This window comes from Variovorax sp. FW305-3-2-15-B-LB1 (assembly GCF_058787635.1).
Genome location: NZ_JBYSZY010000002.1, coordinates 1 through 86820 on the forward strand (window position 1 = coordinate 1; position 86820 = coordinate 86820).

The following is an 86820-nucleotide window of genomic DNA, read 5'->3' on the forward strand; positions in this document are numbered from 1 at the left end:
ACCCACGACGCCGCCCGACGTGCCCGACGACGGCGATGCCTTGCGCAACGCGCCCTGGGTCGAGGGCGTGTTCCGGACCGCGAGCCTCTACAAGGACCGCTGCGCGGCGCCGCGCACCGGCACGGGCTACGACGGCAAGCCGTTCACCGACAAGGCCGGTCGCACGCTCGACGAGAACAACTGGCTGCGCGCGTGGATCAACGACACCTACCTCTGGTACGACGAGGTGCCGGACCTGGACCCCGCGCGCTACGCCACGGCCGACTATTTCGACCTGCTCAAGACCCACGCCGTGACGCCGTCGGGCAGGGACAAGGACCAGTTCCATTTCACCTACACCACCGAGGAGTGGAATGCGCTCTCGGGCGCCGGCTCGTCCGTCGGATACGGCGCGCAGTGGGCTTTCTTTGCCCTCTCCCCGCCGCGCGATCTGCGCGTGGCGTACGTGGAGCCCGGCTCTCCCGCGGCCACGACGGGCGCCGGCCTGCCGCGCGGCGCCCGGGTGCTCGGGGTCAACGGCGTCGATTTCGTGAACGACCCCACGCAGGAAGGCGTCGATGTCATCAACGCGGCGCTCTTTGGCGCTGCACCGGGGACGTCCACGCGGTTCACCGTCGTCGACGCGGGCAGCAACACCCCGCGCGACATCACGCTGACGGCGGCGCCGGTGATCTCGACCCCCGTCCAGAACGTCAAGACGCTCCCGAACGCGGGCCGCACGGTTGGCTACCTGCAATTCAACGACCACATCGGCACGGCGGAACTGCAACTGAAGGCCGCCATGGAGTGGCTGCGCGCGCAGCGGGCCACCGAGCTGGTCGTCGACCTGCGCTACAACGGCGGCGGCTATCTGGACCTGGCCAGTCAACTGGGCTTCATGGTCGCCGGCGAGACGCAGACGCGCGGCAAGACCTTCGAGACCGTGCGGTTCAACAACAAGCACACCGAGCGCGATCCGGTAACTGGCAACACGCTCGCGCCCACGCCGTTCTGGGCCACCACCCTGGGCTTTCTTTCTCCCATCGACCCGCCCCTTCCGCTGCCCAGCCTCGACCTGCGACGCGTCTACGTGCTCACGGGCCCCGACACCTGCTCGGCCAGCGAGGCGTTCATCAACGGCCTGCGCGGCATCGACATCGACGTGGTCCAGATCGGCGACACCACCTGCGGCAAGCCCTACGGCTTCTATCCCGAGGACAACTGCGGCACCACCTACTTCAGCGTGCAGTTCCAGGGCGTGAACGCCAAGGGCTTCGGCGACTACCCCGATGGCATTACGCCCACCTGCTTCGTGCCCGACGATTTCAGCCGTGCGCTCGGCGATCCGCAGGAGGCGCGCCTGGCCGCCGCACTGGCGCACCAGGTCTCGGGGGCCTGCCCCGTCGCACCGGCCGGGCGCCTCGCCAAGCGAGCCGTCGCCGGCCCCGCCGCGCCCTTGCTGCACAAGCCCGAAGGCCTGCGCAACCGCATCCTGCGTCCGCGCTGAAGCAGGCGCAGGCACGCGCGCCGCGCTCAGATGCTGTGCGGGTCCACGTCCACCAGCCAGCGGATCACGCCCTTGCCCTCGGGCGTGCGCCGCAGTTCGTGCAGCAGCGGCTGCCAGGCGGCCAGCAGGCGCTGCAGCGCGGCGCGTGAGGGGCTTTCGATGAGCATCTGCGCGCGCTCCACGTTCGCCACGCGTTGGATCGCCAGCGGCACCGCCGGGTAGCGCGTGACCAGGTCGGCGCCGGGCAGCGCCTCGGCCTGGTCGGCCGCGAGGTTCAGGAAGCCCTGCGCCACCGCCTGCTCGCGCGCGTCGGCGCGCACCAGCGCCTGGAACGCGAAGGGCGGCATGGCGGCGGCCTGGCGTTCTTCGAGCTGCTGCTTGGCGAAGGCTTCGTAGTCGTGCCGGCGCAGCGCCGCGAACAGCGGGTGCGGCGCATGGTGCGTCTGGATCCACATCTCGGCCTTGGCGCCTTGCGCTGCGAGGTAGGCAGCGTCGCGGCCCGCGCGGCCGGCCGACTGCATCAACAGGCTGAACAAGCGCTCGGGCGCGCGGAAGTCGCTGGAGAACAGCGCACCGTCGGGGTTCACCGCGGCCACCAGCGTGATGCGGCGGAAGTCGTGGCCCTTGGCGATCATCTGCGTGCCGACGAGCACGTCGACCTCACCCGCATGCACGGCGGCCAGTTGCGATTCGAGCGCGCCTTGCTTCTTGGTGCTGTCGGCGTCGATGCGCGCGATGCGCACCGCGCTGCCGTCCGCATGTTTCACGCCGGCGAACAGCTCGGCCAGGTGCTCCTCGAGCCGCTCGGTGCCGCGGCCCACGGGCGCGATGTCGGGGTTGCCGCAGGCCGGGCAGGCGCGCGGCACGCGCTCGGTGAAACCGCAGTGGTGGCAGCGCAGCGTGCGGTCGATCTTGTGGAACACGCGGTAGGCGCTGCAGTGCGGGCATTCGCTCTTCCAGCCGCAGTCGCCGCAGGCCAGCACCGGCGCATAGCCGCGCCGGTTCAGGAAGATCATGCTCTGCTCGCCGCGCGCGATGCGCTGGCCGATGGCGTCGAGCAGCGCGCCCGAGATCACCGTCTTCGGCGGCTGCAGGTTCATGTCCACCAGCCGCACCGCCGGCAGCGCGCCCGCGCCGATGCGCGAAGGCATGGCCAGTCGCACGTAGCGCCCGCCTGGGTCGTCGCCCTCGGGCGGGCGGCTCTGGTGCCAGCTCTCGAGCGAGGGCGTGGCCGAGCCCAGGATCACCTTGGCCTTTTCGCGCTGGCCGCGCCACACGGCGAGGTCGCGCGCCGAGTAGCGCGCGCCTTCCTGCTGCTTGTAGCTCGGGTCATGCTCCTCGTCGACCACGATGAGCTTCAGCCCCGGGATCGACGCGAACACCGCCATGCGCGTGCCCAGCACGATGCGCGCGGCGCCGCTGTGCGCCGCCAGCCAGCTCGCCAGCCGCTGCGGGTTCGTCATGCCGCTGTGCAGCGACACCACGGCCTCGTCGCCGAAGCGCGCCTTGAAGCGGGCCTCGAGCTGCGGCGTGAGGTTGATCTCGGGCACCATCACCAGCGCCTGCGCTTCGGGGTCGCGCGCCAGCAGGTCGGCCACGCAGCGCAGGTAGACCTCGGTCTTGCCGCTGCCCGTGCTGCCCACCAGCAGGAAGGTGCCGGTGCCGGCCTCGATGCGGGCCAGCGCGGCCGACTGTTCGTCGGAGAGAGCAATCAGGTTCGCGGATTCGGCGGTTTCGGCCACCGGCCCGGCCGTGGTCTTGCGCTTGAGGCGGCGCGCCAGCTGCGTCGTGCTCAGGTCGCGCAGCTGCGGCGGCAGGGCGGCCAGCGCGATTTCGCCGATCGAGCGCTGGTAGTAGCGCCCGGCAAACGCCACCAGGTCGCGCCAGGCCTCGCCCAGCGGCGCCAGCGCGTCGAGCGCCGCGCCCACGGGTTTGAGCGCCATGTCGGGCTCGGCGCCCTCCAGCGAGGTCGGCTCGTTCCAGACCACGCCCAGCACCTCGCGCTTGCCCAGCGGCACCCGCACCAGCGTGCCCGGCACCAGCGGCTCGGCGCCGGCGTAGCTCAGCAGGTCACCCAGCGCGGCATGCGCGGGCGTCTGCACCGCGATGTCGAGTCGCCAGGGGTAGGAGACGTTTGTGGCGGATGTGACCGTCGGCGCGCCGGCTTCGGGCAGCGATTCGGCGGAGGGGCTGGGCGTCCTTTTTGGCAAGGTTTGTTAATGCGTTTTGGAGCAAGACCGCTTAAGTTGTTGATTTCACAGCGCTTTGGCGGTCATCCAGAGTTTCTGTGGATAACTTTGTTGACAAGACGGCTGGATAGTCGCCGAAGCCTTGATTTTCAAGGCTTCCGCTGGAATGCCTGTAAAAAAAGCAAAAATCAAAACCTATATAAATCAACCACTTAGCGTCGCTATTGGTTTAGGAGCAGAACCAATGCCCCCTCAGATAATCTTGCGCAGTGCAACACGCGTTTTGTGCATAAGTCGGGCGTCCGGGGCCGTTTTAGGGCTTGACAAACGCCGGGCGACTGGCTTTCAGGGGGCGCTGAGTCTGCCAACCGGGCGGTCGGCAGTTCACATTTGTTAGCTCAAGTGCGCAGCGCGCGCGACTGGTCGTGCACCGCCTGGACCAGCGCCGCGACGTGGTCGGGCGGCGTGAACTGGCTGATGCCGTGGCCCAGGTTGAAGATGTGCGTCGGGCCCGCCGTGGTGCGGTCGGTGTGGGGCTTGCCGAAGGCCTGCAGCACCTTGCCGACCTCGGCCTCGATGGCCGCGGGCGGGGCGAACAGCACGTTCGGGTCGATGTTGCCCTGGATCGCCTTGGCCTTGTCCTCGGTGCCTTCGGCCACGAGGCGGCGCGCGGCGGCCAGGTTGACGGTCCAGTCGACGCCGAGCACTTCGCAGTCGAGCGCGCGCATGGCGCCCAGCCACAGGCCGCCGCCCTTGGTGAAGACGATGCGCGGCACCGGCTGGCCGTCGGGGCCGTGGCGCTTCAGGCCGGCGAGCACGCGCGCGGTGTAGGCCAGGCTGAATTCGTGGAAGGCGCCGTCGGCGAGCACGCCGCCCCAGCTGTCGAAGATCATCACGGCCTGCGCGCCGGCGTCGATCTGGGCGTTGAGGTAGGCGGCCACGGAATCGGCATTGACCGCGAGCACGCGGTGCATCAGGTCGGGGCGGCCGTACAGCATGCTCTTCACGAGGCGGTAGTCGCTCGAGCCCGCGCCTTCGACCATGTAGCAGGCCAGCGTCCACGGGCTGCCCGAGAAGCCGATCAGCGGTACGCGGCCGTTCAGCGCCTTGCGGATCGAGCCCACGGCGTCGAACACATAGCGCAGCTTGTCCATGTCGGGCACTTCGAGCGCGGCCACGGCCGCTTCGTCGCGCACCGGGCGCGCAAAGCGCGGGCCTTCGCCGGCCTCGAACGACAGGCCCAGGCCCATCGCGTCGGGCACGGTGAGGATGTCCGAAAAGAGGATGGCCGCGTCCAGCGGGTAGCGCGCCAGCGGCTGCAGCGTGACCTCGGTGGCGTAGTCGGTGTTGGTGGCCAGCCCCATGAAGCTGCCGGCCTTGGCGCGCGTGGCAACGTATTCAGGCAGGTAGCGGCCGGCCTGGCGCATGAGCCAGACGGGCGTGTGATCGGTGGCCTGGCGCCAGCAGGCCCGCAGGAAGGTGTCGTTTTGCAAAGGGGCGAAAGGCATGGCCCGATTGTCGCAGGGCCCCCCGCGTTCGCCGTCAGTTGACCGACAGCGCACTTTGCGTTGCATCAACCCGCCCCGATGCGCCAGGGCGCGCGCCAGCCGCGAGCATCCGTTCCCGACAACAACTTCGGTCTGGAACAGACATGGCGCAGCAGGTTTTCGATGTGGTGGTGGTGGGCGCCGGCTCGGCCGGCTGCGTGCTGGCGCACCGGCTGGTGCGCGCCGGGCGCCGCGTGCTGCTGCTGGAGGCGGGCCCGCCCGACGACGACCGCTTCATCCACATGCCCGCCACCTTCGTGCGCGTGATCGGCACCGAGCGCACCTGGGCCTACGAGAGCGAGCCGCAGCCCGCCGCCGCCGGCCGCAAGATGTTCGTGCCGCAAGGCCGCACGCTGGGCGGCGGCAGCTCGATCAATGCCATGGTCTACGTGCGCGGCACGCCGGCCGACTACGACGGCTGGGAGGCGCAGGGCTGCGAAGGCTGGGGCTGGCGCGACGTGCTGCCGTGGTTCCGCAAGGCCGAGGGCAACGCGCGCTTCGCCTGCGAGCTGCACGGCACGAACGGGCCGCTGAAGGTGAGCGACACGCGCTTTCGCCATCCGCTGAGCCTGGCCTTCCTGCGCGCCGCGCAGCAAAGCGGCCTTGCCTACAACGACGACTTCAACGGCGCCGCCCAGGCCGGCGTGGGCTTCTACCAGACCACCACCTTCGAAGGCCGGCGCGCCAGCACCGCCGCCACCTACCTCGCGGCCGTGCGCGACGACCCGAAGCTCACCGTGGTGACGGGCGCGCACGTGCTGCGCGTGCTCACGCAGGATGGTGCGGCGACCGGCGTGGTCTACCGCACGGGCCGCAACGGCAGCGGCGAAGAGGTGGTGGCCACCGCGCGCGACGAAGTGATCCTCTCGGCTGGCGCGCTCGCCTCGCCCAAGCTCCTGCTGCTGTCGGGCATCGGCCCCGGCGCGCAGTTGCAGGCGCTGGGCCTGCCGGTGGTGAAAGACCTGCCCGGCGTGGGCGAGAACTTCCAGGACCACCTGGAGGTGTCGGTCTACGGCCGCACGCGCGAGCCCGTGAGCCTGCTGGGCAACGACCGCGGCCTGGCGGCGCTGAAGCACGGCCTGCAATGGATGATGTTCGGCTCCGGCCTGCTCACCTCGAACGTGGTCGAGAGCGGGGGCTTCGTCGACACCACCGGCGAAGGCCGGCCCGACCTGCAGTTCCACGTGCTGCCCGTGCTCGTGGGCGACGTCGACCGCGAACCGCTGGCCGGCCACGGCCTGTCGATCAATCCCTGCTTCCTGCGCCCGCAGTCGCGCGGGCGCGTGGCACTGCGCAGCGCCGACCCGATGGCGCCGATCCTGTTCGACGGCGGCTACCTGCAGGCGCAGGCCGACGTCGACACGCTGGTGCGCGGCGTGAAGCTGGCGCGCCGCATCCTGCGCGCGCCGGCGCTGCGCGAGGTGGTGTCCGAAGAGCTGGCGCCGTCGGCCGCCGACGACATGTCCGACGAGGCCCTCGAGGCCTACGTGCGCGAGCGCGCCAAGACCGTCTACCACCCGAGCGGCACCTGCCGCATGGGCCGCGACGCCATGGCCGTGGTCGATGCGCGCATGCGCGTGCACGGCGTGGCCAGGCTGCGCGTGTGCGATGCCTCGGTGATGCCTTCGCTCGTCAGCGGCAACACCAACGCGCCGACCGTGATGCTGGCCGAGCGCTGCGCCGACTTCGCGCTGTCAGGCAACTGAGATTGCACGGTCGGTCAATCGCCGAAGCGCACTGAAACCTAGAGTCCTTCCCAACCAGGAGACACAGCGAATGAGTTCCCCGAATTCCATGGCCGGCAAGGTCGCCTTCATCACCGGCGGCGGCACCGGCATCGGTGCGGCGGTGGCCGCGCAGTTCGTCGCGGCGGGCGGCCGCGTGGTGCTGATGGGGCGCCGCCTCGCGCAGCTCGAAGCGGTGGCGTCGAAGCTCGGCGGGCTCGCGGTGGCGGGCGACGCAGCGAACACTGCCGATGTGCAGCGCGCCCTGACCGCCGCACGCGAACGCTTCGGCGGCGTCGACGTGCTGGTCGCCAACGCGGGCGGCCACGGCGTGGGCGATGCGCTTTCGACCGACGACGCCTCGTGGGCGCTGTCCACGCGCCTGAACCTCGACACCGCCTTCGTCTGCGCACGCGAGCTGCTGCCCGAGCTCATCGCGCGGCGCGGCAACATCGTCGTGCTCTCGTCGCTCGCGGGCCACTTCGCGGGGCCGGGCGTGGTCGGCTACGTGACCATGAAGCACGCGCTCATCGGCCTCGTGCGTTCGCTGGCGCGTGACTACGGCCAGCAGGGCGTGCGCGTGAACGCCGTGTGCCCCGGCTGGGTGCGCACCGAGATGGCCGACGAGCAGATGCAGGTGCTCGTCGACAAGCACCACCTGCCGAACACCGATGCGGCCTACGACCTCGTCACGCGCGACGTGCCCATGGGCCGCGCCGCCAGCCCCGACGACGTGGCGAACGCCGTGCTGTTCCTCGCCTCGCCGCTGGCCGCGATGGTCAGCGGCAGCTCGCTGATGGTCGATGGCGGCGCGTCCGCGGTCGACCTGCCCACCATCGCTTTCGCGCACGACGCCTGAAGAAGGAAAGACGCCATGAGCACCGACACCACCAAGCCCGCCGACTGGAAGACCTACGACCAGTTCGCCCTCGGCATCGCAACCAACCGCCTGCCCGCCACCGACGCACTCGCCGGCCAGACGCTGCGGCTCGCGCTGCCCGGCTTCCAGCTCACGCTGCAGCCGCGCGCGCAGCACACGCTCGACTGGCATGAAGACGGCGCACGCGGGGGCGAAGGCCAGGGCGACTGGTACGAGGCCATCGAGGTCGCGCCCGACACCTTCTTCCTCGACATCACGCAGGCCAGCCGCCCGAGCGAGGCGCTGACCGTGGTCCTCAACACGCGCACGCGCCGCGTGCTCGCCATCCGCTGCCGCATCGTCGGCGCCGACGAGGCCGCGGGCCAGCCGCGCGTGCCGCAGGACTTCTGGCCCGGCACGCTCGAAGGCGGCACTGCCACTGGCAGCGCACCGCACGCCACGCGCGACCTCATCGGCCTGCGCACCTGGCAGACCTACAGCCCCAACCACACCTACGAGCACACCTACCTGAGCGCCGAGCGCTACGCCTGGCAGTGCCTGGTGGGCGTGCAGCGTGGCCACGGCGACGTCGACCTCGCGAGCTACTGGAAGTTCGACGACGACCAGTACGTCTTCACCTTCCGCGAGTTTTTGATCCCGGTCGCGTCGGTGTTCTTCTTCGACTTCGCGAACGGTCGCTCGACCGGCAAGTTCCTCGGGCTCACCGGCACCGGCGCGATCGCCAACAACCCCGCTGGCGCCTTCATGCGCAAGGCCTCGCAGACCTTCTACCCGCCCGAGTTCGGGCCCGTCTGACCTCACCGTTGTCCAGGAGCTTTTTTCATGCGCACCCCTTACCAGATCGTGGCCGACCACTACGCCGCCTCCGACCGCCACGACCTCGCCGCGATGTTCGCCGACGTGGCCAATGACGTGCAGTGGACCGAGATGGCCGGCTTTCCCTGCGCCGGCACGCACGTCGGCCCCGCGCAGGTGGTCGAGAAGGTCTTCCAGGTGCTCGGCGCCGAGTGGGAGGGCTACCGCTTCGTGCTCGAGCGGCTGGTCGACGGCGGCGACACCGTGGTCGGCATCGGCGACTACCACGCGCGCCACCGCACCACGGGCAAGCCGATGCAGGCCCGCGTCACGCATGTGTGGCAGGTGCAGGGCGGAAAGGTGCAGCGCTTCGAGCAGTTCACCGACACGCTGCTCGTCGCGCGCGCCATGCAGCCGTGACGCCGCTTTCTTTCGCATCCCTCGCATCCCTTCCCGGAGCCCGCCCATGAATCTGCGCGACCTGTCGATCGAACACCTCGGCCAGGTGGGCCTGCTGGCGCAGCGCCGCCGCGGCAACCACATCGACGGCCACGAGGTCGTGCCCCGCAACGGGCAGTACCTGCCGGTGGTCGACCCGGCCACCGAGATGACCGTGGCCGAGGCGCCCGACAGCGACGCGGACGACGTGCACGCCGCCGTCGCCGGCGCGCGCCGCACCTTCGAGAGCGCCGCCTGGAAGTCGCTGCGCCCGGCCGACCGCGAGCGCATGCTGTACACGCTCTCGACGCTCATCGAGTCGCACGCCGACGAACTCAGCGCGCTCGAAACCCTGCAAAGCGGCAAGCTGCGCGGCATCGCGCGCATGGTCGACGTGGGCGCGGGCGCGGAGTTCGTGCGCTACATGGCGGGCTGGGCCACCAAGCTCGAAGGCCAGACGCTCGACAACTCCATCGGCATCCCCGGCGCGCAGTGGGTCACGTACACGCGGCGCGAGCCGGTGGGCGTGGTCGCGGCCATCGTGCCGTGGAACTTCCCGCTCGCCATCGCGCTGTGGAAGGTGGCGCCGGCGCTGGCGGCCGGCTGCACCGTGGTGCTCAAGCCGTCCGAAGAAACGCCGCTCACCGCGCTGCGGCTGGCCGAGCTGGCGCTGGAGGCGGGCTTTCCGCCGGGCGCGCTGAATGTGGTGTGCGGGCGCGGCGCCACGGCCGGCGCGGCGCTGGCCGCGCACCCGGACGTCCGCAAGATCAGCTTCACCGGTTCGACGGCGGTGGGCCGTCACATCGGCCACGCGGCGGTCGACAGCATGGCGCGCTTCACGCTCGAGCTGGGCGGCAAGTCGCCGCTCATCGTGCTGGGCGACGCCGACCCGGTGGCGGCGGCGCAGGGCGCGGCCAACGGCATCTTCTTTCACCAGGGCCAGGTGTGCACGGCAGGCTCTCGCGTGTACGTACAGCGCAACCTGTTCGACGAGGTGGTGCGCCGGCTCGCGCAGGCCGCCGAGGGCCTGCACATCGGCTCGGGCTTCGACCCGAAGGCGCAGTTCGGGCCGCTCGTGTCCAAGCGCCACCTGGCGCGCGTGATGGCGCACATCGACGGCGCCGTGGCCGAGGGCGCCACGCTGGTCACGGGCGGGCGCCAGGCTTTCGACGGCGGCTGCTTCGTGCAGCCCACCGTGTTCGTCGACGCGCAGCCGTCGATGCGCATCGCGCGCGAAGAGGTGTTCGGCCCGGTCGCGACGGTCGTGCCTTTCGACGACGTGGACGATGCGGTGCGCCTGGCCAACGACAGCGCCTACGGCCTGGCGGCCAGCGTCTGGTCGAACGACCTCTCGGCCGTGCACCGCATCGTGCCGCGCCTGCAGGCGGGCGTGGTCTGGGTCAACGCGCACAACGTGCTCGACAACGCGCTGCCGCTGGGCGGCGTGAAGCAGTCGGGCAGCGGGCGCGACCTGGGGCGCGCGGCGGTGGAGAGCTTCACCGAACTCAAGAGCGTGTGCATGGCGGTGTAGCCCCGCCCCCGGTTTCGATCACCCAGAAAGAAGGAGACACCTCATGCAAAGCAAAAGACGAATCGCGCTGTCGGCCGTTGCGGGCGCGCTGGGCCTCGCTGGCTTCAGCGGCGCCTGGGCGCAGGCGGGTCCCGACTGCGGCCTCAACACCGGCAAGCCCGCCACGGGCGAGCCCATTCCCATCGGCGCCGTGGTCGGCAAGACCGGCCCCGACGACTTCAGCGCCTCGGGCCAGGCGGCGGCTGCGTACTTCAAGTGCGTCAACGCCAACGGCGGCATCCATGGCCGGCCGGTCGACTACCTCGTGCTCGACGACCAGTGGAACCCCGAGACGGCCGCGCAGGTGGCCTCCAAGCTCGTGAAGGACCGCAAGGTGGTCGCGCTCGTGGGCAGCACCAGCTTCGTGGAGTGCGGTGCCAACGCCAAGATGTACGCCGACGAGGGCGTGATGGTCATCGCCGGCACCGGCGTGCCGCGCGAGTGCTTCAACGCGCGCAACTACGTGCCGGTGAACGCCGGGCCGCGCGTGTCGGCCACCATCGCCGCGATGTACGCTGCGCAGAAGTACAAGGCCAAGAAGATGGTCTGCATCATTCCGAACATCCCGAGCCTGGGCAACTGGGCCTGCGAGGGGCCCAAGGAATGGGGCAGGAAGAACGGCGTGACGGTCGAGACCCTCACCATCGACCCCGGCTCGGCCGACGCCACCTCGACCATGCTGCAGGCCGCCGCGAAGAAGCCCGACACCATCATCATGAACGTGCCCAAGGGCATCCTCGTGCCGATGCTGGCCGCGGCCGAGCAGCAGAACCTGGGCAGGAAGATCCACTTCGTGTCGGCCGCACCGGCCTACAACGTCGACGTGCCCAAGGCCATCGGGCCGTACTGGAAGGGCAACTTCGACGTCAACCTCGAGTTCAACCCGCTCGAATCGGCCGGGCCCGACAACAAGAACTGGCTGGCCGTGATGGACAAGCACGGTGCCAAGAGCGACCCGCGCGACACCTTCTCGCAGGCCGGCTACCTGGCCGCGCGCCTGGCCACGCAGGCGATGCTGAAGATGGACCCGAAGAAGATCGACCGCGCCGGCGTGACCGATGCGCTGCGCAAGGTGAGCGACTTCCGCAGCGACATTCTCTGCAAGCCCTTCTACGTGGGCAGCGGCAACCGCCACAACGCCAACAACAGCGGCCCCATGGCCAGTCCCGACGGCAACGGCTGGCGCTTTGCGCCCGGCGGCTGCCTCACGGCGGACGACCCGGAGCTGGTCGACATCCGTGCCGACGAGCAGAAGATGGGCCTGAAGTAAGCGCGCCGGGCCATGGAGGACTACCTGCCTTTCGTCATCTCGGGCCTGGGCCTGGGCGCGGTGTACGCGCTCTCGGGCGTGGGGCTGGTGGTGCTCTATCGCTCGTCGGGCGTGCTGAACTTCGCCTTCGGCGCCATCGGCGCGCTCGGTGCCTATGTGGCCTGGACGCTGCTCGAAGCCGACTGGCCGCAGGGCCTGGCGTGGTGCGCGGCGGTGCTCGCGGCCATGGCGCTGTCGCTGGCCTACGGGCGCCTGCTGGCGCCGCGCCTGTCGCACCGCGACCCGACCATCCGCAGCATCGCCACGCTGGGCTTCGCGCTCGTGGTGGTGGGTTTCACCGAATGGACTTGGGGCGAGCAGCCGCGCCGTCTCGTGCTGCCGACCGACGGCGGCGCGCTCGAGTTCGTCTTGGGCGAGGTCGAGGTGCGGCTCACGCACACGCGCGCGCTCGGCCTGGCGCTGGCGGTGCTGATGATGGGCGGCGTCGGCCTGCTTCTGTCGAAGACGCGCGTGGGGCTGAAGATGCGCGCGCTGGCCAACGACCGCGACCTGAGCGCGCTGCTCGGCATCCGCGTGCTCGGCGTCGACACGGTGGCGTGGATATTGAGCGGCGCCTTCGCGGGCGTGTGCGGGCTGCTGCTGGCCAACATCGTGCGGCTGCAGGCCACGCTCCTGACCTTTCTGGTGATTCCGGCCTTTGCCGCCGCCATCATCGGCCGCCTGCATTCGCTGCCGGCCACCGTGGCGGGCGGCATCGCCATCGGCGTGCTGGAGGCGCTGGCGATCACGGTGCCGGGCTTCGCGGCCTTTCGCACGGCCACGCCGTTCCTCATCGCGCTGGCGATGATCGTCTTCTACCGCGCGGGGACGCGGTCGGCATGAACGCGTCGATCCTCGAAGGCACCCTGCCCGCGTCCGACGCAGCACCCGCCGCGCTGGCGCAGGCCACGCGCCGCGCCCGCCGCTCGCTCATCTTGATGGTGGTCTGCGTGCTGCTGATCGGCTGGGCCGTGCCGTGGTTCGCGAACGCGTACTGGATCAAGACGCTCACCTCGTCGCTCGCGCTGTCGGTCGCCGCGGCGGGCGTGGCGCTGCTGTATGGCCAGCTCGGGCTGGTGTCGCTGTGCCAGTACGCGCTGCTCGGCGCGGGCGGCTGGGTCGCGCTGCGCGCGGGGCACGGGCTGGGCTGGCCCTTCGAGCTGTCGGTGCTCGCGGGCGGGCTGCTGTCCTGCGTCGTGGGCATGCTCGCGGGGCTGCCGGCGCTGCGGCTCAAGGGGCTGTACCTGGCGCTCGTCACGATGATGATGGCGGGCGGCTTCCAGGTGGTCGTCAACGTGACGGGCTTTCCCGATGGCGGCGCGGGCTGGCTGGGCCGCGTGTTCGGCAGCGAGCGGCTGATGATGCCGCGCCCCGCGCTGGCGCTGTCCGACGCCGCGTACTTCCGCTACGTGGCCGTGTGGCTGGCGGCGGTGCTGGCGCTGATCGAGCTGCACCGGCGCACGCGCGCGGGCCGCTCGTGGGCGCTGATCCGGCGCGGCGAGGCGGCGGCCGTGGCGGCCGGCGTGAACATCCTGCGTTACCAGACCTGGGCCTTCGGGCTCGCGGGCTTCTGCGCGGGCGTGGCCGGCGCGCTGCTCGCGGGCGGCGTGGGGCAGCTCGACGGGCGCGCCTTCACGGCCGGCGAATCGGTGATGCTGTTCGCGCTCGCGGTGGTGGGCGGCGTGTACCACTGGGCCGGCGCGCTCATCGCAGGCTTGCTGCTGCGCGCGGTGCCGGCGCTGCTGACCGACTTCGGCGTCAACGGCTACCTCGCGATGATCTTCTTCGGCGTGGCGCTGCTGCATGCGCTCATCACCGCGCCGAGCGGCATCGCGGGGCAGCTGATGGGCGCGTTCGAGGCGGTGCGAAGACGCTTCGCTTCGCCGAAGGACAAGGACGCCGCGCCATGATCCGCATCGACGATCTCACCGTCGCCTTCGGCGGCGTCAAGGCCATCGACGCGCTCACGGCGCAGCTCGATGCGCCCGTGTGCGGCCTCATCGGGCCGAACGGCGCGGGCAAGACCACGCTGGTCAACGTGCTCAGCGGCCTCGTGTCGCCGAGTGCCGGCCGCGTGGCGGTGGACGGCGCCGACCTGCTGGGCCTGAAGCCCATCGCGCGCGTGCGCTTCGGCCTGCGCCGCTCGTTCCAGACCGAGCAGGTGGTGGAAGACCTCAGCGTGTGGGACAACGTGCGCGCGCTGCTCGACCACGTGCCGCATGCGCGCGGCGAAGCAACATCGCAGGTGGCGCGCGCGCTGTCGCACACGGGCCTGCTCGACGTGGCGACCGTCATGGGGCACCGCCTCAACCTGTTCCAGCGCCGCATGCTCGAGCTTGCGAAATCGCTGGTCGGCGCGCCCAAGCTGCTGCTGCTTGACGAGCCCGGCGCCGGCCTCACCGAGCAGGAAGCCGGCGTGCTGCGCCGCACGATCGGTGCGGTGCATGCCTTCTGCGGCGCGCAGGTGCTGCTCATCGACCACGACGTCGACCTGATCGCCGCGACCTGCACGCAGACCCTGGTGCTCGACTTCGGCCGCCGCCTCGCGCTCGGTCCGACGCGCGAGGTGCTCGACGACCCGGCCGTGCGCAAGGCCTACCTGGGAACGGAGTGACCACCCCATGCTGAACGTGACGGATCTGCGCCTGCAGCGCGGCGGCAAGGCCGTGCTGCACGGCATCGACCTGCAGGTGCCGCCGGGCGAGGTGACGGCGCTGCTGGGCGCCAACGGCGCGGGCAAGTCGAGCACCGTGATGGCCATCGGCGGCGTGCTGCCGCTCGCGGGCGGGCGCATCGAGGTCGAGGGCCACGCACTGCACGGCCAGCGGCCCGAGCGCGTGCGCGCGCTGGGCGTGGCGGTGGTGCCCGAGGGGCATCGCGTGCTCGGCGAGCTGTCGGTGCTGGACAACCTGCGCGCCGCCGCGACCGCGCTGCCCGCGGCCACGGTGGCCGATGCGGTCGAGCGTGTGCTCGGCGTGTTCCCCGAGCTGCGCGTGAAGCTCGCGCTGCCCGCGCGTTCGCTGTCGGGTGGACAGAAGCAGATGGTCTGCATCGCGCAGGCGCTCATCGGCAAGCCGCGCTACCTCGCGATCGACGAACTCTCACTGGGGCTCGCGCCCGCGGTGGTGAAGCGGCTGGTCGAGGTGGTGCAGCAGGTCGCGCGCGAGGGTGTGGGCGTGCTGCTGATCGAGCAGTTCACGACGGTGGCGCTGGCCGTGTCGAGCCGTGCCTATGTGCTGGAGCGCGGGCGCATGGCGTTCGCGGGCTCGTCGGAAGAACTGCGCAGCCGGCCGGAGATCCTGCACAGCAGCTATCTCGCGGCGGCCTAGGCGCGCTCCTTCTGCGCCTTCCGTGCGGTGGGCATCACGAAGGCCTGGAAGTAGTCGCGCAGCCGCGCGGTGAACTCCTCGGCGATGGCCGAAGGCGCCGACTGCGGCGAGAAGGCCATCGACACCTCCACCGGGCAGCGCGGCGACAGCGGCAGGATCTTCAGGTCGCGCGCGAACACGGAAGCCACGTAGGGGTTGACGATGCCGACGCCGGTGCCCTGCGCCGCCATCATGCAGATGGTGACCGAGTAGGTGGTCTCGACCGTGGCGGCGCATTCGATGCGGTGCTGCTGCAGCGTGCGCTGGAACTGCTGGTGGATCTCGTCGTCGGCATTCAGCGTGAGCAGCACCTGCTGCTTCAGGTCGCGCACGTGGACGGCGTCGCGGTGCGCCAGCGCATGCCCGGGATGCACGACGCACACCGCGCTGGCCTTGTGCAGGCTGACCGCGTCGAGCTGCGGGTCGTGGAAGGCGGCGGTGCTGAGCGCGACGTCGTACAGGCCGTAGAGCAGGCCCTCGCGCAAGGCGTGCGTGCCGACGGTCTGCAGGTTGACGTGCACCTCGGGGTGCAGCCGCGAGAAGGCATGGATCACTTGCGGCATCACACCGAGCCCGAGCGCCGGCGTGCAGCCCACGCGCAACGAGCCCGCGCCCGACTTGCGCAGCACCGCCACGCTCTGCTCGATGCGGTCCAGGCCCAGGAAGTGGCGCTGCACGGTGTCGAACAGCTGGCGCGCCTCGTGCGTGGGGCGCAGCCGTCCCTTGTGGATGTCGAACAGCTTGAGCCCGGTGGCATGCTGGATCTGCGAGAGCAGGCGGCTCACGGAGGGCTGCGTGGTGTGCAGCAGGGCCGCCGCGGCGGTGGTGGTGCCGGTCTGCATCACGGCGCGAAAGGCCTCGATCTGGCGGAAGTTCAACGGGCGCGACATGCGGGGGCTCCTGGGGCTGCACGGTACAAGGCAGAAAGCATGGCATATCTTTTCTGCATAGCCTGTGAATGAAAATGAATTTTTCAGAATGATGCTGCGTTCCTAGACTGCGCCCTATCCACCCCCTCCATCGCGCCGTCGCGGCGCACAGCAAGGAAGACGCATGACACAGCAATGGCCCCGCAGGGCCGCCGGCCTCGGCCTTCTCGCACTGGCCCTGGGCGTCGCTTCGACGTCGCAGGCATCGCAGCCGCAGGCCTACCCCGACCGGATGATCCGGCTCGTGGTGCCCTTCACCGCCGGCGGCAGCTCCGACGTGCAGGCCCGCATGCTGGCCGACCGGCTGGGCAAGCTGTACAAGCAGTCCGTGGTGGTCGACAACAAGCCCGGCGCCGGCGGGCACATCGGCGGCAAGTTCGTGGCCGATGCACCGGCCGACGGCTACACGCTGCTGCTCGGCTCGATCGGGCTGCACGCGACCTACGGCGTGTTCAAGAAGCTGAGCTACGACCCCGCGACCGACTTGAAGGTGGTCACGGTGCTGGCTGAGATGCCGCACGTCGTGGTCGCCAATCCCGCGCTGCCCGCCAACGACCTGAAGCAGCTGGTGGCGCTGGCGCGCAAGCAGCCGGACACCATCAACTTCGGCTCGGCCGGCGTGGGCTCGTCGGTGCACATGATCGGCGAGCTGTTCAAGCTCACGGCCAATGCACCGCTCGTGCACGTGCCCTACAAGGGCAGCACGGCCGCGCTGAACGACCTGCTGGCGGGGCAGATCCAGCTGATGTTCGAGAACCCGCCGACCACGCTGGCCCACATCCGCGGCGGCAAGCTCAAGGCGCTGGCCGTGACCGGCAAGACCCGCCTGCCGGCGCTGCCCGAGGTGCCGACCGCGATCGAGTCCGGCTTCCCGGCCTTCGAGGCCACCTCGTGGACCACGGTGGCGGTGAGCGCCAAGGTGCCCGACGCCATCGCCGACAAGCTCAATGCCGACATCCGCAAGATCGTCGCCGCGCCGGAGTTCCGCCAGGGGCTGTCGGAGCAGGGCATGACGCCGGTGGCGAACACGCGCGACGCCGCGACGCGCTTCATCGCCGCCGAGAAGCTGCGCTGGGACAAGGTGATCCAGCAAGGCCGCATTGCCGCGGAGTGAGCCCGATGTCGTCGAACCCACTTCCCGAGCAACCCCGCCTCGCGCCGGCACCCTGCCGCCGCGTGGGCGATGGCGCGCAGCACCATTTCTTCGGCTACTACAACAAGAGCGCCTGGGACCGCAGCGGGCGCTACCTGCTGGCGCAGCAGGTGCCCTGGATGGACGCCGAACTCACGCCGACGGCGGCAGCACGCATCGGCTACTTCGACCTGCAGGACAACGACCGCTTCCACGCGGTCGGCGACACCACCGCGTGGAACTGGCAGATGGGCAGCCAGCTGCAGTGGCTCGACGGCGCGCCGGGGCGCCAGCTGGTCTACAACAGCCGCACCGGCGATGCCGATGCGTTCTACCCCGGCTTCGGCGCCACGGTGCTCGACGTCGACACCGGCGCGAAACGCCTGCTGCCGTTGCCGATCTACGTGGTGGCGCCCGACAGCCGCTGGGCCTTGAGCGTGGACTACCGGCGCCTGTACATCACGCACCGCACCATCGGCTACAGCGAAGCCGGCGGGCCGTTCGAGCTGCCGCTGGCACCGGCCGACGACGGCATCCACGCGACCGACCTGGCCACCGGCACGGCGCGGCTGCTGCTGAGCTACCAGGACCTGCGCCGGTTTCATCCGCGCGCGTCGATGGACAAGGCGATCCACTGGGTGAGCCACATCGAGGTCAACCCGTCGTCGTCGCGCGTGCTGTTCCTGCACCGCTGGACCGAGCGCGTCGAGGACGAGACCTGCTTCCTGCACCGCCTGCTCACGATGAACCCCGACGGCTCCGACCTGCGCCTGCTGGAGTGCTCCGACCATCCGCTGCCGCAGCTGGCGGATGACTTCGACCCGACGGCCGTGGGCACCTTCGACTACGAGAAGTCCGAGTACCAGATCTCGCACCCGCTGTGGCAGGACGACGAACACATCATCGTGTGGGGCCCGCACGCCGGAAAGATCCACTACCACCTGTACCACGACCGCGTGGGCGGCGAGGTCCGCGTGATCGGCGACGGCGTGCTGGTGGAGAACGGCCACATGACCTTCTCGCCGGTGAACACACGCTGGCTGCTGAGCGACACCTACCCCGACGCACGCACGCACGAGCGCGTGCTGTTCCTGTTCGACATGGCCACCGGCCGGCGCCACGACCTGGGCAGCTTCTACGCCTCGCCGGCGCTGAGCAAGGAGAACCGGTGCGACCTGCACCCGCGCTGGCGCCGCGACGGGCTGCAGGTGTGCATCGACTCCGTGCACGAATCGCAGCGGCAGATGTACATCGTCGACGTGTCGGGGATCGTGGGCAGCCCTTGAAGGGGGTCGCCTAGTGTGTGAGCGCCGGCGACATCGCCCGCTGCGCCTCGCGCCGCTGGAACTCGCGCGGCGACACGCCGTACTGCGCCTTGAACACGCGGCAGAAGTGCGCACTGCTGTTGAAGCCCCAGGCGAAGGCGATCTCCGACACCGAGGCGCGGCCGCCCGCGGCCTGGCGCAGAGCTTCGCTGCAGCGCTCCAGGCGCATCTGCCAGATGAAGCGGTCGAGCGTCTGGTCTTCGTCCTCGAACACGCGGTGCAGGTAGCGCTTGGAGCAGCGCAGCTGCTGCGCGATGAGGTCCAGCGACAGGGCCGGGTCGGCCAGGTGCGCGTGCACGAACTGCTTCACGCGCGCCTTCAGCACGCCGGGCAGCGGCTGTGCGCCGAACTGCTCGTCGGCGTGCGTGGCGAGCGTGGAGGCCAGCAGGCCCAGCACGGTGTCGCTGACCGAGCGGCCGACGGCGTTGGGCAGGGACGGCAGCTGGTCGGCCAGCGAGGTGAGGAACGAACCGAGCACCGCGTACAGCCCCTGCATGGCCGGCGTGTGGGCTTCGCAGGTGTGCAGGTCGGGCATCTTCATGCCCTTGAACTGCTGGCGCGGGATCGTGATGGCCAGCAGGCGCGAGCGCTCGGGGTTGGTGATGGCATAGGGCACGCGCGGGTCGTACAGGCTCCAGTCGCCCGGGTGCAGGTGGAACTCGCGGTCGCGCTGCGAGATGTGGCCGTGGCCTTCCAGCTGCAGCACCAGCTTGTAGTGCTCGTCGAGCGCGATCTCGCGGTGCGTGTCGGGCCGCGCCACGCGGTGCGAGGGCGCCTCGATCATGAACATGCCCAGGGGGCCGAGTTCGTAGGCGTCCATGCGTGCGTCGAACGGGCCGGGGTCGAGGCACTGCACGCGCAGCGCGCCGAAGTACGACTCGTTGATGCGGCCCCAGCAGGCCTGCCGGTCGGCCGGGTGTTCGAGCCGGGTGCTGAAGTGGTGTGCGTTCATGCCGTGGTTCCCAGGGGGCGCCGGAAGCGCTGGTGCAGGATAGGCAGGTCGGCGCGCGCCATCATCGGTACTTCCACCCGGGGCGGCAGGGGCGGTGCGCTCCCGGTCAACGGCCGGTGCGCGCTGGGTCAATGCCCGCGGTTCACACCTTCTCAGACGACGGGCACGCGGCCCGCGTCGGCCGGGTCGACGTTGCGGCGGTACAGCACGAGCGTCGCAACCAGCCCGCAGGCCGCGGCGGCCGTCATCCACAGGCCGGGCGCGCCCTTGTCGCCGGTCATCTCGATCAGGCCCGTGGCAATGGCCGGCGTGAAGCCGCCGAACAGGGCCGTGGCGAGGCTGTAGGCCAGCGAAAAGCCCGCGGTGCGCACGCTGACCGGCATCACCTCGGTGAGCGCCACCACCATCGCGCCGTTGTAGCTGGCGTACAGGAACGACAGCCACAGCTCCACCTCGAGCATGCGCGCGAAGCTCGGCGCGCCGACCAGCCACTTGAGCGACGGGTAGGCCGTGAGGATGGTCAGCACGGTGAACAGCACGAGCAGCGGCTTGCGCCCCACGCGGTCCGACAGCGAGCCCATGACCGGCAGCCAGAAGAAGTTGGAAATGGCCACGCACAGCGTGACGATGAGCGCGTCGGTCGTGCTCAGGTGCAGCACGGCCTTGCCGAAGGTGGGCGTGTAGACGGTGATCAGGTAGAACGACACGGTGGTCATCGACACCAGCATCATCCCGGCGACCACGAGGCCCCAGTTGGCCACCATCGAGCGGAAGATCTCGCGCGCGTCGGGGCGGTGCTTGCGCGCCATGAACTCCTCGGTCTCCTGCAGCGAGCGGCGGATGATGAACAGCACCGGCACGATCAGGCAGCCGACGAAGAAGGGAATGCGCCAGTAGAAGTCGCCGATCTCCTGGGGGGTGAAGGTCACGTTGAGCCAGTAGCCCAGTGCGGCGGCCACGACGATGGCCACCTGCTGGCTGGCCGACTGCCAGCTCACGTAGAAGCCCTTGCGGCCCGGCGTGGCCATTTCCGACAGGTACACCGACACGCCGCCCAGTTCCACGCCGGCCGAGAAGCCCTGCAGCAGCCGTCCCACCAGCACCAGCAGCGGCGCGATCACGCCGGTGGTCGCGTAGCTCGGCACGCAGGCGATGAGCAGCGTGCCGACGGCCATCAGCGCGAGCGTGACGATCAGCCCCTGGCGGCGGCCCACGCGGTCGACGTACGCACCGAGAAAGATGGCGCCCAGCGGCCGCATCAGGAAGCCCGCGCCGAAGGTCATGAAGGTCAGCATCAGCGACGCGAACTCGTTGCCGGCGGGGAAGAAGGCCTTCGAGATCTGCGTGGCGTAGAAGCCGAACAGGAAGAAGTCGAACATCTCCATGAAGTTGCCGCCGGTCACGCGCAGGACGGTGGCGAATTTCGAGGAGGAATGCGCGTTGGCAGGCGCGGAAGTCATGGTGTGTCCCCTGGGGCGGTGTTGTGGGCCCAAGGGTAGGTCGGGGTTCCCGACCTGCACCTGACGGGGGGAGTCAGGTAGCTGTCAATGCAGCGCGCCGCGCAGTGGGCGACGCGTGCACACGCATCAACTCTTGTACTTGATCGAGCACCCGTAAGGCCGCGTGCTCGCCATCGACACCGGTTTTCCGCCGGTCACTTCGCCCAGCGCCTGGTTCACGTAGTTGGTGGCGGTCTTGATGTCATCCACGCGCGCCGAGGCGATGCTGTCGATGCCGCCGGCATACACCAGCGTGCCCTTGGGGTCGATGATGAAGATGTGGGGCGTGGTGCGCGCGCCGTAGACCTGGCCGATCACGCCGTCTTCGTCCATCAGCACGGCGGTGGGCGCGGCCTTTTGCGACTTCATCCAGGCGTCGAGCGCGTCGGCCTTCAGGTAGTCGCTGGCGGCGCGCTCGGTGGAGTTGATCGCGAGCCAGACCACGCCCTTGTCGGTGGCGGCCTTCTGCGTGGCCGGCATGTTGCCGCTGCCGTAGTGCTTGCGCACGAAGGGGCAGCCGGGGTTGGTCCATTCGAGCACCACGAACTTGCCCGCGAAATCAGACAGCTTGTGCTTGGCGCCGGTGGTGTCGACGGCCACGAAGTCGGGCGCCTGCTGGCCCACGGCGGGCGCGGCAAAGGCGTTGGTGCCCATGAGGAAGGTGGCGCCCAGCGCGACGGCGGCGGCCACAACGGCGCGGCGGGAAGCGCGGCTGAGGGCGGCGCGTGCCTGGCGCGCGGCGCGAAGGGAGCGTGAGTCGACAGTGGGCGAGAGCGTCATGGCCAGCTTGAACTCCAAAAAACAAAATTCCAAACAACAACTGCAGCTTAGAACGGTTTCTTCAAGTGCGTGTGACAACCCATGACAGCGGCGTTGTCATCTTGTTTCAATTCACCGCATCGGCGCTCAAAGCGCTGCCAACGCGGCGCGCACCTCGTCCTTGCTGAGGATTTCGGTCAGCACGACGGGCGCCTTGCCCGGCGCCTGCAGCACGTACACCGGCACGCCGCTGCGGCCCAGCGCGGTGAGCGCGGCGGTGATGGCGGGGTCGCGGCGGGTCCAGTCGGCGCGCAGCATGGCGACCTGCTTCGTGTCGAAGTCGGCGAGCACCTCGGCGTCGGCCAGCGTGCTCTTCTTGTTGTACTGGCAGGTCACGCACCAGGCGGCGGTGAAGTCGATGAACACCGGCCGGCCCGCGGCCGCCATGTCGCTCACGCGCTGGGCCGACCACGGCTGCCAGCGCTCGCCGTCGTTCGGTGCTGCCGAAGCCAGCTTGGCTGTCGGCTCGGGCACCTGCACGATGTTGCGGCCGATGGTGCCGGCCAGCACGGCGGTGAAGGCGATCATCCCGGTGGCGATGACGACGCGCGTGCGTCCGGTCAGCGTGAGCGCCCAGACCACGGCGGCCAGGCACACCAGCAGCGCGAGCAGCGTGCCCGCGCCGTCGATGCCGCTTTGCTGGCCCAGCACCCAGACCAGCCAGGCCACGGTCGCGAACATCGGGAAGGCGAGCAGGCGGCGCAGCGTGTGCATCCACGGGCCCGGCTTGGGCAGCAGGCGCGCCACAGCCGGCACGAAGCCCGCCACCAGGTAGGGCAGCGCCAGGCCCAGGCCCAGTGCGGCGAACAGCAGCAGCGCCTGGGCCGCCGGCAGGCCGATGGCAAAGCCCAGCGAGGCGCCCATGAACGGGGCGGTGCAGGGCGAGGCGATCACCACGGCGAGCACGCCGGAAAGGAAGTCGTTGGCCAGCGGATGCTTGGCCTGCGCGCTGCACACCGACTGCGGCGCGGCGCGGCCGAACTCGAACACGCCGGCCAGGTTCAGTCCGAGCAAGGTGAAGAGCGCCGCCAGCGCCGCCACCACGCCGGGCGACTGCAGCTGGAAGCCCCAGCCGAGCTGCGCGCCGGCCGCGCGCAGCGCCAGCATGGCGCCGCCCAGCGCGAGGAACGACAGCATCACGCCGCCCGTGTAGGCCAGCCCGGCCTTGCGGTGCGCGCTGGCGTTGCCCGCCTGGCGCGCGAAGCCCAGCACCTTGATCGCGAGGATCGGGAACACGCAGGGCATCAGGTTGAGCAGCAGGCCGCCGAGCAGCGCGCCGAGCAGGGCGACCATGAATGTGCCGGCGGGCTGGGCCTGCGCAGCGGCAGCAGGGGCCGCCGCCTGGGCCGCGTTGGCGGCCAGCGCCGCCTGCAGCGCGGGCGACACCTCGGCGGCGCGCGGTGCGGCGGTGGCGGCGGGCCAGGTGCCCGACACCGGCGCCTCGGCGCGCCAGGCCACGGGCTGGCCGGCCTGGCGGTCGGCCTCGGCCAGCGCCACCACCACGGGCATGGCCGTGGGGCTTTCGCTGCGCTGGTCGGCCAGCGGCACGGTGGCGGTCCAGGTCGCGCCGTCCCAGGCCTGTGTCCAGTCCTTGCCGGAGACGGCGGCGGTGCGGATCACCTCGGGCGTTTCGGGGAAGAACTCGAGCGTCTTGCCGCGCACGGCGGCGGGCAGGCCTTCGAGGCGCACCTTCAGCTGCTGGCCCTCGACGGCGATGGTGCCGGGCGCGCCCAGCGGCTGCGGCTGCGCGGCCTGCGCGGTGTCGAAGGCGGCCTTGTTCAGCGCGGTCGAGCCGCGCGTGGGCAGCGAGAGCGTGAACTCGCCCTCTTCAGGAATGCATTCCTTGCGGCAGACCAGCCAGGAGGCCTGCAGCTTGATGTCCATGGCCGGCGAGCCGCCGGTGAGCGCCACCTCGGGCTTGTAGAGCGTCGAGACCTCGAGCGGCACCGGCAGCAGCACGGTGTTCTCGTAGCCGTAGTTGGCGAGCGTGCCGACCGGGATCTTCTTGGGCACCGGCCAGGCGATCTCGCCAGTCGAGACGCCGGCGGGCAGCGTCCACTTCAGCTCGGTGGGCAGGCCGGAATCGCCGGCGTTCTTCCAGTAGGTGTGCCACTCGGGCTGGTGGGTGATCTGCAGCCCGACCCAGACCGGCGCGCCGGGCGCCACGCCCTGGGGCGCATGGGCGACCAGTTCGGCGCGCACATGGGGGGTGGTGACCACGGCCCCGGTCTTCGGGGCCAGCTGGGCCGCAGCCGGCATGCAGGCTGCGGCGGTAGCTATCAGAAAAGTAGCGAAAGAGATGCGCGAAAAGGTCATGCCGGTCAGTCGGAGCCAGAGGTCGGGGCGAAGTTCCTGGGGGCCGGGTCTTTCCGGGGGGCTCAGACGGCGGTGGCCGAGGGCCAGCCCAGGACCACGCGCCGGGTGGTCGCGCTCTTCTTCTCGATCTTGGTGACGACCATGGCGCCGATTTCCGCCGTGTTGGCCACGTGCGTGCCGCCGCAGGGCTGGAAGTCGATCGACGGCGCGCCGCCGTCTTCGCCCGTGCCGCCGATGCGGATGGTGCGCACCGTGCCCGTGCCGCGCGGCGGCTGCACGCTCATGCTCTTGACCAGCGCGGGGTTGGCGTCGAGCTCGGCGTCGCTGATGGCGCCCACGGTCAGCGGGTGGGCGGCCTCGACCAGCTTCGCGAGGCCCGCGGTGAGCGTTTCCTTGTCGAGCGGGTCGGTGATGTGGAAGTCGATGCGCGCGTACTCGGGCGTGATCGAGCAGCCGTTCACCGGCACCGGTACGAGGTGGCACAGCAGGTGGCTGGCGGTGTGAAAGCGCATCAGCCGGTGGCGGCGCTCCCAATCGAGGCGGGCGGTGACGGTGTCGCCGGGCGCCAGCGCGGCCAGCAGATCGGCCTGATCGGGCGCGGGCACGTGGACGAACTCGGCGGTCGGCTGGCCCTCGGCGTCCTTGGCCTTGCGGGTGTCGGCGATGGCGATCTCGCGGCCGTCGGCGAGCACCAGCACGCCGGCATCGCCGGCCTGCCCGCCGCCCAGCGGATAGAACACGGTGCGGTCCAGCACGATGCCGGTGTCGTCGATGCGCAGGATGCGGGCTTCACAGGTGCGCAGGTAGGCGTCGGCGCGGAACAGGTCGTCGGTCATGCGGCGATGGTAGCGACGATGCGCGAAGGAGGTGCGCGCACGCCGGAAAGCGCCCACGACCGACACGCCCGCGCCGTGCGATTGCGCATGATCCGGCGGTCTGCGGCCGCCTGCCGCGCAAGGAATCCGCATGAACGCATCGCCGCACCTTCCCGTCCACCTCGCCCTGTCCGCCGCGGCCGTGGCCGCCGTGCTGCTCGTCGCCGGCTGCGGCGAGACCGCCAAGCTCGCGCCCGAGCTCACGACCGGCCCCCGGCCGCAGCTGGCCGATCCGAACAAGACGCTGATCCCCACCGTCAACGTGGCGCCCGCCGTCGGCTGGACCGACACCGCCGGGCCCACGCCCGCCGAGGGCCTGCGCGTGACGGCGCTGGCGCGCGGGCTGGACCACCCGCGCTGGGTCTACACGCTGCCCAACGGCGACGTGCTGGTGGCCGAGAGCAACAAGCCGCCCAAGCCTGAGGGCAGCGGCGCCGGCGGCCCGGTCGCCAAGGTGCGCAACTGGGTCATGGGCAAGGTCATGGGCCGCGCGGGCGCCGGCGTGCCCAGCGCCAACCGCATCACCCTGCTGCGCGATGCCGATGGCGACGGCCTGGCCGAGGTGAAGCAGGTGTTCCTGGCAAACCTCAGCTCGCCCTACGGCATGGCGCTGGTCGGCAACGAGCTCTTCATCGCCAACGCCGACGCACTCGTGAAGGTGCCCTACACCGAGGGCCAGACCTCGGTCAGCGCCACGCCCACCGTGGTGACGGCGCTGCCCGCCGGTATCAACCACCACTGGACCAAGAACGTCATCGCCAGCGCCGACGGCAGCAAGCTGTACGTCACGGTCGGCTCCAACAGCAACATCGGCGAGAACGGCATGGCAGCCGAAGAGGGCCGCGCCGCGATCTGGGAGGTCGATGCGAAGAGCGGCGAGAAGCGCTTGTTCGCGAGCGGCCTGCGCAACCCCAACGGCCTGGCCTGGGAGCCCGAGACCAACGTGCTGTGGACCGTGGTGAATGAGCGCGACGAGATCGGCAGCGACCTCGTGCCAGACTACCTCACCTCGGTGAAAGAGGGGGCCTTCTACGGCTGGCCCTGGAGCTACTGGGGCGGCGTGGTCGATGCGCGCGTCACGCCGCAACAGCCCGAGCGGGTGGCCAAGGCGCTGGCGCCCGACTACGCGCTGGGCGCGCACGTCGCGCCGCTGGGCCTGGTGTTCTCGCACGCGCGCGGCATGCCGCCCGAGTTCGCGAGCGGTGCCTTCATCGGCGAGCACGGCTCGTGGAACCGCAAGCCCAAGTCGGGCTACAAGGTGGTGTTCGTGCCCTTCATCGGCGGCAAGCCGAGCGGGCCACCGGTCGACGTCCTCACGGGCTTCCTGAGCGCCGACGAAAAGGCCCACGGCCGGCCCGTGGGCGTGGCGCTCGACAAGAACGGCGCGCTGCTGGTGGCGGACGACGTGGGCAACGCGGTGTGGCGCGTGTCGCGCAGCAAGCCCAACTGACGCGCGATCAGCCCCGGCGTGCCGACGACAGGCGCGGCACCAGCTGCGCCGCCGGCCCGTCGACGCGGCGCCGGCTGGTGTCGCCGCGCAGGTGGTCGAACAGCAGCGCAATCGCCTGCTGCGCCACCTCGTCCAGGTGCAGGTCGACGGCCGTGAGCGGCGGCACGCAGGTGCGCGCGCGCAGGCCGTCGTAGCGCGTGGCGACCATCACGTCCTCGGGAATGCGCCGGCCCGATTCGCGCACGGCCGTCACCGCGCCGGAGGCGAACGCGTCCACCGGCACGCAGAAGGCGTCGATGTCGGGGTGTGCCGCCAGCAGCGCCAGCGCGGCCTGCCGGCCGCCGTTCTCGCCCTCGGCCTCGTCGACCAGCGACAGCAGCGGTGCCTGCCCGCGCGCGGCGGCGAAGGCCTGGAAGGCCGCCTGGCCTTCCACATAGGAATTGCGCGCGGCCGAGCCGAGGATCATCGCGACCTTGCGCGCGCCCTGGTCGTGCAGGTGCTCGAGCAGCAGGCGCGTCGTCTGGCCCGAATGGATGTCGACATAGGGCGGCATCGCCGGCCCGTCGGCCGTTTCCTCGGCGGGCTTGCCGATGGCCACCACCGGCAGGCCGCGCCGCAGCAGGTACGCCAGGTTGGGGTCGCCGGCCGAAGGCTCGATGACCAGCGCGCCGTCGACGTCGAGCAGCTCCATGGGCACGCGCCCGGTTTCCATCGGCGGCGCCAGCACCAGCGCCAGGCGGCGGTCGAGCGCCGCGGCGGCCGCCACCGCCGCCACCTCCATCAGGAAGCCCAGGCGCGACGGGCCACCGGCCACCGCGAAGGGCATCGACGACAGCAGCACGATCATGTGCGCCTCGCCCGTGCGCAGCCGCTGCGCATTGCGGTTGGGCCGGTAGCCCAGCTTCAGCGCCGCCTGCTCGACGCGCGCGCGCGTTTCCGCGTCGACCTGGCCCCGGGCGTTGAGCGCGTGCGAGACGGTGGTCGGCGACACGCCCGCTTCACGCGCCACGTCCTTGATGTTTGCCCGCGGCGATGGGTTGGTGCTCATCCCGTTGACCTTTTCGAAAAGCGGTGATTCAATTCCCAAATCGTTTTGGGGTGTCATGCCACGAAATGTACTTCACCCGCTTCGGCGGCTTTTTTTGCCAGTGCGCCCAAATCGATTTGGGCGCGGTCCCGGTTCAAGGATTCCATGATGTCCCGTGTGCCCGATGCCTCTGCTGTGCCCCCGGTCGTGCCTGTCGGCGCGCCTTCCGCCATCGCCCCGGTCGATGCGGTGCTGCCCCTGTCGCAACTGCTGCTGTTCGGCCTGCAGCACGTGCTGGTGATGGCGGCCGTGCCGATCACCTCGGTGTTCCTCGTGGCCAAGGCGCTGGGGCTGGAGTCCGCGCTCACGGTCAACCTGATCAGCGCCACCTTCCTGCTGTGCGGCGTGGGCACCCTGCTGCAGTCGTTCGGGCCGTGGAAGTTCGGCGCACGGCTGCCCTTCGTGATGGTGCCGGGCGGCGCGCCCATCGTGATGTTCGTGACCATTGCCCAGCAGCGCGACCTGCAGACGGCCTCGGGCGCGGTGATCCTCACGGCGCTCTTCTACTTCCTGGTGCTGCCGGTGTTCGCGCGCTGCCTGCGCTACTTTCCGAAGATCGTCATCGGCACCTTGCTGCTGCTGGTGTCGATCAACCTCGTGAAGGTGTACGGCGGCATCATCGCGGGCAAGGCGGGCACGTCCACCTTTGCCGACCCGGTGAACATCGGCCTGGCGCTCGCCACCATCGGCTTCACGGTGCTGTTCGCGCGCGTGTTCAAGGGCACGCTCGGCCAGCTCGCGGTGCTGCTGGGCCTGCTGGCCGGCACGGTGCTGGCCGCGGCCTGCGGGCTGATGGACTTCAGCAGCGTGGCGGCCGGGCCCTTCTGGAGCGCGCCGACGCTGCTGCCCTTCGGCATGCCGCGCTTCGACCTGGTGGCGGCCGTGCCGCTGCTCATCTTCAGCATCATCTCGATGGTCGAGGCCACGGGGCAGACCGTGGCGGTGGCCGAGGTGGTGGGCCGCAAGATCGATGCGCGCGACGTGGTGCCGCGCACCATCCGCGGCGACGCGCTGGTGTCGCTGGCGGGGGGCTTCTTCGGCACCTCGATGATCATCACCAGCGGCGAGAACATCGGCATCGTGCGCGCCACCAACGTGCGCTCGCGCTACGTGACGGCCGCGGCCGGCGTGATCCTGATCCTCATCGCGCTGTCGGCGCCGCTGGGCCGGCTGGCCAGCGCCATTCCGTCGGCCGTGGTCGGCGGCACCGCGATGGTGGTGTTCGCGATCATCGGCACCATGGGCATCGACATGCTGCGCAAGGTCGACCTGCACGAGCGCGGCAACATGTTCGTGCTGGCCGGCGCGCTGACCATGGGCCTGCTGCCCATCGTCGTGCCGGGCCTGTACAGCCGCTTTCCCGACACGCTGCAGCTGGTGCTGGGCAACGGCCTGGCCATGGGCTCGCTCACCGCGGTGGTGCTCAACCTGGTGTTCAACCGCGTGCCGGCCGACAGCCCGGCCATCGCACCGGCGCCGCAATGAGCGCCTCTCCAATTCTTTTCCCGTTCTCTCCTTTGACCATGTCTCCTGAACTCGATGCCGCGCACTTCGCGGCCGACGAGCTGCTGCTCGTTCCCGACCACCTGATGCTGCGCGACGGCCCCGCCACCGGCCATGCCGTGCGCATCGAAGGCGGCCGTTTCCGCGAGGTCGGCCCCGCCGACGCGCTCATCGCCCGCCACCCGCAGCTCACGCCGCTGCACCTGCCCGGCAAGCTGCTGATGCCGGGCATGATCGACGCGCACCACCACCTCACGCAGTCCTTCGGCAAGTCGCTGGCCTATGGCGAGCCGTCGGAAATCTTCCGCCGCGTGTGGGTGCCGCTCGAGTCGAGCCTGGACGACGAGTTCGTCTACATGGCCTCCAAGCTCGCGGCGCTCGAATCGCTGCGCGGCGGCTTCACCACCGTGTGCGACGCGGGCACGCGCGCGCCGGGCGACATCGGCGCCGTGGCCGCCGCCGTGCAGGAGGCCGGGCTGCGCTGCGTGCTGGGCCTGATCTGCAACGACGGCGGCAACGACAGCAGTGCCGCCGACCGGCAGGCGATCCAGTCGCATGCCGCGCAGTTCCTGCAGCAGTGGTCGGGTGCGGAGCTGGTGCATCCCTCGCTCGCCATCTCGGTGCCCGAGGCGGCGTCCGACGAGATGCTGGTCGCCGTGTCGGCCCTGTGCGCCGAGGCGCGCACGGTGTTCCAGACGCACGTCAACGAACACCTCGCCTCGGTCGAGCGCTCGGTGGTGCAGCGCGGCAGGCGGCCGCTGGAGCTGCTGGCGCACCTGGGCGCGCTCGGCCCGCAGGTGCTCATTGCGCACGGCACGCTGGTCACGCCCTCCGAACTCATGGTGCTGCGCGACACCGACACCGCCGTGAGCTACAACCCCGTCGCCAGCCAGTGGAAGGGCAACGCCGTGGCGCCCGCGAACCTGATGGCCGCGCTGGGCATCCGCTTCGGGCTGGGCACCGACGCCACGCGCAGCGACGCCTTCCGCCTGATGGACGCCGCCGAGGCCGCGCAGAAGCTGGCCTTCGGCATGGCCATCGGCGATGCGTCCAGCGGCGGCGGCTGGACCTGGTTCGACCACGCGACGCACGAAGGCGCACGCGCCGTGGGCCTGGGCCACCTCACGGGCGAGATCGCCGTGGGCAAGGCGGCCGACTTCCTCATCGTCGATGTCGACACGCCCGAGATGTGCACTTCCGTCGATCTCACGTGGGACCTCGTGCGATTGGGCAACCGCGACCAGATCGTGGCCGTGTTTGTCGACGGACGCCTGCGCCTGTGGGAAGGCTGGCCGCCCGACTGGGATGCGCGCGCGCTGCAGCGCCAGCTGGCGCGCGTCGCCCACGCGGCCATGGACCGCGCGCCCATCGTGCGCCTGCATCCGCCGGCAGCCGCGCACCGCCGCCTGGCCTCGGAGCGGCACTCGCAGTGAGCGCGCAACACCTCGTCCTCGTCTCGCTCGCCGTGCTGTTCGCCGCCTTCGTGCAGGGCGCGACCGGCGTCGGCTTTGCGCTCATCGCCGCGCCGGTGATCGGCATCGTGCGCCCCGACCTGCTGCCCGTGTGCGTGCTGGTGCTGATGCTGCCGCTGAACTTCTACGTGATGTGGCGCGAGCGCGGTGCCATCGACCGCACCGGCGCCAGCTGGATCACCGGCGGGCGCCTGCTCGGCACCGTCGGCGGCCTGTGGGTGCTGGCGGCGCTGAGCGCGAGCCACCTGTCGCTGTTCGTCGGCGCCTCGACCATCGCGGCGGCCCTGGTCACGTTGATGATGCCGGCCTTCTCGCCGGGCCGCACCGCCTTCGTGGCGGCAGGGCTCGTGACCGGCGTCACCGAAACCGCGACCGGCATCGGCGGGCCGCCGCTGGCGCTGGTCTACCAGCACCAGCCGGCGCCCACCATGCGCTCGACGATCGCGCTGTGCTTCCTGGTCGGCGAGCTTGTGTCGCTGGCCACGCTGATGGCGGCGGGGCGCATCGACGGCTCACAGCTCTACGCCGCGGCCCTGCTGTTGCCCGCGCTCGTCGTGGGCGCGGTGCTCAGCCGCGTGGTGCATCGGCGCATCAACGGCCGCGTGCTGCGCATCTTCGTGCAGGTCTTCGCGATCGTGTCGGGCGCCGCCCTGCTGCTGCATTCATTCTGAGGCGCGCTGCGCGGCCTGCCATGCCGCGCGGTCGATGCGAAACAGCCGGTGGCCGCGCAGCGCATCGCCTTCGGGCACCGCCGGATGCTCGAAGGCGCCGGCCACGTCCTCGTGCATGCCCAGGCGCGCCATCACGGCGGCCGAGCGCAGGTTGCCGTTGGCGGTGAACGCCACGATCTCGCCGAGCCCGAGCCGTTCGAAGCCGACCTGCAGCGCGCCGCGCGCCGCCTCGGTCGCGAAGCCCTGGCCCCAGCTGGCGCGCGACAGGCGCCAGCCGATCTCCACGCAGGGCGAGAAAGGCAGCGTGGCCATCGGCACGTTCAGGCCGGTGAAGCCGATGAACTCGCCTGTGTCCTTGCGCTCGACGGCCCAGAAGCCCCAGCCCTTCTGCGCGATGAGCGCCTGGGTACGGTGGGCCGCGGCGTCGCTTTCGGCGCGCGTGGGCAAGGGCAGCAGGAACTCCATCACCTGCGGGTCGCAGGCCAGCGCGAAAAATGGCGCGAGATCGCTCTCGCGCCATTGGCGCACCCGCAGGCGCGGGGTCTCGAATTCGATGAGGTGGGGCGGGGTGGGTGTGCTTTCGTCGGTCATGCGACCGATTGTGCGCAAATCAGAACCCGGCCAGCACCACCTTGCCCTGCGCCTTGCCGCTCTCGATGAGCGCATGTGCCTTGCGCAGGTTCGCGGCGTTGATGGTGCCGAAGCTCGCGTTCGCCGTCGTGCGGATGCGGCCCGCGTCGACCAGCGCGGCCACTTCGGCCAGCAGCTTGCCTTGCTCGGCGATGTCGGGCGTGGTGAAGCGCGAGCGCGTGAACATCATTTCCCAGTGCAGCGAGATGCACTTGGTCTTCAGCGGCATCGCGTCGAGCACCTTCATGTCGTCGATCACCGCGAGCTGGCCCTGGGGCTTGAGGCTCTCGATGAGCTGCGCGTAGTGCTGGTCGGTCTGCGTGAGGCTGGCGACCATGTCGACTTCGTCGATGCCGGCGGCCTTGAGTTCGGCGGCGAGCGGTTTCGAATGGTCGATGACGACGTGCGCGCCCAGTGCCAGGCACCACTCACGCGTTTCAGCGCGCGAGGCGGTGGCGACCACGCGCAGCTTCGTGAGCTGGCGCGCGAGCTGGATGAGGATGGAGCCCACGCCGCCTGCGCCGCCCGTGATCAGCAGCGTCTGGCCTTCGCCGCCGTCCTTGGGCACCTGGAGGCGGTCGAACAGCAGTTCGTAGGCGGTGATGGTGGTCAGCGGCAGTGCGGCGGCTTGGGCGTCGTCGAGGCTCTTCGGGGCGAGGGCGGCGATGCGCTCGTCGACGGCGTGCAGTTCCGAATTGGCGCCGGGGCGAATGATGGAGCCGGCGTAGTAGACGCGGTCGCCGACCTTGAAGCCGGTCACATCGCTGCCGATGGCTTCGACGGTGCCGACCGCGTCCCAGCCCAGCACCTTGGCCTGGCCGGCTTCGGGGGCGGCGTTCTTGCGGACCTTGGTGTCGACCGGGTTGACCGACACGGCCTTCACGCGCACCAGCAGGTCGCGCGCGCCGGGCACGGGGGCGGGGAGCTCGATGTCCTGCAGCGATTCGGGGTTGTCGATGGGGAGGGGCTGGTGGTAGCCGACGGCTTTCATGGGAAGAGACCTTCTTTCTGGAACGATGGCTGGACTGTAGGATGACAAAGGATGTTTGATAAGGTGGACTGAATCACCAACACTTTCAAATGAAGATTGAAAATATATCGGACCTGCAGGTGCTCGTGCAGACGGCACGTGGCGGCACGTTGACGGCTGCGGGGCATGCGTTGGGGATCACGCCCGCCGCGGCCAGTGCGACGTTGAAGCGGCTGGAGGCGCAGTTGGGGGCGCGGCTGTTCGAGCGGTCGACGCGGGCGATGCGGCTGACGCCGCAGGGGCAGACGCTGCTTGACTATGCGGTGCGTGCTTTTGAACTGCTGGACGAAGGGGAGTCGCTGGTCACTGCGGATCGCGGTGAACTTGTCGGTACCTTGCGGGTGGCCTCGCCGTCGGACCTCACGCGCAGCACCTTGCTGCCGTGGTTCGACGAGTTCCTGGCGCTGCATCCGGGGGTGCAGTTGTCGCTCTCTGTCGGGGACCGGCCGCTGGACGTGATGCGCGACGAAGTGGACGTGGCGCTGCGCTACGGGGCGCTCGCCGATTCGCGGCTGGTGGCGCGGGCGTTTGCGCTGACGAATCCGGTGCTCACGGCTTCACCGGACTATCTGCGTCGGCATCCTTTGCCTCGGGTTCCGCAGGATCTGCTGCAGCACAACTGTCTGACGTTCAACCGGAGTGGGCGACGGCACCGGGTGTGGCGGTTTGCGCAGTTGGGGCAGTGGACGGAGGTGCGGGTGAATGGGGATCGCAGTGTGGATGATGCTTCGCTGGCGCGGGAGTGGACTGTGGCGGGGTATGGGATTTCGCTGAAGTCCGCTTTGGATGTGCGTAATGACATTCGGGAAGGGCGTCTTGTGCGGCTGCTGCCGGATTGGGAGACGGAGCCTTATCCGTTGCATGCGCTGTTGCCTAGTGGGCGGTTTGTGCCGGCTCGGGTTCGTGGCTTTGTGGATTTCCTGGCGTTGAAGTTCGAGGGGTTGTTGGCTGTGGGGTGATTTCTTGAGGCTGCTGGCCGGGACTCGCCCCGGCGGGCGACTCACTTTCTTTGCTTCGCCAAAGAAAGTAAGCAAAGAAAGGCGACCCCACTGTCCGCGTCCCTCCGCTTCGCTGCGGGCAACCTGCGGTGCTCGCGTTTCGCGGGGTCTCGCCCAAACTCGCTTCGCTCAAACAAGGGCGAGCCCTGATCCGCGAAACGCTGCGCTCCTCGGCGCAGCCAGAGGGGAGGGGGAGCACTCGGGCCATCGCTTCGCTCGGCCTGGGGGATCGCATCACTGCGTTCGCTCCCCCCTGCTGTCCCTTGTCAGATCATCGGTGTTACTGCGCCATCCATTGCCACGATCGCGCCGGTCACATAGCTTGCCTTCGGCGACGCTAGGAAGAGCACGGTGTTGGCGACTTCCTCGGGCGTCGCGATGCGGCCCAGCGGCAGGCGTGCAGTGGCGCGCTCCAGCGCCTCGTCGGTGTCGATGCCCTGCAGTTTCGCGTCGGCCTTCATGCCTTCCTGCAGCCGCGCGGTCAGCGTGAGGCCGGGGTTCACGGCGTTCACGCGCACGCCCTTCGCTGCATAGGCCGCAGCCATGCCCGCGCTCACCAGCATCAGCGCGGCATTGGCGGCGCCGCCGGCCATGTGGACGGGGCTCGCAACTTTGCCGCCCTGGCCGATCACGTTGACGATGGCGCCGCGGCCGCGCGTGCCCATGCGCTTCACGACCGGGTCGATCATGTGGATGTAGGTGAAGTACTTGGCGTCCATCGCGTCGTGCCACGCAGCGGGCGTGAGCTCGTCGGGCGGGGTGCGGCGCGCGGCGCCTGCCGAGTTGACGAGCACGTCGACAGGGCCGAAGGCCTGTTCGGCGGCGTCGAGGGCGGCGACGGCACTGGCGGGGTTCTTGAGGTCGGCGGCGTGCAGGCTGACGCGGCCTTCGGCTTGCGGGAACGCGGCGATCAGCGACTGCTGGCCCTGCTGCAGATTCTGCAGGTCGCGCGAGACCAGGCTCACGCGCGCGCCTTCGCGCAGGAAGCCCAGCGCGCAGGCCAGGCCGATGCCCTTGCTGCCGCCGGTGATGAGAACGTGCTGGTCCTGGAGCTGGAGGTCCATGTCGGGGTCCTTGGAAGAAGGTGAATCTGTCTGCGGCGCTGCCGCCGCGCGATTGAATCACCGCCCCGAAACCCCTGCAGCGACGCGGCCGAAAAGGCCGCACCGGTTGCCTCTGCGCGTCAGGCCTTGCGGCGCTTCGCTGGCGTTTCTTCTTCCAGCGCGGCCGGCGCGCTGTCGGTGGCGTCGCGCAGCTGGCCGTGGTGGTCGTGGTGCGCCAGCAGCTGGCGCGTGCGCTGCCAGGTCGACAGGCGCGCGGGCGCGACCTCGATGTACGACGCCAGCGCGAACAGCGACGACTGTTCCTTCTCCGGCGGCGTCTCGCTGCGGTGCTGGCGGCGGCGCAGCGGGCCCATGATCAGCATCGAGGCGAGGATCACGCCGATGACGATGGCGTACAGGCCCAGCAGCTGCAGCACCTCGGGCTGGGAGCGCGCGCCCATCACGTAGGGCCAGGCGTACCAGATGGCGCAGAACCAGATCGCGACGGTGATCGCGGGACGCAGCACGCGCAGCCACAGGTACATGGCCAGGGTGCGTGCCGGCGAACGGCCGTTGCCGAAGGCGTGCAATGGAATGCGCGCGGCGTCGATGATGGGTTCGTCCACCGCGGGTTGGCCCCACGAACGGGTGCGGGGCGGCGGGGCTTCGTGCAGCGCCGGCGAAGAGAGCGGGTTCTCAGGATGCATCGGAAGAAACTCCTCGGTCAGGGCTCGTCCACACCGCGCGCTTGCCGCGACGACGCATCAGAGCGTTGGGAAGGGCGACCACCGTGGTGGCCATCGTGATCGTCCAGAACGCGATCGGGTACCAGATCGTTCCGGCGAAATAGCGCATGAGGTCGCGGTCGTAGCGACGGTCGATCCACAGGCTCAGCAGCATCTGCAGGATGCAGGTCATGGCCAGCAGCGTGCCCTGCCAGTGCGGCAGCAGCGCCGAATGCCAGGCCGACTCGTGCGGCAGGAAGGGGCGGATGAAGCTGATCAGCAGCACCAGCGCCATCGCATAAGCCCACACCACGCTCACCATGTACTCGCTGTAGATGAGCCACAGGCGCCAGCTGCGCAGGCGCAGGATGGACGGCGTGATGCGCAGCATGGTCTGGATGCCGCCGACGGCCCAGCGCAGGCGCTGCTTCCACAGGCCGCGCAGGGTCTCGGGCATGAGGATCCAGCACAGCGCGCGCGGCTCGAAGCGCAGGCGCCAGCCGGCGAGCTGGAGCTTCCAGCTCATGTCGATGTCCTCGGTGAGCACGTCGGGGCTCCAGAAGCCCACCTCGAGCACGGCGCGGCGACGGAACATGGCCAGCACGCCCGACACCGTGAACAGCGTGCCGATGAGCTGCTGCGAGCGCTTGATGAGGCCGATGATCGACGAGAACTCGCCCACCTGCATGCGCCCCAGCAGCGTGGTGCGCGTGCGGATGCGCGGGTTGCCGGTGACGGCGCCGATGCGATCCGAGGCCAGCATGCGCTTGAGCATCCACGCAATGGCGTTGGGGTCGACCAGCGCGTCGCCGTCGATGCCCAGGATGTACTCGCCGCGCGCCAGCTGGCAGGCGGTGTTCAGGCCCACGGCCTTGCCCTGGTTGCTGGCGTTGTGGATCACGCGCAGGCGGCTGAACTCCTGCGTCATCTCGTCGAGCAGCTCGCCGGTGCCGTCGGTGCTGCCGTCGTTGACGGCGATCACCTCGTAGTTCGGGTAGCGCGTGCGCATCAGCTGCTCGATCACTTCGCGCAGGTGCGGCGCCTCGTTGAAGCAGGGAACCACGACGGTCACGAGCGGCTGCGAGGGCAGCAGCGGCAGCGGGTCGACCTCGACGTCGCGCTTGCGCTCGAACGACCACGCATGCGAAAGGCCGCCCGCGATCCACACCCACGCCATGAAGAACGGGTAGTAGAAGACGAAGCCGAAGAGCACCGGCGGAATCAGGTCCACCAGCATCTGGAGCGTGTTCATCGGGGCTTCCCTCCTTCAGGTGGCAGCGTGGCGGCGTCGTGGTTGCGCCGCGGGGCGCGCGACAGCAGCGAACGCACCGAGATCGCGCGGCGCACGGTCTCCAGCGAGGGCTGGTTGTTCAGGAAGTCGTCGGGGTAGTAGCCCAGATGGCGCACGCCGGCGCGCTGCAGCAGGGTCCACTGGCGCGTGAGCTCGGCGTCGGCCACGGGTCGGCCGGTGCGCCAGTCGCGCGCCTGCAGCTCGAACACGGTGCGGTCCAGGCCGTGCGGCGTGGCGGCCGCGCGCTGGGCCAGGCGGCCCAGCCAGGCGTCGCTGTCGGCCGGGGTGCGGGCCTCCTGCTCCATGCGCGGCATGGCCATCAGGCCGACGTAGTCGTAGGCGGCAAGCGAGGCTTCATAGTTTTGGGCAAACCATTGCTCGGCCGCGGGTTCGAGCACCGGCCGCGCGTAGAGGTTGCGCGCCGTCTCCAGCGCGGGGCGCCAGGTGCCCACGCGCGCCGCGAGTTCGTGCGTGAAGTCGATCAGGTAGCGGGTCTTGGCGGCGGTCCAGCGGGCCATGAGCGCGGGGTCGGCGCGCAGCGCGGCCACGTCGGCCGGCAGGCCCCAGCGGCGGTAGGTGTCGAGCGCGGCGGGGCTGGCGTCCTCGTCGTCCGAGAGCATGGCGTCGTCGTGGAACAGCAGGCCTTCGAAGAAGGTGTGGCGGCCCAGGTCTTCGTACAGGTCGCCGACCAGCGTGCGCACGGCCGGGTCGAAGGGCGAGAGCCGGTGGTAGCGGTCGGCCGGCGCGTCGCCCTTGAGCGTGCGCACCGTGTGCGTGGCCAGCGAGTTCGACGCCGGCAGCCGGTAGGCGGTGACGGGCATCCAGGCGTAGACCTTCACGCCGGTGCGGCTGCGCAGCTGCCAGGCGGCGCGGGCGAACAGGTCGGCGCGCATCGGCAGGTGGCGGTTGGGAAAGTACAGCGCGTCGGCCACGCCGTCGCCGTCGGGGTCGGCATAGGCCTGCAGGAACACCGAGCGCGGGCGCACGGCTGCCACGCGCTCGATCAGCGCCGAGAGGTTGCGCTCCTGCTGGGCCGGGTCGGCGTCGTACACGTAGTCCAGGTCGACGTGCATCACGCGGTTGATCGGGCGCACCTCGCCGCCCACCGGGCTGCGCAGCATCTGCACGTAGTCGGGCGCCTCGTTGTCGTAGGCGGCCAGCGCGCGGCGGATGCGGCTGAGCGGAATCTCCTTCGTGTTCGCGCCGTCGTCGAGCGTGAAGGTGATCGGCATGCCCACGCGCGCCGAGGCTTCCAGCGCGGGCGTGTTGTAGGCGCCGTAGGGCCACACGGTGGCGCGCACCTTGGCGCCGGTGCGCTTCTCGATCAGCTCGCGGCTGCGGCGCAGGTCGGTCTCGATGCGGCGCAGGTAGGCGGCGTCGTCCTCGTAGCGGCCGGTCGTCGGGTCGTAGCGGTGCGTGGCCGCGGCGGGCAGCATGTTGCCCTGCGGGTTGGCCTGGATGCCGGTGTGCATCGCGTCGGTGTGGCTGGCGAACTCGACCAGCGGCGAGCGCGCCATCTCGGCGGCTTCGCGCCACAGCAGGAAGTTCTCGCGCGGCGCGGGCTTGTCGCCCCAGTGCACGGGCTGGCCTTCAGGCACCTCGAGCCAGCTCGTCACGAGCGCGAACAGCGCCGGGTAGTTGAAGCGTTGGAGCAGCGGGAACACGTGCGTGTAAGCGCTGCGGTAGCCGTCGTCGAAGGTCAGCAGCACGGGCTGCGAGGGCAGCGGCTTGCCGCCGTTGCGCGCATCGATGATCTGCTGCAGGCTGACCGGGTGGTAGCCGCTGTGGCGCAGCCAGGCGAACACTTCGGCGAGCGTGCGCTCGTCGATGGCGGTTTCGTCGGGCGAGGTCTCGAAGCTGGCGCGCACGTTGGGGCGCACGTCGTGGAACGAGATCACGCGGAAGTCGACGCCGTTGTCGGGATCGGCGGGCAGCACAGGCGCCGCCAGTGCAGGCAACGCCGTCGCCAGCAGCAGCCCGAGCAGGGCCGCGCGCAGCCGGAGGAAGAAGGTGGGGGCTTGCATCACGGACATCACTGCAGGGGCATCGAAAGGTTCAGGAACACGCCGCGCTGTTTTTCGCGCACGCCGTCGTAGGGGTGGCTGCCGAAGGTCAGGCCGTAGCGCAGCGTGAGCTTCTGGCCCAGGGCCCAGCGGTGCTCGTAGCGCACGTTCCACAGCGGGCCGCTGCCGAAGCCGGCCTGCTGGTAGCTGCCGCCGCCGAGCTCCAGCACCTGGAAGAACTGGCGGTCGTCGCTTTTCCAGGTGAGCCACTGGCCGCGCACCGACAGCTGTGCGCTGGCGTCGCGCGAGGGGCTGAAGTAGCGCACGTCCTGCAGGCGGCTGCGGCTGGCATCGACGCCCAGCCGCGTCTCGATCTGGAAGCGCGGCGTGCTGACCCAGCGCTCGCGCCAACCGAAGTCGAGGCCGTCGCGCAGGTTGCCGTCGCTGAAGTCGAGCCGGCGCCATTGCAGGTCGAAGCGGCGCGACTCGTTGACGACGTAGGCCGCGCTGGCGCCGAACTCGCGCGCGCCGATGGCCTGCGCGCCGAAGGGCACGGCGCGCGCCTTCCAGGGCAGCTCCTTGCTGTCGCCGTCGTAGGTGGCCGACAGGCGCCAGGCGTCGCTCGCGCGGTAGTCGACGCGGCCGGCCACGCTGTTGCGGTAGCGCCCGTTGTTCGCATGCTGCAGCACGCCTTCGGCCAGCCAGCGGCCTTGCTGCCAGCTTGCGCCGATGCCGCCGCGCGCCCACTGGGCCGTGCCTTCGGAGGTGTAGCCGCGGCCCAGCGTCTGCGCGTAGAACACGCGCCATGCGTCGCCGATGAGGCCGGAGCTGAGCCGGCTGTCGACGCGCCATTCGCGGCTGGCCAGCGTGCCGCCGCCGCGCGAACCTTCGGCATCGATCTCGAGCTGCGGGCCGACCAGCGAGCGGCGCTTGCGCGCCATCTCGCGCACTTCGGCGGCGTCGGGCGCATCGGCCTCGAGCGACTCGGCACGGATGCGGGCCGCGCGGAATTCGTCGGCGTCGAGCAGCGCCTCGACATGGCCGGTGCGCACGCTCAGGTCGTCGGGGTGGTCGGCGCTCAGCGCCTCGAAACGCGCCACGGCCGCCTCGGGGTGCTCGCGCAACCGCTCGGTGAGCGCGGCGCCGTAGGCGTAGCCCGCGTTGAGCGGGGCTTCCTGCGTGAGCGTGTTGAAGCGCGGCTGCGCGATCTTCGGGCGGTCGCCGTAAAGCTGCAGCAGCGCACCCAGGCCGCTCACTTCGGAGAACTGGTCGTTGGGGCGGCCGGCTTCCGGCGCCAGCCGCATCAGCACGGGCGTGGCGCTTTCGATGCGCTGGAGCAGCGCCTCGGCGTCGTCGAAGCGGCCGGTGTCCAGGTAGGCGTAGACCAGGCCGAAGTGCAGGCTGTCGGGCATCGGCAGGTCGACGACCGCCTTCTCGAACAGCGGCACGGCATCGGCCGAGCGGCGCTCCTGCGCCAGCGCGCGGGCGGCGGTGCCCAGTGCGTACGGCGGCAACGCGGTGCCGTCGGCACGCAGGCTGTCGTACAGCGCGATGGTGTCGGCGGGGCGGCCGCGCTCCAGCAGCGCCATCATGCGGTCGGACTGCAGCCGCGTGCGCAGCGTGCGCCAGGTGTCGGCGTCCGGCGGGGCGGCCTGCGCGAGCGCGGTGTCGACGCGGGCCAGCGCGGCACTCTGGGCGGCCAGCACCTTGTCGAGGTCGGTGACGCGCGCCGCGCCCAGGCGCTGGTCGCGCGCCTTCACGGCCCAGCGCAGTTGCTGCGCCAGTGCCTGCTGTTCGAGCAGGGCGAGCGTCAGCGGCGCGAGGCTGCCGGGCTGCTTGCGTTCGGCCGCCTGCGCGTCCTCGAACGCAGCGGTGGCACCGCCGTACTCGGCCAGCAGGAAGTCGGCGTCGCGCTGCGCATCGCGGCGCGTGGGTTGCAGCGCGGAGATCTCGCCGTAGGCCGTGAGCGCCTGGAAGGGCTGGCCCTGCGCACGCGCCAGTGCGGCGCGCAGGTCGAGCAGCGCGACGCGGTCGGCGACCTCGGTGGGCGCGGGCTGTGCGAGTGCGCGGTAGAGGGTTTGCGCGCCCGCCGTGTCGCCGCTGGCCAGCCGCCAGAAGGCTTCGTGGATGCGCGGTTCGCGGGCGGCCGGCTGGCGCGCGCGCCAGACCTTGACGGTGTCGCCTTGCAGTGCGATGTCGCCCGTGCGCCGCGCGGCGCCGGCCAGCGGGCCGAGCGCGTAGTCGCCCAGCTCGCCGGGCGGCACCTGGCGGCCCACGGCCACCGCGTCGGCGAAGCGGCCGTCGGCCACCGCGATCGCGATGGCGTCGGACGCCACGCGACGGCGCTGCTCGTCGGCCAGGGGCGACGCCAGCCATTGGCGCAGCTGTTGCAGGGCGTGGGCCGGCGCGATGCGGCCGGCACGGCGCGCGACGATGAGGGCGTCGTGCTGCGAGGCGTCATACGCCAGCGCGCTGCCCAGGGGGGCGGCCGGCGAGGGCGCGACAGTGGATTCCGCGTACGCGGTGCTGCTTCCGAAGACCAGCACGCACACGATCGGCGGCAAACCCCGCACGGCTCGTGCGAGATGGTGAGGCAATGCCTTGAAGGGCGCGACTTTGCGCCCGGCAACGACGGTGCCTCCATTTTTTTGTGGATGGATGGACACGCTACTCCCTTTTGCGTGAACTCTCCTGGGCCGTGACAAGCCGTGACGGAAAGTTCGTGAAAAGGGACTCTAGGCCAATTTGTAAACAATAGGACCGAACATCGGGAAAGATGAGAACTAATCGTGAACAGATTCGCGATCAATTCATCCGATGTTGGCAAGTTGTATGCAAGTGTTGCCCTGTGCGCCGCTCACCGCCGCCCATGGCCCCGTCCTAAGATCGCGGCATGAACGCACTTCCGGTCTCTTCGCCCCGTTGGCCCCGTTTCTGGTCCCAGTTGACGACGCGCGACTTCGCCGCGCTCGACGCGGCGACCACGGTGGCGGTGCTGCCGCTGGGCGCGACCGAGCAGCACGGCCCGCACCTGCCGCTGGGCGTGGACACCGTGCTGGCCGACGGCATCGTGGCCGCGGCGCTGCCGCTGTTGCCGCCGGAATTGCCGGCGCTGTTCCTGCCCACCCAGCAGATCGGCCTGAGCCCCGAGCACGCGCGCTTCGCGGGCACGCTCACCTTCTCGGCCGAGACGCTGATCCGCATGTGGAACGAGATCGGCGCGGGCGTGGCGCGCGCCGGCGTGAAGAAGCTGGTGCTGTTCAACGCCCACGGCGGCCATGTGGGCGCGATGGACATCGTGGCGCGCGAGCTGCGCGCCGCGCACGGCCTGATCGTCTACAGCGTGAGCTGGTTCAACCTGCCGCTGGGCGATGCGAACGCGCAGTTCAGCGCCCGCGAGCATCGCTTCGGCGTGCACGCGGGCGAGGTCGAGACCTCGATGATGCTGGCGCTGACGCCCGCGCTGGTGCGCATGGGCGAGGCGAAGGATTTCAGTTCCACCTCGGAGAAGCGCGCGGCCGACTGCGCGATCCTCGGCAACGGCAAGAGCGCCAAGCTCGGCTGGGCCATGGAGGACTACAACGGGCAGGGTGCGGCGGGCAATGCCGCAGCAGCCACGGCCGCGAAGGGGCAGGCGGTGATCGATGCGGCCGCGCAGCAGTTGGCGCTGCTGCTGGCCGAGGTGTCCCAGCTGCCGCTGAGCACGGCGAACACAGGGCCGCTGCCCTGAGCGCGGATCAGGCGCTGCGCCCCAGCACCCCGGCGAACATGTCCGCGTCGACATTGCCGCCGCTCAACGCAACGCCCACCGTCTGCCCGCGCCAGCGTTCCTTCTGCTGAAGCGCGCCCGCCAAGGCGGCAGCGCCCGCACCTTCGGCCACGTTGTGCGTGTCGCTGAAAAGCACGCGCATGGCCTCCGCCACTTCATCGTCGGTCACGGTGATCACGTCGTCGGCTTCCTGCAGGATCACCTCCAGCGACTCGGGCACCGGCGTGCGGCAGGCCATGCCGTCGGCCAGCCGCGTGGTGGCGGGCGACTCGACCGCACGGCGTGCGCGGAACGAATCACGGTAGGCCGTGGCATGCGCCGACACCACGCCGATGAGCTTCGTCGACACGCCGCAGTGCGCGCGCGCCGCCGCCGCGCCGGCAAAGCCGGAGCCCAGGCCGATGGGCACGAACAGCACGTCGGGCGGTGAAGCTTTCAATGCGCTGAAGAACTCGACATACGCGGTCGACACGCCGCGCACCAGCTCGCGATGGAACGAGGGCACGCGGTGCAGCGCATCGCGTTCGGCCAGCACCGCGGCGTGCTCGGCCGCCGCTTGAAAGTCATCGCCATGCTCGACCAGCGTCACGCCGAGCGCGCGCATCGCCGCGTTCTTCTCGCGCGAATTGCCGTGCGGCACCACGATGGTCGCGGCCAGCCCGTGGCGCTGCGAGGCGAAGCCGACCGACTGGCCGTGGTTGCCGCGCGTGGCGCTGATCACATGGCGCACGGCGGGCTGCTCGCGCGCGAGGGTCTCGAAGTAGGTCAGGCCGCCGCGGATCTTGAAGGCGCCGACCGGCGTGTGGTTCTCGTGCTTGGCCCAGACCGTGGCGCCCAGGCGCTGCGACAGCTGCGGCCAGGTGTACTGGGGCGTGGGCGGCATGGCCGCATGCACGGTGCGCTGCGCGGCTTCGATCTCTTCGCGGGTGAATCGCATCGACGTCCTTCTTGTTGCTTACTTGCGTTCGGTGAGCGCCACGCGCACGGCCAGCGCGGCCAGCACGCTGCCCATGATGTAGCGCTGCGCGCGCAGCCAGCCCGCGCTTTGCGACAGCACGGCCGTGATGCTCGCGGCGCCAACGATCATCACGGTGTTGACCAGCGCGCTGCTCACCATCTGCGCCATGCCCAACTGCAGGCTCTGCAGCAGCACGGAGCCGCGCTCGGGGTGGATGAACTGCGGGAAGAACGACAGGTAGAACATCGCCACCTTCGGGTTCAGCAGGTTCGTGAGAAAGCCCATGCGAAACAGCTTGGCTGGCGGATCGGCCGGCAGCGCGCGGGCCTCGAAGGGCGCGTTGCCGCCGGGCTTGACCGCCTGCCATGCGAGCCACATCAGGTAGGCCGCGCCGGCGAAACGGATCGCGTCGAACGCGACCGGCACCGCCAGCAGCAGCGCCGTGAGGCCCAGCGCTGCGGCAAACAGGTGCACCAGGAACGCCATCAGCACGCCGCCCAGCGAGATGAGCCCCGCGCGGCGGCCCTGGATCAGCGTGCGCGACACGCAATAGATCATGTTCGGCCCCGGCGTGAGCGCCAGCAGCAGCGAAGCGAGGGCGAACCAGGCGATTTCGGTCAGGGTGAGCATGGGGTCAGAGTCCTTGCGATTCGAGGGTGACGGGGCCGCGCGGCGTGTCGAGCACGGCGACGAGGTTGGGCGGGCCGGCATCGACCGGCAGGCCGCCCATGCCGATGGCCGTGAGCGCGGCCGACAGCGCCGGCGCGCGCGGATGCGCCACGCGCAGCGAACGCAGCGCCAGGCCCGAGGCGGGCATGGCGTCGGTCGGGTGCACGGCGCCCCACTGGATCAGCGTGGGCAGCGCGCCGTAGAACAGGCGCTGGCCGTCGTCGCGCACCGTGATCTGCCACTCGAGCCGGCCGGCCGGCGTGTCGCGCGAGGCTTCGAGCAGGTGGCCGCGGTCGATGTGCGCATGCTCCTCGCGCGCGAGCGCCTGCGTGGCGGCGTGTGCATCGGGCACGCGCGCCACGAAGTGGATCAGGTGCGGGCCGCGCTGCGCGAGCGCGGCCTGCAGCGCGGCGTCGTCCAGGTCGAACCAGCGGCGCGTCTTCGGCCGCGACGGCGCCTTGCCGGGCTCGATGGCGATGATCTCGGCATAGGCGCGCGGGAACGCGTCATTCGCGATGTTCAGCAGCCGGTTGTGCGTGCCCATCAGCGGGTGCACGCCGCCGGGCGCGGGCGTGACGCCGAGCGTGGCCTCGCACCATGCCACGCCCTCGGCCAGCGAGGCAGCGGCGATCACCAGGTGGTCGATTTCGGCGGGGGCCATGGCGTGCCTTTGTTCAGAGGGTGACGTGGCCGTCGACGCAGGTCACGGCATCGCCGCCGACCCAGATCGTGCCGTCGCTGTCGCGCTCGATGTGCACGCGGCCCGCGCGGCCCAGGCACTGGCCTTGCGCGGCCAGGTAGCGCTCGGGCATGTGGCCGTCGGCGATCAGCCATTCGGCCAGGCTGGCGTTGAGGCTGCCGGTGACCGGGTCTTCCTGCACGCCGATGGGCTCGGCGAAGGCGCGCACCTCGAGGTCGATCTTCGCGCCGTCGTCGTTCGGCGTGGCAGGGCGGTTGCCGAAGGCGCGCGCCTCGCGGTTCGAGCGGCCGATGAGCAGCGAGGTGTCGTGCGCCGAGGGCACGCCCGCCACGCCGGCCTTCACGCCCAGTTCCTTCAGCGCGCGGTGGTCGGGCTGCAGCGCCAGCACGGCGTCGGCGTCGTTCAGCAGCAGGCCGAACCAGACCGGGCCGTTGTCCAGCACCTGCGCCGCGATGACTTGCTGCGCCTTCAGGCCCAGCGCGCCGGCCACCTTGGCCAGCAGCGCGGGGCTCGGGGCGCTGCGCTTGAGCGGCGGCGCGGCAAAGGCCAGGCGCTCGCCGTCGCGCCGCAGCGGCACGAGGCCGGCGCCGCACTGCTGCACCACGCGGCCCGCCACCTTGGGCTTGCCGCCGGCCTGCAGCCACGCATGGCAGCTGCCGATGGTCGGGTGGCCGGCAAAGGGCAGCTCGCCGCCGGGCGTGAAGATGCGCACGCGGTAGTCGGCGCCCGGGTCGGTCGGCGGCAGCAGGAAGGTGGTCTCCGACAGGTTGGTCCACTGCGCGAAGCGCTGCATGGCGGCGTCGTCCAGGTCCTGGCCGTCGATCACCACCGCGAGCGGGTTGCCGTAGTAGGCGGTGGCGGTGAAGACGTCGACTTGCTTGAAGGGGCGGGATTTCATCAGGGTCATTCGAGGGATAGATCAAGCACGCCACGCGTGCCCGGGCGGGAAAGCAGGTCGGCGTACCAGCGCTCGACGTTGGGCCAGACGGGCCGGCGGTATTCGGCGCCGGGCAGGCCGAACCAGCGGTGCGCCTCGCAGCCGATCGGGATGTCGGCCATGGTGAAGCGCTCGCCGGCCATGTAGGGGCGCTGCGCGAGGTGGGCGTCGAGCATGGCGAACAGCGCCTCGCTCTCGCGCACCGACGCGGCGATCAGCGCGGGCTGGCGCTCCGAGGGCGCCGTGCGCACCCATTGCACGAAGGCGTCGCGGCTGGCGCGGTTGAGCGTGGTCTGCTGCCAGTCCATCCAGCGCTCGGCGTCGAAGCGCGCGGGCAGCTCGCTCGGGTAGAGCGTGCCGTGCGAGTAGCGGGCGCACAGGTAGCGCACGATGACGTTCGACTCCCACAGCGTGACGCGCTCGGCGCCTTCGCCGTCGTCGATGGTGGGCACCATGGCGTTCGGGTTGAGCGCGCGGTATTCGGGCGTCTGCACCACGCCGAATTTGCCGCCGGCCTCGGTGCGCTGGAAGTCGAGCCCGAGCTCCTGCGCGCACCACACGACCTTGCGCACGTTGATCGAACTGATGCGGCCCCAGATGTTGAGCATGGTGTTCAGTGTCCTTGTGCGCAGAGGGCGTCGGCCGTGGCCTGCAGGTACGGTTCGATGTTGCGCATCGCGCGCGCCACGTAGTCGTCTTTCTCGCCGACCGGCGCGACGTAGTGCAGCGCGCTCTTCGCGGCCTCGAGGCCCTCGGTGCGCGCGATGAGCCACGCCGCGAGGTAGGGCGCCGAGAAGCAGCCGCCCGCGGTGGCCACGTCGCCCTGCGCGAAGAAGGGCTGGTTGAGCACTTCGACGCCGGCTTCCTGCACCCAGGGCTTGGTCGTGAGATCGGTGCAGGCGGGCACCGTGCCCAGCAGGCCGAGCTTGGCCAGCAGCAGCGTGCCCGAGCACTGCGCGCCGATGAGCTGGCGCGACGGGTCGAGCCCGCGCAGCACGCCCATCAGGCCCGCGTCGGCGGCGATCTCGCGCGTGCGGATGCCGCTGCCGACGATCACCGCGCCCGCCTCGCAGGCCGCTTCGAGCGTCGCGGTGGCATGCACCGTGACACCGTTCATCGAGGTCACGGTAGCGCTGGGCGAGGCCAGCGTCACGCGCCAGCCCGGCTTCTTCACGCGGTTGAGCACGCCGAGCGCGACCAGCGAGTCGAGCTCGTTGAAGCCGTCGAAGGTGAGGATCGCGATGTGCATCGTCGTCGGCCCCGTCAGGCGTGGGCGGGGGCCAGCAGCGCCAGTTCTTCGCGCAGCGTGACGGCGAGCGCGGCGATGGCGGTGTCGATCTCTTCGACGCTGGCGGTCACGAACGACAGGCGCAGCGTGCGCGGATCGCCTTCGCCGGCGTAGAACGGCGCGCCGGGCACGAAGGCCACGTTGCGCTCCACGGCCTTGGGCAGCAGGGTCACGGTGTCGATGCCCTCGGGCAGGCGCGCCCACAGGAACATGCCGCCCTTGGGGGCGTTGAACTTCACGTCGAGGCCGGCCATCTCGCGGTGCAGCGCGGCGATCATGGCGTCGCGCTGGCGCTTGTACAGCGCGCGGATGGTGGGCACGTGGCGGTCCAGGAAGCCGTCCTTCATCACGGCCGAGACCATGCGCTGCGTGAAGATCGGCGTGTGCAGGTCGACCGCCTGCTTGGCCTGCAGCAGCTTGGGGAAGATGGCCTTCGGTGCCACCAGGAAGCCCAGGCGCAGGCCCGGGGCCAGCACCTTGGAGAACGAACCCAGGTAGATCACGCCCTCGGGGTTGCGCGCGGCCAGCGGCAGCGGCGGGGCTTCGTCGAACCAGAGCTCGCCGTAGGGGTTGTCCTCGACGATCGGCAGGTTGGCGGCGGCTGCGGCAGCGGAGACGGCGGCGCGGCGCGCCTCGGTCATGGTGCGGCCGGTGGGGTTCTGGAAGTTGGGCAGCAGGTAGACGAAGCGCGCGTCGGCCGCCTTGCTCACGAGGTCGTCGACGATCACGCCGTCGTCGTCGCTGGCCACGCCCACGGGGTGCGGCTCCATCGGGCCGAAGGCCTGCAGCGCGCCCAGGTAGGTGGGCGTCTCGACCAGCACCTTGCTGCCCGGATCGATCAGCACCTTGGCCACGAGGTCCAGGCCCTGCTGCGAGCCGGTGGTGATGAGCACCTGCGAGGCGTCGACGTCCCAGGGCAGCATGTCGGCCACGGCCTGGCGCAGCGGCGCATAGCCTTCGCTGGCGGCGTACTGCAGCGCGGCCTGGCCGTCGTTGTGCAGCACTTCGGCGCAGGCGTCGGCGAACTCCTGGATCGGGAAGGTCTTGGGCGAAGGCAGGCCGCCGGCCAGGCTGATGATGCCGGGGCGCTCGGTGACCTTGAGGATTTCACGCAGCACCGAAGGATTCATCTTGGCGGCGCGGGCGGCGAGTTTCCAGTTCATGGGAGGCTTTCTTCTTTCTGGCGAATGAGAGGTGAGTCTGAGTGTGGGGTCAGGGCGGCGGGATGTCGCCACGGTGCACGACATGGATTTTGTTGCCGTCCGGGTCGCGCAGGTAGGCGCCGTAATAGCCCTGCCCGTAGCGGGGGCGGGGCCCGGGCGCGCCTTCGTCGCGGCCACCGTGGCGCAGGGCCGCCTCGTGGGCGGCGTGAACGGCCTGCGGCGAGGGCGCGCAGAACGCGACCATGCTGCCGTTGCCGGCGCTGGCGGGTTCGCCGTCCAGCGGGATGTACACGTAAAAGCGCGGCAGCGTCTGGCCCGGCGCGATCCAGCAGGCGGCGTCGGGGCCGCCGTCGGGCGTCACGGGGCGGCGGATGAGGCCGAGCGGGGCCAGCACCGCGTCGTAGAAGGCGGCGGCGCGCGGCAGGTCGGTGCAGCCGACGGTGACATGGCTGAACAGCGTCATGGTCGTCAGCTCCTGGCCTGCGGCTCGGCACCGCGTGGAACGGCAGGCGCGGCCTGCGGTTGCGACAGCCGCTTGCCCGCGACCACCGTGGCGACCACGGCGGCGGCGAAGCCCAGCGTCACCAGGTCGAGCGGTTCGCCCAGCAGCGGGATCGAGGCGAGGATCGACAGGAAGGGCTGCAGCAGCTGCGTCTGGCTCACGCGCAGCGCGCCGCCCAGGGCCAGACCGCGGTACCAGGCGAAGAAGCCGATCCACATCGAGAACATGCCCACGTAGGTGAAGCCGACCCAAGCCGAGGCGGCCACGGGCTGCTGCGGCCACAGGGCGATGGTGGCGGGCAGCGTCACGGGCAGCGCCATCACGCAGACCCAGCAGATCACACGCTCGGCGCCGAGCGACGGCGTGACCTGCGCGCCGTAGATGTAGCCGACCGAGGCGGCGACGACCGCGCCCACCAGCAGCAGGTCGGCCCATTCGAAACCGAAGCCGTGGCCGCTCTGCTGCGCGCGCAGCACCGAGAACACCACGACCAGCAGGCTGCCCGCGACGGCGCAGAGCCAGAAGCCCAGCCGCGCGCGCTGGTGCAGCACCCAGGCCGCGACCGCGGCCGTGACCAGCGGCAGCAGCGCCGTCACCACCGCCGCGTGGCTGGCCGTGACCACGCGCAGCGCAAAGGCCAGCAAGAGCGGAAAGCCGATGCAGTTGCCCAGCACCGCCATGCCCAGCGGCTTCCACTGGTGCGCCGCCGGGCGCGGCGAGCGCGTGACCAGCAGGAAGACGGCCGACAGCACGCCCGCCAGCGCCGCGCGCCCGAGCGTGACGAACCACGGCGACAGCTGCGGCGCCTCTTGCGTGCCCGTGGCCAGCCGCGTCATCGGCAGCGTGATGGCGAACAGCGCCACGCCGACCACCCCGAGCCACATGCCCAGCGTTTCGTCCTTGATGGCGAGCTTCATACGCCCACCATCCACCAGGCCGTGAGCACGAGGATCAGGCCCATCGCGCGGTTGAACCACAGCAGGCGCCGGCCCTTGGCCAGCCACTCGCGCAGCAGCGCGCCGACCAGCGCATAGGCGAAGTTGCTGGTGAAGGCGTAGGTCAGCATCACGGGCGCGACGATGGCGAAGCGCGCGAGCGCGTCGGGCTGGCCGGCGATCCAGCCCGCCACCAGCGTGAGCGCCAGCAGCCAGGCCTTGATGTTCACGAACTGCAGCATCACGCCCTGCCCGAAGCCGACCGAGAGGCGGGCGCTGTCGGCCTTGCCGAGCTGGGCGCTGCCGCTGAGCTTGTAGGCCAGCCACAGCAGGTAGGCGATGCCCAGGCCCTTGATCGCCAGGCGCAGCGGCGGCATGGCCACCACCAGTGCGCCGAGGCCGGCCGCGCAGATCGCCAGCAGCAAGGTCCAGCCGACCGGCACCGCGACCACGAAACGCATCGCACGCGGCAGGCCGCCGTTGGCCGCCAGGGCGGTGGAGAGCGTGGTGTTGGGGCCGGGCGAGAAGCTCATCGCCGTGGCCAGCACCAGCAGCGCGGTGAATTCTTGCCAGTTCATGTCACAGACTCTAAACTTTGGACCATTACAGTTCCAGTACAGATGATCGAACAAATCTGAAATCTGTATTGGTCATTCCTTCGACACACGCCGCTCTTTTCTTGCTCTCTGTGCGATGCAGCCCGATCCGATGCTGACCCGAACCTCCACCCAGTCCCTGACCGGGCAGCTGGCCGACCGCCTCGCCGAGCGCATCCGCAACCGGCTGCTGGCCCCCGGCGCACGCCTGCCCTCGGTGCGCGAGTGCGCGCGCCAGCAGGGCGTGAGCCCGTACACCGTGGTCGCCGCCTACGACCAGCTGCTCGCGCAGGGCCTCGTCGAGGCGCGCCGCCAGCGCGGCTTCTACGTGCGCGACGCCGCGCCGGCGCCCGAGGGTTCGCGCAACCCGGCGCATGCCGTGCCCGTGGTCCCGCCGATGATGGCCTCGCGCGTGCCGGCCGACGCCAGCTCGCTGATCCGCAGCATGTTCCACCGCCCGAGCGACAAGCCGCAGCCGGGCATGGGCGTGTTCCCGCCCGACTGGATGGCCTCGACCTTCCTGGCGACCGCGGTGCGCCGCGTGACCACCACCTCGGCGCTGCAGGAACTATCGCTTCAATATGGCGAGCCCTCGGGCGACCTCGCGCTGCGCCGCAGCCTGTCGCAGAAGCTGGTGCGCATCAACGTGCCGGCCGGGCCGGACCAGATCGTGACCACCATCGGCGCCACGCATGCGCTGGACATCGTGAGCCGCACGCTGCTGCGCGCGGGCGATCCGGTGATGGTCGAGGAGCCCGGTTGGGCGCTGGAGTTCGCGCGGCTCGAGGCGCTGGGCATGCGCATCCTGCCCGTGCCACGCCGCGCCGACGGGCCCGACCTCGACGTGATGGCGCAGTACTGCAAGCTGCACAGCCCCAAGCTCTTCGTCAGCGTGAGCGTGCTGCACAACCCGACCGGCTACAGCCTCACGCCGGGCAGCGCGCACCGCGTGCTCAAGCTGGCCAACGAACACGACTTCCACATCGTCGAGGACGACACCTACAGCCACCTCGCGCCCGAGCACGCCACGCGCCTGAGTGCGCTCGACGGGCTGCAGCGCACCATCTACGTCAGCGGCTTCGCGAAGATCCTGGCGCCCAACTGGCGCATCGGCTTCCTGGCCGCCTCGCCCGCGCTGAAAGAGCGGCTTCTGGAGACCAAGCTGCTGGCCACGCTGACCTCGCCCACGCTGTTCGAGCGGGCGCTGTCGTGGTGCATCGACCAGGGCCAGCTGCGCCGCCATTCGGAGCGCGTGCGCATCCGCCTGGACGGCGCGCGCGGCCGCGCGGTGAAGCTGGCCATGTCGCACGGCTGCACCTTCGCCTCGGAGCCGGCGGGGCTGTTCGGCTGGGTCGACACGGGCGTGGACACCGACGCGCTCACGCAACGCATGCTCGACCAGGGCTACCTGCTGGCGCCGGGTTCGCTGTTCCATGCGCGCCGCCCGCCGAGCACGATGATGCGGATCAACTTCGCGACCTCGCAGGACGCGAATTTCTGGAAGGTTTTCAGCCGGGTCAGGGACGAGCTCTGATTCGCTGGCAAGGGGCTTGGAGTAAGCTGGCAACACAAGAAAACCCAGCCAGGAGACCTCCCGCATGAGCAACGCCAGCAAACCCTTCGACTTCAGCCAGTTCGTCCCCGGATTCGACTTCCTGAAGAACCTCGCCGGCGGTGCCGCCGCGGGCTCCGGCTCGGTGCCCGGCATCCCCAGCCTCGCGAGTTGGGTCGCGCCCACCATGAGCGTCGAAGAGGTCGACAAGCGCATCCAGGAACTCAAGACCGTCCAGTACTGGCTCGAACAGAACGGCCACGCGCTCAAGGCGACCATCCAGGCGCTCGAGGTGCAGAAGATGACGCTGTCGACCCTGCGCGGCATGAACGTGCGGATGGAAGACATCGCCAGCGCGTTCACCAAGCAGGCCGCGGCCATGGCGCCGGCGCCTGCACCGGCTCCCGCCCCGGCCCCCGCACCGCGGCCCGAACCGGAAGCTGTCGAGGAAGAGGAAGAAGAGTTCGACGAGGCCGAGGAAGAAGCGGAAGAAGAGGAAACCCCGGCACCGAAGAAGGCGTCGCGCGCCAAACCCGCCTCGTCCAACGGCGCTGCCGGCGTGGTCGACCCGATGCAATGGTGGGGCTCGCTCACCGAGCAGTTCCAGCAGATCGCGAGCACGGCGCTGCAGGACGCGGCGCAGCTCAAGGTGCCGGCCATGGCGCAGCCGCTGGCCGACGCCGTGGGGCAGGTCATCGGCAAGGCGACGGCGCGCAAGCCGGCCGCCAAGGCTGCCCCGAAGAAAGCTGTCGCCAAAAAAGCCGCGCCGGCACCCGCCGCGCGCAAGAAAACCACGTCCGCCGCCGCGCGCAAGCGAACCTCCGGCCGGCGCTGACGTCTTACAGACACCTTTCCAGACGACGACGCACGGGTCGGTACGCACCATGAAACTGTTTCCCACCGGCCATGCCACCCACCCGCAATGGCGCATGGCCGCCGGCCTCGTGCTGGCCCAGTTGCGCGCGCAGATGGCGCTGCCCGATTACGCGTCGAACCCGACGCTCGGGCTGCTCTACATCACCGACCACTACGCGGCCGAAGCGCAGGAGATCCTCGATCACCTGGGCGCCGAGCTGCCCGAGGTCACCGACTGGTCGGGCACCGTCGGCATCGGCGTGTCGGCCAACAACGCCGAGTACTTCGACGAGCCCGGCCTGAGCCTGATGCTGTGCGCGCTGCCCAGCGACCAGTACCGGGTGTTCTCCGGCGTGGCGCCGCTGGGCAGTTCCGAAATGAGCGGCTTCGAGGCGCACACCGCGCTCGTGCACGCCGACCCGGCCACGCCCGACCTGGGCGAGCTCATCGGCGAGATGGCGGGGCGCACCGACACCGGCTACTTGTTCGGCGGGCTCTCGTCCGGCCGCGGCGGGGCGCTGCAGTTCGCGGTCGGCGGCAACGGCAACATCCGCGGCCATGGGGCGGCGGGCGGCGTGTTCTCGGGCGGCTTGTCGGGCGTGGTGTTCGGCGAGGGCGTGCGGCTGGTGTCGCGCGTCACGCAGGGCTGCCAGCCGCTGCGCACCGGCGGCGCGCGCGAGCGCGAGATCACCGAGGCCGACGGCAACCTGCTGCTGTCGCTCGACGGCGAGCCGGCGCTCGACGTGCTGCTGGCCGACCTGCAGGTGTCACTCGACCGGCCGCAGGAAGCCATCGACGCCGTGCGCAACACGCTGGTCGGCCTGGCCGACGCGGGCAGCGACGGCATCCGCCGCACCGGCGACCTGGGCGCCGACGTGCTGGTGCGCCACATCATCGGCCTCGACCCGACGCGGCGCGGCATCGCCATTGCCGACAACGCCGAGGCCGGCATGCGGCTGAGTTTCTGCCGCCGCAACGCGCAGGCGGCGCGCGCCGACCTGATGCGCATCTGCGCCGAGATCCGCGAAGAGCTCGAGCCCGAAGAACAGACGCTGGCCACCGCACGCGCCGTGGCGGCCGGTGAGGCCGAGGCCGCACCGCATCCGGCGCGGCGCATCGCGGGCGCGGTGTACGTGAGCTGCTCGGGGCGCGGCGGCCCGCACTTCGGCGCGCCGGGCGCCGAGCTGCAGATCGTGCGGCATGCGCTGGGCGACGTGCCGCTGGTCGGCTTCTTCGCCGCGGGCGAGATCGCGCGCCACCACCTGTACGGCTACACCGGCGTGCTGACGGTGTTCACTGCGCCGGACTGACTGACTGGCTGACTGACGGGAAAAAACGACGCGCGCGCCTGCGCACTGTGTTCGCGGGCGCTTCGCGTCGCTAGAATCCGCCCGCTTTCTTGAATCTCTGCTGCTGCAAGAAAGAGTGATCCGCGCGCCCCGAGGCACGCGGTCGATCTCTTTCGCCCCGCCACGCGATGTGACGGGGCCCGGAAACCGACACGGTTTCCCCGAATGGAATTGCAGCCATGGGCAGCCCCACCAATAGTCATTTTTCGAGACTTCAGCGCGCCTTTTCGCGCGCCCACATCGCCGTCGACTACCGCGACGGCATCTATCACCTGCGCAACGAAGCCGCGCAGGCGACCGTTCTTCTGCCGCAGAGCCTGCCGCTGGAAGAAAAAGCAGTGAACCAGCTGCTGGCCTTTGCCAGTGTGCGCTCGCCCGACGGCGCGCACGGCGTGTGCAAGGCCTGCGCGACGCCGGACTTTCATCCGGGCTCGGTCGCGCCGGTGGGCAGCGTCGTCGCCACCGATGGCGACTTCGTGATCCCCGCCGCGGTCGGCACCGACATCAACTGCGGCATGCGCCTGCTGACCACCGGCCTCACGCTGGACCAGGTGGCGCCGCACAAGACGCAGCTGCTCGCGCGGCTCACGCGCAGCCTGCTCGACAACGGGCGCGACGTGCCGGTGCACACGGCGGCGTTTCGCGCGCTGTTCGACGACGGGCCGGCCGCGTTCCTGGACGCCGTGCGCAACGAGGGGCTCTGGGCCTCGTGCGACCGCGACCGGCTGCAGGCCGAGATCGGCGCGTGCATCGGCCTGGCGAGCTTCGGCGGGCAGTCGCGGCACGCACCGTCGGCCTACACCGGCGCGCGCCACGAGGTGTTCCGCGACCCGTGCCTCGGCACGCCGGGCAGCGGCAACCACTTCGTCGAGTTGCAGGTGGTCGATCAGGTGATGGACCGGCACGCGGCGTACCGCGCGGGGCTCAAGGCGGGCGAGGTCGTGGTGATGATCCACAGCGGCTCGCGCGACATCGGGTTCCATGTCGGCGGCCGCTGGATGGACCGCGCACGGGCCGAGTGGCCGCAGGGCCTGCGCCATCCGAAGAGCGGGCTGTACGGCCTGGCCGGGCCGCTGGCGCAGGAGTACCTGGAAGCCATGGGCGTGGCCGCGCGCTATGCCTGGGCCAACCGCGTCGTGCTGGCCGAGCTGGTGCGCAAGGACTTCGCCGAACTGCTGGGCGCCACGGCGTCGACGTTGGTGGTCGACGTGCCGCACAACGTGGTGCTGCGCGAGCACGGCATGAACATTCACCGCAAGGGCGCGACGCCGGCACATGCGGGCGACCTGGCGCTGATTCCCGGGTCGATGGGCGATCACTCGTACCTCGCGACCGGGCTGGGGCATGAAGACTGGCTGTGGTCGTGCAGCCATGGTGCCGGCCGGCGCATGCGTCGGCAGGAAGTGCGCGCGATGCGGCCCGCACCCGACGACGCCGATGCCAGCTGGCAATGCGTGACGCTGCGCGAAGAGCGCCGCATCGAAGAGGCGCCGCAGGCCTACAAGCCGATCGGCGCGGTGATCGAGGCGCAGGAAAGCGCGGGGCTCATCCGCTGCGCCGTGCGGCTCAAGCCCTGGGTCACGTTCAAGGCATGACCCGGGCGCGTGTCGTGTCAGCCCAGTGCGGGTTGCACGGCGCGCGGCGCGGGTGCCGGCATGCCGGCGAACGCGAAGTCGACCTCGGGCGCCAGCCCGCTCACGATGCGCGCGATCGACTTGCCCGAGCCGCAGGCGTGCGTCCAGCCGAGCGTGCCGTGGCCGGTGTTGAGGAACAGGTTCGGCAGTTTGGTCTTGCCGATCAGCGGCACGTTGCTCGGCGTGGCCGGGCGCAGGCCGGTCCAGAACTGCGCGCGCTCGGTGTCGCCGGCGCCGGGGAAGAGTTCTTCGACGCGCCGCACGATGGCTTCGCAGCGCACGCGGTTCAGGTCGCGGTCGTAGCCGTTGAGCTCGGCCGTGCCGGCGATGCGCAGGCGGTCGCCCGACTCGGAGGTGTAGCGCGAGAACACCAGCTTGTATTCGTCGTCGGTCAGCGAGACCTGATGCGCCTTCGATGCGTCCTTGACGGGGAGCGTCACCGAGTAGCCCTTGGCGGGGTAGATCGGCAGGCGGATGCCCAGCGGCGCGGCGTACAACGGACTCAGCGAACCCATCGCGAGCACGAAGGCATCGCCGCGGATGCGCTGGAAGCGGCCTTCGTTGTCGGTCGCCTCGACGTGGTCGATGCTGCCGCCGGCTTCGCGCAGCGCGGTCACCGTGTGGCTCATGAGGAACTTCACGCCGGCCGCCTCGGCCAGCTTCACGAGCTCGCGCGCGAAGCGGTTGGCGTCGCCCGATTCGTCTTCGGCGGTGTAGGTGGCGCCAGCGAGTTGGGGGCGGATGTGGGCGAGGGCGGGTTCGATCCTGATGGCCTCGTCGGCCGAGATGACCAGCCGCTCGCAGCCCAGGGCACGCATCTGCTCGGCGGGCGCGAGGGCGCCGTCGAATTCTTTTTGCGTTGTGTAGAAGTGCAGGATGCCTTGCGTGCGCTGGTCATAGTTCAGGCCGGTGTCTCGACGCAATTGCTGCAACATTTCCCGGCTGTATGTACCGAGACGAACGATCTGTTCGATGTTGTGGCGGGTGCGGGCGGGGGTGCATTCGCGCAAAAACTGCAGGCCCCAGAGCCACTGGCGCATGTCGGCGCGGATGCGGAACAGCAGCGGCGCATCTTCCTTGCCGAGCCATTGCAGCACCTTCAGCGGCGCGCTCGGATTGGCCCACGGCTCGGCATGGCTGACCGAGATCTGGCCGCCGTTGGCGAAGCTGGTTTCGGCGGCCGGGGTGGCCTGCCGGTCGATCACGGTCACCTCGTGGCCGAGTTGCTGGAGGTAATAGGCCGAAGTCACGCCGAGCAGGCCGGCGCCAAGAACGATCACACGCATTGCAAGTACCTTTGAGTTTGCAGCGCTTGAACGGCGGGCGTGGAGTGCTATTGAAAAAATAGCAAGCAACCGGACGACCGATGTCCAAGTTGCCGCTCCCCCTGTCCTCGGTACCTGAGAGATTCACCCTGCTGCACCCGCAGCGGGTTTGCTCCTTCGGTGCGCCACATGGCGTGGCGGCTCTCCAGACGGCTGTATCGATGAGTGCAGTACTGACCCCTTGCCGAAGTTCCTGGGCGTTGCCTGGAATTTCGTCGGGCCGACCTGAGCGTTTATGGGAGTTTGCGCCTTCGGTAGGGCCTCCGTGGAGGCCCGCTCTCCTGCAATTGTTGGCGATTGTAGGCGGGCCCCGCAAGCCGGCCAAGCCCTGTACATCGGCACTTCACACCGATGGGATAATTGAATGTTGATTTTTGGTAAAGCAAACTTTTTTCTACATGCAGGGGACTCCATGATCCTGGTTACCGGCGGCGCAGGCTTCATTGGCGCCAATTTCGTGCTCGACTGGATCGCGCAGGGCAACGAGCCCGTCGTGAACCTCGACAAGCTGACCTACGCGGGCAACCTGGAGACCCTGGCGTCGCTCAAGGGCAACGCGAACCATGTCTTCGTGCAGGGCGACATCGGCGACAGCGCGCTGCTCGATCGCCTGCTGGCCGAGCACAAACCCCGTGCCGTCGTGAACTTTGCCGCGGAATCGCACGTGGATCGTTCGATCCACGGTCCGGAAGACTTCGTGCAGACCAACGTGCTCGGCACCTTCCGCCTGCTCGAATCGGTGCGCGGCTACTGGAACGCCCTGCCGGCCGACCAGAAGGCGGCCTTCCGCTTCCTGCATGTGTCGACCGACGAGGTCTACGGCTCGCTCTCCAAGACCGACCCGGCCTTCACCGAAGAGAACAAGTACGAGCCCAACAGCCCGTACTCGGCCAGCAAGGCCGCGAGCGACCACCTCGTGCGCGCCTGGCACCACACCTACGGCCTGCCGGTGGTCACCACCAACTGCTCGAACAACTACGGCCCGTTCCACTTCCCCGAGAAGCTGATCCCGCTGATGATCGTCAACGCACTGGCCGGCAAGAACCTGCCCGTGTACGGCGACGGCATGCAGGTGCGCGACTGGCTCTACGTGAAGGACCACTGCAGCGCCATCCGCCGCGTGCTCGAAGCCGGCAAGCTCGGCGAGACCTACAACGTCGGCGGCTGGAACGAGAAGCCCAACATCGAGATCGTCAACACCGTGTGCGCGCTGCTCGATGAACTGAGCCCCCGTGCCGACGGCAAGCCGTACAAGGAACAGATCACCTACGTCACGGACCGCCCGGGCCACGACCGCCGCTACGCCATCGATGCACGCAAGCTCGAGGCCGAACTCGGCTGGAAGCCCGCCGAGACCTTCGACACCGGCATCCGCAAGACCGTCGAGTGGTACCTCGCCAACGGCGAGTGGGTGCGCAACGTGCAAAGCGGCGCGTACCGCGAGTGGGTCGAGAAGCAGTACGACGCTGCGCCTGCAAAGGCTTCCGCATGAAGTTGCTGCTGCTCGGCAAAGGTGGACAGGTCGGCTGGGAGCTGCAGCGCAGCCTCGCGCCGCTCGGCGAACTGGTCGCGCTGGATTTCGACAGCACCGACTTCCACGCCGACTTCAGCCGCCCCGAGCAGCTGGCCGCCACGGTGCTGGCGGTGCGCCCCGACGTCATCGTCAATGCCGCCGCGCACACTGCCGTCGACAAGGCCGAGAGCGAGCCCGACTTCGCGCGCAAGCTCAACGCCACCTCGCCCGGCGTGGTGGCCGAGGCCGCGCAGCAGATCGGCGCGCTGATGGTGCATTACTCCACCGACTACGTCTTCGACGGCAGCGGCACCCGCCCCTGGAAGGAAGATGACGCGACCGGTCCGCTCAGCGTGTACGGCCAGACCAAGCTCGAAGGCGAGCAGTTGGTGGCGCAGCATTGCGCGAAGCACCTGATCTTTCGCACCAGCTGGGTGTACGCCGCACGCGGCGGCAACTTCGCCAAGACCATGCTGCGGCTGGCCAAGGAGCGCGACAAGCTCACGGTCATCGACGACCAGTTCGGCGCCCCGACCGGTGCCGAGCTGCTGGCCGACATCACCGCGCACGCCATCCGCGCCACCTTGCAAGACCCGGCCAAGGCCGGGCTGTACCACGCCATCGCCGGCGGCGAGACCACATGGCACGGCTACGCGCGCTTCGTGCTCGAGATGGCGCAGCAGGTTGGCGTCGAACTCAAGGCCGGCCCGCAGGCCGTGGAGGCCGTGCCCACCAGCGCCTTTCCGACGCCCGCGAAGCGCCCGCACAACTCGCGGCTCGACACCACCAAGCTGCAGACCACCTTCGGCCTGCGACTGCCGCCCTGGCAGGAAGGCGTGGCACGCATGCTGCGCGAGACGCTCTGACCGACTGATTTTTCCTGCCCCTCACAGAAGAAGACTCCCATGACGCAACGCAAAGGCATCATCCTTGCCGGTGGCTCCGGTACCCGCCTGCACCCGGCCACGCTCGCCATGAGCAAGCAACTGCTGCCGGTGTACGACAAGCCCATGATCTATTACCCGCTGAGCACCCTGATGCTCGGCGGCATGCGCGACATCCTGATCATCAGCACGCCGCAGGACACGCCGCGCTTCCAGCAGCTGCTGGGCGACGGCAGCCAATGGGGCATCAACCTGCAGTACGCGGTGCAGCCGAGCCCCGATGGCCTGGCGCAGGCGTTCATCATCGGCGACAAGTTCGTGGGCAACTCGCCGAGCGCGCTGGTGTTGGGGGACAACATCTTCTATGGGCATGACTTTGCCCATCTGCTGGGCGGCGCCGACGCGCAGGACGCGGGAGCCACTGTTTTCGCGTACCACGTGCATGACCCGGAGCGGTATGGCGTGGTCGCATTCGATGCACAAGGCAAGGCCAGCAGCATCGAGGAAAAGCCGCTCAAGCCCAAGAGCAACTACGCCGTGACGGGCCTGTACTTCTACGACAACCAGGTCATCGACATCGCCAAGGCGGTGAAGCCGAGTGCACGAGGCGAGCTCGAGATCACGGCCGTCAATCAGGCGTACCTCGACCTTGGCCGGCTCAACGTGCAGATCATGCAGCGCGGCTATGCCTGGCTCGATACCGGTACGCATGAAAGCCTGTTGGAGGCGGGGCAGTTCATCGCCACGCTGGAGCACCGGCAGGGGTTGAAGATCGCCTGCCCGGAGGAAATCGCGTGGCGGCATGGCTTCATCGACAAGGAGCAACTGGCGCGGCTGGCCTTGCCACTGCAGAAAAATGCCTACGGCAAGTACCTCAATCGGCTGCTTGCCGAAGAGCACTCATTCTGAACACTGACACACAACAATTTCTTCGGTAGTACAAGTCATGCACGCATCAACTCAAACCCTGACGGGTCAAAAATACCTTGTAACCGGCGCAGGCGGATTCATCGGCAGTCACCTTGTCGAAGCACTCGTGCGTGCCGGCGCTGAGGTGACGGCTATGGTCCGCTACGGTTCCGCATCGAGTTGGGGCAATCTCGAATTCGCACCGGATGACGTGAAGGGGCAGTTCCGCGTTGTGGCGGGCAACATCGACGATGGCGATTTCGTCATGCATGCCATGCAGGGCATCGACGTCGTCTGCCATCTGGCGGCCCTGATCGCCATTCCGTATTCGTACGTTGCCCCGCGCAGCTACGTGCGCACCAACGTCGAGGGAACGCTCAACGTCGTGGAGGCCGCGCGCCGTCTGTCGGTTCGTCGCGTCGTCCACACGAGCACCTCCGAGGTGTACGGCACCGCGGTGCGCGTGCCGATCGACGAAGAGCATCCGCTGCAAGGGCAGTCGCCTTATTCGGCCTCGAAGATCGGGGCGGACAAGATCGCCGAGAGCTACTACCGCTCGTTCGACACCGGTGTCGTGACCTTGCGCCCGTTCAACACGTTCGGCCCGCGCCAGTCCGCCCGGGCATTCATCCCGACCATCATCTCGCAGGCATTGACCCAGGACGTGATCAAGCTCGGATCGCTGACCCCTGAGCGCGACATGACCTTCGTGACGGACACGGTCGCCGGCTTCGTCGCTGCTTCGGTGACGCCCGGGATCGAGGGGCAGACCATCAACCTGGGAACTGGCTCGACCTACACGATCGGTCACTTTGCCGAGCGCATCCTCAAGCTGATGGGCGTGGAAAAGGAGATCGTTGCGGACACCGCGCGCATGCGCCCCGACAAGAGCGAGGTCTTGAAGCTCGTCTCCGACAACGCGCTGGCCGCGAAGTTGATGGGGTGGTCGCCGCAAGTCGACCTGGACGAGGGGTTGCGCCAGAGCATCGAATTCATTCGCCGCAACATCCACCTGTACCGCCCTGCGGTCTACACCGTCTGAGGGAGCAAGCATCATGAAAGCAGTCGTCATGGCCGGCGGCAAGGGCACTCGCCTTCAGCCGTTCACCGCCTCGTTTCCCAAGCCCCTCATGCCCCTGGGGGACATGCCGGTGCTGGAACTCCTGCTGCGGCAGCTGCGTCGCGCCGGCGTCGACGAAGTCATCCTTGCGGTCAACCATTTGCATCACCTGATCCGCGCGTTTTGCGGCGATGGTTCGCGATTCGGGCTGAAGATCGACTACAGCCTCGAGGACAGCCCTCTGGGGACGGCCGGTCCGCTTGGCGCACTGATCGACAAGGTCGGAGAGAACTTCATCGTCACCAACGGCGACCTGCTCACCACGTTCGACATCGGCCAGCTGATTCGCACGCATGCCGAGCGGCAATCGGATGCCACGATCTGCGTCTACGAACGAGAGGTCAAGATCGATTTCGGGCTCATCCAGGTCGATGCGGAGATGAATCTTCAGGGTTACCTCGAGAAACCCATGAGCAAGCACCTGGTCAGCATGGGCCTCTACATGCTCAACCGCGACGCGGTGAAGCCGCATGTCAGCGAGGGTGTTCACTTGGACATGCCGGACCTGTTGCTCAAGCTGAGCGCGGCCGGCAAGAAGGTGCGCTGCCACCAACAACCCGAGAGCTTCTGGCTCGACATCGGCCGACCGGAAGACTACTCGACAGCGCAGAAGATGTTCGACGAGAGTCGAGAGCTTTTCCTGCCCGAGTAGCCTATGCGCGTGCTTGTCACCGGTGCCAGCGGATTCGTCGGGCGGGCGGTGCTTGAAGAACTGCAGGCGCGCGGCCTTGAAGCCTTCGCCGTCAGCAGAACCGAACGGGCCGCTGTCGCAGGCGAGGCAAGGCGCGTGCTTGCCGATCCTGCCGATGCGGCCGAGGTCCGCGATCTGCTCTTGTCTGTAGAGCCGCAGTTCGTCATGCATCTGGCGGGGGTTTCCTCCGCCCCCTCTTACAGCGAGCTCTACGAGGCCAACGTCGTCTTCGCTGCCAACCTGCTGGATGGCGCGCTCGCCATGCCGAGCAAGCCGCGCGTGCTCCTGGCGGGCAGCGCAGCCGAATACGGGGCGGTGCCCGCCGCCCAGCAGCCCGTGCGCGAGGATGCGGCCTGCCGTCCCAACACGGCCTATGGCGCGAGCAAGTTGGCGCAGACGAGCCACGCCTTCGTCGCGGCTTCGCGCGGGTTGCCTGTGGTGGTGGCCCGGCTGTTCAATCCGATCGGGCCTGGCATGCCGAAGTCTCTGGCCCTGGGAAGCTTTGCGCACCAGATCGCTTGCATGGGCACGCGTGGCGGTGTGCTGTCCACCGGCGATCTCGATGTCGTGCGGGACTTCATGGATGTGCGGATCGCTGCGAAGCTTCTTGCCGACCTGTCCCTGGCGAGCGACGCCTCTGCGCAGGTGGTGAACATCTGCAGCGGCGACGGACAGCGCCTGCTGGACCTCACGCAGCGGCTGATCGCTGTCTCCGGCGTGCCGGTCGAGTTGAAGCACGATGAGTCGCGGCGCGGTAACAGCGATGTCAGGGCTTTTGTCGGCGACCCGTCCAGGCTGAAGGCGCTGGGGCTTCGCGTTGAGCCCTCCGACATGGACTCGGTTCTCGAAGAGACCCTGCGCAGCGCGCGCGAAGAGATCTCCGCAACTTAAATCAAGGGCGTGCAAGGGACGTGTCCGGCGCCACGCCGGACCGCCTTTCGTTTTCTACTGGCAAGCAAAAAAATGATCTGCAACGCGTGTTCCGGTACCAGCTTCAAGCCGTTCGCCTCCCGGGCGGATGGCATGGAAATCAAGCGATGCACTCATTGCGGCCTGGGTGTGATCGCCAACCTGCCTGAGAGCACGCAGGCGTACTACGACGACAACTACTACGTGAACGGCGCGAGCAGCGGCTATGCGGACTATGAGTTCATGGCCGAGCACGGACTGGGTTGGGCTGCCGCGCTGGTCCGTTTGCTGGCCGACCACGGGAAGATTCTCGACATAGGCTGCGCGAACGGCTACTTGTTGGACAAGTTCACAAGCGCTTTCGACAAGTTCGGCATCGAAGTCAACGCCAAGGCCGCCGGGCAGGCGCAGGACAAGGGCATCCGGCTCCTTGGCAACGACCTGCTGGCGCCGCAGCTGGTGCAGGATCATCGCGCCGAATTCGACGTGGTGACCGCGATCGCGGTCTTCGAGCACCTGCTCGATCTTCGCGGCGGATTCCACGCAGCCATCGAACTGCTGAAAGACGACGGGTTCCTGCTGTTCGAGGTTCCCGTCATGTCGGCCGAGTCCAGCAACGCGGCGTGGCTGAACAGTTCGCTGGAGCACATCTACTATCCGAGCGAGGGGGCGATCCGCCACATCGTCGAAACGGCGCTCGGGGCTCATCTGACCGGCGCGGAAGTTTCCATCAAGGACTACGCCTCGACCTATGTCGGCATCGTCACGAAGAGCGAACGCCAGGCTGCGCGCGCCAAGGAAGTCTTTGAGCGCTTGATGAACGCCGACTTCGATGGCGCGACGACCGAGGAAACCAAGGCCCTGACGCACCTGCACCTTCTGCATGCGGGCCAGTCGACCGAAGCCTCGGTGCGATCGCTCGTGCAACTGGACGGCAGCGAATTCACGCCGCCGCTGGTTGCGCGCATTGGGCAGCTCTGGTCGTTCGACCTGAAGAGATTGCAATCCGGCGACCGGCACCCGGTGAGTTCCGGGGGCGCGAGCCGAGAGGTCCAGCGCCTGAAGGCCGAAGTCGAAGTGATCCTCTCGGATGCTCGTCTCAATGCGGCGCAGGCCACCGAGGCCATCAACTTCGAGATCAGGCGGGCCGCGGAGCGCGAGGGCGAGGCTGCGGCGCTTCGCAGGAAACTCTCCGAGGAGGTCGCGAAGACCGCTGCCATGGAACACCGGGCGCTGGAGGCCGCGGGTCGGGTGGAGGCCATGCAACAAACCATCGCATGGCGAGCCACGACGCCCTTGCGTCGCTGGGCGACGAGCAATCCCCGCGCTGCACGACGGGCGAAACAAGTCGCAAAGCTGGCGTGGTGGACGCTTCGGGGTCGCATCTTCGATCACCTTCGGGAATTCAGGCGCCGGCGCGCGTTGGCCGGAAGCGGCGCCAGGAACCTGGAGGCCGCGAAGCGCACCGCGGCGGCGGTCCGTCTCCTCGCACCGGCAGGCGTCGTGCCGGATGCCGTGCAACCGCCGAGCGGGCAGGACTGGCCATCGGATCGGCCGCTCGTCAGCATCGTAGTTCCTTGCTTCAACTACGGCCACCTCGTGGGCGAGGCGATCCGCTCGGTCGAGGCGCAGACCTTCACCGACATCGAGATCATCGTGGTGGAGGGAGGCTCGAGCTCCCCCGACTCCCGCCAGCGCCTGATCGATGCCGTCTCCAAGGCGTCGCCCAAGCTGCGGCTGCTGCTGCAGGACCAGCCGTACCGTGCCGGCGCCAACCGAAACTTCGGCATCAGTCACGCCAGGGGCAAGTACATCTGCTGCCTGGATGCCGATGACCGCATCGCGCCGACTTACATCGAGAAGGCGGTCTTCATGCTGGAGCATTCCGGTTACGGGGTGGTCTCGCCGGGGCTGCAGTTCTTTGGCGACAGATCGGATGTCTGGACGCCGCACGAACGCCCGACCCTGGACATGCTGCTCGACGGCAACAATGCGCTCACTTGCGCCGTGTACAGCAAGGAACTCTGGCGCAAGGCCGGCGGCTACCGGGACACGGACCCGACCACGGGGCATGTCCATGAGGACTGGCTGTTCTGGGTGCGCCTTGCGGCGCTCGGCGCGCGCTTCATTGGCATTCGCGAGCCGCTTTTCCACTATCGCAGCCACGGCAACACGCTGAGCAATAGAAGCGACGTGCTCGACAACGAAATCCAGAAGCTGCTGGTCCATCGCTTCAACGAAGACGTGTTGACGGAAGACGCACTTCAGTCTGCGAGAGCGGCAGGCGCTTCTCCACCGGCTCGTCCGCCGCAGTCTTTTGCGACCCGGCGCGATTTCCATGTTCAGGCGGCCACCGGCCCCACCTTGTTGATCGCGCTGCCATTCCTGGTGCTGGGCGGCGCCGAGCGCTTGTTGAGCGCCATCGTGGCGCAATTGGTGCGAAACGGGTGGCGCGTGGTGATCGTGACGACCGTGCCCGTGGGGCAAGCCCACGGCGATACCACCTCCTGGTTCGAATCGGCAACGCCGGAAATATTCCATCTGCCGCGGTTTCTCGAACCTGAATACTGGCGCGACTTTTTCGATCACCTGCTGCAATCCAGGGATGTCCAGATCCTCTGGGTGATCGGCAGTGCTTTTGCATATGACTGCCTGCCCGCATGGAAGCTCAGGTATCCGCGTCTTGCCGTGGCCGACCTGCTTTTCAATACGGTGGGCCATACGGCCAACAACCGGCGGTATGCCGACTGCATCGACCTGACCTTCATTGAAAATGCCGAAGTGCGGGAATGGTTGATTGCCGCGGGCGAATCCCCGCAGCGCATCAGCCTGGTGGAAAGCGGTGTCGATCTGGAAAAAAACGCGCCGGCGGATCCGGGGCAGCCCTCCCCGATGGCCGGCGATATTCCTGGAAACGCAACAGTCGTCGGATTCTTTGGCCGTTGGTCCGAGGAAAAAGATCCTCTGGGCTTCGTCGAAATAGCAAAGCGCATTTCCAGCGAATCGAATGTGGTGTTCCTGATGACTGGCACCGGCTCTCTCGAGCCGGAGCTCAGATCGGCCATTGCAGCGGCCAATTTCCCGCCTGGGAGATTCTTGTTGAAAGGCTCCGTCGCGGATCTCAGGCCTTACCTCCAGGCGTGCGACATCCTGTGCCTGCCGTCGCGGCTTGACGGACGACCGAACATCATCATGGAAGCATTGGCCAGCGGGACGGCGGTGATCGCGTCCAGGGTCGGGGCACTGCCGGACATGATCGAGGAAGGGCAGCAAGGCTATCTGTGCGCGCCCGGTGCGTACGACGAATTCGCTCGCAGGATTGAAGAGCTTGCTTCGGACAAGCAGAAGCTCGAAGACTTTCAATTGGCCGCCAGAGCCTTTGCGGAGCGCCGCTTCGACATTCAGGCAATGCTGCGGCAATATGAGAGCGAACTGCGGCGCTTGATTGGGCAGGGGTGAAGCAGCCCAGCCAACGCCGTACAACACCTGCGGGAGAGGTCTCCAAAGGCCGTACCGTTGTTTTCACGATCTCCTGGCATGGATACCTGGGCAAGGGGAGTAACGCCGGGGCAATCCAGTCAGGATTTTGGATAACAATGCCCTGATCGTGGCGCCGGGTTTGACGGCGAGCGTTTCCCTAACGATGAAGTATGAAGATATCTCCCACCAGCATTCCGGACGTCGTTGTCCTGGAGCCCAAAGTCTTCGGTGATGCCCGAGGCTTCTTCCTCGAGAGCTACAACGAGGAGGTGTTCCGGCGATCGACCGGCTCGGAGCTGACGTTCAAGCAGGACAACCATTCCCGCTCGTCGAAGGGCGTGTTGCGGGGGCTGCATTACCAGGTCGAGCAGGCACAGGGCAAGCTGGTCCGCGTGGCCCGCGGTGCCGTGTTTGACGTCGCGGTCGATATCCGTCCCACGTCTGCGACTTTCGGGCGATGGGTCGGGGTCGAACTGAGCGAGGACAACAACCGCCAACTCTGGATTCCTCCCGGCCTGGCGCACGGCTTCCTGGTGTTGAGTGAAAGTGCCGACTTTCTCTACAAGACCACCGAGTACTATGCGCCCGCCCACGAGCGGAGCATTGCGTGGAACGACCCGGCGATCGGCATCGAATGGCCGCTGTTCGGTGCTTCCCCGATCCTGTCGGCGAAGGACGCCGCCGCGCCGTCGCTCGCCGACAGCCTTGCCGGAGTCGGGCGTTGATTCTGGTCACTGGCGGGGCCGGCTACATCGGGTCCCACACATGCATAGAGCTGGCACGTGCCGGGCATGAATTCGTGGTGTTCGACAATTTCTCCAACAGCGCCCCAGCCGTCCTGGCGCGCATGGAGCAAATCATCGGGCGGCCCGTGGTCTGGCAGAAGGGCGACATCCGCGACCCGGCGGCATTGGACAAGGTCTTTGCAGGCCATCCGGTGTCCGCGGTCCTGCATTTCGCCGGGCTGAAGGCGGTGACCGAATCGATCAGCCAGCCGATCGACTACTTCGACAACAACGTGCACGGTTCCATTGCGCTCATGGGGGCGATGGCGCGTGCGGGATGCAAGACCCTGGTCTTCTCGTCATCTGCAACCGTCTATGGGCCCGAGCAGCCGATGCCGGTTGCCGAGGACGCACCCTGTGCGGTGAGCAATCCCTACGGGCGCACCAAGCTGGTCGTGGAAGAGTTGCTGAGTGAGCTGGGTCGCTCCGATTCGCAATGGCGCATTGCGACGCTCCGGTACTTCAACCCGACGGGGGCACACCCCAGTGCGCTGATCGGCGAGAGCCCTTTGGGGACGCCCAGCAACTTGATGCCGCTGGTCTGTCAGGTGGCCGCGGGGATCCGTCCGTCGTTGCAGATCTTCGGCGACGATTACCCGAGCCATGATGGAACCGGCGTGCGCGATTTCGTCCATGTCATGGATCTTGCAGAGGGGCATGTGGCTGCGCTCGATTTCCTCACGAAGAATCAGGCTCGCATCGTGGTCAATCTCGGAACAGGACATGGAACCTCGGTGCTGGAAGTCATCCGGACGTTCGAGCGGGTCAGTGGCCAGTGTGTCCCTTATGAGATCGTGCCGCGGCGGGATGCGGACATCGGCATCAGCTTTGCCGATGTGAGTCTTGCGCGCGAGCTGCTGGGCTGGGTTGCCAAGCGCGATGTCGATGAGATGTGCCGCGATGCATGGCGGTGGCAGGCTGCGAACCGCGGCTGAAGAGAACAGGCGATCGCTTGCGGGCGAATCAGCCGATGTAAGACGATGAAAAAGATCCCGAAGCGGGATGGGGGAGACGCAGTGTCTGATTCAATATTGTCGGCTGGCGCGACGGTGTGCGCCAATCCGGGGTCTCCCGGCGGCGTGCGAGTTGGCCACGGTATTGCCGGCGGAACGCCGCTGTCGCACTCCGGCGTTGCCGGCGCTTTCAGGGAAGCTGAATGAGCCGTCTCGTGTTCGTTTCCACGGAGCTGACTCCGTACACGCCCGGGGCCAGCGGCCGGGTGATGCGCAACATGCTGCGTGCGCTCGACGAAGCAGACCGCAAGCGCACGACCCTGGTGATGGTCGATGCCGCCGTCGATGCCACGGCGTTCAAGGCCGCGTTCCCTCAGGTGGAGCTGGTCGAGGTCGACACACGAGCGACCCAGGGCCGCTTCACCGATTCGCGCCATCATCCACCCGCCTCGGCGTACTCGAACACGCTGTGGCATTGGCGCTCGGCATGCGTCTTCAGGGCCCTGGCCGAATTGAGCAAGAGCGGCCCCATCGACTACCTGGAGTTTCCGGATCTCGGGGGGCTGGCATTCTGTACCTTGCAGGAATGCCGGCTCCAGGGCTTTCTGCCCGATGCCACCGTGGCCGTTCGTCTTCACGGATCGCACACCGCGCTCCTGCACGCTGAAGCGAGACCGCTCGCGATCGCAGATCTCAACTTGAGCGACCTTGAGCGCAAATGCCTGCGCGATTGCGACTACGTCGTGGCGCCCAGTCTCGCCGTGAGCGAGGCCGTGCGCGACATCTTCGATTTCCCGATGCAGGAATGGGAGCCGCGGGTGCTCTGCCACGTGCCGTTCGATCGCACGTCGCTCGCCACCGATACGGTGCCTGCGTCAACGGATCAAGCCGTGGTCTTCGCCTCCGAATTCCAGCGGTCGGGGCGCCCGGATCTCTTCGTGCGCGGCGTCGTCGGCCTGATGCGCAATTGCCCGCAGTACACCGGCGCGATGACGCTGGATGCGCGCAGCACCGACGAGGCCTATCGTGCGCAGATCGAACGGCTGGTTCCGCCGACGCTTGTCGAGCGTGCCGTTTTTCTGGCGCAGGCGGAGCAGCACGTGTTCGACGCGCTGGCCGCAAATGCGACGGTCGTGTTCCCCGGTGCCTTCGAGGCTGCAGCCACGGCGGCACTGGACGTGTCGCTGCAGGGAGGGCGCGTGATCCTGAACAAGGCGAATCCCGCGTTCGGCGAAGGCACGCCTTGGCTTGACGGGATCAACTGCCTGAAGTTCGACGGAACGCCCACCGGGCTGGTCGAGGTGCTGGGGCGCAACTTCGCCCGCAATGAAAAGCTGGTGCCGGTGCGTCATCCGGAGAGTCCGTGGCCGTGGCTCACCGCGGCGAAGCGAAAGCGGGCGTGGCGGGCATTGGGTGAACAACCTCCCCTGGTCTCGGTCGTGGTGCCTCACTACAACCTCGGGGGCTATTTGCCCGCGACGCTCGAGAACCTGATCGGGCAGAACTACGGGAACATCGAAATCCTCGTGGTGGACGACGCGTCGACGGACGCACAGAGCGTGCTCGGAATCGACGAACTCGCGCGCAGCGCGGACCCGCGCGTCAAGGTGATCCGGCTGGCCGCGAATGTCGGTCTGGCGGGAGCGCGCAATGTCGGCGTTCGTCATGCGACCGGACCGTACGTGCTGACACTCGACGCCGACGACCTGATCCATCCGCGCTTTCTCGAGGTCGGCGTGGCCGCGCTGGAGAACAACGCGGAGTTCGATATCGTCGTGACGCCGGCGGGCTACTTCATCGATGGGGACGTGCCGCCCGTGGTGGGAGCAGCCGTCAACCCCTGCCGTGACTACGCCATGTTTTCCGGCGAGGCTGTTGTCGCCGGATTGCTCGAGAACAGGTTCTCCACCGCCACTGCGCTTTTCAGGCGATCGGCGATGGAGCGGTTTCCCTACCTGGAGAGCTTGAGCTGCTACGAAGACTGGTCGCTCTTCATGAGGATGTGCGATGCGGGCCTGCGGTCCATCGTGACCACCGACGTCTTCTTCTTCTACAGGAAGCGGCGCAATTCCATGGTGCACACGCCGCGCGATCTTGCCCGCAGGCGCATCGAATACAGCGACCTGCTGCGAACAAGTGCCTCCGCATCGCTCAGGCAGAAATCCAGGCAGCTCGTGGTGGGCCTTGGCTCAGCGGTCGCCGGCAATCAGTCGGAGGCTGTCGACGACTCCGTGGTCGCGCCTCCCAGGATGGAGCCCACGGCGGAAGAACTCATCGGCGGGCTCTTTGGATCGGGGGGGCAATACGACGAACAGATCGTTTTCGCGAGCCTCAAGGCTTCGCGCTGGCTCGAGCGCAACGCGCCTTGGATCATTCGGGGTGGCGTGTTGGCTGCCCGCTGGACCTGGCAGGCTTATCGCTTCGTTCGCCGCAAATGAGCATTCGACTCATGGATTTTGGCAACGGATACAGCGCATTGAATCGGTTGGATCAGAATTTTCAGCTCCCGGAATTGAAGTAAATTGAAAATAGGTCTGTGCTTTCTTGAGTCACCTGTCTAATGAAAACAGAAAAAAACAAAATTGACGGCTTGCTCGAATCAGGGCACTTGAAGCTGCTCCTCATATTCTTCGGAATTGCCTTGATCGCAAGAGGTGGCGTCCTTGATCGAGGCTTTGCTGTGGACGATTACTCATTCGGGCAAGGATTTTCAACGAGTGAGTTTGACGTCTTTCTTGCGCAAGGTCGTTTTTTCCTGGCGGCAATCGACGGAGCCATACATGCCTTGGGTGTAAATATAGCCGACATCTATATTTCCTTGGGCCTTCTTTCGTTGTTGCTGCAAGCTGGATTGGTTCTGGCGGTATTGAGATTTGTGGGAGCAGTCGATAGCCCTGGCGCCCTCGTTGCGGGCTCGCTGATGGTGGCGCATCCGTATCTTGCCGAAATACTTACCTTTCGCATGGTGCTTCCAGGCTATTGCGTTGGAGCATTGCTTACGATCATTGCGCTCGAAGCATTGTCGCGAGACGCGGGGAGAAGAAATAGAAACCTTCTGATTTCTTTTGCTGCAACGGTAGCAATGCTTTTTGTGTATCAGGGCTTTTTGAATTATTTTTCAATCGCGCTGATTTTTTCGATCCTGTTTGGTGAGGTCTTTAGAAGCAGATCGACATCGGATAGCCGACCTGCCGTCGACTATCGCAGGCGAGCCCTGAGTCTGTTGCTTGTGTGCTTGGCTTCCGTCGTGCTTTTCATGGCAATAGTGACCATATCCAAGCGATTTGGCCTTATCAGCTTGACGAGCCGTGCAGAATTTATCAAATTGCACGAAGTGCCCGAGAGAATCTCTCAGATTCTTGAGCTGATTGCCAAGATATATTGGCTCGGGGAGCCCATGGGAGGCCATTGGGTGAAAGTCATCATCGCCGTGATGCTTGTCATCGCTGGCCTTGCAGTGTGCGTTGAAGTTTTTCGAGACCCAGGAGAAGGCAAATCTCGAGTCAAAAAGACGATTTTCGTGCTTGCGGCACCGTTGCTTGCGTTGGCGACAGTGGGCGTCATCCTTCCTTTCAAGGATTGGTGGCCGGTACCCAGGGTGTTGTCGCAGACGTCGCTGATCATCGGATTGATCCTCTTGCTCGCGTATCCGATATTGCGCCAGAGGCTGGAAAAAATGCCTGCAGCCGTCTTTATGGTGCTTCCGGCTATTTTGATTGTGTCTTTTGTTTTCAAGAGCAATCAAGTTTTCGCCGATCAGCAGCGTTTGAATGCGTGGGACCGGATGAAGGTCAATCGAATTGTTGCGCGCCTTGAACAGAAGGCTGATTTTCAAAAAGTTGAATACATTTTTTTTGGCGGTGGCAGAGGCGGATATCCAGCAGGGTTGAACACCATCCAAGGTGATATGAACGTGTCTGCGCTCTATCCGATTTATTCCAAATTGCCATTGCTGTTGGAGACTTCCGGATATCGATTCAAGCCAGCGGTTGGCGAGCAGGCGATTCAAGGAGAAAATCTCTGCAAAACCTCGGCAGCGTGGCCAAGCGAAGAGTCAGTTTCCGTGATTGGAAACTTGGCTGTGATTTGTTTGGATAAATGAATTTCTTTGATTTTTCCGTTGTCTTTGCGGAAAAATGAAGCGGAATGGTTTTTCGATAATTGAGCATGTGATGTACTGCAATGAATGACTCTCAGCGAATATCCGTCGTGATTCCGGTTTATGCGGGAGAGCAGACGCTTGCCGCCCTTGTCGCGGAGATCGAGAAATTCACCTCGCCTCAAAAAACGGCCGACGGGACCGAGTTTTTTGTGTGCGAGATATTGCTCGTTCACGATTGCGGGCCGGATCGTTCGGATGTCGTGATTGGCGCGCTCGCGGAGAAGTATTCTTTTGTTCATCCGGTATGGTTGTCTCGCAATTACGGACAACACGCCGCAACGATGGCAGGCATGGCGAGTGCAACGGGTGACTGGGTGGTCACCATGGATGAAGACGGGCAACAGGATCCAGCAAGTATCCAGACCCTGATCGATCAGGCGCTTAGGGAGGGTTTGCAGCTTGTTTATGCCCAGCCCACAAATCCGGCGCCGCACGGGTTCGTTAGAAATTTTTTCAGCAAGACCGCCAAGATAATCAGCATGCGGCTTTTGGGCAACGCCTCCATTGGCCGCTTCAACAGCTTCAGATTGATCGATGGTGAAATAGCGCGCACCTTGTCGGCGTATTGCGGAAACGGTGTGTACCTTGATGTCGGGCTTTTCTGGATCACCGGCCGCATCGGGCATTGCCCGCTTCAGCTCAGAGAAGAGTTTGGCCGACCGTCGGGCTATTCTTTTCTTTCGCTTGTGAAGCATTTCTGGAGCCTGGTTCTGACGACCGGAACCCGGCCGCTCCGCCTGATCACGGTTGTTGGTGCCTTTTCAATATTGTTTGCTGTCGGCTTCGCGATGTATGCCTTGTATGAAAAATACACAGGACAGGTTCCCGTGGAGGGCTGGGCGTCGCTGGCGGTTGTGGTGGCTTTTTTCTCCGGGGTGATACTGACGGCGCTCGGAGTCATTGCGGAATATTTGGCAGTGACGATGGGGATCGCAATGGGCAAGCCGCTTTACGTGGTCAGCTCCAAACCGACCCGATCGAACCGTTCATGATGCTGGCTTGGGTGCTGGGGGCGCGAGGCCTGCTGGGGTCGGCCTTGTGTCGAGCGCTCTCGTTGCGAGGCGTAAGACCATTTGAGCCCTCGGAGCGATTCCAGTGGGCCGATGAAGCGAGGCTGCGCTCGCAGATCGAAAGGGCGGTTCGTGAGTTTTCCGCTCAGGCGAGTCGGGCGAACCACTGGGAAATCTATTGGGCTGCGGGTGTGGGAACCATGGCAAGTTCCGAAGAATCGCTTGGGCCAGAGACCCGTGCCCTGGCTTGGCTGCTTGAATTGATCCAGGCAGACGCGCGGCTCCTATCGATACCCGGCAAGCTCGTTTTCTCAAGCTCTGCGGGCGCGATCTACGCGGCTTGCTCGGACGAAGTGATCACCGAGCGGTCCCTGCCTGCGCCTAACAGTGCGTACGGCCGGGAGAAATTAAGCCAAGAAGATTTGCTGCGATCGTTTTGCGTTGCGAATCCGGGAATGACGGTACTCCTTGCCCGCATATCCACACTTTATGGTGCGGGTCAGGCGACGGGAAAGCCGCAGGGGCTATTGACCCATGTTGCGCGCAGCATTGTTAGAAATAAGCCGGTCAAGATTTACGTTCCCATCGACACTATTCGCGACTATATTTCGGTTGACGATGCGGCAATGGAAATCACTGCAGTGCTCGATGAATTGAATTTCAATCCCGGTGCGCTCGTGAAGATAATTGCCTCGGAGCGTCCAGTGACAATCGCCGAGATAATCTCCATATTCAAAAGGGTTGCAAAAAAGTCTCCAAAAATCACGACCGGCGTCAACGGGTCATCCATGCTGTTTTCTCGGCGTGTTCAATTTCGTTCCGTTCTTCCAAACGGGGCGCGCATGCGAAAAATTCGCAGCCTCACGGTGGGGATTTCTCAATTGTTGAGTGCTGAGCGATGCGCTCATGCAAATCCTCGCCGCCAATGAAGTCGGGGTTGATATTGTGAAGCTGTTTTGAGAAATGAAGGGAGGCAATATTTTCTCTTCTCAATTCATTCGATTTCTCGTCGTAGGCGTCATAAACACGCTGAGCGGACTATCGATAATTTTTGCATCGAAGTATTTTTTCGGCGCGAGGGATGTCGTTGCGAATCTCATCGGCTATGGCGTTGGATTGTGCATAAGCTTCACTCTCAACAGCCGCTGGACGTTTGCGTACGAAGGACGGCAATTGACTGCGGTAGCGAAATTCATCCTTGCGACTGCGGTCGCGTATGGCGCAAATCTCCTGACAGTCATTGTTGCAATAGAGCATCTCGGAGTGAATAGCTATCTCGGGCAGGCAATGGGCATGCCCGTCTATACGATCACAGCCTATCTGGCGAGCAGGTACATCGTGTTTCGCCCGGCCGGCTCGTGAAACAGTCTGGTCATTGCGGGGATGCAGGTCCACTGGAATTGTTTTTCATAGGTGTGCTGCCGGTGGCTGCGGATGCCACAGGTATGAAATGTCAACCGTATACTCGCCCGACTTGCTTCGGCGCGGGACACCTTTCTTCTGACTTACCACACCGTTGCACATGACTCTTCTTATCTATGGAGCGGGCGGACTGGGACGCGAAGTGCTGTCTGCCTTGCAGACATCCGGGGAGCATGTGTCCGGCTTCGTGGTCGATCCGGGCTTCCCGGTCACGGATATCCGGGGTCTGCCAGTGCGAGCCGAGCGTCTGGAGGCTTTGCCGGACCCTGTCGCGCGCTTCGTCTTGGCGGTCGGGGACGGCAGGGCGCGTCAACGCGCCGCACTGTCTCTGGGGGCCAGCACTGCGTTCGTCACGGTGCGGCATCCGGCAGCGGTGATCGGCTCCTGCGTTTCGGTCGGCAAAGGAACCATGATCATCGGCCCTTGCAACATCACGACGGATGTCTCGATCGGGGCCCACGGCCTGATCAATCCCGGCTGCACGATCGCTCATGACTGTGTGCTTGGGGATTTCGTCAATCTCGGGCCTTCGTGCGCCCTTGCCGGGCGCGTCACGATTCAAGAGGGCGCCAATCTGGGCGTGGGCGTCTGCGTCGCGCCAGGTGTCGTGATCGGTGCCTGGTCGACGGTGGGTGCCGGTGCCGTGGTGATCCGGGACGTCGAGCCTGGGTCGACCGTCGTTGGTGTTCCGGCACGCCCCATTCGCCGCGGGGGGTGACGCCGCCCCTGCTGTCCTGTTTTCGGCCCAAGCCTTTATCGCCCCACTGCTCAGATGTCTCAAGTCATGCCCATTCAAGAACGCGACGCTTCCCCGGCGACGATCAAGGTTTTGCGACCGAAACTGCCAACGTCGGCTGAACTCCTTCCTTACCTCGAGCGCATCGACAGCGCCCGCACGTACAGCAACTACGGGCCGCTCAACGGAGAATTCGCGCGCCGTCTCGGCGATCTGGTCGGAGGCAGTCACACGACGCTGACCTCCAATGGAACCACCGCGATCGAGCTTGCATTGAGGTTGCGTTGCGAGCAGGGCGGTCACTGCCTGATGCCGGCGTTCACCTTCATCGCCAGCGCGCACGCGGTGTGCAATGCCGGGCTGACGCCGTACCTGCTTGAGGCAGATCCGGACACCCTGGCGCTCACGCCCGAAATCGCGACCGCCGCGCTGAAGTCCGTGCCCGGCCCGGTCGCAGCCGTGTTGGTCGTCAGTGCCTTCGGTGCGCCGCCGGACTTTGCCGCGTGGGCCGACTTCGAGGCGCGGCACGGGATTCCCGTCGTGTTCGATGCGGCGGCGGCATTGACTTCGCTCTCCGGTATCGGCCAGCAACCCGTTTGCGTGAGCCTGCATGCCACCAAGACGCTGGGCATCGGCGAAGGCGGCGCCATCTTCTGTGCCGACCAGGCGTTGATGGAACGCGCAACCGCCATGACGGGCTTCGGATTCGCCGGCCAGGAGCGCCTGTCTTCGCTGCGCGCGGGCAACTATCGCATTTCCGAATACGCGGCAGCGGTGGGCTTGGCGGCGCTGGACGGGCTGCCAGCGCGCCTCCAGGAAATGCGCGACCTGACGGCCGCGTATGCGAGTCGACTGGAAGGAAAAGCGGTGCAGCTGCAGCGTGGGGTCGGAACCGATTGGGTCACCATGACGTTGAACGTGATGGTTCCGGCTGCGGATCTCGCCGCGACCCTGGCTCGGCTCGACGACGCCAAGGTCGAGTGGCGTCGCTGGTGGGGCCTGGGTTGCCACCGGCATCCGGCGTTCAAGGATGTGCCGAGGTCCGACCTGTCGGCAACCGACGCCCTCGCACCCCGTGTCATCGGCTTGCCTTTCCACGCTGACCTGTCGGCGGGTGACCTGGACCGCGTCACCGGTTGCCTCCAATGAGCAAGAGCCCGCTTCTCTCGTACATCGTTCTTTCGTACAACTACGAGCGCTACATAGGCAAGACGTTGCGCAGCATCCTGGACCAGACGGTGCAGGACTTCGAGATCGTGGTCGTGGACGATGGATCCGTCGACAACTCGGTGGCCATCGTTTCCTCCTTCGAAGACCCGCGCATCAGGCTGTTCGTCAATGAGAAGAACCTGGGCGGTGCGGCCAGCTACAACCGGGCGGTTCAAGAAGCGCGTGGCGAGTGGTTGGTCAACCTGGATGCGGACGATTGGGTCGATCCACGAAAGGCCGAAATCCAGTTGGAGGCGGCTGCCCGGAATCCACAACTCGATGTCATTGGTACCTATGTCGCGATCTATGACGAGAATGACAATCGGCACCCATCGGCCGACGCGATGGAGGCGGGATACAACCAGCCGCGCGACCTGAATCTGGTCGACACCTGGATCGGTGCCAACCACCTGTGCCGGTCCTCCACCATGGTGCGCGCTTCCGCGCACCAGCGAATCGGGCTGGATGACCCGCTGATGGTCCGCGCGCCGGACTACGAACTGTGGACTCGCGCGCTGCAGCACGGATGCAAGTTCGCCATCATTCCGCAGCCCCTGACTTCCATTCGCGCGCACTCGCGTGGCGTGACACACGGTGATCCGGTCGGCACGCTGCTCGAGGTCAGCTACGCGATGCAACGCAATCTGGTGCCTCTTGCCGAAGCGCGTTCGCTGCTTCCTTCCATCACGCGAATGGTTGCATGGACATGCCGCCATCCATCACTGAGCCAGTTGCCACCGTTGCAGGCCCACAGGCTGATCGGCGTGATGATGCAGTCGACAGCAGCCTCTGATTTCCAGCATTTCCGTGCCATGCTGGGAAACTACAGCGACCATCCCGAGCTCGCCGAAATCGGTCGGCGCTCCTTCGCATTCGTGGGACCGGGTGCCGATGCCTATCAGGATGTCGACAAACTCCACAGTGATATCCGGGCCTATATCGAGGCGAGGGACTACTTCAAAGGGGAGTGCGAGAACTGGGAGCGCGCCTATCGTTCGCTCCAGGCCGAGCACCAGGCGCTCAATGACGCCCTGGCCTCACGCGGCTCCCCCTCCTTTCCCCGGCGTGCATGGTCGCGTCTTGTCCGTACCCTGACCAAATGAACTCGCCCCGTATCCTGGCACTGCTCCCTTTCCTGGTGAAGGGGGCTCTCTCGATTGCGATCTTCCGTGCGCTCAGAGCGCGCGGAGTCGATATCACGGTGGCCTATTGCGGCGATGCATCGGCAGACTACGAGCCTGATGCGCTGGAAGATTTCGCCTCGACCGGGCATCTTCTCAACCTGTCCGGCATGTCCTCGGTGACCCGGTTCGATCTGGTTCAAGAACTTCTTGTCGATCGCAAGATAGATCTCGTACTGCAGGTGGGCGCGACCCAGCTGTATCACCTCCTTCCCTATTGGAAAGAGCGGTTGCCTGCGCTGCGGATCGCCGACATCCTGTACAACGAAATCGGCCATACGTTGAACCACTTCCTCTATGAAGGATGCTTCGATGCCGTGATCGTCGAGAGTGATTTCATGGGCGATTTCATCAGGCGATCGTCCCGCAGGCCCGATCCTCCTGTTGTCGTCGTTCGCAGCGGCGTCGATGTGGACGATTTTTTCCCTGCTGCCACGCCGCCCAGCGGCGCTGGACTCAAGGTCGGATATGTCGGCCGGATGTCAGGTGAGAAGAATCCTGTTGGGTTCATCGAATTGGCGCGGCGGCTGGCGAGCCTGAACCCCGGACTCGATTTCGACATGTTCGGCACGGGCCCCGACGCGGCCATGGTCAAGGAGCGCGTTGCAACCAGTGGGATCACCGACAGGCTGAGGTATCACGGTTTTGTGGAGCACGCCAAAGAAGCATTGCACCAACTGGATGTGCTCATCCTGCCGTCGAAGTTCGATGGCAGACCCGTTCTGGTCATGGAGGCGAATGCGTGTGGCATTCCCGTGATTGCAGCGCCAGTGGGCGGAATCCCTGAATTGGTGGCCGACGGGGTCAACGGTTTTCTGATGCATCCGACCGAAACCGAGCGCATTCACGGGCTGCTGTCCAGGTTGCAGGAGCAGCCGCAGGCGCTCGACGCACTGAAGACGGCCGCGCGTGCCCATGCGCTGGCGCATTTCAGCCGCGAAAAGATGATCGAGGCGTATGCGACCGCCTTCGCGAAAGTGGCGCTCATTTGAAAGAGACTCACGACCGGTATCGCGAGCTTCGCTGTGACGCGCGCGGCGGCAAGCGCACGGGCCTAAACGATGCCGCAGCAACCCACCATTGAAAATCTCAAGGCGCTGACCAGCCTGCGATTTTTTGCCGCAATGATGATTGTGGTCTTGCACGGGTCCAACAGCCTTGCATGGCCATGGTTGCGCGGTGCGCCTTTGGCGCTTGCGCAGGGCGTCAGTTTCTTTTTCGTCCTGTCCGGGTTCATCCTGACGCATGTCTATGGCGATCGCCCGCCAGGGTCGATCTTGACGTTCATGCGCGCAAGGGTTGCGAGACTTTGGCCGGTACATGTCGTCGGCATCGTCTTGCTGGTTGTCAGCGTGGCGCCGGACTCGATCACATTCGACGGTCCCGGCATCTTCAGCAAGTGGGTGGTGCTCGGCGTTAATGCGATGCTCGTGCACTCGGTTTTCCCATTTCTGGCGTACACGTTCTCGTGGAACTCCGTGTCGTGGAGCATCTCGACAGAGATGTTCTTCTATCTGGCGTTTCCGTTCCTGCTGGTCAACATCGAGCGCACTTGGCACTGGAAGCTCTTGGGCGCCGCTGTGTTGGCGGTGGGTCTGATCGCAGCGCTTCGCATCGCGGAGGTGCCGATCGAAAGCGGTGACTTCAATCGGTTCACGGCGGCATATGCGACTTACCCGAACCCGTTGATGCGTGGGTTCGAGTTTGTGCTTGGCATGTCGACCAACGTGCTGTGGAGGCGGTATCTGAGCCATCAGTCCAGATCGCTGTGGTGGTGGACGGCCGTTGAAGTGATCGCGCTCGCTGTTTGCACATGGTGGATGCTGACAGGCTTCTACGCGGTGCAACAACAGTTCCCGAGCCCGTGGTTCAACCTGTTTTTTCAGCCGGCCGGATCGTGCTGGGCTTTTGCATTGGCGATCGGGTGTCTTGCCTCCGGTCGCGGCCTGGCCGGGCGATTGCTGTCCTTGCGCCCGTTCGTATTTCTTGGCGAGATCAGCTTCTCCATCTACATGCTGCATCTCATCCTGATCAAGGCATTCGTGACCACGTTCGCATGGCCGGGCGTTCCCGAGTTTGTCTACTTCAGTGTGCTCCTCGTGCTGGCGACGACGGTCTATCTGCTCGTCGAAAAGCCTGCCCAGCGGCTGCTGCGTGGCGGAAGCAAGGCCAAGACATTGCATCCGCCGATTGCAGAACGAGCTGCAGCCAAGTAGAGCGCCATCGAAGCATGAGAGAAACCTACCTTGACGGCCTGCGCGGCTGGGCGGCGCTCGTTGTCGTCTTGTGCCACGCGGGGGAGATCTTCTGGCCGACATGGCGTCCCGGCTTCTATCCTCTTCTCACCGACGGTTCATTCTCGGTGTTCATCTTTTTCGTTCTCTCCGGCTACGTGTTGAGCGTGGGATTCTTTCGGACCGGTGAGCGACGCGCAGTCGTCGACCTGGCGCTTCGACGCTATCCGCGGCTCACCGTGCCGATCTTCGCGGCGTCGTGTCTGGCCATGGTGTTGATGGCTCTCGGGTGGATGCGCAACATCCCGGCGAGCAAGGTGACAGGAAGCGAGGGCTGGCTGCCGATCGTCTACTCCTTCACCCCCACGGTGGCGGATGTGCTGCACTTTTCCTTCTGGAGGGTGTACGTCGATGGCTCGCCGGCAAGCTCCTACGATGCGCCGCTTTGGACCATGCCCGTCGAGATGCAAGGTTCGATCCTTGTCTTCGCTGCGCTGCTTGTCATGGGGCGGGGGCCCGTGCTGCGAGGCGTCATTCATGTGGCGCTGCTCGCGATCACCGGATGGCTTGCATCTCCGTTCGTGGCGATGGCCGCAGGCGCCGCGATTGCGAATTTCACGCAGCTCGACATGCATCGGAAGCTAAGCGGGTCGAAGGCCGCGCCCTTGGTGTCGTGGGCTTTGCTGATCGGCGCGATCGTCTTCGCCGCGGTGCGGCCAAGTGACTTCGGGCCCGTGTGGCTCACGCTCTGCAGTGCCGGGCTGCTCTATGGCGTGTTGCTCAACGGGGGATTTCAGCGGGCACTTTCGTTGCCGATATCCAGGTGGCTCGGCCAGGTCTCCTTCTCGATGTACCTGCTGCACGTTCCGGTGCTCTGCAGCTTCACATCGTGGGCCTATCTGGCGTTGGGTCGGGGAGACAAGCTTTCGAGCAGCGGGACCGTTGTGCTGCTGTGCGCAACAGTCGCCCTTTGTCTTGTCACTGCCGCCCTGTTCCACTCGGTGGAAAGATGGGGCATCGCTCTAGGACGCCGCTTTTCGTGGGCAGTCCTTCGCGCCGTCTAGTCGCGGAACGTCTTCGATTCGCGGCGCGTCGCGGTCATCCGCGTGTTGCTCCCTGATCCGGAGCGACCCCTGGAGCTTCTCGACACGTCGCTCAGGATGGATTCATCAGCGACTGCAGCTGCTTGTACATCGCAGCGTTGGTCGCTTTCAGGTTTTCGGTGTCGTGATGCAGGCGATCCCACTCATGTTGCCAATTCTTCGCCTGTTGCTCATGCCATTTCGCACTTTCCAATGCGCCTCCGGCATTGTCTGCAACGACCCGGTCCGCATGCCAGAGCTGGGTCAGGCGCTTCACCAGATTGAAACTGTAGGCATGCTTGACCAGCGTAGGCAGCGCCAGAATGCGGTCGGCAGTCACGTTGAATGAGTGGACGACGTTGTACGCAAGATTGATGCAGGTCTCCTCGTCGGAAAGACCGGCGGGCGAAGGCCGTGTCATTGCCTCGAGAAGCTGGCTCACGCGAGCGAAGACCGCAGGATCGCGAGCGGCGACGCCGATGTAGGTCGAGCTGTACCCGGCGATATCGGACTCGAATCCAGTGAATTGATGGTCCGGAAATTCCTTGAACAAGGCCTCCAGCCCCTTGACCGTGGGGTAGTAGACATGCTCGTACGAGGATTCGAGCCAATCCTTGTTGTCCCTTGTGTATGACATCAGCGGGACCTCGAAGATGAGGACACCTTCGGGTCGAAGGGATTTCAGGGAAACATCGAATGCGCCCCTGAAATCGTTCACGTGCTCGAAGGTTGCGATCGACGTGATGAAGTCGAAACTGCCATGCGTTTGATTGCTGACTGCGGGATCGAACACATCGGAGGCAATGACGGCCACGCCTCTTTGTTGGGACACGCTGGCTGCGGCCGCATTGACCTCGATCCCGAAGCGTTCGTAGTCGCCGTTCAGGCTTCGGAGCAAATGGCCGTTGGCACAGCCGATGTCAAGAATCCGGCCCGCGGGTGAGATCGCCTCCAGCATCAGTTTGACCCACAGCAGGCTGTGATCCGCCGTGAACTCGTAGTCGTGGTAGCCGACCTCGTCTGCGTTGCTCGCGCCGTAGTACGTGTCTTCATAGAAGACGCTCGTATCTTCGGGAACCACTTCGACGACCCCCATGTCGCAGTTCTCGCAGAACAGGACATTGCGCCCATCACCCCGTGTCAATGAGCGGCCCACACGGACAGACGCGCAAACGTTGCACTTGAAATGCATATTCATTCAATCCTTGGGGGCGCAAGATGGGGGGCAATCATCATATTCGTTGAATGCCCGGAGGGTCTACGGAGACCGATGTGAGTTACGGCGGTTGCAGCCGTGCTCCCTCAGCTTTCGACGATTCGGCCGTGCTCCAGGTGAATCACGCGATTGCATTCCTTGGCAATCAGCTCGGGCGAGTGCGAGGCCAGCACCAGGATGCCCGACTTGGACACCACGTCGCGCATCCGCTTCTCTGCCTTTTCGGTGAAGGCGGCGTCGCCCACCGACAGCCATTCGTCCATCAGCAGGATGTCGGCCTCGACGCTGGTCGAGATGGAAAACGCCAGCCGCATCATCATGCCGGTCGAGTAGGTGCGAACGGGCATGTTGACGTACTCGCCCAGGCCGCTGAATTCGCAGATGTCGGGCGTGAGCCGGTCGACCTCTTTCTTGCTCATACCCATCACGAGGCCGCGCAGCATGATGTTCTCGATGCCGGTGGCGTCCATCTCGATGCCCAGTGCGGGGTCGATCAGGCTGGCCACGGAGCCCTGGCGCGTGAATTCGCCCGACGAGGGCTCATAGACGCCCGCCAGCGTGCGCAGCAGCGTGGACTTGCCCGCACCGTTGTGGCCGATCAGGCCCAGCCGGTCGCCGCTCTTGAGTTCGAGGTTGAGGCCGCTGAGCGCCTGCACCACGGTGACGCCGGTTTCCTTGCCGAAGCGCCCGCCGGTGACGGAGGCCGCCAGCGTCTTCTTGAGTGACACCGAGCCGGCCCCATAGATGGGGAAGCTGACCGAAACGTTCTTGAGTGAAATGGATGCCATGGATCAGAGCCAGTAAACGACGCGGCGACGGTATTTGACGAACATCACGCTCGCGGCGGTCAGGCACAACACGGTCCACAGACCGATACCGATCCAGCTTTCGAGGTGGGCCACGCCGCCCATCAGCGGCGTGCGCAACAGGTCGAGCATCTGCGCAAAGGGGTTCCACAGCACGTACTTGGCGCGGCCCGGGAGGTTCTCGGGAAGCCAGAACACGGGGGTGAGGAACATCAGCATCTGCATGATGCTGGTGATGATCTGCGTCACGTCGCGGTAGCGGGTGCAGATGAGGCCCAGCAGCAGGCCGAGCGCATGGGCGTTGACGATGAGGATCAGGAAGGCCGGAATGACCAGGAGAACCGACCACGACAGCGAGACGCCGGCCCACAGGGCGACGGGGATGTACAGCACGATCTGGTGGGCGAACTGGATCAGGTTGCGTCCCAGGCCTCGCCACACGAAGAGGCTGATGGGAAAGTAGCCCTGCTTCAGGTAGTTGGAGGCGCCGACGAAGGCGTTGCAGGCATCGGTGACGATCGCGGAGAAGAAACCCCAGAAGATCACGCCGAGCGCCAGGTGCGGGAAGAACTTGTCCAGCTGGGTGCCGAAGAGCGAGGCATACAGCGGGCCCATGCCGCCGATCATGATGCCCATGCTCAGCGTGAGCCACAGCGGGCCCAGCATGGAGCGGCGATAGCGCAGCACCACGTCGAACCAGGCCAGCGTCCACCAGATGTCGGTGCGGCGGGTGCCTTCCCACCAGTCGGCCAGGGCGCTTCGATGGAGATTGGAATGAACTTGGCTCATGCGTGTGCGTCAGTGTCTTTGTCTGCCATGCGGATGCCGATGTGCAGGGTCAGGTTCCCACCGCCGCGTGAAACGGCGATGAGCAAAAGCGCTTCGTGGCCGAGGGGGTCAAGCGGGATTTCTTGGAGGGCTATGGCCGGATGGGCCGGGACGGTGCTCGTGCGAGCCCGCGCATTTTATTCAGAGTATCAACTGAGAGATAATTTTACCGGCTCCGGTTCCCCTGCAATTCGTAACCATGGAAGAGCCCACCGCTCCCCCGATCGGACGGGCTGCGGCTGCCATCGGCAGCATGCCCGACAGAAAAACGATCCACCCATGCGCAATCCCCGTCCTCTCGAAGTCTCCGTCGCCCTGTGCACCTACAACGGCGCCCGCTTCCTGCGCGAGCAGGTGCGCAGCATCTGCCTGCAGACCCGGCCGCCGATCGAGGTCGTGCTGTCCGACGATGCCTCGCGCGACGGCTCGGTCGATGTCGTGCGTGCCACGGTGGCCGAATGCGCAGCGGAGCGCCCCGGGCCGCCCATCGCCCTGCGGGTCTTCGAGAATCCCGTGGCCCTGCGGGTCGTCAAGAACTTCGAACAGGCCATCTCTGCCTGCACCGGCGACCTGATCGCGCTGAGCGACCAGGACGACGTGTGGGTGCCCGACCGGCTCGAGCGGATGGTGGCGCCCTTCGTGCAGGACGACAACCTCTGGCTGCTGCACACCGATGCGCGCCTCGTGGATTCCCAAGGCCGCGACCTGGGCAACACGCTGTTCCATGCGCTGGAGGTCACACCGTCGGAGCTCGAGCGGATCCACACGGGCCGGGCGTTCGATGTGTTCCTGCGCCGCAACCTCGTGACCGGTGCGACCACGGTTTTCCGTCGCTCGCTGCTTGCCGATGCCTTGCCGTTGCCGGTGGAGTGGGTGCACGACGAATGGCTGGCCATCATCGCGTCGACGACGTCGCGGGTCGACCTGCTGGAAGAGCCGCTCATCGACTACCGCCAGCACGAATCCAACCAGATCGGCGCCCGCCGCGACACCTACAAGGAGAAGGTACGCAAGGCGCTCGCCTCGCGGGGCAACACGCACGTCGAGCGCGCGATCAAGGCCGAGCTGTTGCTGGAGCGTCTACTCCAGCTCGGCGATCGCGTGCCCCCCGAGATCATCGACAAGGTGCGCAGCAAGATCGTGCACCAGCGCTTCCGCGCCGCCTTGCCCGCCTCGCGCCTGGCCCGGTGCGTGCCGATCCTGCGCGAGGCCATGACCGGTCGCTACGACAAGTTCGGCCGCGGGGTGCGCGGCGTGGTCCGCGATCTTTTCGAATCTGTCTGACACAACAACAATGAACCCAACCAACGTCCCCGCGAACCCTTCCCCGCCCGGCGAGCCGATGGCCTGGCCGAACGTCGTGGTCATCATTCCGTTCTACAACGGCGCCGATTTCATCGAGCGCTCGGTGAAGAGCGTGTTCGAGCAGTCGGTGCCCGCACACGAGGTGATCGTGGTCAACGACGGCTCGCGTCCGGAGGAGCGCGCCGCGCTCGACGGGCTGGCGGCCCGCTACCCGTTCCGCATCCTCGACAAGGAGAACGGCGGCCAGGGCTCGGCGCGCAATGCGGGCGTGGCGGCGTCGACCTCCGAATACATCTGCTTCCTGGACCAGGACGACTTCTACCTGCCGAACCACATCGAGACGCTGGTGTCGTCGATCCCGTGGGACGACCGCCTGTTCGGCTACATCTACGCCGACCTGTACGAGGCGGACGGCGACGGCAATGTGATCCGCACCGGCGTCATCAAGGACCACGCGCAGCACCCGAAGCGCAGCATCTTCGACCTGCTGCGCTACGACATGTTCGTGCTGCCCTCGGCCGCGCTGGTGAGCCGCAAGGCCTTCGACGCGGTGGGCGGCTTCGACTCGCAGTTCATGGGCTACGAGGACGACGACCTGTTCCTGCGCATCTTCCGCAAGGGCTACAGCAATCACTTCGTGGACAAGGCGGTGACGGTCTGGTGCATTCACACGGCCAGCACCTCGTTCGGTATCCGCATGGTGCGCAGCCGCTTCAAGTACTTCAAGAAGCTGCTGCAGATGTTCCCCGACGAGCACCAGCGCGGCCGCTACTACCTGCGCGAATACCTGATGCCGCGCTTCCAGCTGTTCTTCGTGAACGAGGCGATCGAGGCCATCAAGAAGGACGACCAGTACCGCGGCGAGATGACGGCGGTGCTCGATGACTACGCGGCCATCGTCTTCGCGAACCCGTATGTGGGCCGCAAGAAGAAGCTGCGGTTGTGGATCACGCTGTTCCTGCTGCGCCGGAGCACGCCGGGCATGGTGCGCTTCATCGGCGCGTTGACGAAGCTGCCGGGCATCCGCAGCCTGCGCAAGGTCTACAAGTCCTGATGCGCGCCGCGGCGGCCCCCCCGCCCCCCCCCCCGGGATAGCC

Annotated in this window: 74 protein-coding genes, 1 pseudogene and 2 riboswitches; of the genes and pseudogenes, 45 read left to right on the forward strand and 30 right to left on the reverse strand. The window is 67.4% G+C overall.

The genetic code is table 11. From position 1 onward, the window contains the following. Positions 1–1486: S41 family peptidase (locus AC3WQR_RS01540; RefSeq protein ID WP_492740952.1), on the forward strand; the 1486-nt coding region annotated here is incomplete at its 5' end. A 26-nt stretch (positions 1487–1512) separates the two neighbouring features. On the opposite strand, the gene priA is transcribed toward AC3WQR_RS01540, so the two are convergent. Next, positions 1513–3660: a replication restart helicase PriA gene (priA, locus tag AC3WQR_RS01545; RefSeq protein ID WP_492732737.1), complete on the reverse strand. Its 2148-nt coding sequence runs from the start codon at positions 3658–3660 to the stop codon at positions 1513–1515. 413 nt (positions 3661–4073) lie between these two features. Further along, positions 4074–5183, reverse strand: coding sequence for a uroporphyrinogen decarboxylase (gene hemE / locus AC3WQR_RS01550; RefSeq protein ID WP_447740826.1), 1110 nt, complete (start codon positions 5181–5183; stop codon positions 4074–4076). 143 nt (positions 5184–5326) lie between these two features. On the opposite strand from hemE, the pseudogene AC3WQR_RS01555 reads away from it, so the two are divergent. From AC3WQR_RS01555 to AC3WQR_RS01600, 10 genes and pseudogenes are all read left to right on the forward strand, one after another. After that, positions 5327–6919, forward strand: a pseudogene (locus AC3WQR_RS01555) (GMC family oxidoreductase); the annotation flags it as partial. A gap of 79 nt (positions 6920–6998) precedes the next feature. Continuing rightward, on the forward strand, positions 6999–7805 hold the full coding sequence (locus AC3WQR_RS01560; protein ID WP_492732716.1) for an SDR family NAD(P)-dependent oxidoreductase: 807 nt from the start codon (positions 6999–7001) through the stop codon (positions 7803–7805). Positions 7806–7820: 15 nt separating this feature from the next. Further along, positions 7821–8621, forward strand: coding sequence for a MoaF C-terminal domain-containing protein (locus tag AC3WQR_RS01565; protein ID WP_492740953.1), 801 nt, complete (start codon positions 7821–7823; stop codon positions 8619–8621). Between the two features lie 27 nt (positions 8622–8648). Then, positions 8649–9041 carry a nuclear transport factor 2 family protein gene (locus AC3WQR_RS01570; RefSeq protein WP_095743473.1) on the forward strand — a complete coding sequence of 131 codons (393 nt, stop codon included), beginning with the start codon at positions 8649–8651 and terminating at the stop codon, positions 9039–9041. A 46-nt stretch (positions 9042–9087) separates the two neighbouring features. Then, complete coding sequence (locus AC3WQR_RS01575) at positions 9088–10590, forward strand: aldehyde dehydrogenase family protein (protein WP_139701525.1); 1503 nt, start codon at positions 9088–9090, stop codon at positions 10588–10590. 43 nt (positions 10591–10633) lie between these two features. Then, on the forward strand, positions 10634–11899 hold the full coding sequence (locus AC3WQR_RS01580; protein ID WP_492740954.1) for an ABC transporter substrate-binding protein: 1266 nt from the start codon (positions 10634–10636) through the stop codon (positions 11897–11899). A 12-nt stretch (positions 11900–11911) separates the two neighbouring features. Beyond that, complete coding sequence (locus tag AC3WQR_RS01585; RefSeq protein WP_062476232.1) at positions 11912–12781, forward strand: branched-chain amino acid ABC transporter permease; 870 nt, start codon at positions 11912–11914, stop codon at positions 12779–12781. Continuing rightward, entirely contained in the window at positions 12778–13848 is a 1071-nt protein-coding gene (locus tag AC3WQR_RS01590) for a branched-chain amino acid ABC transporter permease (protein ID WP_492740955.1), read from the forward strand. Before AC3WQR_RS01585 ends, AC3WQR_RS01590 begins: the two co-directional genes overlap by 4 nt. Further along, complete coding sequence (locus tag AC3WQR_RS01595) at positions 13845–14552, forward strand: ABC transporter ATP-binding protein (RefSeq protein ID WP_489060911.1); 708 nt, start codon at positions 13845–13847, stop codon at positions 14550–14552. Before AC3WQR_RS01590 ends, AC3WQR_RS01595 begins: the two co-directional genes overlap by 4 nt. Before the next feature lie 7 nt (positions 14553–14559). Continuing rightward, positions 14560–15267, forward strand: coding sequence for an ABC transporter ATP-binding protein (locus AC3WQR_RS01600; protein ID WP_307582755.1), 708 nt, complete (start codon positions 14560–14562; stop codon positions 15265–15267). Here the strand turns inward: AC3WQR_RS01600 and AC3WQR_RS01605 are convergent. Continuing rightward, positions 15264–16196 carry a LysR substrate-binding domain-containing protein gene (locus AC3WQR_RS01605; RefSeq protein WP_369631123.1) on the reverse strand — a complete coding sequence of 311 codons (933 nt, stop codon included), beginning with the start codon at positions 16194–16196 and terminating at the stop codon, positions 15264–15266. The two genes, AC3WQR_RS01600 and AC3WQR_RS01605, sit on opposite strands and share 4 nt — an antisense overlap. A gap of 163 nt (positions 16197–16359) precedes the next feature. Between AC3WQR_RS01605 and AC3WQR_RS01610 the strand changes: the two genes are divergently transcribed. Continuing rightward, entirely contained in the window at positions 16360–17349 is a 990-nt protein-coding gene (locus AC3WQR_RS01610; protein WP_492740956.1) for a tripartite tricarboxylate transporter substrate binding protein, read from the forward strand. A 5-nt stretch (positions 17350–17354) separates the two neighbouring features. Beyond that, entirely contained in the window at positions 17355–18653 is a 1299-nt protein-coding gene (locus AC3WQR_RS01615; protein WP_492740957.1) for a hypothetical protein, read from the forward strand. Between the two features lie 10 nt (positions 18654–18663). Here the strand turns inward: AC3WQR_RS01615 and AC3WQR_RS01620 are convergent, their stop codons facing one another. The 5 genes from AC3WQR_RS01620 to AC3WQR_RS01640 form a co-directional block, all read right to left on the reverse strand. Further along, the gene (locus AC3WQR_RS01620; RefSeq protein WP_095743481.1) at positions 18664–19644 is read right to left on the reverse strand and encodes an AraC-like ligand-binding domain-containing protein; all 981 of its coding nucleotides are present in this window, start codon (positions 19642–19644) and stop codon (positions 18664–18666) included. A gap of 152 nt (positions 19645–19796) precedes the next feature. Next, positions 19797–21104, reverse strand: a complete 1308-nt coding sequence (locus AC3WQR_RS01625) for an MFS transporter (protein ID WP_492740958.1) — start codon at positions 21102–21104, stop codon at positions 19797–19799. A gap of 126 nt (positions 21105–21230) precedes the next feature. Beyond that, entirely contained in the window at positions 21231–21923 is a 693-nt protein-coding gene (locus AC3WQR_RS01630; protein WP_174250269.1) for a redoxin domain-containing protein, read from the reverse strand. A gap of 126 nt (positions 21924–22049) precedes the next feature. After that, positions 22050–24278 (reverse strand): protein-disulfide reductase DsbD family protein, encoded by a 2229-nt coding sequence (locus AC3WQR_RS01635; RefSeq protein WP_492740959.1) that lies wholly within the window; start codon positions 24276–24278, stop codon positions 22050–22052. A gap of 62 nt (positions 24279–24340) precedes the next feature. Next, on the reverse strand, positions 24341–25114 hold the full coding sequence (locus AC3WQR_RS01640; protein ID WP_492740960.1) for an alanyl-tRNA editing protein: 774 nt from the start codon (positions 25112–25114) through the stop codon (positions 24341–24343). Positions 25115–25244: 130 nt separating this feature from the next. On the opposite strand from AC3WQR_RS01640, the gene AC3WQR_RS01645 reads away from it, so the two are divergent. Beyond that, positions 25245–26603: a PQQ-dependent sugar dehydrogenase gene (locus AC3WQR_RS01645; protein ID WP_492740961.1), complete on the forward strand. Its 1359-nt coding sequence runs from the start codon at positions 25245–25247 to the stop codon at positions 26601–26603. A 7-nt stretch (positions 26604–26610) separates the two neighbouring features. Here the strand turns inward: AC3WQR_RS01645 and AC3WQR_RS01650 are convergent, their stop codons facing one another. Further along, positions 26611–27651 carry a LacI family DNA-binding transcriptional regulator gene (locus tag AC3WQR_RS01650; protein WP_492740962.1) on the reverse strand — a complete coding sequence of 347 codons (1041 nt, stop codon included), beginning with the start codon at positions 27649–27651 and terminating at the stop codon, positions 26611–26613. 147 nt (positions 27652–27798) lie between these two features. Between AC3WQR_RS01650 and AC3WQR_RS01655 the strand changes: the two genes are divergently transcribed. Genes AC3WQR_RS01655 through AC3WQR_RS01665 form a run of 3 tightly spaced genes read left to right on the forward strand, consistent with a single transcriptional unit; the run spans position 27799 to position 31336 of the window. After that, positions 27799–29175: a uracil-xanthine permease family protein gene (locus tag AC3WQR_RS01655; RefSeq protein ID WP_492740963.1), complete on the forward strand. Its 1377-nt coding sequence runs from the start codon at positions 27799–27801 to the stop codon at positions 29173–29175. 38 nt (positions 29176–29213) lie between these two features. Continuing rightward, positions 29214–30626 carry an amidohydrolase family protein gene (locus tag AC3WQR_RS01660; protein ID WP_492740964.1) on the forward strand — a complete coding sequence of 471 codons (1413 nt, stop codon included), beginning with the start codon at positions 29214–29216 and terminating at the stop codon, positions 30624–30626. Beyond that, complete coding sequence (locus AC3WQR_RS01665) at positions 30623–31336, forward strand: sulfite exporter TauE/SafE family protein (RefSeq protein ID WP_062480617.1); 714 nt, start codon at positions 30623–30625, stop codon at positions 31334–31336. Before AC3WQR_RS01660 ends, AC3WQR_RS01665 begins: the two co-directional genes overlap by 4 nt. Here AC3WQR_RS01665 and AC3WQR_RS01670 read toward each other — a convergent pair. Together AC3WQR_RS01670 and AC3WQR_RS01675 are read right to left on the reverse strand one after the other, a co-directional pair. After that, positions 31328–31927: a GNAT family N-acetyltransferase gene (locus AC3WQR_RS01670; protein WP_492740965.1), complete on the reverse strand. Its 600-nt coding sequence runs from the start codon at positions 31925–31927 to the stop codon at positions 31328–31330. The genes AC3WQR_RS01665 and AC3WQR_RS01670 overlap by 9 nt on opposite strands. Before the next feature lie 19 nt (positions 31928–31946). Further along, a complete protein-coding gene (locus tag AC3WQR_RS01675; RefSeq protein WP_159273737.1) occupies positions 31947–32957 on the reverse strand; it encodes a zinc-binding alcohol dehydrogenase family protein in 1011 nt (336 codons plus the stop codon). An 89-nt stretch (positions 32958–33046) separates the two neighbouring features. On the opposite strand from AC3WQR_RS01675, the gene AC3WQR_RS01680 reads away from it, so the two are divergent. Then, entirely contained in the window at positions 33047–33955 is a 909-nt protein-coding gene (locus tag AC3WQR_RS01680) for a LysR family transcriptional regulator (RefSeq protein ID WP_070060281.1), read from the forward strand. A 305-nt stretch (positions 33956–34260) separates the two neighbouring features. Here AC3WQR_RS01680 and AC3WQR_RS01685 read toward each other — a convergent pair whose 3' ends face one another. From AC3WQR_RS01685 to pgaA, 5 genes are all read right to left on the reverse strand, one after another. Further along, the gene (locus AC3WQR_RS01685; protein WP_139701504.1) at positions 34261–35058 is read right to left on the reverse strand and encodes an SDR family oxidoreductase; all 798 of its coding nucleotides are present in this window, start codon (positions 35056–35058) and stop codon (positions 34261–34263) included. A 119-nt stretch (positions 35059–35177) separates the two neighbouring features. Then, positions 35178–35744: a PgaD family protein gene (locus AC3WQR_RS01690; RefSeq protein WP_354346737.1), complete on the reverse strand. Its 567-nt coding sequence runs from the start codon at positions 35742–35744 to the stop codon at positions 35178–35180. Next, positions 35734–37014: a poly-beta-1,6-N-acetyl-D-glucosamine synthase gene (gene pgaC / locus AC3WQR_RS01695; protein WP_139701503.1), complete on the reverse strand. Its 1281-nt coding sequence runs from the start codon at positions 37012–37014 to the stop codon at positions 35734–35736. Before pgaC ends, AC3WQR_RS01690 begins: the two co-directional genes overlap by 11 nt. Then, on the reverse strand, positions 37011–39077 hold the full coding sequence (pgaB, locus tag AC3WQR_RS01700; RefSeq protein ID WP_492740966.1) for a poly-beta-1,6-N-acetyl-D-glucosamine N-deacetylase PgaB: 2067 nt from the start codon (positions 39075–39077) through the stop codon (positions 37011–37013). The genes pgaC and pgaB overlap by 4 nt, the downstream gene beginning before the upstream one ends. 8 nt (positions 39078–39085) lie before the next feature. Beyond that, a complete protein-coding gene (pgaA, locus tag AC3WQR_RS01705) occupies positions 39086–41629 on the reverse strand; it encodes a poly-beta-1,6 N-acetyl-D-glucosamine export porin PgaA (RefSeq protein ID WP_492740967.1) in 2544 nt (847 codons plus the stop codon). 320 nt (positions 41630–41949) lie between these two features. On the opposite strand from pgaA, the gene AC3WQR_RS01710 reads away from it, so the two are divergent. Next, on the forward strand, positions 41950–42786 hold the full coding sequence (locus AC3WQR_RS01710; protein WP_492740968.1) for a creatininase family protein: 837 nt from the start codon (positions 41950–41952) through the stop codon (positions 42784–42786). Between the two features lie 7 nt (positions 42787–42793). Here the strand turns inward: AC3WQR_RS01710 and AC3WQR_RS01715 are convergent, their stop codons facing one another. The 10 genes from AC3WQR_RS01715 to AC3WQR_RS01760 are packed head-to-tail and all read right to left on the reverse strand — an operon-like array spanning position 42794 to position 50555. Next, positions 42794–43762 (reverse strand): threonine dehydratase, encoded by a 969-nt coding sequence (locus AC3WQR_RS01715; RefSeq protein WP_492740969.1) that lies wholly within the window; start codon positions 43760–43762, stop codon positions 42794–42796. Positions 43763–43780: 18 nt separating this feature from the next. Beyond that, positions 43781–44413 carry a LysE family translocator gene (locus AC3WQR_RS01720; RefSeq protein ID WP_492740970.1) on the reverse strand — a complete coding sequence of 211 codons (633 nt, stop codon included), beginning with the start codon at positions 44411–44413 and terminating at the stop codon, positions 43781–43783. Positions 44414–44417: 4 nt separating this feature from the next. Then, positions 44418–45113 (reverse strand): VOC family protein, encoded by a 696-nt coding sequence (locus AC3WQR_RS01725; protein WP_492740971.1) that lies wholly within the window; start codon positions 45111–45113, stop codon positions 44418–44420. A 13-nt stretch (positions 45114–45126) separates the two neighbouring features. Beyond that, positions 45127–46050, reverse strand: a complete 924-nt coding sequence (locus AC3WQR_RS01730) for a PhzF family phenazine biosynthesis protein (protein WP_172438398.1) — start codon at positions 46048–46050, stop codon at positions 45127–45129. Between the two features lie 5 nt (positions 46051–46055). Continuing rightward, positions 46056–46697 (reverse strand): glutathione S-transferase family protein, encoded by a 642-nt coding sequence (locus tag AC3WQR_RS01735; protein WP_487848622.1) that lies wholly within the window; start codon positions 46695–46697, stop codon positions 46056–46058. A gap of 5 nt (positions 46698–46702) precedes the next feature. Next, positions 46703–47338: a DJ-1/PfpI family protein gene (locus AC3WQR_RS01740; protein ID WP_492740972.1), complete on the reverse strand. Its 636-nt coding sequence runs from the start codon at positions 47336–47338 to the stop codon at positions 46703–46705. A gap of 14 nt (positions 47339–47352) precedes the next feature. Beyond that, on the reverse strand, positions 47353–48540 hold the full coding sequence (locus AC3WQR_RS01745) for an aminotransferase-like domain-containing protein (protein ID WP_070060271.1): 1188 nt from the start codon (positions 48538–48540) through the stop codon (positions 47353–47355). A gap of 49 nt (positions 48541–48589) precedes the next feature. Continuing rightward, on the reverse strand, positions 48590–48997 hold the full coding sequence (locus AC3WQR_RS01750; protein WP_492741069.1) for a VOC family protein: 408 nt from the start codon (positions 48995–48997) through the stop codon (positions 48590–48592). Between the two features lie 11 nt (positions 48998–49008). After that, positions 49009–49959, reverse strand: a complete 951-nt coding sequence (locus tag AC3WQR_RS01755) for a DMT family transporter (RefSeq protein WP_492740973.1) — start codon at positions 49957–49959, stop codon at positions 49009–49011. Then, on the reverse strand, positions 49956–50555 hold the full coding sequence (locus tag AC3WQR_RS01760; RefSeq protein ID WP_070060269.1) for a LysE family translocator: 600 nt from the start codon (positions 50553–50555) through the stop codon (positions 49956–49958). Before AC3WQR_RS01760 ends, AC3WQR_RS01755 begins: the two co-directional genes overlap by 4 nt. A gap of 130 nt (positions 50556–50685) precedes the next feature. Between AC3WQR_RS01760 and AC3WQR_RS01765 the strand changes: the two genes are divergently transcribed. From AC3WQR_RS01765 to AC3WQR_RS01780, 4 genes are all read left to right on the forward strand, one after another. Continuing rightward, positions 50686–52107, forward strand: coding sequence for an aminotransferase-like domain-containing protein (locus AC3WQR_RS01765; protein ID WP_095747421.1), 1422 nt, complete (start codon positions 50686–50688; stop codon positions 52105–52107). A 64-nt stretch (positions 52108–52171) separates the two neighbouring features. Continuing rightward, a complete protein-coding gene (locus AC3WQR_RS01770; protein ID WP_492740974.1) occupies positions 52172–52960 on the forward strand; it encodes a PhaM family polyhydroxyalkanoate granule multifunctional regulatory protein in 789 nt (262 codons plus the stop codon). A 49-nt stretch (positions 52961–53009) separates the two neighbouring features. After that, complete coding sequence (locus AC3WQR_RS01775; protein WP_492740975.1) at positions 53010–54290, forward strand: FIST signal transduction protein; 1281 nt, start codon at positions 53010–53012, stop codon at positions 54288–54290. 218 nt (positions 54291–54508) lie between these two features. Further along, positions 54509–55924 (forward strand): RtcB family protein, encoded by a 1416-nt coding sequence (locus tag AC3WQR_RS01780; protein ID WP_492740976.1) that lies wholly within the window; start codon positions 54509–54511, stop codon positions 55922–55924. Positions 55925–55941: 17 nt separating this feature from the next. Here the strand turns inward: AC3WQR_RS01780 and AC3WQR_RS01785 are convergent, their stop codons facing one another. After that, positions 55942–57249, reverse strand: a complete 1308-nt coding sequence (locus AC3WQR_RS01785) for a D-amino acid dehydrogenase (protein ID WP_369644831.1) — start codon at positions 57247–57249, stop codon at positions 55942–55944. Between the two features lie 91 nt (positions 57250–57340). Continuing rightward, positions 57341–57447: riboswitch (glycine riboswitch) on the reverse strand. A 44-nt stretch (positions 57448–57491) separates the two neighbouring features. Then, positions 57492–57582: riboswitch (glycine riboswitch) on the reverse strand. A 118-nt stretch (positions 57583–57700) separates the two neighbouring features. On the opposite strand from AC3WQR_RS01785, the gene rfbB reads away from it, so the two are divergent. The 20 genes from rfbB to AC3WQR_RS01885 all read left to right on the forward strand — a co-directional run bounded on the left by rfbB (position 57701) and on the right by AC3WQR_RS01885 (position 81550). Continuing rightward, entirely contained in the window at positions 57701–58780 is a 1080-nt protein-coding gene (rfbB, locus tag AC3WQR_RS01790; RefSeq protein WP_307635984.1) for a dTDP-glucose 4,6-dehydratase, read from the forward strand. Then, on the forward strand, positions 58777–59667 hold the full coding sequence (gene rfbD, locus AC3WQR_RS01795) for a dTDP-4-dehydrorhamnose reductase (protein WP_492740977.1): 891 nt from the start codon (positions 58777–58779) through the stop codon (positions 59665–59667). The genes rfbB and rfbD overlap by 4 nt, the downstream gene beginning before the upstream one ends. 39 nt (positions 59668–59706) lie before the next feature. Further along, on the forward strand, positions 59707–60594 hold the full coding sequence (gene rfbA / locus AC3WQR_RS01800) for a glucose-1-phosphate thymidylyltransferase RfbA (RefSeq protein WP_492740978.1): 888 nt from the start codon (positions 59707–59709) through the stop codon (positions 60592–60594). Positions 60595–60631: 37 nt separating this feature from the next. Beyond that, positions 60632–61636, forward strand: coding sequence for a GDP-mannose 4,6-dehydratase (locus AC3WQR_RS01805; RefSeq protein ID WP_492740979.1), 1005 nt, complete (start codon positions 60632–60634; stop codon positions 61634–61636). Positions 61637–61649: 13 nt separating this feature from the next. Then, complete coding sequence (locus AC3WQR_RS01810; RefSeq protein ID WP_013539238.1) at positions 61650–62366, forward strand: sugar phosphate nucleotidyltransferase; 717 nt, start codon at positions 61650–61652, stop codon at positions 62364–62366. A gap of 3 nt (positions 62367–62369) precedes the next feature. Further along, positions 62370–63296, forward strand: a complete 927-nt coding sequence (locus AC3WQR_RS01815; protein ID WP_492740980.1) for an NAD-dependent epimerase/dehydratase family protein — start codon at positions 62370–62372, stop codon at positions 63294–63296. A 72-nt stretch (positions 63297–63368) separates the two neighbouring features. Then, on the forward strand, positions 63369–66773 hold the full coding sequence (locus AC3WQR_RS01820) for a glycosyltransferase (RefSeq protein ID WP_492740981.1): 3405 nt from the start codon (positions 63369–63371) through the stop codon (positions 66771–66773). 191 nt (positions 66774–66964) lie between these two features. Then, on the forward strand, positions 66965–67519 hold the full coding sequence (gene rfbC, locus AC3WQR_RS01825; RefSeq protein ID WP_492733745.1) for a dTDP-4-dehydrorhamnose 3,5-epimerase: 555 nt from the start codon (positions 66965–66967) through the stop codon (positions 67517–67519). Next, positions 67516–68514, forward strand: a complete 999-nt coding sequence (gene galE, locus AC3WQR_RS01830) for a UDP-glucose 4-epimerase GalE (RefSeq protein ID WP_492740982.1) — start codon at positions 67516–67518, stop codon at positions 68512–68514. The genes rfbC and galE overlap by 4 nt, the downstream gene beginning before the upstream one ends. A gap of 221 nt (positions 68515–68735) precedes the next feature. Continuing rightward, complete coding sequence (locus AC3WQR_RS01835) at positions 68736–70970, forward strand: glycosyltransferase family 2 protein (RefSeq protein ID WP_492740983.1); 2235 nt, start codon at positions 68736–68738, stop codon at positions 70968–70970. Between the two features lie 122 nt (positions 70971–71092). Continuing rightward, positions 71093–72634: a glucosyltransferase domain-containing protein gene (locus AC3WQR_RS01840; protein ID WP_492740984.1), complete on the forward strand. Its 1542-nt coding sequence runs from the start codon at positions 71093–71095 to the stop codon at positions 72632–72634. 80 nt (positions 72635–72714) lie between these two features. Then, positions 72715–73686, forward strand: coding sequence for a glycosyltransferase (locus tag AC3WQR_RS01845; RefSeq protein WP_492733749.1), 972 nt, complete (start codon positions 72715–72717; stop codon positions 73684–73686). Then, the gene (locus AC3WQR_RS01850; protein ID WP_492741070.1) at positions 73686–74633 is read left to right on the forward strand and encodes an NAD-dependent epimerase/dehydratase family protein; all 948 of its coding nucleotides are present in this window, start codon (positions 73686–73688) and stop codon (positions 74631–74633) included. The genes AC3WQR_RS01845 and AC3WQR_RS01850 overlap by 1 nt, the downstream gene beginning before the upstream one ends. A 34-nt stretch (positions 74634–74667) precedes the next feature. Beyond that, positions 74668–75066: a GtrA family protein gene (locus AC3WQR_RS01855; protein ID WP_492740985.1), complete on the forward strand. Its 399-nt coding sequence runs from the start codon at positions 74668–74670 to the stop codon at positions 75064–75066. A 160-nt stretch (positions 75067–75226) separates the two neighbouring features. Further along, complete coding sequence (locus tag AC3WQR_RS01860; RefSeq protein ID WP_492740986.1) at positions 75227–75844, forward strand: NeuD/PglB/VioB family sugar acetyltransferase; 618 nt, start codon at positions 75227–75229, stop codon at positions 75842–75844. A gap of 66 nt (positions 75845–75910) precedes the next feature. After that, positions 75911–77011, forward strand: a complete 1101-nt coding sequence (locus AC3WQR_RS01865) for a DegT/DnrJ/EryC1/StrS family aminotransferase (RefSeq protein WP_492740987.1) — start codon at positions 75911–75913, stop codon at positions 77009–77011. Then, entirely contained in the window at positions 77008–78174 is a 1167-nt protein-coding gene (locus AC3WQR_RS01870; RefSeq protein ID WP_492740988.1) for a glycosyltransferase family 2 protein, read from the forward strand. Before AC3WQR_RS01865 ends, AC3WQR_RS01870 begins: the two co-directional genes overlap by 4 nt. Then, positions 78171–79244, forward strand: a complete 1074-nt coding sequence (locus AC3WQR_RS01875; RefSeq protein ID WP_492740989.1) for a glycosyltransferase — start codon at positions 78171–78173, stop codon at positions 79242–79244. Before AC3WQR_RS01870 ends, AC3WQR_RS01875 begins: the two co-directional genes overlap by 4 nt. Before the next feature lie 69 nt (positions 79245–79313). Beyond that, positions 79314–80468 carry an acyltransferase family protein gene (locus tag AC3WQR_RS01880; protein WP_492740990.1) on the forward strand — a complete coding sequence of 385 codons (1155 nt, stop codon included), beginning with the start codon at positions 79314–79316 and terminating at the stop codon, positions 80466–80468. Between the two features lie 14 nt (positions 80469–80482). Further along, a complete protein-coding gene (locus tag AC3WQR_RS01885) occupies positions 80483–81550 on the forward strand; it encodes an acyltransferase family protein (RefSeq protein WP_492733762.1) in 1068 nt (355 codons plus the stop codon). Between the two features lie 91 nt (positions 81551–81641). Here AC3WQR_RS01885 and AC3WQR_RS01890 read toward each other — a convergent pair whose 3' ends face one another. From AC3WQR_RS01890 to AC3WQR_RS01900, 3 genes are all read right to left on the reverse strand, one after another. After that, positions 81642–82766, reverse strand: a complete 1125-nt coding sequence (locus AC3WQR_RS01890) for a class I SAM-dependent methyltransferase (protein WP_492740991.1) — start codon at positions 82764–82766, stop codon at positions 81642–81644. A 104-nt stretch (positions 82767–82870) separates the two neighbouring features. After that, positions 82871–83572, reverse strand: a complete 702-nt coding sequence (locus tag AC3WQR_RS01895; protein WP_492733766.1) for an ABC transporter ATP-binding protein — start codon at positions 83570–83572, stop codon at positions 82871–82873. A gap of 3 nt (positions 83573–83575) precedes the next feature. Continuing rightward, complete coding sequence (locus AC3WQR_RS01900; RefSeq protein ID WP_492686368.1) at positions 83576–84379, reverse strand: ABC transporter permease; 804 nt, start codon at positions 84377–84379, stop codon at positions 83576–83578. Positions 84380–84697: 318 nt separating this feature from the next. Between AC3WQR_RS01900 and AC3WQR_RS01905 the strand changes: the two genes are divergently transcribed. Together AC3WQR_RS01905 and AC3WQR_RS01910 are read left to right on the forward strand one after the other, a co-directional pair. After that, positions 84698–85702 (forward strand): glycosyltransferase family 2 protein, encoded by a 1005-nt coding sequence (locus AC3WQR_RS01905; protein ID WP_492740992.1) that lies wholly within the window; start codon positions 84698–84700, stop codon positions 85700–85702. Between the two features lie 10 nt (positions 85703–85712). Beyond that, positions 85713–86777: a glycosyltransferase family 2 protein gene (locus AC3WQR_RS01910; RefSeq protein ID WP_159273766.1), complete on the forward strand. Its 1065-nt coding sequence runs from the start codon at positions 85713–85715 to the stop codon at positions 86775–86777. Positions 86778–86820: the final 43 nt, after the last annotated feature.

Coding starts and splice junctions, on each gene's coding strand:
- hemE (WP_447740826.1), bottom strand. CDS start 5,183: ATGCCTTTCGCCCCTTTGCAAAACGACACCTTCCTGCGGGCCTGCTGG.
- AC3WQR_RS01560 (WP_492732716.1), top strand. CDS start 6,999: ATGAGTTCCCCGAATTCCATGGCCGGCAAGGTCGCCTTCATCACCGGC.
- AC3WQR_RS01565 (WP_492740953.1), top strand. CDS start 7,821: ATGAGCACCGACACCACCAAGCCCGCCGACTGGAAGACCTACGACCAG.
- AC3WQR_RS01570 (WP_095743473.1), top strand. CDS start 8,649: ATGCGCACCCCTTACCAGATCGTGGCCGACCACTACGCCGCCTCCGAC.
- AC3WQR_RS01575 (WP_139701525.1), top strand. CDS start 9,088: ATGAATCTGCGCGACCTGTCGATCGAACACCTCGGCCAGGTGGGCCTG.
- AC3WQR_RS01580 (WP_492740954.1), top strand. CDS start 10,634: ATGCAAAGCAAAAGACGAATCGCGCTGTCGGCCGTTGCGGGCGCGCTG.
- AC3WQR_RS01585 (WP_062476232.1), top strand. CDS start 11,912: ATGGAGGACTACCTGCCTTTCGTCATCTCGGGCCTGGGCCTGGGCGCG.
- AC3WQR_RS01590 (WP_492740955.1), top strand. CDS start 12,778: ATGAACGCGTCGATCCTCGAAGGCACCCTGCCCGCGTCCGACGCAGCA.
- AC3WQR_RS01595 (WP_489060911.1), top strand. CDS start 13,845: ATGATCCGCATCGACGATCTCACCGTCGCCTTCGGCGGCGTCAAGGCC.
- AC3WQR_RS01600 (WP_307582755.1), top strand. CDS start 14,560: ATGCTGAACGTGACGGATCTGCGCCTGCAGCGCGGCGGCAAGGCCGTG.
- AC3WQR_RS01605 (WP_369631123.1), bottom strand. CDS start 16,196: ATGTCGCGCCCGTTGAACTTCCGCCAGATCGAGGCCTTTCGCGCCGTG.
- AC3WQR_RS01610 (WP_492740956.1), top strand. CDS start 16,360: ATGACACAGCAATGGCCCCGCAGGGCCGCCGGCCTCGGCCTTCTCGCA.
- AC3WQR_RS01615 (WP_492740957.1), top strand. CDS start 17,355: ATGTCGTCGAACCCACTTCCCGAGCAACCCCGCCTCGCGCCGGCACCC.
- AC3WQR_RS01620 (WP_095743481.1), bottom strand. CDS start 19,644: ATGAACGCACACCACTTCAGCACCCGGCTCGAACACCCGGCCGACCGG.
- AC3WQR_RS01625 (WP_492740958.1), bottom strand. CDS start 21,104: ATGACTTCCGCGCCTGCCAACGCGCATTCCTCCTCGAAATTCGCCACC.
- AC3WQR_RS01630 (WP_174250269.1), bottom strand. CDS start 21,923: ATGACGCTCTCGCCCACTGTCGACTCACGCTCCCTTCGCGCCGCGCGC.
- AC3WQR_RS01635 (WP_492740959.1), bottom strand. CDS start 24,278: ATGACCTTTTCGCGCATCTCTTTCGCTACTTTTCTGATAGCTACCGCC.
- AC3WQR_RS01640 (WP_492740960.1), bottom strand. CDS start 25,114: ATGACCGACGACCTGTTCCGCGCCGACGCCTACCTGCGCACCTGTGAA.
- AC3WQR_RS01645 (WP_492740961.1), top strand. CDS start 25,245: ATGAACGCATCGCCGCACCTTCCCGTCCACCTCGCCCTGTCCGCCGCG.
- AC3WQR_RS01650 (WP_492740962.1), bottom strand. CDS start 27,651: ATGAGCACCAACCCATCGCCGCGGGCAAACATCAAGGACGTGGCGCGT.
- AC3WQR_RS01655 (WP_492740963.1), top strand. CDS start 27,799: ATGTCCCGTGTGCCCGATGCCTCTGCTGTGCCCCCGGTCGTGCCTGTC.
- AC3WQR_RS01660 (WP_492740964.1), top strand. CDS start 29,214: ATGTCTCCTGAACTCGATGCCGCGCACTTCGCGGCCGACGAGCTGCTG.
- AC3WQR_RS01670 (WP_492740965.1), bottom strand. CDS start 31,927: ATGACCGACGAAAGCACACCCACCCCGCCCCACCTCATCGAATTCGAG.
- AC3WQR_RS01675 (WP_159273737.1), bottom strand. CDS start 32,957: ATGAAAGCCGTCGGCTACCACCAGCCCCTCCCCATCGACAACCCCGAA.
- AC3WQR_RS01680 (WP_070060281.1), top strand. CDS start 33,047: ATGAAGATTGAAAATATATCGGACCTGCAGGTGCTCGTGCAGACGGCA.
- AC3WQR_RS01685 (WP_139701504.1), bottom strand. CDS start 35,058: ATGGACCTCCAGCTCCAGGACCAGCACGTTCTCATCACCGGCGGCAGC.
- AC3WQR_RS01690 (WP_354346737.1), bottom strand. CDS start 35,744: ATGCATCCTGAGAACCCGCTCTCTTCGCCGGCGCTGCACGAAGCCCCG.
- pgaC (WP_139701503.1), bottom strand. CDS start 37,014: ATGAACACGCTCCAGATGCTGGTGGACCTGATTCCGCCGGTGCTCTTC.
- pgaB (WP_492740966.1), bottom strand. CDS start 39,077: ATGCAAGCCCCCACCTTCTTCCTCCGGCTGCGCGCGGCCCTGCTCGGG.
- AC3WQR_RS01710 (WP_492740968.1), top strand. CDS start 41,950: ATGAACGCACTTCCGGTCTCTTCGCCCCGTTGGCCCCGTTTCTGGTCC.
- AC3WQR_RS01715 (WP_492740969.1), bottom strand. CDS start 43,762: ATGCGATTCACCCGCGAAGAGATCGAAGCCGCGCAGCGCACCGTGCAT.
- AC3WQR_RS01720 (WP_492740970.1), bottom strand. CDS start 44,413: ATGCTCACCCTGACCGAAATCGCCTGGTTCGCCCTCGCTTCGCTGCTG.
- AC3WQR_RS01725 (WP_492740971.1), bottom strand. CDS start 45,113: ATGGCCCCCGCCGAAATCGACCACCTGGTGATCGCCGCTGCCTCGCTG.
- AC3WQR_RS01730 (WP_172438398.1), bottom strand. CDS start 46,050: ATGAAATCCCGCCCCTTCAAGCAAGTCGACGTCTTCACCGCCACCGCC.
- AC3WQR_RS01735 (WP_487848622.1), bottom strand. CDS start 46,697: ATGCTCAACATCTGGGGCCGCATCAGTTCGATCAACGTGCGCAAGGTC.
- AC3WQR_RS01740 (WP_492740972.1), bottom strand. CDS start 47,338: ATGCACATCGCGATCCTCACCTTCGACGGCTTCAACGAGCTCGACTCG.
- AC3WQR_RS01745 (WP_070060271.1), bottom strand. CDS start 48,540: ATGAACTGGAAACTCGCCGCCCGCGCCGCCAAGATGAATCCTTCGGTG.
- AC3WQR_RS01755 (WP_492740973.1), bottom strand. CDS start 49,959: ATGAAGCTCGCCATCAAGGACGAAACGCTGGGCATGTGGCTCGGGGTG.
- AC3WQR_RS01760 (WP_070060269.1), bottom strand. CDS start 50,555: ATGAACTGGCAAGAATTCACCGCGCTGCTGGTGCTGGCCACGGCGATG.
- AC3WQR_RS01765 (WP_095747421.1), top strand. CDS start 50,686: ATGCTGACCCGAACCTCCACCCAGTCCCTGACCGGGCAGCTGGCCGAC.
- AC3WQR_RS01770 (WP_492740974.1), top strand. CDS start 52,172: ATGAGCAACGCCAGCAAACCCTTCGACTTCAGCCAGTTCGTCCCCGGA.
- AC3WQR_RS01775 (WP_492740975.1), top strand. CDS start 53,010: ATGAAACTGTTTCCCACCGGCCATGCCACCCACCCGCAATGGCGCATG.
- AC3WQR_RS01780 (WP_492740976.1), top strand. CDS start 54,509: ATGGGCAGCCCCACCAATAGTCATTTTTCGAGACTTCAGCGCGCCTTT.
- AC3WQR_RS01785 (WP_369644831.1), bottom strand. CDS start 57,249: ATGCGTGTGATCGTTCTTGGCGCCGGCCTGCTCGGCGTGACTTCGGCC.
- rfbB (WP_307635984.1), top strand. CDS start 57,701: ATGATCCTGGTTACCGGCGGCGCAGGCTTCATTGGCGCCAATTTCGTG.
- rfbD (WP_492740977.1), top strand. CDS start 58,777: ATGAAGTTGCTGCTGCTCGGCAAAGGTGGACAGGTCGGCTGGGAGCTG.
- rfbA (WP_492740978.1), top strand. CDS start 59,707: ATGACGCAACGCAAAGGCATCATCCTTGCCGGTGGCTCCGGTACCCGC.
- AC3WQR_RS01805 (WP_492740979.1), top strand. CDS start 60,632: ATGCACGCATCAACTCAAACCCTGACGGGTCAAAAATACCTTGTAACC.
- AC3WQR_RS01810 (WP_013539238.1), top strand. CDS start 61,650: ATGAAAGCAGTCGTCATGGCCGGCGGCAAGGGCACTCGCCTTCAGCCG.
- AC3WQR_RS01815 (WP_492740980.1), top strand. CDS start 62,370: ATGCGCGTGCTTGTCACCGGTGCCAGCGGATTCGTCGGGCGGGCGGTG.
- AC3WQR_RS01820 (WP_492740981.1), top strand. CDS start 63,369: ATGATCTGCAACGCGTGTTCCGGTACCAGCTTCAAGCCGTTCGCCTCC.
- rfbC (WP_492733745.1), top strand. CDS start 66,965: ATGAAGATATCTCCCACCAGCATTCCGGACGTCGTTGTCCTGGAGCCC.
- AC3WQR_RS01835 (WP_492740983.1), top strand. CDS start 68,736: ATGAGCCGTCTCGTGTTCGTTTCCACGGAGCTGACTCCGTACACGCCC.
- AC3WQR_RS01840 (WP_492740984.1), top strand. CDS start 71,093: ATGAAAACAGAAAAAAACAAAATTGACGGCTTGCTCGAATCAGGGCAC.
- AC3WQR_RS01845 (WP_492733749.1), top strand. CDS start 72,715: ATGAATGACTCTCAGCGAATATCCGTCGTGATTCCGGTTTATGCGGGA.
- AC3WQR_RS01850 (WP_492741070.1), top strand. CDS start 73,686: ATGCTGGCTTGGGTGCTGGGGGCGCGAGGCCTGCTGGGGTCGGCCTTG.
- AC3WQR_RS01855 (WP_492740985.1), top strand. CDS start 74,668: ATGAAGGGAGGCAATATTTTCTCTTCTCAATTCATTCGATTTCTCGTC.
- AC3WQR_RS01860 (WP_492740986.1), top strand. CDS start 75,227: ATGACTCTTCTTATCTATGGAGCGGGCGGACTGGGACGCGAAGTGCTG.
- AC3WQR_RS01865 (WP_492740987.1), top strand. CDS start 75,911: ATGCCCATTCAAGAACGCGACGCTTCCCCGGCGACGATCAAGGTTTTG.
- AC3WQR_RS01870 (WP_492740988.1), top strand. CDS start 77,008: ATGAGCAAGAGCCCGCTTCTCTCGTACATCGTTCTTTCGTACAACTAC.
- AC3WQR_RS01875 (WP_492740989.1), top strand. CDS start 78,171: ATGAACTCGCCCCGTATCCTGGCACTGCTCCCTTTCCTGGTGAAGGGG.
- AC3WQR_RS01880 (WP_492740990.1), top strand. CDS start 79,314: ATGCCGCAGCAACCCACCATTGAAAATCTCAAGGCGCTGACCAGCCTG.
- AC3WQR_RS01885 (WP_492733762.1), top strand. CDS start 80,483: ATGAGAGAAACCTACCTTGACGGCCTGCGCGGCTGGGCGGCGCTCGTT.
- AC3WQR_RS01890 (WP_492740991.1), bottom strand. CDS start 82,766: ATGAATATGCATTTCAAGTGCAACGTTTGCGCGTCTGTCCGTGTGGGC.
- AC3WQR_RS01895 (WP_492733766.1), bottom strand. CDS start 83,572: ATGGCATCCATTTCACTCAAGAACGTTTCGGTCAGCTTCCCCATCTAT.
- AC3WQR_RS01900 (WP_492686368.1), bottom strand. CDS start 84,379: ATGAGCCAAGTTCATTCCAATCTCCATCGAAGCGCCCTGGCCGACTGG.
- AC3WQR_RS01905 (WP_492740992.1), top strand. CDS start 84,698: ATGCGCAATCCCCGTCCTCTCGAAGTCTCCGTCGCCCTGTGCACCTAC.
- AC3WQR_RS01910 (WP_159273766.1), top strand. CDS start 85,713: ATGAACCCAACCAACGTCCCCGCGAACCCTTCCCCGCCCGGCGAGCCG.